Source organism: Chryseobacterium sp. DZ-32, from assembly GCF_059587025.1.
This window is the reverse complement of sequence record NZ_JCAIOM010000001.1, coordinates 229,151-344,493: the sequence shown is the minus strand read 5'-3', so window position 1 is coordinate 344,493 and position 115,343 is coordinate 229,151. Positions and strand designations below refer to the sequence as shown.

The 115,343-nt window shown below is 36.2% G+C and carries 116 protein-coding genes and 1 tRNA gene (2 of these 117 running past the window's edge); 50 read left to right on the top strand and 67 right to left on the bottom strand.

Annotated features, from left to right (window positions below; translation table 11 throughout):
• The 3 genes in view from aat to AC59HC_RS01605 are tightly spaced (at most 47 nt apart) and all read left to right on the top strand, a layout consistent with a single transcriptional unit that may run on beyond the window.
• Positions 1–115: the 3' portion of a leucyl/phenylalanyl-tRNA--protein transferase gene (aat, locus tag AC59HC_RS01615; RefSeq protein ID WP_496557881.1), read on the top strand. Its footprint begins 539 nt before the window's first position; 115 of the gene's 654 nt are visible here — the last part of the coding sequence; its start codon lies beyond the left edge, outside the window; it ends in the stop codon at positions 113–115.
• A complete protein-coding gene (locus AC59HC_RS01610; RefSeq protein WP_202842246.1) occupies positions 102–980 on the top strand; it encodes a DMT family transporter in 879 nt (292 codons plus the stop codon). The genes aat and AC59HC_RS01610 overlap by 14 nt, the downstream gene beginning before the upstream one ends.
• A 47-nt stretch (positions 981–1,027) precedes the next feature.
• Positions 1,028–1,894: a hypothetical protein gene (locus tag AC59HC_RS01605; protein ID WP_202842244.1), complete on the top strand. Its 867-nt coding sequence runs from the start codon at positions 1,028–1,030 to the stop codon at positions 1,892–1,894.
• A gap of 43 nt (positions 1,895–1,937) precedes the next feature.
• Here the strand turns inward: AC59HC_RS01605 and AC59HC_RS01600 are convergent, their stop codons facing one another.
• The 8 genes from AC59HC_RS01600 to AC59HC_RS01565 all read right to left on the bottom strand — a co-directional run bounded on the left by AC59HC_RS01600 (position 1,938) and on the right by AC59HC_RS01565 (position 11,380).
• The gene (locus AC59HC_RS01600) at positions 1,938–3,320 is read right to left on the bottom strand and encodes a tetratricopeptide repeat protein (protein ID WP_137904583.1); all 1,383 of its coding nucleotides are present in this window, start codon (positions 3,318–3,320) and stop codon (positions 1,938–1,940) included.
• Between the two features lie 207 nt (positions 3,321–3,527).
• Positions 3,528–4,496 carry a quinone oxidoreductase family protein gene (locus tag AC59HC_RS01595; protein ID WP_202842242.1) on the bottom strand — a complete coding sequence of 323 codons (969 nt, stop codon included), beginning with the start codon at positions 4,494–4,496 and terminating at the stop codon, positions 3,528–3,530.
• A gap of 247 nt (positions 4,497–4,743) precedes the next feature.
• On the bottom strand, positions 4,744–5,325 hold the full coding sequence (locus AC59HC_RS01590; RefSeq protein WP_496557880.1) for a Crp/Fnr family transcriptional regulator: 582 nt from the start codon (positions 5,323–5,325) through the stop codon (positions 4,744–4,746).
• Between the two features lie 47 nt (positions 5,326–5,372).
• A complete protein-coding gene (gene glmM, locus AC59HC_RS01585) occupies positions 5,373–6,755 on the bottom strand; it encodes a phosphoglucosamine mutase (protein ID WP_110008918.1) in 1,383 nt (460 codons plus the stop codon).
• 69 nt (positions 6,756–6,824) lie between these two features.
• Positions 6,825–7,841 (bottom strand): DUF4421 family protein, encoded by a 1,017-nt coding sequence (locus AC59HC_RS01580; RefSeq protein ID WP_343642619.1) that lies wholly within the window; start codon positions 7,839–7,841, stop codon positions 6,825–6,827.
• 218 nt (positions 7,842–8,059) lie between these two features.
• Positions 8,060–10,093 carry a ferrous iron transport protein B gene (gene feoB, locus AC59HC_RS01575; RefSeq protein ID WP_202842236.1) on the bottom strand — a complete coding sequence of 678 codons (2,034 nt, stop codon included), beginning with the start codon at positions 10,091–10,093 and terminating at the stop codon, positions 8,060–8,062.
• Positions 10,093–10,347, bottom strand: coding sequence for a FeoA family protein (locus tag AC59HC_RS01570; RefSeq protein WP_082798751.1), 255 nt, complete (start codon positions 10,345–10,347; stop codon positions 10,093–10,095). The genes feoB and AC59HC_RS01570 overlap by 1 nt, the downstream gene beginning before the upstream one ends.
• Before the next feature lie 133 nt (positions 10,348–10,480).
• Complete coding sequence (locus tag AC59HC_RS01565; protein ID WP_202842234.1) at positions 10,481–11,380, bottom strand: GLPGLI family protein; 900 nt, start codon at positions 11,378–11,380, stop codon at positions 10,481–10,483.
• Positions 11,381–11,561: 181 nt separating this feature from the next.
• On the opposite strand from AC59HC_RS01565, the gene AC59HC_RS01560 reads away from it, so the two are divergent.
• Positions 11,562–12,059, top strand: a complete 498-nt coding sequence (locus AC59HC_RS01560) for a DinB family protein (protein WP_062672748.1) — start codon at positions 11,562–11,564, stop codon at positions 12,057–12,059.
• A 46-nt stretch (positions 12,060–12,105) separates the two neighbouring features.
• On the opposite strand, the gene AC59HC_RS01555 is transcribed toward AC59HC_RS01560, so the two are convergent.
• Positions 12,106–14,883 carry a carboxypeptidase-like regulatory domain-containing protein gene (locus tag AC59HC_RS01555; RefSeq protein WP_496557879.1) on the bottom strand — a complete coding sequence of 926 codons (2,778 nt, stop codon included), beginning with the start codon at positions 14,881–14,883 and terminating at the stop codon, positions 12,106–12,108.
• A 446-nt stretch (positions 14,884–15,329) separates the two neighbouring features.
• Here AC59HC_RS01555 and AC59HC_RS01550 point away from each other — a divergent pair, with 446 nt between their 5' ends.
• The gene (locus AC59HC_RS01550) at positions 15,330–16,211 is read left to right on the top strand and encodes a cupin-like domain-containing protein (RefSeq protein ID WP_110008924.1); all 882 of its coding nucleotides are present in this window, start codon (positions 15,330–15,332) and stop codon (positions 16,209–16,211) included.
• A gap of 60 nt (positions 16,212–16,271) precedes the next feature.
• Here the strand turns inward: AC59HC_RS01550 and AC59HC_RS01545 are convergent, their stop codons facing one another.
• From AC59HC_RS01545 to AC59HC_RS01470, 16 genes are all read right to left on the bottom strand, one after another.
• Entirely contained in the window at positions 16,272–17,996 is a 1,725-nt protein-coding gene (locus tag AC59HC_RS01545) for a M14 family metallopeptidase (protein WP_496557878.1), read from the bottom strand.
• Between the two features lie 155 nt (positions 17,997–18,151).
• The gene (locus AC59HC_RS01540; RefSeq protein ID WP_202842228.1) at positions 18,152–18,880 is read right to left on the bottom strand and encodes a metallophosphoesterase family protein; all 729 of its coding nucleotides are present in this window, start codon (positions 18,878–18,880) and stop codon (positions 18,152–18,154) included.
• Position 18,881: 1 nt separating this feature from the next.
• Positions 18,882–19,424 carry an RNA 2'-phosphotransferase gene (locus tag AC59HC_RS01535; RefSeq protein WP_496557877.1) on the bottom strand — a complete coding sequence of 181 codons (543 nt, stop codon included), beginning with the start codon at positions 19,422–19,424 and terminating at the stop codon, positions 18,882–18,884.
• Between the two features lie 10 nt (positions 19,425–19,434).
• Entirely contained in the window at positions 19,435–20,400 is a 966-nt protein-coding gene (locus AC59HC_RS01530; protein WP_496557876.1) for an ADP-ribosylglycohydrolase family protein, read from the bottom strand.
• A complete protein-coding gene (locus AC59HC_RS01525; protein WP_496557875.1) occupies positions 20,400–21,086 on the bottom strand; it encodes an SIR2 family NAD-dependent protein deacylase in 687 nt (228 codons plus the stop codon). Before AC59HC_RS01525 ends, AC59HC_RS01530 begins: the two co-directional genes overlap by 1 nt.
• A gap of 4 nt (positions 21,087–21,090) precedes the next feature.
• Complete coding sequence (locus AC59HC_RS01520) at positions 21,091–21,597, bottom strand: O-acetyl-ADP-ribose deacetylase (RefSeq protein ID WP_496557874.1); 507 nt, start codon at positions 21,595–21,597, stop codon at positions 21,091–21,093.
• Entirely contained in the window at positions 21,594–22,409 is an 816-nt protein-coding gene (locus AC59HC_RS01515) for a TIGR02452 family protein (RefSeq protein ID WP_496557873.1), read from the bottom strand. The genes AC59HC_RS01520 and AC59HC_RS01515 overlap by 4 nt, the downstream gene beginning before the upstream one ends.
• A gap of 2 nt (positions 22,410–22,411) precedes the next feature.
• Positions 22,412–22,825, bottom strand: coding sequence for an ADP-ribosylation/crystallin J1 (locus AC59HC_RS01510; RefSeq protein WP_496557872.1), 414 nt, complete (start codon positions 22,823–22,825; stop codon positions 22,412–22,414).
• 16 nt (positions 22,826–22,841) lie between these two features.
• Positions 22,842–23,435 carry a DUF4291 domain-containing protein gene (locus AC59HC_RS01505; RefSeq protein WP_496557871.1) on the bottom strand — a complete coding sequence of 198 codons (594 nt, stop codon included), beginning with the start codon at positions 23,433–23,435 and terminating at the stop codon, positions 22,842–22,844.
• Between the two features lie 14 nt (positions 23,436–23,449).
• Complete coding sequence (locus AC59HC_RS01500) at positions 23,450–23,923, bottom strand: macro domain-containing protein (protein WP_496557870.1); 474 nt, start codon at positions 23,921–23,923, stop codon at positions 23,450–23,452.
• A 68-nt stretch (positions 23,924–23,991) separates the two neighbouring features.
• On the bottom strand, positions 23,992–25,062 hold the full coding sequence (locus AC59HC_RS01495) for an adenylosuccinate synthetase (protein WP_395972061.1): 1,071 nt from the start codon (positions 25,060–25,062) through the stop codon (positions 23,992–23,994).
• Positions 25,063–25,125: 63 nt separating this feature from the next.
• The gene (locus AC59HC_RS01490) at positions 25,126–25,980 is read right to left on the bottom strand and encodes a hypothetical protein (RefSeq protein WP_395972062.1); all 855 of its coding nucleotides are present in this window, start codon (positions 25,978–25,980) and stop codon (positions 25,126–25,128) included.
• A gap of 2 nt (positions 25,981–25,982) precedes the next feature.
• On the bottom strand, positions 25,983–26,318 hold the full coding sequence (locus AC59HC_RS01485) for a hypothetical protein (RefSeq protein ID WP_202842205.1): 336 nt from the start codon (positions 26,316–26,318) through the stop codon (positions 25,983–25,985).
• Between the two features lie 77 nt (positions 26,319–26,395).
• A complete protein-coding gene (locus tag AC59HC_RS01480) occupies positions 26,396–26,947 on the bottom strand; it encodes a prolyl hydroxylase family protein (protein ID WP_343642659.1) in 552 nt (183 codons plus the stop codon).
• A 26-nt stretch (positions 26,948–26,973) separates the two neighbouring features.
• Entirely contained in the window at positions 26,974–27,516 is a 543-nt protein-coding gene (gene ybiA, locus AC59HC_RS01475; RefSeq protein WP_496557869.1) for a riboflavin biosynthesis intermediates N-glycosidase, read from the bottom strand.
• Between the two features lie 453 nt (positions 27,517–27,969).
• Positions 27,970–28,665: an NUDIX hydrolase gene (locus tag AC59HC_RS01470; RefSeq protein WP_110008940.1), complete on the bottom strand. Its 696-nt coding sequence runs from the start codon at positions 28,663–28,665 to the stop codon at positions 27,970–27,972.
• 122 nt (positions 28,666–28,787) lie between these two features.
• Here AC59HC_RS01470 and AC59HC_RS01465 point away from each other — a divergent pair, with 122 nt between their 5' ends.
• Complete coding sequence (locus AC59HC_RS01465) at positions 28,788–29,429, top strand: DUF1579 domain-containing protein (protein WP_496557868.1); 642 nt, start codon at positions 28,788–28,790, stop codon at positions 29,427–29,429.
• Between the two features lie 55 nt (positions 29,430–29,484).
• On the opposite strand, the gene lepA is transcribed toward AC59HC_RS01465, so the two are convergent.
• The 5 genes from lepA to AC59HC_RS01440 form a co-directional block, all read right to left on the bottom strand.
• Complete coding sequence (gene lepA, locus AC59HC_RS01460; RefSeq protein WP_062672783.1) at positions 29,485–31,281, bottom strand: translation elongation factor 4; 1,797 nt, start codon at positions 31,279–31,281, stop codon at positions 29,485–29,487.
• A 131-nt stretch (positions 31,282–31,412) separates the two neighbouring features.
• Positions 31,413–32,450, bottom strand: coding sequence for a glycine zipper 2TM domain-containing protein (locus tag AC59HC_RS01455; RefSeq protein ID WP_496557867.1), 1,038 nt, complete (start codon positions 32,448–32,450; stop codon positions 31,413–31,415).
• A 97-nt stretch (positions 32,451–32,547) separates the two neighbouring features.
• Complete coding sequence (locus AC59HC_RS01450; protein WP_137904559.1) at positions 32,548–33,060, bottom strand: hypothetical protein; 513 nt, start codon at positions 33,058–33,060, stop codon at positions 32,548–32,550.
• 6 nt (positions 33,061–33,066) lie between these two features.
• Positions 33,067–33,609: a hypothetical protein gene (locus tag AC59HC_RS01445; protein WP_216443603.1), complete on the bottom strand. Its 543-nt coding sequence runs from the start codon at positions 33,607–33,609 to the stop codon at positions 33,067–33,069.
• A gap of 16 nt (positions 33,610–33,625) precedes the next feature.
• Positions 33,626–34,177: an RNA polymerase sigma factor gene (locus AC59HC_RS01440; protein ID WP_110008945.1), complete on the bottom strand. Its 552-nt coding sequence runs from the start codon at positions 34,175–34,177 to the stop codon at positions 33,626–33,628.
• A 181-nt stretch (positions 34,178–34,358) separates the two neighbouring features.
• Between AC59HC_RS01440 and AC59HC_RS01435 the strand changes: the two genes are divergently transcribed.
• The 4 genes from AC59HC_RS01435 (at position 34,359) to porW (ending at position 38,892) form a co-directional block, all read left to right on the top strand.
• Positions 34,359–35,108, top strand: a complete 750-nt coding sequence (locus AC59HC_RS01435; protein ID WP_343642676.1) for a Rossmann-like and DUF2520 domain-containing protein — start codon at positions 34,359–34,361, stop codon at positions 35,106–35,108.
• Complete coding sequence (locus AC59HC_RS01430) at positions 35,098–35,616, top strand: KdsC family phosphatase (protein ID WP_202842178.1); 519 nt, start codon at positions 35,098–35,100, stop codon at positions 35,614–35,616. Before AC59HC_RS01435 ends, AC59HC_RS01430 begins: the two co-directional genes overlap by 11 nt.
• A gap of 8 nt (positions 35,617–35,624) precedes the next feature.
• On the top strand, positions 35,625–36,188 hold the full coding sequence (locus tag AC59HC_RS01425) for a Maf family protein (RefSeq protein WP_496557866.1): 564 nt from the start codon (positions 35,625–35,627) through the stop codon (positions 36,186–36,188).
• Positions 36,189–36,336: 148 nt separating this feature from the next.
• Positions 36,337–38,892 carry a type IX secretion system periplasmic lipoprotein PorW/SprE gene (gene porW / locus AC59HC_RS01420; protein WP_343643423.1) on the top strand — a complete coding sequence of 852 codons (2,556 nt, stop codon included), beginning with the start codon at positions 36,337–36,339 and terminating at the stop codon, positions 38,890–38,892.
• Positions 38,893–38,909: 17 nt separating this feature from the next.
• Here the strand turns inward: porW and tsaB are convergent, their stop codons facing one another.
• The 7 genes from tsaB to rpiB all read right to left on the bottom strand — a co-directional run bounded on the left by tsaB (position 38,910) and on the right by rpiB (position 45,718).
• A complete protein-coding gene (tsaB, locus tag AC59HC_RS01415; RefSeq protein WP_202842172.1) occupies positions 38,910–39,590 on the bottom strand; it encodes a tRNA (adenosine(37)-N6)-threonylcarbamoyltransferase complex dimerization subunit type 1 TsaB in 681 nt (226 codons plus the stop codon).
• Between the two features lie 84 nt (positions 39,591–39,674).
• The gene (locus AC59HC_RS01410) at positions 39,675–40,424 is read right to left on the bottom strand and encodes an SDR family NAD(P)-dependent oxidoreductase (RefSeq protein ID WP_496557865.1); all 750 of its coding nucleotides are present in this window, start codon (positions 40,422–40,424) and stop codon (positions 39,675–39,677) included.
• 82 nt (positions 40,425–40,506) lie between these two features.
• Positions 40,507–40,878 (bottom strand): YraN family protein, encoded by a 372-nt coding sequence (locus tag AC59HC_RS01405; protein ID WP_202842168.1) that lies wholly within the window; start codon positions 40,876–40,878, stop codon positions 40,507–40,509.
• A gap of 42 nt (positions 40,879–40,920) precedes the next feature.
• Positions 40,921–41,850 (bottom strand): S66 peptidase family protein, encoded by a 930-nt coding sequence (locus AC59HC_RS01400; protein ID WP_496557864.1) that lies wholly within the window; start codon positions 41,848–41,850, stop codon positions 40,921–40,923.
• Positions 41,847–42,533 (bottom strand): LysE family translocator, encoded by a 687-nt coding sequence (locus AC59HC_RS01395; RefSeq protein WP_202842164.1) that lies wholly within the window; start codon positions 42,531–42,533, stop codon positions 41,847–41,849. Before AC59HC_RS01395 ends, AC59HC_RS01400 begins: the two co-directional genes overlap by 4 nt.
• A gap of 256 nt (positions 42,534–42,789) precedes the next feature.
• Positions 42,790–44,943, bottom strand: a complete 2,154-nt coding sequence (rnr, locus tag AC59HC_RS01390) for a ribonuclease R (RefSeq protein ID WP_110008954.1) — start codon at positions 44,941–44,943, stop codon at positions 42,790–42,792.
• A 340-nt stretch (positions 44,944–45,283) separates the two neighbouring features.
• Positions 45,284–45,718: a ribose 5-phosphate isomerase B gene (rpiB, locus tag AC59HC_RS01385; RefSeq protein ID WP_202842160.1), complete on the bottom strand. Its 435-nt coding sequence runs from the start codon at positions 45,716–45,718 to the stop codon at positions 45,284–45,286.
• Between the two features lie 643 nt (positions 45,719–46,361).
• On the opposite strand from rpiB, the gene AC59HC_RS01380 reads away from it, so the two are divergent.
• Positions 46,362–47,552, top strand: a complete 1,191-nt coding sequence (locus AC59HC_RS01380; RefSeq protein ID WP_496557863.1) for a phosphoglycerate kinase — start codon at positions 46,362–46,364, stop codon at positions 47,550–47,552.
• Between the two features lie 1,344 nt (positions 47,553–48,896).
• Here AC59HC_RS01380 and AC59HC_RS01375 read toward each other — a convergent pair.
• The 6 genes from AC59HC_RS01375 to AC59HC_RS01350 form a co-directional block, all read right to left on the bottom strand.
• Positions 48,897–49,718 carry a class I SAM-dependent methyltransferase gene (locus AC59HC_RS01375; RefSeq protein WP_496557862.1) on the bottom strand — a complete coding sequence of 274 codons (822 nt, stop codon included), beginning with the start codon at positions 49,716–49,718 and terminating at the stop codon, positions 48,897–48,899.
• 113 nt (positions 49,719–49,831) lie between these two features.
• On the bottom strand, positions 49,832–51,694 hold the full coding sequence (gene mnmG / locus AC59HC_RS01370; RefSeq protein ID WP_062672818.1) for a tRNA uridine-5-carboxymethylaminomethyl(34) synthesis enzyme MnmG: 1,863 nt from the start codon (positions 51,692–51,694) through the stop codon (positions 49,832–49,834).
• A gap of 147 nt (positions 51,695–51,841) precedes the next feature.
• The gene (gene ybeY, locus AC59HC_RS01365; protein WP_034694045.1) at positions 51,842–52,261 is read right to left on the bottom strand and encodes an rRNA maturation RNase YbeY; all 420 of its coding nucleotides are present in this window, start codon (positions 52,259–52,261) and stop codon (positions 51,842–51,844) included.
• A 4-nt stretch (positions 52,262–52,265) separates the two neighbouring features.
• Positions 52,266–54,425 (bottom strand): patatin-like phospholipase family protein, encoded by a 2,160-nt coding sequence (locus AC59HC_RS01360; protein WP_496557861.1) that lies wholly within the window; start codon positions 54,423–54,425, stop codon positions 52,266–52,268.
• A gap of 2 nt (positions 54,426–54,427) precedes the next feature.
• Complete coding sequence (locus tag AC59HC_RS01355) at positions 54,428–56,875, bottom strand: bifunctional UDP-N-acetylmuramoyl-tripeptide:D-alanyl-D-alanine ligase/alanine racemase (RefSeq protein WP_496557860.1); 2,448 nt, start codon at positions 56,873–56,875, stop codon at positions 54,428–54,430.
• Between the two features lie 202 nt (positions 56,876–57,077).
• Positions 57,078–57,665, bottom strand: coding sequence for a thymidine kinase (locus AC59HC_RS01350; RefSeq protein ID WP_062672824.1), 588 nt, complete (start codon positions 57,663–57,665; stop codon positions 57,078–57,080).
• A 61-nt stretch (positions 57,666–57,726) separates the two neighbouring features.
• Between AC59HC_RS01350 and AC59HC_RS01345 the strand changes: the two genes are divergently transcribed.
• The 4 genes from AC59HC_RS01345 to fabG all read left to right on the top strand — a co-directional run bounded on the left by AC59HC_RS01345 (position 57,727) and on the right by fabG (position 62,319).
• A complete protein-coding gene (locus AC59HC_RS01345) occupies positions 57,727–59,208 on the top strand; it encodes a DUF8457 domain-containing protein (protein ID WP_496557859.1) in 1,482 nt (493 codons plus the stop codon).
• A 2-nt stretch (positions 59,209–59,210) separates the two neighbouring features.
• A complete protein-coding gene (gene rsmI, locus AC59HC_RS01340; RefSeq protein ID WP_047377914.1) occupies positions 59,211–59,885 on the top strand; it encodes a 16S rRNA (cytidine(1402)-2'-O)-methyltransferase in 675 nt (224 codons plus the stop codon).
• 66 nt (positions 59,886–59,951) lie between these two features.
• A complete protein-coding gene (locus tag AC59HC_RS01335) occupies positions 59,952–61,403 on the top strand; it encodes a hypothetical protein (protein WP_496557858.1) in 1,452 nt (483 codons plus the stop codon).
• Between the two features lie 172 nt (positions 61,404–61,575).
• A complete protein-coding gene (gene fabG / locus AC59HC_RS01330; protein ID WP_041461954.1) occupies positions 61,576–62,319 on the top strand; it encodes a 3-oxoacyl-[acyl-carrier-protein] reductase in 744 nt (247 codons plus the stop codon).
• A gap of 55 nt (positions 62,320–62,374) precedes the next feature.
• Here fabG and AC59HC_RS01325 read toward each other — a convergent pair whose 3' ends face one another.
• Entirely contained in the window at positions 62,375–63,412 is a 1,038-nt protein-coding gene (locus tag AC59HC_RS01325; protein ID WP_202842148.1) for a GMP reductase, read from the bottom strand.
• Positions 63,413–63,473: 61 nt separating this feature from the next.
• Here AC59HC_RS01325 and AC59HC_RS01320 point away from each other — a divergent pair, with 61 nt between their 5' ends.
• From AC59HC_RS01320 to AC59HC_RS01310, 3 genes are read left to right on the top strand one after another with little or no spacing between them, the layout of a single operon-like run.
• On the top strand, positions 63,474–64,229 hold the full coding sequence (locus tag AC59HC_RS01320) for a prolipoprotein diacylglyceryl transferase (protein WP_202842147.1): 756 nt from the start codon (positions 63,474–63,476) through the stop codon (positions 64,227–64,229).
• Positions 64,226–64,462, top strand: coding sequence for a hypothetical protein (locus AC59HC_RS01315; RefSeq protein ID WP_202842145.1), 237 nt, complete (start codon positions 64,226–64,228; stop codon positions 64,460–64,462). Before AC59HC_RS01320 ends, AC59HC_RS01315 begins: the two co-directional genes overlap by 4 nt.
• A 10-nt stretch (positions 64,463–64,472) precedes the next feature.
• On the top strand, positions 64,473–65,876 hold the full coding sequence (locus AC59HC_RS01310) for a radical SAM protein (protein WP_496557857.1): 1,404 nt from the start codon (positions 64,473–64,475) through the stop codon (positions 65,874–65,876).
• Between the two features lie 53 nt (positions 65,877–65,929).
• Here AC59HC_RS01310 and surE read toward each other — a convergent pair whose 3' ends face one another.
• Positions 65,930–66,718 carry a 5'/3'-nucleotidase SurE gene (gene surE, locus AC59HC_RS01305; protein ID WP_062672842.1) on the bottom strand — a complete coding sequence of 263 codons (789 nt, stop codon included), beginning with the start codon at positions 66,716–66,718 and terminating at the stop codon, positions 65,930–65,932.
• A gap of 367 nt (positions 66,719–67,085) precedes the next feature.
• A complete protein-coding gene (locus AC59HC_RS01300; RefSeq protein WP_110008970.1) occupies positions 67,086–67,256 on the bottom strand; it encodes a lmo0937 family membrane protein in 171 nt (56 codons plus the stop codon).
• Positions 67,257–67,600: 344 nt separating this feature from the next.
• On the opposite strand from AC59HC_RS01300, the gene AC59HC_RS01295 reads away from it, so the two are divergent.
• Positions 67,601–69,730 carry a carboxy terminal-processing peptidase gene (locus AC59HC_RS01295; protein WP_496557856.1) on the top strand — a complete coding sequence of 710 codons (2,130 nt, stop codon included), beginning with the start codon at positions 67,601–67,603 and terminating at the stop codon, positions 69,728–69,730.
• A 55-nt stretch (positions 69,731–69,785) separates the two neighbouring features.
• Here AC59HC_RS01295 and AC59HC_RS01290 read toward each other — a convergent pair whose 3' ends face one another.
• Positions 69,786–70,289, bottom strand: a complete 504-nt coding sequence (locus tag AC59HC_RS01290) for a superoxide dismutase family protein (RefSeq protein WP_202842135.1) — start codon at positions 70,287–70,289, stop codon at positions 69,786–69,788.
• Positions 70,290–70,531: 242 nt separating this feature from the next.
• Between AC59HC_RS01290 and AC59HC_RS01285 the strand changes: the two genes are divergently transcribed.
• The 10 genes from AC59HC_RS01285 to AC59HC_RS01240 all read left to right on the top strand — a co-directional run bounded on the left by AC59HC_RS01285 (position 70,532) and on the right by AC59HC_RS01240 (position 79,115).
• Positions 70,532–71,179 (top strand): 4'-phosphopantetheinyl transferase family protein, encoded by a 648-nt coding sequence (locus tag AC59HC_RS01285; protein WP_496557855.1) that lies wholly within the window; start codon positions 70,532–70,534, stop codon positions 71,177–71,179.
• 91 nt (positions 71,180–71,270) lie between these two features.
• Positions 71,271–72,173, top strand: a complete 903-nt coding sequence (locus tag AC59HC_RS01280; protein WP_496557854.1) for an AraC family transcriptional regulator — start codon at positions 71,271–71,273, stop codon at positions 72,171–72,173.
• A gap of 93 nt (positions 72,174–72,266) precedes the next feature.
• Positions 72,267–74,513 carry a TonB-dependent receptor gene (locus AC59HC_RS01275; protein ID WP_496557853.1) on the top strand — a complete coding sequence of 749 codons (2,247 nt, stop codon included), beginning with the start codon at positions 72,267–72,269 and terminating at the stop codon, positions 74,511–74,513.
• 51 nt (positions 74,514–74,564) lie between these two features.
• On the top strand, positions 74,565–75,224 hold the full coding sequence (locus tag AC59HC_RS01270) for a hypothetical protein (RefSeq protein WP_496557852.1): 660 nt from the start codon (positions 74,565–74,567) through the stop codon (positions 75,222–75,224).
• Between the two features lie 139 nt (positions 75,225–75,363).
• Positions 75,364–76,677, top strand: a complete 1,314-nt coding sequence (locus tag AC59HC_RS01265) for a 2TM domain-containing protein (RefSeq protein WP_496557851.1) — start codon at positions 75,364–75,366, stop codon at positions 76,675–76,677.
• A gap of 4 nt (positions 76,678–76,681) precedes the next feature.
• Positions 76,682–76,987, top strand: a complete 306-nt coding sequence (locus tag AC59HC_RS01260; RefSeq protein WP_496557850.1) for a 2TM domain-containing protein — start codon at positions 76,682–76,684, stop codon at positions 76,985–76,987.
• Positions 76,988–77,020: 33 nt separating this feature from the next.
• The gene (locus AC59HC_RS01255; protein WP_395972093.1) at positions 77,021–77,590 is read left to right on the top strand and encodes a methyltransferase family protein; all 570 of its coding nucleotides are present in this window, start codon (positions 77,021–77,023) and stop codon (positions 77,588–77,590) included.
• Positions 77,591–77,712: 122 nt separating this feature from the next.
• On the top strand, positions 77,713–78,009 hold the full coding sequence (locus tag AC59HC_RS01250) for a 2TM domain-containing protein (RefSeq protein ID WP_202842121.1): 297 nt from the start codon (positions 77,713–77,715) through the stop codon (positions 78,007–78,009).
• A 26-nt stretch (positions 78,010–78,035) separates the two neighbouring features.
• Positions 78,036–78,311, top strand: coding sequence for a 2TM domain-containing protein (locus tag AC59HC_RS01245; protein WP_062672865.1), 276 nt, complete (start codon positions 78,036–78,038; stop codon positions 78,309–78,311).
• A 60-nt stretch (positions 78,312–78,371) separates the two neighbouring features.
• Positions 78,372–79,115 carry a LytR/AlgR family response regulator transcription factor gene (locus tag AC59HC_RS01240; RefSeq protein WP_429811819.1) on the top strand — a complete coding sequence of 248 codons (744 nt, stop codon included), beginning with the start codon at positions 78,372–78,374 and terminating at the stop codon, positions 79,113–79,115.
• 91 nt (positions 79,116–79,206) lie between these two features.
• Here AC59HC_RS01240 and AC59HC_RS01235 read toward each other — a convergent pair whose 3' ends face one another.
• Positions 79,207–80,433 (bottom strand): DUF6051 family protein, encoded by a 1,227-nt coding sequence (locus AC59HC_RS01235; RefSeq protein WP_202842119.1) that lies wholly within the window; start codon positions 80,431–80,433, stop codon positions 79,207–79,209.
• Between the two features lie 209 nt (positions 80,434–80,642).
• Positions 80,643–81,539, bottom strand: a complete 897-nt coding sequence (locus AC59HC_RS01230; protein WP_343643828.1) for a hypothetical protein — start codon at positions 81,537–81,539, stop codon at positions 80,643–80,645.
• Between the two features lie 114 nt (positions 81,540–81,653).
• Between AC59HC_RS01230 and AC59HC_RS01225 the strand changes: the two genes are divergently transcribed.
• Both AC59HC_RS01225 and AC59HC_RS01220 read left to right on the top strand, forming a co-directional pair.
• Positions 81,654–82,379, top strand: coding sequence for a glycine-rich domain-containing protein (locus AC59HC_RS01225; protein WP_496557849.1), 726 nt, complete (start codon positions 81,654–81,656; stop codon positions 82,377–82,379).
• Between the two features lie 14 nt (positions 82,380–82,393).
• On the top strand, positions 82,394–82,744 hold the full coding sequence (locus tag AC59HC_RS01220; RefSeq protein WP_496557848.1) for a hypothetical protein: 351 nt from the start codon (positions 82,394–82,396) through the stop codon (positions 82,742–82,744).
• A 63-nt stretch (positions 82,745–82,807) separates the two neighbouring features.
• Here AC59HC_RS01220 and AC59HC_RS01215 read toward each other — a convergent pair whose 3' ends face one another.
• Together AC59HC_RS01215 and mnmA are read right to left on the bottom strand one after the other, a co-directional pair.
• Positions 82,808–83,017, bottom strand: coding sequence for a hypothetical protein (locus tag AC59HC_RS01215; RefSeq protein WP_110008985.1), 210 nt, complete (start codon positions 83,015–83,017; stop codon positions 82,808–82,810).
• A 127-nt stretch (positions 83,018–83,144) separates the two neighbouring features.
• A complete protein-coding gene (gene mnmA, locus AC59HC_RS01210) occupies positions 83,145–84,332 on the bottom strand; it encodes a tRNA 2-thiouridine(34) synthase MnmA (protein ID WP_496557847.1) in 1,188 nt (395 codons plus the stop codon).
• A gap of 189 nt (positions 84,333–84,521) precedes the next feature.
• Here mnmA and AC59HC_RS01205 point away from each other — a divergent pair, with 189 nt between their 5' ends.
• Positions 84,522–85,049 carry a hypothetical protein gene (locus AC59HC_RS01205; protein WP_343643823.1) on the top strand — a complete coding sequence of 176 codons (528 nt, stop codon included), beginning with the start codon at positions 84,522–84,524 and terminating at the stop codon, positions 85,047–85,049.
• A 142-nt stretch (positions 85,050–85,191) separates the two neighbouring features.
• Here the strand turns inward: AC59HC_RS01205 and AC59HC_RS01200 are convergent, their stop codons facing one another.
• The gene (locus tag AC59HC_RS01200; RefSeq protein ID WP_496557846.1) at positions 85,192–87,726 is read right to left on the bottom strand and encodes an ATP-dependent Clp protease ATP-binding subunit; all 2,535 of its coding nucleotides are present in this window, start codon (positions 87,724–87,726) and stop codon (positions 85,192–85,194) included.
• Positions 87,727–87,876: 150 nt separating this feature from the next.
• Between AC59HC_RS01200 and AC59HC_RS01195 the strand changes: the two genes are divergently transcribed.
• Genes AC59HC_RS01195 through AC59HC_RS01180 form a run of 4 tightly spaced genes read left to right on the top strand, consistent with a single transcriptional unit; the run spans position 87,877 to position 90,636 of the window.
• Entirely contained in the window at positions 87,877–88,101 is a 225-nt protein-coding gene (locus tag AC59HC_RS01195) for a uroporphyrinogen decarboxylase (protein WP_110008987.1), read from the top strand.
• Positions 88,101–89,198, top strand: coding sequence for a glycosyltransferase (locus AC59HC_RS01190; RefSeq protein WP_202842108.1), 1,098 nt, complete (start codon positions 88,101–88,103; stop codon positions 89,196–89,198). The genes AC59HC_RS01195 and AC59HC_RS01190 overlap by 1 nt, the downstream gene beginning before the upstream one ends.
• Before the next feature lie 44 nt (positions 89,199–89,242).
• A complete protein-coding gene (locus AC59HC_RS01185) occupies positions 89,243–89,662 on the top strand; it encodes a SufE family protein (protein ID WP_062672886.1) in 420 nt (139 codons plus the stop codon).
• Positions 89,663–89,712: 50 nt separating this feature from the next.
• On the top strand, positions 89,713–90,636 hold the full coding sequence (locus AC59HC_RS01180; RefSeq protein ID WP_496557911.1) for a glycosyltransferase family 9 protein: 924 nt from the start codon (positions 89,713–89,715) through the stop codon (positions 90,634–90,636).
• Here AC59HC_RS01180 and AC59HC_RS01175 read toward each other — a convergent pair.
• The 3 genes from AC59HC_RS01175 to AC59HC_RS01165 all read right to left on the bottom strand — a co-directional run bounded on the left by AC59HC_RS01175 (position 90,626) and on the right by AC59HC_RS01165 (position 93,226).
• Positions 90,626–91,747 carry a hypothetical protein gene (locus tag AC59HC_RS01175; RefSeq protein ID WP_343643502.1) on the bottom strand — a complete coding sequence of 374 codons (1,122 nt, stop codon included), beginning with the start codon at positions 91,745–91,747 and terminating at the stop codon, positions 90,626–90,628. The two genes, AC59HC_RS01180 and AC59HC_RS01175, sit on opposite strands and share 11 nt — an antisense overlap.
• A gap of 117 nt (positions 91,748–91,864) precedes the next feature.
• Positions 91,865–91,939: transfer RNA gene (locus AC59HC_RS01170), tRNA-Val, on the bottom strand.
• Between the two features lie 42 nt (positions 91,940–91,981).
• A complete protein-coding gene (locus AC59HC_RS01165; RefSeq protein ID WP_202842104.1) occupies positions 91,982–93,226 on the bottom strand; it encodes a bifunctional folylpolyglutamate synthase/dihydrofolate synthase in 1,245 nt (414 codons plus the stop codon).
• Positions 93,227–93,408: 182 nt separating this feature from the next.
• Here AC59HC_RS01165 and AC59HC_RS01160 point away from each other — a divergent pair, with 182 nt between their 5' ends.
• Genes AC59HC_RS01160 through AC59HC_RS01140 form a run of 5 tightly spaced genes read left to right on the top strand, consistent with a single transcriptional unit; the run spans position 93,409 to position 97,604 of the window.
• Positions 93,409–94,731: a TolC family protein gene (locus tag AC59HC_RS01160; protein ID WP_330744787.1), complete on the top strand. Its 1,323-nt coding sequence runs from the start codon at positions 93,409–93,411 to the stop codon at positions 94,729–94,731.
• 1 nt (position 94,732) lies between these two features.
• A complete protein-coding gene (locus AC59HC_RS01155; protein WP_202842101.1) occupies positions 94,733–95,323 on the top strand; it encodes a SprT-like domain-containing protein in 591 nt (196 codons plus the stop codon).
• A 2-nt stretch (positions 95,324–95,325) separates the two neighbouring features.
• Complete coding sequence (locus AC59HC_RS01150; protein ID WP_238349672.1) at positions 95,326–96,408, top strand: mannose-1-phosphate guanylyltransferase; 1,083 nt, start codon at positions 95,326–95,328, stop codon at positions 96,406–96,408.
• A gap of 31 nt (positions 96,409–96,439) precedes the next feature.
• The gene (locus AC59HC_RS01145) at positions 96,440–97,102 is read left to right on the top strand and encodes a hypothetical protein (protein ID WP_343643501.1); all 663 of its coding nucleotides are present in this window, start codon (positions 96,440–96,442) and stop codon (positions 97,100–97,102) included.
• Positions 97,071–97,604, top strand: a complete 534-nt coding sequence (locus tag AC59HC_RS01140; protein ID WP_110008996.1) for a GNAT family N-acetyltransferase — start codon at positions 97,071–97,073, stop codon at positions 97,602–97,604. The genes AC59HC_RS01145 and AC59HC_RS01140 overlap by 32 nt, the downstream gene beginning before the upstream one ends.
• 89 nt (positions 97,605–97,693) lie before the next feature.
• On the opposite strand, the gene bcp is transcribed toward AC59HC_RS01140, so the two are convergent.
• Positions 97,694–98,143, bottom strand: a complete 450-nt coding sequence (gene bcp, locus AC59HC_RS01135; protein WP_137904532.1) for a thioredoxin-dependent thiol peroxidase — start codon at positions 98,141–98,143, stop codon at positions 97,694–97,696.
• Positions 98,144–98,176: 33 nt separating this feature from the next.
• Here bcp and AC59HC_RS01130 point away from each other — a divergent pair, with 33 nt between their 5' ends.
• The 5 genes from AC59HC_RS01130 (at position 98,177) to AC59HC_RS01110 (ending at position 102,678) form a co-directional block, all read left to right on the top strand.
• Positions 98,177–98,797 carry an endonuclease III domain-containing protein gene (locus tag AC59HC_RS01130; RefSeq protein ID WP_343643500.1) on the top strand — a complete coding sequence of 207 codons (621 nt, stop codon included), beginning with the start codon at positions 98,177–98,179 and terminating at the stop codon, positions 98,795–98,797.
• 307 nt (positions 98,798–99,104) lie between these two features.
• Positions 99,105–99,878, top strand: coding sequence for a GLPGLI family protein (locus tag AC59HC_RS01125; protein ID WP_496557845.1), 774 nt, complete (start codon positions 99,105–99,107; stop codon positions 99,876–99,878).
• A gap of 22 nt (positions 99,879–99,900) precedes the next feature.
• A complete protein-coding gene (locus AC59HC_RS01120; protein ID WP_202842092.1) occupies positions 99,901–101,517 on the top strand; it encodes a vitamin K epoxide reductase family protein in 1,617 nt (538 codons plus the stop codon).
• Between the two features lie 81 nt (positions 101,518–101,598).
• Positions 101,599–101,781 (top strand): TIGR04149 family rSAM-modified RiPP, encoded by a 183-nt coding sequence (locus AC59HC_RS01115; RefSeq protein ID WP_110009001.1) that lies wholly within the window; start codon positions 101,599–101,601, stop codon positions 101,779–101,781.
• Positions 101,782–101,847: 66 nt separating this feature from the next.
• A complete protein-coding gene (locus AC59HC_RS01110) occupies positions 101,848–102,678 on the top strand; it encodes a DUF6625 family protein (RefSeq protein WP_202842090.1) in 831 nt (276 codons plus the stop codon).
• Between the two features lie 236 nt (positions 102,679–102,914).
• Here AC59HC_RS01110 and AC59HC_RS01105 read toward each other — a convergent pair whose 3' ends face one another.
• From AC59HC_RS01105 to AC59HC_RS01085, 5 genes are read right to left on the bottom strand one after another with little or no spacing between them, the layout of a single operon-like run.
• Positions 102,915–103,601: a glycosyl transferase gene (locus AC59HC_RS01105; RefSeq protein ID WP_202842088.1), complete on the bottom strand. Its 687-nt coding sequence runs from the start codon at positions 103,599–103,601 to the stop codon at positions 102,915–102,917.
• Positions 103,591–104,193, bottom strand: coding sequence for a hypothetical protein (locus AC59HC_RS01100; protein ID WP_496557844.1), 603 nt, complete (start codon positions 104,191–104,193; stop codon positions 103,591–103,593). Before AC59HC_RS01100 ends, AC59HC_RS01105 begins: the two co-directional genes overlap by 11 nt.
• A gap of 52 nt (positions 104,194–104,245) precedes the next feature.
• The gene (locus tag AC59HC_RS01095; RefSeq protein ID WP_110009005.1) at positions 104,246–104,692 is read right to left on the bottom strand and encodes a DinB family protein; all 447 of its coding nucleotides are present in this window, start codon (positions 104,690–104,692) and stop codon (positions 104,246–104,248) included.
• 8 nt (positions 104,693–104,700) lie between these two features.
• On the bottom strand, positions 104,701–105,258 hold the full coding sequence (locus AC59HC_RS01090; RefSeq protein WP_496557843.1) for a hypothetical protein: 558 nt from the start codon (positions 105,256–105,258) through the stop codon (positions 104,701–104,703).
• 6 nt (positions 105,259–105,264) lie between these two features.
• On the bottom strand, positions 105,265–107,061 hold the full coding sequence (locus tag AC59HC_RS01085) for a DUF885 domain-containing protein (protein WP_496557842.1): 1,797 nt from the start codon (positions 107,059–107,061) through the stop codon (positions 105,265–105,267).
• Positions 107,062–107,229: 168 nt separating this feature from the next.
• On the opposite strand from AC59HC_RS01085, the gene AC59HC_RS01080 reads away from it, so the two are divergent.
• From AC59HC_RS01080 to AC59HC_RS01065, 4 genes are all read left to right on the top strand, one after another.
• A complete protein-coding gene (locus tag AC59HC_RS01080) occupies positions 107,230–107,691 on the top strand; it encodes a hypothetical protein (protein ID WP_110009008.1) in 462 nt (153 codons plus the stop codon).
• Positions 107,692–107,861: 170 nt separating this feature from the next.
• Positions 107,862–108,566 carry a MotA/TolQ/ExbB proton channel family protein gene (locus AC59HC_RS01075; RefSeq protein WP_110009009.1) on the top strand — a complete coding sequence of 235 codons (705 nt, stop codon included), beginning with the start codon at positions 107,862–107,864 and terminating at the stop codon, positions 108,564–108,566.
• A 12-nt stretch (positions 108,567–108,578) separates the two neighbouring features.
• Positions 108,579–108,977 carry an ExbD/TolR family protein gene (locus AC59HC_RS01070; RefSeq protein ID WP_062672905.1) on the top strand — a complete coding sequence of 133 codons (399 nt, stop codon included), beginning with the start codon at positions 108,579–108,581 and terminating at the stop codon, positions 108,975–108,977.
• 35 nt (positions 108,978–109,012) lie between these two features.
• Positions 109,013–109,903, top strand: a complete 891-nt coding sequence (locus AC59HC_RS01065; protein ID WP_496557841.1) for a ferric siderophore ABC transporter substrate-binding protein — start codon at positions 109,013–109,015, stop codon at positions 109,901–109,903.
• Between the two features lie 15 nt (positions 109,904–109,918).
• Here the strand turns inward: AC59HC_RS01065 and AC59HC_RS01060 are convergent, their stop codons facing one another.
• From AC59HC_RS01060 to AC59HC_RS01035, 6 genes are all read right to left on the bottom strand, one after another.
• The gene (locus tag AC59HC_RS01060; RefSeq protein WP_034694177.1) at positions 109,919–110,311 is read right to left on the bottom strand and encodes a hypothetical protein; all 393 of its coding nucleotides are present in this window, start codon (positions 110,309–110,311) and stop codon (positions 109,919–109,921) included.
• A gap of 65 nt (positions 110,312–110,376) precedes the next feature.
• Complete coding sequence (locus tag AC59HC_RS01055; RefSeq protein ID WP_482399110.1) at positions 110,377–111,780, bottom strand: nucleoside recognition domain-containing protein; 1,404 nt, start codon at positions 111,778–111,780, stop codon at positions 110,377–110,379.
• 300 nt (positions 111,781–112,080) lie between these two features.
• The gene (locus AC59HC_RS01050; RefSeq protein ID WP_482399109.1) at positions 112,081–112,590 is read right to left on the bottom strand and encodes a DUF6973 domain-containing protein; all 510 of its coding nucleotides are present in this window, start codon (positions 112,588–112,590) and stop codon (positions 112,081–112,083) included.
• A 54-nt stretch (positions 112,591–112,644) separates the two neighbouring features.
• Positions 112,645–113,499: an acetyl-CoA carboxylase, carboxyltransferase subunit beta gene (accD, locus tag AC59HC_RS01045; RefSeq protein ID WP_105700341.1), complete on the bottom strand. Its 855-nt coding sequence runs from the start codon at positions 113,497–113,499 to the stop codon at positions 112,645–112,647.
• Positions 113,500–113,588: 89 nt separating this feature from the next.
• Positions 113,589–114,659 carry a class II fructose-bisphosphate aldolase gene (fbaA, locus tag AC59HC_RS01040; protein ID WP_137904522.1) on the bottom strand — a complete coding sequence of 357 codons (1,071 nt, stop codon included), beginning with the start codon at positions 114,657–114,659 and terminating at the stop codon, positions 113,589–113,591.
• Between the two features lie 71 nt (positions 114,660–114,730).
• Positions 114,731–115,343, bottom strand: partial view of an NAD kinase gene (locus AC59HC_RS01035; RefSeq protein ID WP_110009016.1) — the 3' portion only. Its footprint extends 254 nt past the window's final position; only the last 613 of its 867 coding nucleotides appear in the window; its start codon lies off the right edge, out of view; the stop codon is at positions 114,731–114,733.

Below are 115,343 nucleotides of genomic sequence, written 5' to 3'. Positions count from 1 at the left end.
CCTTGAGTTAATTGATTGTCAATCCCATACAGAACACCTGGAAAGCTTGGGGGCAAAAATGATTCCCAAAAAAGAATTTCTAAAAATCTTACACGAAAATAATGAACGCAGATAAAGAAAAGTGGGTTCTTCTGATTGTCCTGAGTATTATCTGGGGATCATCTTTTATTTTGATCAAAAAATCACTGGAACATTTTAATCCGTTTCAGGTAGGTTCTTTACGGGTTCTTATTGCCGGAATTATTTTACTTCCGGTCGCGATTTCCAATTATAAACTTTTTCCCAGAAAACATCTGAAGTGGTTAATTCTGGCTGCTTTTACAGGAAATTTCATTCCTATGTTTTTATTTCCGATTGCAGAAACTGAAGTAAGCAGCAGCATTGCCGGAATTATCAACTCAATGATGCCTATTTTTGTGATTATTGTGGGCGCATTGGTATGGAAGTTTGAAACGACAAAAAAACAGATTATAGGGACACTGATAAGCTTTACAGGAGTCTGTATTCTGGCATTTGGAGGTGGTGACAGCGCAGAACTGAAAATGATTCCGATTCTCTTGCTGTTATTGGCAACTTTATGCTATGCACTGAGTACAACCACTGTAAAATCAAAGCTTATGGAAGTCTCTTCTACGGTTTTATCTGCTTTTGTATTCTCTTTTGTTTTATTGCTGCCTTCCATTCTTGCGCTTACAGGGACAGGATTCTTTTCGGAATTCAGTTTTTCGAAAGATAATCTGATGGGGCTTATGTTTGTCAGCCTGTTATCCGTTTTCGGAACAGGTCTGGCGATGATGATGAATTATCGTTTACTTAAAGTTTCCTCCCCTCTTTTTGCATCCACCGTTACTTTAGTGATGCCTATTGTGGCTATTATCTGGGGAATTATAGATGGTGAGAAACTGACATACTTACAATTGACAGGTGCAGGTATTATCATTGGCGGCCTCATCTTTTTAAGAACCAATCCGAAAAAATAAAATCATATTATAAATTAAATTATATTTGGGTGATTTAACTTATAACTATGAAAAAACTTCTATTTTTTTGGTCTGTAGCCTTATCTGCAATATCATGCTCCAGTTCTGATGATACCCCTTTTGATAACAGTGATCCTTCTAATCAAAATGTGATTCTTCCTACAAAGATGACAATGGACGGGATTGTCATGAAAATCAATTACAACGGAACTAAAATCATCAGCATGATTAACAATATTAATCACGGGCAAAGAATTGAGTTCACGTATACCGATGATTATATTACAGGCATTAAACATTACGAAAATAATATTCTTGAAAGCACTGTTGAATATGGATATAATAACGGGCGTATGTCAACAGCGGTTACGAAGGAATATTCTACAACCGGAACCGTACAGAACACTGTTACATTTACTTATACCTATACCAGTACTACAGAAATCAGCGTAAAAAAACAAACGAATTCAGGAGCGGCAGGTTCTTCTATTATCAACAGTGTAATCACGTATAATAATGGAAATATGGTAAGCAATGCAGGCTCAGGAACCGGAATTGTCAATGGAAATACCGTTAACTATACAGAAAAAGAGACTTATACATACACGGATAAAAACTATCCTTTCAAAAATGTAAAAGGTTTTGACAAAATTATCTTTAATGGAAATGAGAGCAGCGATGGCATAAGCATGTTATTCTCAAATATCAAGAACAGCTTAAGTGCTTATAAGGGAGAATTTACCCAAACTACAGCCGGAGGGGGAACAGCAACCGGAACAACTCAGCATAAGTATACAACAACTTTTAATACTGCCGGTTACCCATCTGAAGAAAGCAGGCAATCGCTTGATACAAATGGAAACCCGAACAGCAGTGTCCCGGATAAGTTTTTCTACGAATACAATTATCAATAAAAAACCTGCATTTCTGCAGGTTTTTCTTTTATTTTAGGTTATTCTAGTTCTTTTTCTTCACTTTACTGGCTTTTACCTTTTTCACCTCATCTTTAATGAAAGGATATTTTTTCTGCATATCCTTTGCTAAAGAAGGATCAAGTTCCAATGCTTTTTGAAGAGATTCAAAACCTTTATCCTGATCTTTCAGATTGTAATAGCAATTGCTCAGCTGATAAAAAAGTTCTGCTCTGTAATGTTTTTTTATGGCTCTGTTCAAGACTGTTACCGCATCTTCATACTCTCCTACTAACATCAAAACTTCTGAATAGGCATACCAGTTGTAAAACCTTGAAGGTTCTGCATCTACCAGTTTTTTAAGACAGGAAAGGCTTTCTTCAAATTTTCCTGAATCGATGAATAAGAACGCTAATCTCTTTTGATAATCAAGATTGTTTTCATTCAGCTGGGTAGCTTCTTTGGCAAAATGCAATGCTTCAGACATTCCGCCCATTTCTTCGTAAAGATAAGACTGTTCCATCATGGCAAGATAAAACTGAGGGTCTTCTCTTAATGATTTCTGGAATGCATTTAAAGCCAAAATAGGCTGTTTTAAGGCCTTATTACATAATCCGATCTTATAAAAAGTAAATGCCTTTGTGTATTCCAGCTCCAGCATTTCTTCATACGTTTCGATCGCCTTCTGGTATTGTCCCAAAGCTTCATAACAAGCTGCTTTATTGGCATATACTCCTACAGAGTTTGAGTTGATTGCCAGTAAATAGTCGTAGCCTCTTATCGCTTCATCATAATTTTTTCTGTTAAAATAGAATTGTCCGTATTCAAACCAGGCGGTTTCAGAATAAGGGAATTCATCTAAATATTCATTAAGAAAGGCAATAGCCTCCTCACTCTTATTCAGGTCACTGAAGCATACCATAGCATTTTCCAGCGAATATTCATCCGTAGGATCTTCCTTCAGTGCTTTCCTGTAATGTTTAAGAGCGTTAAAAGGATCTCCGAGATTCACATATTCGTCCGCAATAAAGTTGTGGAGAAAGTTTTCTTCTTCCTCTAATGTCAAAGCTTTTTTGCAGATTTCAATGGATTTTCTGGGATTTCCTAGGTTCGAATAATACTTGGCGTAACAAACCAAAAAGTCTGTATTCTCCATAGAAGCGCCTTTCAGTTCGTCAATAAGTTCTTTCGCCGTATTATAGTCTTCCCATTCCAGAAGGATTTCAAGTCTTTTGATCTTAATATCCAACGAATTAGGGTGAAGCTTCAGTCCATAATTAACAGCCATGTCAGCGTAATTAAAATCACCAAGCTCCAAATAATAAACAATGATATCTTCCAACTCTTCTGTATCAAAGTAGAATTCGTCATTGTTTTCCATCATTTCCTCGAACTTTTTTACAAGTTCATTTCCAAAATACTCTTCCAATAGTGTCCTCTTTGTCGGCCTGATGTCTGAATTTGCTTACAAACCTCGGCAAACGTTTAATTAATAATATATCTGAAACTGATATTCAAATATTTATGCAAAGTTGCAACTTTTTTTTGAATATTCCATTTCATAAATTTCTATTATAAAAATAGTAAAAAAAGAAAACCGATAAAAGGATTGTGGATAAAAAAACGGAAATTGGGGTTAAATTCTTATGACCAGGCGTTTTCCACTTTGTATCTCAGCATTCCATACAGTTTCGATATTTTTAATATCAACATCCTGTGTTTCCATTTTAATTTTTCCTTCTGTTGCTGCCTGAAACATTTCAGGGATGATTTTTGAGAACAGGAGGTGAGATTCTTCTTTAGTCCAGCTTCCCAATCCTGATCCTGAAATCTGAATATCGGTTCCTCTTAGGATCTGTGAAGACAGCTGAACGATATCACCGCTCATTCCTCCTATTGTTATGAGTTTTGTTTTATGCGAAAAAGTTCCGTCTCCTTTAAGAGCTGACAGTATAACTTCTACAGAATGCCCCCAGATATAGTCTATAATAATATCTATAGGAGTTTCCATATGAATTTCTTTTATTTTCTGCTTACAATCATCATCTTCCAGCCTGAGCGAAATCACCTCATCGGCACCTAATTCAAGCAAAGACTGCAGAGATTCTTCATTTCTACCGGTAACAATAATTTTACCTGCTCCATATATTCTGGCCACCTGAACGGCAATTTTCCCTGTAATTCCAGTTGCTCCGTTAATCAGTACAGTATTTCCCGGTTGCAATCCTGCTTTGAATTTTAAGGCCATTGCGGATCCCATTATTGCATTGGGTAATGCGGCCGCCAAAGAAAAGTCCAGTTTTTCAGGAATGGGAATGATCATTTTTTTATCAGCCACTGCCTTTTCCGCTACGGTTCCTTTTTTGCTGAAAAAATACACTTTATCTCCGTTTTGAAGATATCCTGCTCCATCTGTTCCGATAACTGTCGGCTGGTGTTCCTGGTTTTCAGTTGAATAGTGATTTCCACCTGCTCTGGCCCTGTCGAGGTTTTTAATCGACGCTGCTTTTACAGAAATCAAAATTTCATTGTCCTTTACTTCAGGGGGCGGAAAATCTGCATATTGTGGAATACTTCCTTTTTCAAATACTACTGCTGCTTTCATTCTTTTTAATTTTTACGTAAAATTAGGAGGGAAGAAGGCTGCGAAGCGATAACATTTGTTATGAGTTTTGGATTTTGGGAAAGGAAGCTGGGGGTTTATAAAGACGGTAATAGAGTTAAAACAGTTAAAACGCTGCGGTCGCTAGGAAACATGATATTGTTATTATTTGCGAACATTGCATTTAAGATGAGTCAGAATTTATGCAGTTTCTTTTTAAACTTCCGGCTTCCGGCTTCCATCTTCCCGCTTATTTCAATCTTTCTTTCAATATTTTACTTTTGATTCTGCTGAGATGTACGGTTGTAATCCCAAGATAGGAAGCTATATAATGCTGCGGAACTCTTTTGATAATTTCCGGTTTTTGCCTGACAAGGTTCAGGTATCGCTGCTGTGGTGAGTCTTTAATGAATGAAAAGAAATGTTTCATATAATCGAATACTCTTTCAAAAAGAGCATCCATAAAGAAATTTCTGAGCTCTGGATTTTCATAAACTTCTTCTAAGAAAGCTTCCACATCAGGTTTGTTGATTCTGTATAAAATACATAGTTCTATGGTCTCAAATGACACCATACTCGGCAGGCCTTTTTTAAAACTTTCAAGGGATGAAAACATGGTACTTTCAAGAAAAAACTGGAATGTTATATCTTTTCCGTCGTTATTGTACCAGGCTCTTACCATACCTTTTTCAATATAATAGGCATTACAGGACACCTCGCCTTCTTTTAAAAGCAAAGTCTTGGCAGGGACTTCCATACGCTGGAAACTGCCCAGAAATTTTCTCCACTTTTCTTTGGGGAAAGGAAATCTGTCTTTGATATGTTCAAACATTTCTGATATAAAAAAGAACGGACAATATGCCCGTTCTTCCTATATTATTAGATTAAACTCTTGATTTTAGCAATGATATCATCTCCCAACTGATCGGCTTCTTCCTGAGATTGAGCTTCAGTATAAATTCTGATGATTGGCTCTGTATTGGATTTTCTAAGGTGAACCCAGTTGTTTTCAAAGTCTATTTTTACACCATCTACTGTAGAAACTTCTTCATTCTTGTATTCCTGCTCCATTTTGCTTAAGATAGCATCTACATCAATCTCCGGTGTCAGCTCTATTTTCTTTTTACCCATGAAATAGCCCGGATATCCTGCTCTCAGTTCAGAGACAGTTTTATTTTCTTTGGCTAGATGCGTTAAGAACAGTGCAACCCCCACTAAAGAATCTCTTCCGTAATGTAAATCAGGGTAGATAATTCCTCCATTTCCTTCTCCTCCAATGACAGCATTTTTCTCTTTCATCAGAGTAACTACATTTACTTCTCCTACAGCGCTCGCAAAGTATTCTGAGTTGTGAGTCTGTGCCACATCTCTCAGAGCACGGCTTGAAGAAAGATTAGAAACAGCTACTCCATTTTTATGTTTCAGTAAGTAATCTGCAACGGCAACCAGGGTGTATTCTTCCCCAAACATTTCTCCTTTTTCATCAATCAGGGCCAATCTGTCTACATCCGGATCTACAACGATTCCCAAATCTGCATTTTCTTTCTTCACCAATTCGCAGATATCTCCCAAATGTTCTTTTAAAGGCTCAGGGTTGTGTGGGAAGTGGCCTGTTGGCTCACAATATAATTTAACGGTTTCACAACCTAATTTATCCAAAAGCATTGGAATAGCAATCCCTCCTGTAGAGTTTACCGCATCCAGAACAACCTTAAAGTTCTTCGCTTTGATGGCATCCACATCTACCATTGGCAAATCCAGGATCTGCTGAATATGGATATCGAAAGCATCGTCTCTTGTTTCATATTTTCCAAGATCATCAACTTCTGCATAGTTGAAGTCTTCACTTTCTGCAAGAGCCAGAACTTCAGCACCGTTTTCACCGCTGATGAATTCTCCTTTTTCGTTTAATAATTTAAGGGCATTCCATTGTTTTGGATTATGAGAAGCGGTAAGGATAATTCCTCCGTCTGCATTCAGCTCAGGCACCATTACTTCAACAGTCGGAGTTGTAGAAAGGCCAAGATCTATCACATTAATCCCCAATCCCTGTAATGTAGCTGTAACTAAGGAAGAAACCATTTGGCCGGAAATTCTGGCATCTCTTCCAATGATAAGAGTAAGATCTTTTTTGTTTTTATTATTTTGAAGCCAGGTTCCGAAAGCGGATGCGAATTTTACAACATCCAGCGGTGTTAAGTTATCATTTACTTTACCACCAATGGTTCCGCGAATTCCGGAAATAGATTTTATTAATGACATGATGTTTTTTTAATTTATTTTGTTTTCTCTAAATTTTCCAACGCAAAGATACTTAAAAGACCCTTCAACTTATAAAACCGGAATCTTTTTTTGGACTTTATCATAGGTATTTTTCACAATTTTCGGTGGCGCAAAACGATACCCTATATATAACAGTCCATAAAGGTTATTATTCTCTACACTCTGGCTGTTTTTCTGATCGTAGGCATAGCTTTTAAAATTTATTTTACCTCCGAACAGAAACCGGTCAGTATTATAACCCACATGAAGACCGCCCTGCATTCTTATAGTTGCATATTGGGCATTTTGTTTTGTTGATCCGTTATCAAGCTCTCTGTAACTGGAGAATTTACCTCCAATCCCAACAGCCAGATGAGGTGAAATATTTACTTTTTTTCCAATAACCCAATTATAGAAATATCCAATATTGCCTCCTATATTATATTGTGTATTCTTGCTTTTAACTCCGTCAATAGTATTTCTGAAAATAGTAAGATCATAATCTATAAACGGTACCCAGCTTCCGCGGCTTTTCTTCTGCCATTCTCCTTGTGTATAGATACTTCTTGCTGAAAAATTTTTATTGAGAACATAGGATGTAGACCCGCCAAAGGTTTGTACCCTTAAATCAGGAAACTGAATGTATGTATCTCTTCCTTCCTGCCATTCCGGAGATAATTCTTTCATGTTTTCCACATAAAAGCCTTTTACATTTTTATAATAAACATTTTGGATAAATCTTCCCGGAAAAAATCTGAAGCTTAAGTCGGAGTAAGAACTTCTCCCTTTCATTTCATCATCATTATTTCCCTCTAAAAATCTGGGAGCAAATGATATTGTCGCACTTATTATTCTATAATCAATTGAAAACGATGTTTTCGTTTTATTGTTGATAGACAGGTCCATATTGAACGCATTCTTACCTTCTCCTGATGAGAAAACATAGCTTTCAATATTGGTGTCAAGATTCACACGAATCATTACCTTGTCTGCGTAAGACTTGGTATTTATGGTATCTGTTTGTGCCTTTCCGAAAATGCCCAGTAAAGAAAATACTATTAATGATCCTGCTTTTAAAAAGTTCAACCCGAATAATTTATATTAGAAAAAATGAAATTACTACATTTTTTTCAATATCCGTTGAACCCAATATTAAGAACAGCCGCAATCTTTATCGCAGTGGGTTCTTTTGGAGCTGAATTTCTTTGGAGCGAAATTCTTTTTAAGTACTTTAAATAAAGAATAGCAGGCGAATGCTACAATTAGTATAACAAGTACGTACTGAATAATTAATGATGAGTCCATTACTTTAAAATCTGATATACTATCATCGACACAAAATATGCCAAACCTGTCATCATGACTACCTGAAAACTGGTCCATTTCCAGCTTTTGGTTTCTCTGTAGACTACTGCAAGTGTAGAAACACACTGCATTGCAAATGCGTAGAAAAGAAGCACCGAAATTCCGGTTGCAAAACTGAAGACTTTTTCTCCGTTGGGTTTTACATCTCTTCTCATTTTATCAATTACTTTCACTTCCGGAGCATCATCTTCCAGGCTATAGAGCGTAGACATTGTTCCCACAAAGACTTCTCTTGCCACGAAACTTGTAAGAATTCCTACACCCATTTTCCAGTCGTAACCAAGAGGAGCAATTACAGGTTCTATTCCTTTACCCATTTTAGCAAGGTAAGAATGATCCAGGTGAACGTCTGTGGCTACAAACTCATTTGTTTTTTGGCTTGGCCCGAAATAGCTTAAAAACCAGATAATGATACTTACGATGAAAATTATTTTTCCGGCTCCCGTAATGAATTCCCATACTTTTCCTAAAACCATTTTAAAATCATATCCGAAAAGCGGCTTTTTATAAGCAGGAAGATCCATTACGAGATATGTTTTTCCTTTGCTTTTAATAAATCTTTTGAGAATTGATGCGGAGAATAAAGCGACCAGGAAGCCAAGAAGATACATCCCCATCAATACCAGTGCCTTATATTTTATTCCTAAAAATGTTCCTTCTGAAATAATCAGTCCGATGATAATACTGTATACCGGAAGTCTCGCAGAACATGTCATGAATGGTGTTACGAGTATGGTCAGCAATCTTTCTTTTACATTTTCAATGTTTCTTGTAGAAATCACCGCAGGAATTGCACAGGCAGTTCCTGATACAAGCGGAACTATACTTTTACCGTTAAGTCCGAAGGGGCGCAGCAGTCTGTCCATCAGGAATACTACTCTTGCCATATATCCTGAATCTTCGAGCAGGTAAAGGAAATACAAAAGAATTCCGATCTGTGGTGCAAAAACCACAATTCCTCCTATACCAGGAACAATTCCATTTGAAATCAATGAATTAATGGGGCCTTCAGGAAGATGTTCGCTGGTAAATGCAGCCAGCCAGGAGAATGCATCTTCAATCCAGCTCATCGGATATTCTGCAAGGAAGAAAACACTTTGGAAAATAATCAGCAGAATTGCTAAAAAGACTACATAACCCCAGAATTTATGAACTAAAACTTTATCCAGTTTTTCGGTTAATAATTCTTTGAACTGAGCCTTTTTAGAGATGACATCAGCCAGAATTTTGTCCACATTCTGATACCTTCTTACGGTTTCCTGAACCTGCAGCCTTTTCGGTACTAAGCTTTTAGAATCCGGTTCATTCAGCTGTTCCATTACTCCGCTGATTCTTCCAAGATCAGTTCCCAATGAAAGGCTCATCCAGGCTTTATATTCATTATCGAAACCTTTATGTGCCGCCAGTTTCTGAATAAAATCTCTGTGTTCATTCGGGGTTTCGAAAGAAACTTGATCTGTTTTTACAAACTCGTTATTATAAACAGCTTCCCTTACTGTATCAATTCCGATCTGTTCTTTGGCATTGGTCTGAATAATTTTTATCCCTAATGCTTCGGAAAATTTTTGAATATCTATAGTGATTCCTCTTCTTTCTGCCTGGTCAATCTGATTGACAATCAATATCATAGGAATTCCAAGATCCTGAATCTGCTGAAACAGAAGCAGTCCTCTTTTTAAACTTAATGCTTCAAGAATATAAACAACTCCTGCATAGTTTTTCTGCTCATCAATAAGATATTTGGAAAAAATAGCCTCATCTTCTGAACTCGGGTATACACTGTAAGAACCTGGAAGGTCAATAACCTCTACTTCTTCGTTTTTGTAAACATAGTTCCCCGAATGACTTGCAACGGTAACGCCGGCGTAGTTACCGGTCTTCTGCTTTTTGTTGCAAAGCGTGTTGAAAACCGTTGACTTTCCTACATTAGGATTCCCGACTAAAAGTATCTGTTTTTTCTTGTTTTCCTGCATTAATTCAATTCTTCAACAATGATGTAATCTCCTTCTTCCTCACGAAGAGCAATCCGGCTTTTTTCTGCTCCAAATTCTACATACATTGGCCCGCTGAACGGAGCCTGATACAAAATTCTGAAAATGGTCTCCGGAAGAAGTCCCATTTCAATAATTTTATTGGGCATTTTAAGATGGTCGTTATCATATCCCAATATCTTCCCCATTTTGTTTTTAGGGAATCCACTTAATTTATGTAATCCTTTCTCTTTCAAAGCCTAATTTTTAGTCCTGCAAATATACGCTATTTAAATTTAATCTAAATAACGTTTTAGCATAAAAGAAATCACCCCAAACACATTGCTGTATCTGGGGTGATTCAAAATATAATTTAGTTGATATGAAGTCTTATTTTTTCTTCTTGTCAGAAGGCTGTTCTTTTTCTATTGGATTATCATTAGATCCGAAGAAATCTTTCACTTGTTTTTCAAGTCTTTTCATAAAGTCACCTACAGTTCCATCTGTTCCTGGCATTGGTCTGCTCATATTCTCTGCAGTCATATATGGACGGGATTCTGCAAAAGGATCTGCTTTGTATCCTTCATAAGATTTAAGAAACTTTTCTTTTGATGTAGGCGTTACTGTATTGCTCATCATTCCCATTTTGGCATTAATCTTATCAGCATAAGATAATTCTTCGTAGTTTTCTATTTTTTTATTGCCGCTTAACTGCCATGAGTAATTTTTATCACCATCTTCAATTTTTACAATCAGCCCTGGAAGTCCTTTAAATTTGTAAGGTCCATCCTGAAAAGGGATATCCGAACTGAACCATGCTGTCCATGTTCTTCCTCCAAATTCAGTAGTTGCTTTCTGAGCATTGTACGCGCCTATTTTTTGTTTATCTGGTAGAATACTCCATTGCAGCTTCGGATCGTCTTCATATGAAAACAGATTTCTGCTGATTCTGTCTACATACTGTACTTTCATGTCAGGATAAGTCTTAATAATTTTATAGGAAAATTTCGGCCACCTAATCAACTTGGTCATATCCTTAAAAGATTTGGTTTTCTCCATTTCTTCTATCTGAACTTTAATGATAGAATCCTGAGCGGGCATTGTATAATCCTGATAGATTGATTTTTTTGGCGTGATATCAAGAATGGTAATGATTTTATCCATTCTTGCTGAATCTTTCTTAGGCTTAAAAGTCAGTTCATAAAAGAAACGGTTGGCTGTTTCTTTCGACTCCTGAGCGCCTGCAAAAGCAAACAGAGTGATCAAAAATATAGAGAATAACTTTTTCATTGTAACAAGTTTATATAATTAGTAATCATATGTCTTCTTTTGTTACAGTTTTTTTCAAATTTTATTTTCCAGTAAAAAATATTCTTCCTTTTCAATCTTTACTACTTAAAAAATTATGATTCTGTTAGAACAGTTTCATTTTTAAAACGCTTACCTTTAAGTTTCTAAAAAACAAAATATTATGGACACTTTATCTCAATTAAAATCCGAACTGGAGGGAGAATTTCAAACCACAAAAAAATTTATTGAACTATTCCCTGAAGGAAAAAATGATTATGCTCCACATGAAAAAAGTATGAAAATGATGCCCCTTGCCACCCATCTTGTAGAAGTTTTTGAATGGCCGAACACAATTTTAAAAACTTCTGAACTGGATTTTGCCAAAGGAGATTATAAACCTACCATTCTTTCTACAAGAGATGAACTGATGAAAAAACTGGAAGATGATTACCAGTCAGCAAAAACAGCATTAGAAAACAGTACAGAAAACGATCTGAATCCCAGCTGGACGATTAAAAATGACGGCCATGAGCTGGCAAGCTGGAGCAAATATGGGGCAATACGCCATGCCTTAAACCAGATTACTCATCACAGGGCTCAACTAGGAGTGTATTACAGGCTGAACAATATTCCTTTGCCGGGAAGCTATGGGCCTTCAGCAGACCAGCAAAGTTTTTAATTAATATCTCAACAAAAAACCAATCCGCATGGATTGGTTTTTTGTTTTATTTAAAGTTGAATTTTACGGTTAGCATGACCTGGCTTGGGCGAAGCTGAATTTTCGTGTAAGAAGAACTATTTGTTGTTTGATTGATATTATAGGTTTCAAAGAATTTTCTGTTAGCAATATTCAACCATTTAATTTCAAAATCAATTTTCTTTTTAGACCATGAAAATTGGTAAGAAATATCATAGAACGCATTCTTATATTTATTACTTCCATCACTTGTATTCACCTGATCCCAATTGAATCCAATTGTATGGTCTTCTATAGGATAGAAATAAACTGCCAGATTGTGATTAAATCCTGTATTGACACCGAGCCTGCTCTGATTAGAACTCAAGCCTATATTATCTTGCTTGTTTCTTGATAAATTAAGTGTATAATCTACACTTGCCCAGCTAAAATAGGTATTATTGAACTTAAGTCCATAAGTCTGAGTATTGTTTTTGCTCAAATATTGAGTGTCATCCAAGAACGCATCACTTTTTGTCAATGTATTTCCATAGCTCACAGAAGCATTGGTCTTGAATTTTGGGAAGTATTTACCAACCTCAACATTAAATCTATTACTCTTTGAATGATTTTCTCTTTCAATGTATCGGATTAAAGTAGACCCCGTTGCTGCATCCAAAATTGGAGAAGAAAGCAAATTTCTTTTACTATCACTCAATGAATAATTAATATTAAAGAATAGATTGTTTAATGGATTTCTGTATTCAATTCTAGATCCTGCCATTTTTGACGTTATTTGAGGTATCGGGTTATTAGGATCCATTACATTAAATCCTCTAGGGCTTAATAACATGTAACCTGCATAAGCCGTTTGAATATCTCCAAAATTATTGCTGATGTTTCCATTCAAACTTGCTTTCCAGAATGAAGCAAATGAATACTGAATAAAAGCATTTGGAGTAAACGTTGTCTTATTTAGTGATTTTGAAACTCCTCTTAAATCATCTTCAGCTTTAATGCTATTGAAATTTGCTGGAAAATTTGCAAAAATACTCCAAGATTCAGATTTATAATTAACACCTAGCGAAGCAGAAGGAACAATTTCTGTAAATTTCAGGTTGTTTTCATAAATACCATCATTGAAATTTGGCGGTACATCATTCGGCACAGAAGGATTTTGAATTGCTTGCCCATCAAAGTTTGTATTTAGCTTATCTGTAGAGAAATCAAATCCCACCTGAGGAGTGAATGTCCATCCTTTTTTAGAAAAACTAATATTTGCTGAATGTGAGGTATCTAAAGTTTTTAGTCTGAACTGTTGTAGCGCTAAAGTGCCTGGTGCAAAATTTACAATGCCATATCTATCTTTTTCGTTAGGATCGTTCGGGTTTACCTTTGGAAGTTTGTATGGCAGCTGTAAATAACTTGCCGGATCTACTTTCAATGTCTGCTGATCATCCTGATAATTGATATATGATTTGAAATTCACCATCTTTTCTCCCCATGGAATAATAGTACTCAATGAGTTTTGGAAAGATGATGTTGGAGATTCCACTCCCTGATTTCCTGATCTTCCTGCTCTTTCAGCAAATGCTCTGTCTGCATTCCAGAACTGGCTGAAACTTGTGGTATTTTTAAAGAACCCTTTCTTAGCATTTTTGGTAAAGATCAATTCTCCCTTCAGTTTATCTGTATAAAAATTATTTCTGGTACTCATCACTACAGTAGACTGTTGTGGTCTTTCTTTAGTTGGAAAATAAGTTGTTTCATTATAATCCTCTCTTTCTACTGCGTTATTTGTATAATTTGCATTAAGCTTCAATTCCCATTCCTTCTTCTTATCAATATTTGTTAAATAGTTTGCAGACAAATAGTGAACGTTATTCATCAAATACCTTTTCACTGGTAAATTTGGTGTACTTGCATTTTCTACACTCAGCCAGTTATTTTGAGAAATATTACTTCTTCTTCCTTCCCATGAACTTCCAAACGCCAGAATATTCCCCTCATTTTCCACCTGTTCACCCATGTTGTTGGTTTTATAATTGACTACCCATTGGCTTTTCTGCCCGAAAAACATGGGAGTCAGTTTTACATTCCAAAGCCATGGATCTCCGAAACCGGTCCCTACTTCACCTCTACCTGTCATGGTTACAGAGTTTTTAAGCTTGATATTGATTGCTGCCTGGTCTGAAGGAACTTTATCCTGAAGTATTTTTACCGGCTGGTGGTTCTCCAGAACTTCTACTTTCTGTACTGCATCTTTAGGAAGAGAGTTGTTGATGGTTCCATAACCTCCTTCCATAAGGTCTTTTCCGTTGACGTAGAATTTATTGATGGCATTTCCCTGATAAAGAATTGTTCCGTCCTTGTTTACTTCAATTCCCGGAATCTTTTTCATTACATCAGCAAGTGTTCTGTCATTTTTACTGTTGAATGCTTTAAGATCGTAAGAAATGGTGTCACCTCTGGCGGTAATCATTTTGGTTTTCAGCTGTACTTCTTTAATTTCTGTGGCTTCAGACTGCATTTTAAAGTTTAGAGTCTGATCGCTGTTACTGATTTGCTTTGTAAGAGGTTTCTGATTGAATGCTTTCACTTTAAGATCCACATTGGATTCTCCGGAAGTGAAAGTTACTTTATATTCTCCCTTGGAATTTGTAATGGCGTAAGCAAGAATAGCATCTTTGCCGGGTTCTTCGATCGTCACACTGGCACTGGGTATTGCTACCCCATCATCATCGGTGATCTTTCCTGAAACCGTTTTCTGTGCAAAAGTAAGCACAGTAAAGAATAGCATCAGAAATAAAGAAATATTTTTTTTCATACTTATTATTTGCTCAATTAGTTAATGGTTATTGTTTTTTGTTACACTTTTTATAAAGATGAATTTTAATATTAAAGGTTAAATTAATATCACTACAAACATAGTGATATTTTTTAAACTTTTGAATTTTCGATGAAAAAAGAAATAATTAAAAAAACTCAAACTGTTTACTCATTTTTTTATGAATATCTATTTCATGGTAAGATAATCTTTGGCATAAATATTCTGCAAAAGAAGAGTGAAATTAATTTTTGATTTTGTGTAACATAATCTGAATAGATTTTGTCTTATTGAAGGCATAAACAACAATTTTAAAGGGAAGTAAGAAAATTGATATTCTTACTTATTCTAAATAGGAAAATCTGATTTGAATCATAGATTAAAAAAAAATTAAACTCTGGTACATATATATATATTTAATAATTTTGTAACATAAAATTTATAAAATGGGAATTATTTTAAAGCCTATAGATGTTGTAGAAGACATTTCTAAAGAAGATTTCTACGAAAAATATCTGAAGCCAAGAAGGCCCGTTGTCATCAGAAATATGGCAAAAAAGTGGCCTGCTTATCAAAAATGGACGATGGAATATATGAAGGAAGTTGTAGGAGATGTGGAGGTACCGCTATACGACAGCTCAAAGGCAGATCCTTCGGCTCCCATCAATGCATCTGCAGCAAAAATGAAGTTTGGAGATTATATAGATCTTATCCAGCGAGAGCCAACCGATCTTAGAATTTTTCTCTTCGACCCTATAAAATATGCCCCGAAACTTTTGGAAGATTATATTTCTCCTAAAGACCTAATGGGAGGATTCCTGGATAAGTATCCGAATATGTTCTTTGGTGGAAAAGGATCAGTGACATTCCTTCACTTTGACATTGATATGGCTCATATTTTCCATACTCACTTCAACGGAAGAAAACATATTCTTCTTTTTGATTACAAATGGAAAGAAAGACTGTATCAGATTCCGTACGCAACCTATGCCCTGGAAGATTATGATATTGAAAATCCTGACTTCACCAAGTTCCCTGCACTGGATGGTGTGGAAGGAATTGAGTGTTTCCTTGAACATGGAGATACCTTATTCATGCCTACCGGATGGTGGCATTGGATGAAGTATCTGGACGGAAGTTTCTCAATTTCTTTAAGAGCCTGGGACAAATCATGGGCTGTAAAAGCACATTCTCTATGGAATCTTACTGTACAGCGTAAATTTGACGATATTATGAAGTCTAATTTCAAAAAGAAATACATGGACTGGAAGGAGAAAATGGCGATTAAAAGAGCAGAAATAGCTTTGAAAAGAGGCTTACCTAGATAATTAAAAAAAGGCGTTTCCATGGAAACGCCTTTTTTAGTTTATTTACTTATTATCAATTAATTACAACACTCTGTAAACCGGATACTGCCTGAAAGTTTTCTCTTCAAAATAAGGAGAATGCCTGTAGATCCAATCCAGTTGTGCAGTTCCATCTTCGGACAGTTTTTTGTCAGACGCTTTCGCTGCTTCAAAGGCTTCTTTCAGCTTTTTATCTTTTTTCAGGAGTTCGGCAGCTGTATCTTCGAAAATATAAGCAGAATAGTATTCTTTCTGCGCCAGAATTCCATCGAAGAAATTCCAGTTGAAAAATGAATCTAATGCCTCAGGCTCAAGAGTTTCTATAATATATTTTACCCCTGGCTGATCGGTAGTAACTAGATAATCCCCTGCCGAAAACAGCAAACTTTTACGGGAAGCATCAACCGTCGTTTCAAAGTGCAGATAATGGCCTTCATAAGGATTTTTAACGGTTTTAAAATCTTTTATTTTATAGGACTCAACAGACAAAGTGCTGTCTTTCTGCAAGGGGCTCATCTGAATATTGTTTCTCTTCAATTCTTCAATTACACGATATTGTGATTGTGGAATGACATAATACTTCGGAATGGTAATATATCCCGTTGGAACAGCCGTTGTAAAAAGCTTTATACTTTTGGTAAATGGTTTATTTCTGTCATAATACAGCCTTGGTTTCCCTGAAATTTCACTAGGTTTATATTTTCCTTCGTAGCCCTTAAAATCCATCATAGAAAATTTTGTGGAGTCAATTTTCCAACGGATTCCATATTGTTTTCCGGCCTGATACTGTTTTAAATTTTCAATGCGGAGCTGCTTTATGGTATGATAATCTTTATCCAAATTCTGCAGGTTCACCAACATATATTTGTAGGTAGCATCTACCCTTTTATCATAAGGCTTCAACATATGGGTTTCCGGAACAGTTCCTAAGGAATTGAAAAGTGAAGTATATCCTGTAGAATATCTGGGAGAATCTTCAAATGAGGCAAATCCTACTTCCGGAACATCTCCGTGAATGTTGACATAAGGAGTACTTTCATAGCCCAGCTTCTTCATATCTTCAAGATTTTTAGCCTGATAATCATTGTAGAAGTAATTCCCCAGAGTATTGCCCAGACGTTCTTTAAAAGTAGAAATATAGGTGAATGTATATTGATAATCCGCTCCGTTGCTGACGTGATTATCAATAAAAACATCTGGTTTTAACCACTGGTAGATTTCCTGAAAGCTTCTGGCATTTTTGGAATCTGCCTTGATAAAATCTCTGTTCAGATCATAATTTCTTGCATTTCCCCTGAAACCGTACTGCTCCGGTCCATTCTGATTGGCTCTCGAGTAAGATCCTCTGTTGAGCATTCCACTGACATTGTAAGCGGAAATAGCAGCAATAATAAAGTTCTGCGGAGTTTTAATTTTTTTAGCCGCCAGATCTCTCATCAGCATCATGGTAGCATCTATTCCATCCGGCTCTCCCGGGTGAATTCCATTGTTGACAAAAAGAATGGCTTTGTTTTTTCTTAATTTTTCAAGGTCTTTTTCAGGAAAAGGATTATAAACCACTACATAAATGGGTTTTTCATTGTCATCTTCTCCCTTTTTAAGGTATTGAATGGTATTGAAATTTTTAGCCAGATTCTGGTAATAGCTATTCATTTCATCGTAGGTAACAGTTTGATTTCCGTTTCCTTTTTCAAAAGGGGTTTGAAATGATTTTTGAGCCAAAAACAAGGTAGAACTTAATGTGAATAAAAGATATTTCAGTTTCATTGAAGTCATATTTTCAGACTTTAAAATTAATCATCTTTTATGAGAAACGGGGATGTCTTGGCAGTCAAAATTGCAAAAGATTGAAAAGGTAAAGTTGTTTTGCAGATAAAAACCAAACGGGTTTTGAAAACCTGTTTGGTTTGTTCTCAACAGTATTAATTTCGCCCTTTTTCTTTTGGATATAAGAAAGGAAGCGGATCGCTTTGCCAGAATTCTTTGGAATCGATATCCATGATAGATAAAGATCCGGTATAAGCCGCTCCGGTGTCCATATTCCAGATATTGGCTTTGTTGGCCGGTACTGTAATTCCGATATCAAGAGTCGGTGTATGCCCTATAAATATTTCATTGTACAAAAGCAGTCTCTTAGGATAAAGCTCTGAGTTTTTCTGCAGTTTTTTATCCATCGCAACAGCCGTTTCCCAGAGGGTTCTGTCCCAGCGGTAATTACTGGAATATACTTCTCTTTCGGGGCCGTGCATGGAAGCATATCCGGCATGAATAAACAACCGGTTCTGATCGTCAATATGATAGTTTTTCATCCTTTGAAAAAATTCAAGGTGAAGATCCAGATCTTCCAGAAGATATTCTTTGTAGCTCTCAACAGTACTTTTTCCTCCGTTGAAAAGCCAAACATCAGGATTTTTGCCTGATGTTAACCAATCTTCGCACCATGCATCGTGGTTTCCTTTGATGAAAATACATTCCTGCTTTTTGGAGAGATCCATTAAAAAATGTATTATTTCAGAAGACTCACTCCATCCGTCTACATAATCTCCCAGGAAAATCAGCTGATCATTTGGCGTAACCTCGGCTCTTTCAAGAACCTGCCGTAAGGCTTTAAATCCTCCGTGAATGTCTCCAACCACTAATGTTCTGCTCATTTTACTTTGAAATATATTTTGCATCTACAAAATCTGTTAACCAAACCCCATTTGCAGACTGGTAGAAAGATAATCCTTCCTGATGCATGGTTCCGGTTCTGATCGTAAGAATCACAGGCTTGCCGTGTCTCATTCCAACCTTTGCAGCAGTCTCTTTATCAGCGCTTAAGTGTACATGCTGACGGCTTCTTTTTTCAATACCTTTTTCCATGATAAATCTGATATTAGCTTCAGCAGTTCCGTGATAAAGAAATTCCGGCGGCTGTATAGCTTCCAGCGCCAGATCAATATCAATAGAATGTCCCTGACTCGCCCTGATCTTCGTTTTATCTTCGTTCAAAGCAAAACGCTTTTTGTTGTTCGTTTCTACCACCTCATCCAATTCTTCGGAGGTAAAATATATTCTTTTCTTTGCTGATTTCTCCCGCAGTTCTTCTATATCTGCCCAACCGTTTTCATCGAGCGTAAGCCCAATGCTTTCAGGCTGATGCCGCAGGATCAGGCTTAAAAATTTACTTATTTTTTTCTTTTCTATTTCGTTCATGGATTGTGTTTTAATTCATTAATTTTTGGTGTAATTTCTCACACAATGCTTCAATATCATCCTTTCTCATCAGCTCAGAAATCCATTCTTGTGGAATATTTTCATATCCATAATAAATTCCGGCAATTCCTCCTGTGATAGCTCCCGTTGTATCGGTATCTTCCCCGAGATTGACGGCCTTCAAAACAGCTTCAGAATAGCTTTCTGAGTTTAAAAAACACCATAGAGAGGCTTCCAGGCTGTGAAGAACATAGCCGCCAGAATTTATTTCCTCCTCCTTCAAAGTATGTAAAGGAGCTAAATCATATTCCCCCACTTTTAGTTCTAAAATCCGGTGGAATTTATCCATTTCATTTTGTGAACAAATTGGATTATGATCCAGAAATTCCCGAACTGTTTTCTGCATCGTCCTATATGCTTCCCATCTATCTTTTCCTTTTAAAATTTCTAAAGCAAATTCCAAATAAATAAAACAGGCTAAAATTGAACGGATATGTCTGTGTGTGATAGAGGAAACATCTTTTATAATCTCAAAGCGTTTCTGAATGGTCAAATCCTTGATATAAAATAATAATGGCATAATCCTCATTAAAGAACCGTTTCCATTATCGAACTCCGAATTTCCGCCACATAAAGTAGGAGAAACACCTTTTCCAATTCTATAAATTGCCTGTGAAGTTGCAATACCTATGTCGAAAACCCTTCCGTGAGGAGTCCATATTTCTGCATTGTACCATTGTAAAAATTTCAATGCAATATCTTCGAGATCATATCCATTACATAAACTATCTGCAAGACACAATGTCAAAGAACTATCGTCACTCCATGTGCCTGCAGGCTGGTGGTGAGTTCCCAAAGCACGCATTTTAGTAACGGGAGATCGCTTAAGCTGTTCTCTACTTCTAAATTCCACCGGAACACCAAGGGCATCTCCAATACAAACGCCTATAATTCCTGCTTTTACTTTATTTTTCATCAGGCTAAATTGACTAATTTATCAAATAATAATTTCATTCCCTGAGTAGCAGTTTCTTTCATTACAACAGCTCTCTGTCCGTATCCGAACCCCGTTTCATTAGGATTGATGACAATTAAAAGGCAGTCATCTTTGATATCATGAATCAGTCCTGCTGCGGGATATACCTGCAGAGAAGTCCCGATAACCAGCAGAATATCCGATTCTTTTACGATTTCTCTTGCCGTTTGATATAAAGGAACATCTTCTCCGAACCAAACGATAAAAGGTCTTAATTGCGCTCCATCTTCAGCTTTATCACCAATTTTAATATCCTCTTTTTGTTCATAAATCAGGTTTTTATTGTTGCATGAGCATGATTTGAACAGTTCTCCGTGAATATGAAGAATCTTAGTAGATCCTGCTCTTTCGTGAAGGTCATCAATATTCTGGGTAATGATCTGAACATCAAAATATTTTTCCAGCTCCGCCAGTAATTGATGCGCTTCGTTAGGTTGTACTTCATGCAGCTGGCGTCTTCTCTGATTGTAAAATTCCAGAACCAAAGCTCTGTCTTTTTTCCAGCCTTCCGGACTTGCTACATCCGTTACATTATGATTTTCCCAGAGACCGTCTCCGTCTCTGAAGGTTTTTATTCCGCTTTCGGCACTGATTCCTGCACCGCTTAATATGGTTAGTTTTTTCATGGGTTTAATCTAAAAGTTTTTGGTAAATTATCTCATTTTCATCATCAAAACAAACAAATATAACTTTCTCAATGATATCCGATTTAAAATTTCTGACCGCATCTACAGCAATTTTTCCAGCCAGTTCTTTTGGAAACCTATAAACTCCCGTACTGATATTAGGAAAAGCAATGGTTTTCACACCAAGGCTTTCTGCCAAATTCAAAGAATTATGATAACAGTTTGCCAGAAGAATGGATTCCTTTTCTTCGTGACCGTTCCAAACTGGTCCTACTGTATGAATAACATATTTTGCAGGGAGATTTCCTGCATTTGTTACTACCGCTTCTCCCGTTTTGCATTTTCCTTGTCTATTTCTGATCGCAACACATTCTTCCAATATCTGAGATCCTCCCACTCTGTGAATAGCTCCATCTACACCGCCTCCCCCAAGTAAGGATGAATTGGCTGCGTTGACAATAGCATCGGCCTTGATTTTTGTGATGTCTCCTTTTATTAATTCAATTTTCATTGTATTTCTTCAAATGGTTTCACCATATCTTCTTTCTTGGTAAGCACTGCGAAAACCACTCTTTTAAATTTATTTTTATATTTTCCCTGAAGATATTTCCCGAATAATCCTGCAATTTCTTTTGGATCATTTTTGAAGACACCGCATCCCCAGGCTCCTAAAATCAGAACTTCATTTCCTTGTTGTAAAGCCAGTGAAAGCATTTTATCCATTCTAAGATCCATTGCATCAAGAATTTCATGTGCTCTTTCCGGTTCCTGACGTTTTACCACCCCTGTATTGACTGCCGGAGACGTGATGAAATTACACAGAACAGGCTTAGGAAGCAACTCTCCCTTATCTTTCCTGAAAACAGGAACTTTAGGACTGTAAATCATTGTATCGGTATAAAAACAGGATTCCATTGCACGATGAATTGTGTAATAATCAAATGCCTGAAGTAAGCTTTCATACAGTCCGGAAGTTCTTGCCAGACTTTCTTCCTGTGCTTCTGCTCCATTGATAAATCCTCCACCCGGATTTTTTGCTGATGCAAAATTCAGACACATAATCTTCTCCTGATTTTCTTCTTCGGCTAATTGTAAAATTGCTTTTAAAGAACTGCACTTCCAGGTTTCAATTTTTGTTTCAAAACTGATTTCCGGCAATGGAGATTCTTTCATTTCAGAAAGCTGCTCCGGAGTGAAAAGAGAGGTTTCTTTTTTACTGATTTCCAGCTCGTTTTCTATATTTATTTTTTCGTTATGTTCGTTAATATAATATTTTTTAGCTAAGATATCCAAAGTATCTTTTGCCATTCCTTTATTAGTCATAGTTAGTTTTTTATGTTGATCATCAAATCTTCCAACTCAGCACTTGCAGCCTTCTTAAAGTCATCTCCTATAAATACTTTGATTACTTTGATATCTCCTACAATTGCCTTATTAAAGCTGTTAAGATCTTCGGAAGGAACCCATAGTTCATTATGGTTTCTTGCTCCTACATTCTGAGCAGGATATTGAGCTGCTGCTTCTTCCAGTACATCAAACCGGGTTACGAAACCAAGATAGTTTCCGGCTTCATCTCTGGTATTCCATTTTTCTGCAATCTCTGAAGCATATTCTTCATTAAGAACTGGGTAAAAAATGGGCTGCCATTCCAGTCTTGGAGGAAATTTTTTAAATCCGCTTTCCATAATCAATATCATTTCTTTTTCTCCTACCGGTCTGTATAATGTTGTTGTTTTCATGACGTTCGTTATTTAGTTATACTGTGGCTCCAATTCTGTAAGCCAGCTCTTTTGACAGAGGATAATTTTTTTCTACCGGCAGCAGTTTCTTTGCCTTGTCGAATTCTCCCGACTTGGTAAGATTAAGAATCTTTTTAACCAAAGGAGAATAATCTTCGATTTTTACAATCCATTCTTCATTGAACTCTTCAATCAATGAGCGGCTGATTCCTACCTGAATAGAGCGGTAATTCAGTTTTGTTCCTTTAATATTCCTTTCAGGATCCCATTGCACATATATTCCGGCATTTTCAAAATCTTTTTCCCATTTTCGGGGATCGGGATAAACCCTTTTTTCAGGTGAAGTAAGAATTGCTTTGCTTAAGGCTTTCTCCCAGGCTTCTCTTTTAATATGTATAGCCAGGGTACATTCCTGATTGGGTTTCTGTCCATAGTTGCTGCGTTCCATCATCCAAAGAAAAGAAGGCTTTATCCAGGTCATCCTGTTGAATGAAAAAGGAGCTGTAAATTTCTGATTCTCTACGGCTGGTTTTGCAATTGCTTTATTATAGGCCTGATAGACGATCAGCGTGTCATTTTTATAATCTGCTCTTATTTCAAATTCTTTCATTGTTGGTTAATTTATTAAAAATCATACACATATACCTCCACATTCTTTACAAGCAATGTTCTTTCGATTATAGGTTCAATTTCTTCCCATTTTCCTCCTGCCAGTCCACATCCGATTCTTGGCATGTGAACGCTTGCATTCAGCAGCAAAGCTTCATTGGAAAGTTTTCCCAGAGCTTTTTCAATGGCATCATACCGAACAGGGACACCATTGCTTCCGGTTTTTATTCCTTTTTGCCCGATTATATTGGCTACAAAAATGTATTTTTCAACCTGAACCAATTGAATTTCTCCTAAAGCAAAATTATTTTTACTTCTGAAACGGTGCCAGTTTCTATATTCTTTTTCCGGCTCTTCCCATCTCTTGGAAACTGCCAGTACAAAACCTTTTCCCCAGCCTCCGATATCATTGCAGATATGGGCGATGATTTTTGTTCCTTTGGCCTGTGGGACCGTAGCATCCCCTTTTAAATATTGTATCGTTTTCATGGTTATTTTCTTTTATTCTCTATCATTTCCTCCTCTCCAAATAAAATTAACATTTTTAACTGCTGAATTTAAAAAATCCGTTTAAAATCTTTAGAATAAGGAGAATAGGATCCATAGACAACATCAAATTCCTCATCAAGATTTTCTACTTTAAATTCCTCATCAATCTGATCCAAACAAGTAATGACAAGATTTTTTTTAACCGGAAATGCATAAGCTCCATCCAGTTTTAAGGCATAATTCAGCAGTTTGTAATCTATTTCTCCGGTTCTTAGCTCCTTTTGATATTCATTGAATATACAGGTTTCTTCTTCATTGTTTTTCAGATTCATTTCTTTTTCATTGCTCATCCAGCCGTTTCCATGACGGGTTGCATAACTTCTGGTCACATAATACATTTCAATATCTTCAATCTTTAAAAGCTTACAAATCTCACAGGCATTTTTTGAAGTCGTATGTGCATAAGTCACATTGGGAAAAACGCCATGGTCCATATCGAGTAAAATACCCTGACTTCCTTCAAAAATAAGGTGATCGAAGTTAGCCAGATAGTTATAGTCACTTATTTTCCAATCCATACTGTCAATAGCATCCAGAAAAGGCTGTAAAAGTTCACTAATTTCGTTTTCATCTATAAAGCCATAATAATAGGCAATTCCTTTCAGCTTTTCCATCAGCATCTCTCTGGGCGCAATCAGGTCTGCAGCAAATAGTTTATAAGGGCTTTCGTGCCTTTTCATCGTGGCTCCTACTCCTTTTCCGCAGGTTCCGTGTTCCAGATTACGGGCACTTGTTCTGTTCTGCCATACATCAAAAGGAGTGGTAACTTTTGCCAATGGATGAATATGGAGCTCAATGTTTCCGTTCTTTGCTTTTAATTCTTCTCTTTCATTAAGTAGAAAAACGGGATGAATCGTACAATGCCCGGTAAAATATGAAGGCAAACCACGAAGTGCGCCGCTTGCAAAGCTTGAATGCACATGCTTTCTTTCATCAATCATTACAGTATGAGCAGCCTGCTGACCTCCTGAAAATCTGATCACAACAGCCTCCGGATTCTGAGAAGCCAGAAAATCTGTGGTAATTCCTTTTCCTTCATCACCAAAACCAAGTCCTATTACGATTTGCGCCTTTTTCATCTCTTTTTATTTTTTAAACCTTAATCACCACTTTATCAATTTACTACTGGTATTCAGAAAATTCTAAAGCATCTGAAACTGATCCAACCCTCCTGTTCCTGGTGTCCCAAAGGTTTGATCTTTAAATTTATCACAGATAATGTTTTTAATAACATTCGGAATTTCTCTGTGATCTGCTATGGAAATACAGTTTTGTCCTAATAATTCTTTCCAGCCTCTGTCTGCTCTCAGTGCCTGATCCGAATGTAAAACACTGATGTGGTATACTTCGTATCTTTTCTGTGCTTCTTCCAGCAATTCAAAATGAGTATAGGTTTGCTGCCCTTTTCCCATAATTTCCCTGATGGCGGAAGCAGGAAGTGTTTTTAAACAAGGCTCATCCCCTACGGTAAACAGCAGTCCTTTTTGTTTTCTCTTTTCAAAGGCATCTGTTCTTGTGTGAAATGCTGCAAAATACCATGCTAAAAGATAACTTTCACCTGCATTTCCACCTCCTCCGGATTCAATATAGGTTCGGGTAAGCCACATATCCAGTTCTGCATCTCCTGATTCGAACTGTCCCACCTGTAGCGGATAACCATCACATTCATGATCTCCGATTCCAAGGAACAATAAGGCCGGATCGGGAACGCCTCCCTGGATGATTCCGCCCATGAGTTTCGGTAATCCATCTCTGATCAACTCGTGCGGGATATGTCCCATGCTTCCGGTAACATCCAGTCCTAAAATGATCGGAACTGACTGAGGGTGAACTTCTGAATCTCTGGATTCCCTGAAAGAAACTCCATGAGGATTCATCGATTCGTGAGCCATTCTTTTGGCATTCTGGGTGAAAATTTCCCCTGCTGATTTTGTTCCGTAACCTGCTTTGCTTGCTCTGTCATAACGAGCGTCTAAATCGTATCTTGTACTTCCCATGACTATAATTTTTTTCCAAATAAATATTCAAATCTCTTTTGGGTAACTTCGAGCTGAATATTCAGATTTCTGATTGTTAATGATAATTCCATGTCTTTCTGAACGAATGCTTCGGGATTGAAATCCGCAAAAGTCAGACTGTTTCTGTCTAAAGGACTGATATCAATAAGCCCTTCCTGTTCACGCCCGAGTCTTTTAATTTTTAATTCGATATCTTCGACTCTGCGCCTGTAAATCAGTTCGGAATCTGCTCCGATGATTTTTGCACGGTCTTCTCTGATCTGATCATTATTTCTTTGTAATGATTCGATAAATCTGGGTTTTAATTCATCTTCCATGATCAAATATTTTTATTTGTGTTAAAATTACGCTAATTAAACAAGACATAGCAATGCCTTTCTCCGATCCTGTTGACTTATACTATTGAATACATTATATCTGTTCTCAAAACATATTTCAAGCCACTGATCAGTGTTTTTCCTTCGTGTCTTAAAGGGTGGTGAAAAACAAGAGCGGTTCCTTTCTTCGGAGCTACTGTAAACAGGTTTTCAAATTCTGTTTCTCCTCCTTCAAAATCATCATTCAGATAGATCATAAAAGTGTAGAAACTTTTCTCCTTTTCATTTCGGATATAACTTCCATCTCTGTGCATTTTGAACTGCTGTCCGGGAGCATATTTATAAACCCTGAGCATTTCATTAAAGTTAAAAAGTTGATATCCACCACATTCCTGAGGCAGAAACTCTACAGCCTTATTAAAAAGCTCTTCAGCAATTGCAGTATCAAAAATCATCAGTCGGTCATTATTTCTGATTCCTTTATTCATCTGCTGGCGTCCGAATACATTGATTTTTGCTTCTTCAAATACTTTGTCCTGGGCAAGAGCGATATATTGATCGCATTCAGTTTCGGTTAGAAAATCTTCAATGAGAAATATGTCCGGGTGCAGTTCTATTTTTTCCATCATTACTATTTTGTGTCTGGTTTGTGTTATTATCTTCTTAATTCATCTCTTACTTCCATCAAGGCAAATCCTAAAAGGTTTTCTCCGTTCCATAATAAAGGGTTTTCAGCTCTGTTATCTGTTTCCAGCATCCCGATTCCCCAGATTCTATCATAAGGGCTTGCCTCCACTAAAACTTTGTCTCCGGTTGATAAAAGAAAGTCTTTAAATTTCTGATTTTGAGAGAATTTCAAAAGATTTCCCTGAGTTACAATCTGATATTTATGTTCATCCCACTGTTTCGGATCAAAGTTTTTTACTTTTCTACCCAGAGCTTTTGCCTGATTCGGAGTAGCGGCTTTTAAAATTTCCTTTTCCATTTCAGCATCATTAAATAATCTTGCTTTTGCAGCCATCATATAATGTTCTGCTGTTCTATAGGTAATTCCGTTTTCTTCAAAACTTCCTGGAGACCATTGGCTTAAACATGATTTGGTAACAATATCTGTTGCCGTGTGTCCCCAGAAAAAGAGATATTTTATCTTTTCCTTTTTTTGAAAGCGTTCTATAATATTTTGTAAGGTATATTTCATGATTGCGTTATTTTGACACAAATTTAAAAGAATATCAGCCTTTACACCAAATTTATTTGTGTTAATTTTACGCTAATAAATATAATTAATTGATTTCCAGCAATAAAAAATTAATCTTAACAAACACGAATAACACAAATTTTAATCACAAATGACACAAATTTGATAGGTTTCAGCTAAAACTGGTGGAATTTGATCTTAAAAATTGTTATTATATCAATGTCATTCTAAACACAGACTGAAGGTCTGCGAACGTAGTTCAACAGTGTGTGAAGAACCTAATCAATTACGAGATTCTTCCTCCGTCAGAATGACAGAAGACCGATAATACAATCCGGAGTTAGATATTTCCTATTGAATGTCTTAATACTGTATAATGTGCATTCCGAAAATGCCTGTAAATATTAATGAATATTTGTGCAAGACATTTGTGAAATTTGTGTTTAAAACAAACTATTTGATTTCAAAATAAAAGCCCTGCTCTTCCAGCTCTTTATATTTTTCTTTATTGAAAGTAAAAAGTTTCCCGGGTCTGCCGCTGCCTTCTTTTTTAACGTTATTGGTTTCGTTCAGGAGTCCGTAGCTCATGATTTTCTTGCGGAAGTTTCTTCTGTCAATTTCTTGTCCGACAATGGTTTTATAAAGATTTTCAAGATCTGAAAAAGGGAATTCTTCATTGAGAAGATTGAAGCCGATTGGCTGGTATTGAATTTTTGTGCGAAGTCTTTTTAATGCTGTCTCAATAATGGTTTTGTGATCAAATGCTACTGATGGAAGTTTATTAATACTAAACCATTGTGCGTCATCGGCATCTGAATCGGCAAACAGTTCATGATAAGATGGGTTTACAAGCCCCAAATAAGCCACAGAAACCACTCTGTTTCTCGGATCGCGGCCCAGATTACCAAAAGTATACAGTTGTTCCAAAAAATCGGGCTTTATACCGGCTTCTTCATACAATTCTCTTTTTACCGCATCATCTACACTTTCATCATCAAGAACAAGCCCTCCCGGAAGTGCCCAGCCTCCTTTAAAAGGTTCAATATTTCTTTTAATCAGAAGGATCTGAAGATCTTTTTTATCAAAATATCCGAAAATAACGGCATCTACAGCCACTTTTATATCCTGTAATTTTTTTGGAGACTCCATAAATTGATTTGCGTTATGAATACACAAAGTTACAATTTATGCCTGTATTAAAAAAAATTTTAATTAACATAAAAGTTCTTACCTTTAAGTTATCTTTCTAACCATCTTAAAACTAAATTATTATGAAAAATTTATTAGCAATTCTTTCTGCAGCTTTTTTATTAATAGCTTGTGAGAAAGGAAAAACAACAGCAGCCAGTGGTTCTGATAAAACAGATTCAGCATCTACATCTGAATGGAAGCCAGTAGACTCCGCAACCGCCATGAAAGACTGGATGGCGTACTCAACACCGGGAGAAATGCAAAAAATGCTTGCAAAGTCTGATGGAACCTGGACAGGTGAAACGACAATGTGGATGGAAAACGGAGCAAAACCTATGATGAGTAAATCTGAGGCGACCAATAAAATGATGTTTGGCGGACGTTATCAGATCACTAATCATAAAGGTGACTTTATGGGGATGCCTTTTGAAGGAATGAGTATTGTGGGATATGATAACGCAAAGAAAAAGTTTGTCAGTACATGGATCGACAATATGGGAACCGGAATCATGCACAGCGAAGGAGACTGGAATCCTTCCACAAAATCGGTTGAGTTTAAAGGAAAAATGACGGATCCTTCAAGACCTGGAAAAGATTGTAATTTCAGAGAAGTATTCACCTTTGTGGATGATAATACTCAAAAACTTGAAATGTACGGCCCTGATTCCAAGACCGGAAAGGAATATAAAACTATGGAAATAAAATATACGCGTAAAAAATAATCCATAAAAAAACCGCTTCATCAGAAGCGGTTTTCAATTTATAATAGATTAATAATTAATCATTTAACTTTAATACAGCCATGAACGCTGATTGCGGTACTTCTACTCTACCAATCTGCTTCATTTTCTTCTTACCTTCTTTCTGCTTTTCCAATAACTTACGTTTTCTGGAAATATCCCCTCCGTAACATTTTGCGGTAACGTCTTTTCTCAAGGCCTTAATAGTTTCTCTTGCGATTACTTTCGTACCTAATGCAGCCTGAACAGCAATATCAAACTGTTGTCTCGGGATCAGTTCACGAAGCTTTTCACACATTCTTTTACCGATATAATAAGCATTAGAATCGTGAATCAATGAAGATAAAGCATCTACCATATCACCATTGATCAGGATATCCATTTTTACAAGCTTGGAAGCTCTGAATCCGATGGGGTGATAATCGAATGAAGCATATCCTTTAGAGATAGATTTTAATCTGTCATAGAAGTCGAATACCACCTCAGCAAGAGGCATATTGAAAATTAACTCTACTCTTTCTGATGTCAGATAACTCTGGTTAACGATTTCTCCTCTCTTTTCAATACATAAAGTCATTACTGCTCCTACGAAATCGGATTTTGTAATGATAGACGCCTTGATGAATGGTTCTTCTACTCTGTCCATCGTTGAAGGATCCATCATTTCAGACGGGTTATTGATCAGAATGGGAACTTCAGGTTCTTTTTTAGTATATCCAAAATAAGAAACGTTTGGTACCGTAGTGATTACGTTCATATTAAACTCTCTGTCAAGACGTTCCTGAACAATTTCCATGTGTAGCATTCCCAAGAATCCGCAACGGAAACCAAAACCAAGAGCTGCGGAACTTTCCGGCTCGAAAACCAGAGAAGCATCATTCAGTCTTAATTTTTCAAGAGAGAATCTTAATTCTTCGAAATCTTCAGAATCAATTGGATAAATCCCGGCAAATACCATTGGCTTTACTTCCTCAAATCCATCAATCGGAGCATCCGCAGGTTTTTCAAATGAAGTGATGGTATCTCCTACTTTTACTTCACGGGCATCTTTAATACCGGATACAAGATATCCTACATCTCCGCAATGGATTGTTTTCTTGGGAACCTGCTTCAGTTTTAAGGTACCTACCTCATCAGCTCCATATTCTTTTCCTGTAGCGAAGAATTTGATCTTTTCATTTTTGGTGATACTTCCGTTCACTACTTTAAAATAAGCTTCAATACCTCTGAACGGGTTGTATACAGAGTCAAAGATCAAAGCCTGCAGCGGACCGTCAGGATCTCCTACCGGTGCAGGAATTCTTTCAACAATCTGCTCTAAAAGGTTATGAACACCTTCTCCTGTTTTACCGGAAACTCTCAATACATCTTCATATTCGCATCCGATAAGGTTCATGATCTCATCGGTTACTTCTTCAGGATTTGCAGACGGAAGGTCAATTTTATTCAGAATCGGAATGATCGTTAAATCATTTTCCAATGCAAGATACAGGTTACTGATGGTTTGTGCCTGAATACTCTGTGCAGCATCTACAATTAGAAGTGCTCCTTCACAGGCAGCAATAGAACGGGATACTTCATAAGAGAAGTCAACGTGTCCCGGGGTATCAATAAGGTTTAAAATATATTTTTCTCCTTTATACTCATAATCCATCTGGATCGCATGTGACTTGATTGTAATCCCACGTTCTTTCTCCAGATCCATATCATCCAGCGTCTGAGACTGTAATTCTCTTTGGGTAACGGTATTCGTGTACTCCAATAGACGGTCTGCCAGGGTACTTTTACCATGGTCGATATGAGCGATTATGCAAAAATTTCGTATGTTTTTCATTTAAGAATCTTGTAATTTGCAAAGATAAAAAAAAGCAAGAGATTATTGTCTTTCATTATCTTATTGTATAAATTTATTTAATTTCCGATTGAAAACCCTTGTTTTTTTATTCCATCCTTCCGAAAATATTCCTATTTTTCAAAAACATATCCTCCGGTTAAAGAATCCAGATAGACATTGGATTCCATAGTAGATCTGAAACCGACACCATGAATAGCTCCTGCATTAGTACCGGATGAAGAATCTATGGCAGCTCCTATTAATGCCCCTACCAGCCCTCCTGCAACTGCTCCAACAAATAATCCTCCGGTTTGGGCGGCCGCAAAAAGATTGGTTCTGGAAGAATAAATATAAAATCCTCTGGAATCCTTCTTTATTTCATCCATCCCTACCGGTGTTGTTTTATAAGCTTTTCCGTTTTCAACATAACAATACATATTGGAAAAGGATGTTTCCTGACCATTATAATTCAACTGAACTACATTTCCTTTTTTATTTTTCTTAACAGAATAATCCAAATTCGGTTCCTGATTATGAAACGCCTGAAAAGTGGTATAGACTCCATCTTTAAGGACAGCATTATTAAATGCCTTATACCCTTTATGTAAAAACTCTTCATACCTGTTTATCTCGTTTTCAGGAATATAATACCCCTGGGTAATATTCGGATAATAAGAAGCTTTGATAAACTGAGTAAATACCTCAGAAATATGATCTGCCAGATATTTAGAAGAATGTACAGTTATTTTCGGATTGGAAACGATCACATTATTATATCTTCCTATAAAATAATATTTATCATTTCTTTTGATAAAGCTTGACAGTTTAATTCTGGCTTTCGCATAAGGGAATGTACGGTTATTGTCATGCTCTTCATAGACTTTAAGGTCTTCCAGCATCAGAACAATATCATTATTTCCCACTGTTTTATTATCTTCATTGAATTTATTTTCGATAAAGCCTTTAAGGTCAATATTTGCAAATTTCAGCTCAACAAGATCTTTTTTGTCTGAAATGCTACCTATATTTTTATCTGATCTGTTATCAATAAAAGTGAGTGATTTTGTAAGTCCCTTTTTGTCTTTTAGATTATCATTAAGCTTAATTATTTCAGTCTTTTGAGCCGGCCATAAAGATGAAAGTAAAAAAAAGAAAAATAATTTTTTCATCTTGCTAATTTTCGGCAAAAATAGGAATTTACAACAAAATTAAACGGCTCTCACAGAAATATCTGTAAGAGCCGTCCAACATTAAAAAAATAAACTATTATGGGTTCTGTTTAGGTCCCGAAGCATTGTTATGGTTTCCGTGAGGTCTTCTTTCGTCCATTTTATCCTTCATCATTTTCTCGGATTGAAACAGCTTCAAAACTTTCTGGCAGGGAATTACCTGCTGCATTTTATCTGCGTATTTCTTTCTGTTATCCAATAACTTCTGTCCCAATTCAAAACTTTGCTGCAATTTTGCTTTAGCCTCGTCATCCGTTAAGGATTCAGGATCAAAGTTCGAATTAAACTGACTTTTTATCTGCCTCTGGCTATCCAGATATTCGTTATATAATTGTGTAAATTCGGCTTTATCATCCGGATCAACATTAAGATTATCCATGATCATATTGTCCCTGAATTTCTTCAGGAGTTCTTTTCTCTCTTCCGGAGAAAGATTATTGATGACTTCTTTCCTTTGTTTAGGATCCATCTTTTTCCAATCATAATCCGTTCTTTGGGCATTCAATCCAAAGCCATAAATAATCAAAAACGTCAATAATATCTTTTTCATTTTCTTTTAATTATAAATATCCAAATAAACGTCCTGAGTCGAATTACTTGCTAACTCTGCAATTTCAGAATTAGAAAACGAGTCCAGATATTCATTCATTCGTGTTTCTTCTTTTTTCTTTACAGTTTTCACCGGTTCAGGGGTCTCTGCAGTTTTTTTGGTTTCGTTTACACTTTTAGAAGCGTAGACATTGTTATTTTTTTGATTGTCAACTGTTTGATCATTATTTTCAACAGAAGTTAAATCAGATTTTAAAGTTTCATAAGCCAGCTCGCTTTCTGTTTTCGGCGCTCCGTCATTGGCAGCATAAGCTGTTTTAGAGTTCAGTATCTGTTCAGGGGAATCATTATCTGAATTAAAAACATAAGTTGCTCCAAAAATCAAAGCCAGTGATGCAGCTGCTGCATACATCCAGTTCAGCTTAAAGACAGGTGCTTTTTTACTTGCCTTTATATCATTCATAACGTTCTCCTGAATATTTTGAAACAAATTATCAGGAACTGTGTAAATGTTTTTACGCTCTAATTTTTCTATGTCGAACTCTTTCATCTTTGGTGGTCAAAAATTATTTTTCGTAATTTTCTTTAATATACTCTTCTATTTTCTGTTTGGCATAATGATAATTTGTTTTCAAAGTGCCTACCGACATATCCACAATTTTTGATATTTCTTCGTAGGGCAAATCATCATAATACCTCATCATAAATACCAGTTTCTGCTTTTCGGGCAGGCTCTGTATAGCATTCTGCAGTAAAATCTGTATTTCCTCAGCATCTCCTTCTGTATTATCTGCGACGAGATTCTGCATATGATACTCCGGATCCTCATCCGTTTTCTGCATTTTTTTCATTTTGTTGACCTGTTGTAGTGCTTCGTTGGTAGCGATTCTGTACAACCAGGTATACAACTGGCTATCATTTTTAAACTGATGAAAATTCTGATATGCTTTAATAAAAGTTTCCTGCAAAGTATCCTGTGCAAGATCTCCGTCCACAATAATTCTTCGTATGTGCCAGTACAATCTGCTTTGATAGGCATCCATCAAGGCACGAACCCCTTTATCCTGGGTTCGTGGATTTTGCATCAACGAAATAATTTCCGCGTCCTTAATCTTCATAAGATGCCTTCATTGTTTTGGATTACAAAAATAGCTGAAAGTTAAATTAAAAATTCAATTTTCATTTTAAATATTAAAAATAATATGAGACACTTACGCAATAAACGTGCCTAGATTACAGTCCCTGATTTCTGAAGTGATCTTCCTTTCCCGGCTCAGCTTAAAATCTTATATTTGTTATATGCAAATTGTAATCATCGGTTCCGGAAATGTTGCCTATCATATGGCAAAAGCTTTCACGTTGAAAAGCATTCCTGTGGCGCAGCTATTTGGGAGGAACGAAAAAGAATTAAGTAAAATCTCTGAAGAATTAAATATTCCTTACTCTACGGATCATCTGGGAGAAGCAGATCTTTATATCATCTGTGTAAGCGATCATTCTGTTGAAGAAGTCTCAAAAATTATTACAAAAAAAGATTGTCTGGTGGCCCATACCTCAGGATCTCTTCCCAAAGAAGTTCTGGCTGGTGAGTATAGAAAATCCAGCTTCTACCCTTTACAGACTTTTTCAAAATCCAAGGAACTTGACTATGAAAAAATTCCGTTTTTTATAGAGGCGGAAAATGAAAAAGATCAAAAAATATTGTTCGATCTTGCTTCAAAAATTTCAGAAAGGGTGATGAAAAGCAGCTACGAGAAAAGAAAATATATTCACCTGACAGCTGTTTTTGCCTGCAATTTTGTGAATCACCTTTTTTCAAGGGCTAAAGAAATTTCAGATTCTCAGGAAATTCCGTTTGATTATTTCTTGCCGCTGATTGATGAAACGGTTCAGAAAATTCATGAAATTGAACCTAAAATGGCACAAACAGGCCCCGCAGTAAGAAATGATGTAAGAATTTTACAGCTGCATGAACAATTATTAAAAGACGAAAGTCTTGAAATTTATAAAACAATGAATCATTCTATTCAGGAAATGTATGAGCTATAAAGAGAAATTAAAAGATATTAAGGCATTTGTATTTGATGTTGACGGAGTTTTCACAGACGGAAGCGTATATCTGCTTCCCGGAGGAAATATGTGCAGGGTAATGAATGTCCTGGACGGTTATGCAGTAGTAAAAGCTTTAAAAAACAATTATTTAATTGGGGTTATTACGGGAGGAAATGATGAAATGGTAAAGCACAGAATCAATTATCTGGGTATTCAGGACTACTACCCTAAGTCCCACAACAAAATGATTGATTTTGAAGACTTTAAGAAGAAATACAATCTTAAGAACGAAGAAATACTAACCATGGGTGATGATCTTCCGGATATTCATATTATGGAAAATTCAGCTATTGCGGCATGTCCTGAAAATGCGGTTCCTGAAGTAAAAGGAATTTCCGATTATATTTCCCCGAAAAAAGGTGGAACCGGTGCGGTTCGTGATGTCATTGAACAGGTAATGAAAGTTCAGGGGAACTGGCATGACGATAATACTCAATCTGTATAAGTATCTGTATGAAATTACTTTTAGCATCACAATCCCCAAGAAGAAAAGAACTTCTTTCGAGTTTAGGCTTTGAATTTGAAGTCGTAAAAATAGACTGTGAAGAAATTATTCCGGAAAATATCAAAATACAGGAAGCGGCCGCTTATCTTTCTGACTTAAAAGCAGATGCTTTCAGAAGTCTGGAGGAAGATGAAGTACTTCTGACTGCCGATACGGTAGTTGCTATCGACAATCAGATCCTTGGTAAACCTAAAGATGAAGCGGATGCCTTTAAAATGCTTCAAAACCTTTCAGGAAGAACGCATCAGGTGTATACGGGAATTACCATCAAAACCACCGGAAAATCGATCACTGAAACCGATGTGGCTGATGTTACTCTGGACAAGCTTTCGGATGATGAAATAAACTATTATATTCAGAACTATAAGCCTTTCGACAAAGCCGGAAGCTATGGTGTTCAGGAATGGCTGGGAATGGCAAAGATCACAAGTCTTACCGGAAGTTATTATACCATTATGGGGCTCCCTACCCATCTTGTTTATAAAATACTGAAAGAATCTTCTCTGATTTAAAAGATTATCAGGTTCGAAACTCCCATTAAAGAAGAAATAAAATATTTCTACCAGAAATATAAATATTATTCATTATAAAATTTTATTATTTTTACAAAATCATCAAACTGCTGATAATAAAAAGCAGATTAGCGAGTTATATTGAATAATGAAAAAGAATATATTATTCCTTTTAGTCATATGTCTTGTTGCTTCCTGTGCTACCAAAACCAAAAAGCCGGAGCAGCGATCAAGAGTATTGAAAGGATTTTCCACATATTATAACACATTATTTAATGCAAAAGATGCATTAAACAGTGAGTTTACCACCAGAGACAAAGGGCATAAGGACAACTTTTATGCTCCCTACATTCCTATTCTGACTTATGAAGAACAGCCTTTAGGAAGTGATCTTGGACAGACTGAGGCTTTTGCCGAAAATTCGATGAAGATGGCTGAAGTAGCCAACAGACCTTCAGGAAGAGGCAATTCAGGAATTCCGAATATTCCCGGCGGACCTCAGGGAAACGGTCCTTCAAGACCTGACGGAGAAGAGAATAAAGGAGCCACTACTCTGGAAATTGCAGAAGCTAAAGCTTTAAAAGCAATTAATAAATATTCTGTAACCAGAAATGGTGAAGAGAAAAACAAGCAGATTTTTGATGCCTACATGATCCTTGCGCAGGCAAGAATTTACCGTGGTAAATCTCTGGAGGCCCTGGATGCTCTCAATTATGTCTTCACCCGTATGAAAGATGATAAGAGAATTGCACTTGCAAGAATCTATCAGGGGCTTGCTTATGATCAAATCAAAGATTATCACAGAGCGCATGAAACATTTGCCAAACTGAAAAGTGAAGATATCAGTAAAAGTTATGCAAAACTGCTGAGCATTTACTATTCCGAATCTCTTCTTGATGCCGGTAAGAAAGAAGAAGCTGCCAAGGAACTTGACAATGCTTTTGAGCTCAATACAAACAGAAAACTGAAAAGCAGAATCGCTTATCTGAGAGGTCAGGTGCTGGAAAATCTGAATCAGAATGATAAAGCAAGAGAAAGCTATGCTGCAGCGTATAAATATGCCAGTGATTTCGAATTTGAAGTAAAATCTCAGGTTGCCATCGCCAAAACTTTTAACGGCAAAGGTGATTATGCAGGAGCAAAAAATTACCTGGAAGGAATCAGTAAAAAGGGAATGTATGGCTCCAGAAAGAACGAATTTTACTACGCTTTAGGATTAATGGCCAATAAAGCAGGCAAAAAGGATGAAGCGCAGCAATTCTTCAGAAAATCACTGTTTGAAAAGGTTTCTGATCCTCAGATCCGTGGATTGGCTTATTATGAAATAGGAAAAAGCTATCTTGATAAGAATGATTATATCGGAGCCGGAAGTTATTATGATTCTGCACTTGCTGTAATGACTTATGAACCTTCAAAAATACTGTTAAAAGACCAGTCTGAATACATTAAAAAGATTTCCAAAAACTACTATCTGATCAAAAAGAATGACAGTATCCTTACGCTGGCAAAGATGAATGACAGTCAGAAAACAGATTATTTCACAAAATATATTGCCAAATTAAAGATTAAAGAAGAGAAAGAGGAGCAGGAAAGAAGACGTGCAGAAAGAAGTAAAGGTTTTGATACCGGAGATTACAGTGCCAATTCTATTTTTGCCAATAGCGGCAATTCTTTTGAAGACTTTGGAGTCACTACAAAAGGTTTTTATTTCAGCAATTCAGGAACGGTAAGCAAAGGAACCTCTTCATTTAAGCAGATCTGGGGAGACCGTGCCCTGGCCGATAACTGGCGTTCTTCCAAGAAAATGGCCTCTATTGAGGATATGAAAAATGAAGCGTTGGGAGTAACTTCTGCGCCTAATCCAAGACGTTTTGAGCCTGCGTACTATATTGAACAGATTCCTACGGATCAGGGGAAATTATCTCAGTTAAAAAAGGACAGAGACACTGCTTCACTAGGTCTGGGAATTATGTATCAGAATTATTTTACCAATACTCCACTGGCTACGAAAACGCTTTATGATCTTGTAGATGTAAAACCGGAAGAAAAAGTGATGTTACAGGCATTGTATGAGATTTTTGCCATGAATTATGAGAAAAATCCACAGGCTTCTGAAAGAGCAAAACAAATTCTCTTAGCTGATTATCCTTATACTTCTTACGCTGAATTTGCCAGAAATCCTAAAAATAAATCATTTGTAAAATCAACTGAAGAAGTTGAAAACGAATATAAGAAGGCATATGCGCTATTTGAATCAGAAAAATTTGTGGAAAGTAAAGATATTATAGATCAGACGATTCAGAAGTTTCCGAAAGATGCTCTGGTTCCTAAGCTGTATTTATTAAATGCGTTCAATGCAGGAAAATCAAGTGGAAAAGAAGTTATGATTCTCCAGCTGGAACAGATTGCCCTGAATTATTCCAAAACACCTGAAGGAATAAGAGCTAAAGAAATGCTGAATTATCTGAAAAGTGACCTCAGCTTCCAGGCAACGGACAACAAAGGAAATAATATTCCTCAACAACCGTCAGGAGCACCTGTACAACCTAACACCCAAAATACGGGAGTTCCACAAATGAATAGTGGAAAAGTACAGAAGCTGGATACGATGCAGAACATTAATACGAATACTGCTCCACAGCAAAGTCCTAAACAGCCAAACGAAACAAAATCGGGTTCCAAGATCCCGCCAAGACCTCAATAAAATAAAAAAGCGAAGATTTATTCTTCGCTTTTCTTTTTCTTTACTCCGTGGAAGTCCTTCAGATAGAAAGGCTCAAAATAAGCCATATCTTCAAATTCTTTATTTTCTATTTTCTCCAGCGTTTTTCTGATCAGATATTGGGAAGACGGATAAACGTTTTCATTAAAAACTGCATCCGGAAGATTTACGATCTCTTTTGCTTTTTTAGCGCCATCCCCTATAAACAGAACTTTTTTATCTTTAAATTCTTTAAAAGATGTTTCATCCAGAATCTTGGCTTCGGTATTGGATAACTCCTCCCCTGTTTTACCGTCATAAACGGCCGTATAAACCTCCATTCTCCTTGCATCGATCAAAGGGATAACGAAGTCATAGTTATCGCCTAAAAAAGGCTCTATCATGCTTTCAAGAGAATTCACTGCTACCAGAGGCACCCTGAGTCCATAACAAAACCCTTTAGCTGAGGCTGCTCCGATTCTTAGGCCGGTATAAGATCCGGGACCTTTTCCTAAAGAAACGGCTTCGATATCTTTAAGCGCTATCCCCGCTCCTTCCAATGCCCACTCTACATAAGTGTGAAGACTTTCAGACTGTTTATAGTTTTCAGAAACTTCTTCACAAAGGCACAATAACTTCTCATTATCTGATATGGCTACTGAACAGTTTTTCGATGATGTTTCCAGATATAGAATTTTCATTTTTTTGTTTTAAAGCTAAACAGCAAAATCGCGAAAAGCAAAATCGCTTTATAATATTCTACAAATTTACTCCATTATTTTGGACTATTTTCTATAAATCGTTCTTGGTTCAGCCTGAGCACTTGGATAGATGGTCATATCTGAAATGGTAACGTGTTTCGGTGCGTTCACACAGTAAGCAATAGCATCAGCAATATCTTCCGCCTTCAGAGCATCATAACCTTCATAAACCGTTGAAGCTTTTTCACTATCTCCCTTGAATCTTACCAGAGAGAAATCTGTTTCTACAGCGCCCGGCTGGATGTTGGTTACTTTGATTCCAAATTCCGTAAGCTCCAATCTCATCCCTTCCGAAATAACGTCTACTGCTTTCTTCGTTGCACAGTACACTACTCCATTCACATAGGTTTGTCTTGCTGCTACAGAACTGATATTTACAATATGACCTAAATTTTTAGTTTTCATAGTTGGAATGATCATTTTGGAAACATACAGTAATCCCTTCACATTTCCGTCAATCATAGAATCCCAGTCGTCCGTCTTACCAGCAGAGAGAGGATCTAACCCATGAGCATTGCCGGCATTATTAATCAGAACATCAATATCTTTCCAGTTCTCAGGAAGAGAATTAATGGCTGCTTCCACTTCTTCAAGATTTCTTACATCATATATTAAACTAAATATTTCGGCGTATTGAGAAAGTTCTGTTTTTACAGACTCCAGCACCTCACTTCTCCTTCCACAAATAATAATTCTGTTTCCTTGCTTTGCAAGAAGCTCTGCAGTGGCTTTACCTATACCGGAAGTTGCACCGGTGATTAATATTGTCTTCATAAAATTGGTTGTTAAATGTCCGAATGCACTCCTCTATCAATGTCATGATTCTGTTACATTCAAACATTGTTGTATTGATTTATTAATTCGCATCAAAAGACTGAAAAGCATCTTTGATATGGTCAATTACTAAATTTTTGTTTTCATCGGGAAGAACAGAAATAATGTCAAACCTGGCTTCCTGATCGTTATTACATTCCTCCAGATAATGATTAGCTGCAGAAACAATAGATTTTATCTTTGTTTTGGTTACAGCTTCCTGAGGAAGGATGAACGCATCGGTGGATCTTGCTTTCACTTCCACGATAATAATCAGATTATCTTTTTCAGCAATGATATCAATTTCGTTTTGCTTAAAACGAAAGTTTCTGGCCTTAATTTTATAGCCATTTTTCTGAAGATAATCAGCAGCGAGATTCTCTGCTATTTTTCCAAAATCATTGTGATGAGCCATAGTGTATAGTTAAGAGTCTGGAGATGGGAGAGTAGTAGTGCCTTAAAAATCTATTTTTACATTAGCATCCACTTTCATTTTCACGTTGGCACCAATTAAAAGGGGTCTGTTGTCCTTAATATGTCCATTCGGGAAAGCAAACACTACGGGAAATTTATATTTTGAAATTCTGTCTGAGATCAGTTTATAAACGAACTCATCAAAACTTTCATCATAGCTTTGATTTTCCTTTTCATCACCCATATTGGTCATTCCACCAACAATCAATCCTTTGATTTTATTGAAAACACCTGCCAGCTCCAGACTCATGATCATACGGTCCAGTGCATAGAAGTTTTCCCCGATATCTTCAATAAACAGAATCTTGTCTTTAAAGTCAAATGAATATTTGGTTCCAAGAAGGGCATAGATAAGGGCTAAATTCCCTCCGACCAGTTCTCCCTGAATATTCCCCTTTTTATTGAATGGGTGAGATTTAAGGCTGTATTTTGGCTTTTCCCCTTTCAGGATATCGAAAATAAGATCATAACTTTCTCCGGTAACTCCAAAGCTGGATGTTTTGATGGTTTGTCCATGGATGGAAACAAAACCTTTTTTCATCAGATAACTTTGGATAACTGTATTATCAGAATATCCAATATACCATTTCGGGTTTTCTGAGAAATTTTTCAGCTTCAGATGCTGAATAAGATGCTGGCAACCATAGCCTCCTCTTGAAGCCCATACAGCTTTTATTTCCTTATCGTTAAAAGCCCAGTTGATATCTTTTGCTCTTTCCTTTTCTGTTCCGGCATAATTATATCCGTTTGAAAATTTAGTGTAGAGATGTTCTCCGAGAACGGGTTCAAAACCTCTGCTCTTAATCATTTCTATTCCCTTTTCCAGTTGAGTGGCATCTACAGCTCCTGCAGGGGAAATAACAGCTATTTTGTCTCCTTTTTTAAGAGACTTTGGAAAGATCATTTTTTTCATTTTGCTTTTTGATATTTTACTTCTTTCTTTTCTGCTTCCTCCAGTTGTCTTTCAAACTGATTGAATTTTTTGAAACTCTGCAGGAAAATAAAGAAACTGAAGATAATGAGAATACAGCCAACAACTCTTCTGATCTGGTTGGCCAGTTTTTGTGTTAATTTATCATGAAACTGCTTGGCAAGAAATATCTTGGCAAGATCTATAGAAAGGTAAGTGGCCAGAACTATGCTGATGTATAAAACAAAACTGCTGGTGTCCGGATATTGATTCCTTACGGAAATTACCGTTACCAGCCAGAAAAGAATGACTCCCACATTGAGAAGGTTAAAGAAAAAACCATTGAAAAATGTCTTAATATAATTCTGTCCAATAATCCTTTCTTCGCCGGGCATATGCATTTTGGTTTTGGTTACCAGCATTACAATCCCGTAAACAAAAATAAGAATAGAAGTGATCCTGTAGAATCCCGGATGTTTATCTATTAACGTTACAATATCTGTACTGGCATAATAGGCTGCTACAATGCATAATAAATCTGCTGTAATAACGCCAAGATCCAGTGACAAGGCATGTCTGGGGCCTCTGGAAAAGCTGGTTTCAATAAGCAGGAAAAAAATAGGTCCTATGAAAACCAGGCTTAGCATAAATCCTAATATGACGGCAGATAGTACAAGTTCTAGCATTAAGTAGTGTTTTAAAATGAATAAAAATTCATTTCGTTTAATACAAAGTTAGACTTTATGATTTAATTATTCAATAAAGTTGTGATATATCAAGTGGATTTTAATAAGAGTTTAATGTAATTTTTTTATTAAGAAATAGGAGAGTAGAGGAGAGTACATTTTCATACTTTTTACATTTAGAAAATAAAAGGCTGACGGTTTGGTAACACATCAGCCTTTATAATTTTATCAACAGTCTTCTTTAATACTTAATTCTTTACTTCACAATCTGGAAGTCAAGCTGCTTCTGAATCAGATTTGCTTTCACCACCTTAATCTGAACTTCATCTCCAAGCTGGTATTTATTTCCATGTCTTATTCCGTATACAGCATGGGTTTTCGCATCATACATATAGGAATCATCCACAAGGTCTCTTAATTTGATCAAACCTTCAGCACCATTCTCAGGAATTTCAACCCAGAAACCAAATTCTGCCACTCCGGAAATCACTCCTCTGAATGTTTCTCCCAGATGTTTTTCCATGAATTTCACCTGCATGTACTTGATGGAATCTCTTTCCGCATCTGCTGCCAATCTTTCCATAGCACTGCAGTGTTTTGCTTTTTCTTCAAGCTCACCTCTGTTTGGAGATTTTCCGCCATCCAGATAATGCTGAAGAAGACGGTGTGCCAGCAAATCGGGATAACGACGGATAGGAGAGGTGAAGTGACTGTAATACTCAAAACCTAAACCATAGTGACCGATTGGTTCTGTAGAATACACCGCTTTGCTCATACTTCTCATCGCAAGGGTTTCAATCATATTTTCTTCCCCTTTTCCTTTTACATCATGAAGAAGTTTATTCAAAGACGCAGCCACTTTTTTGGTATTGGCCAAATCCATTTTATATCCGAAAGTAGCAACGAAGTCTCTCAACGATTCCAGTTTTGCAGGATCCGGATCATCGTGTACCCTGTAAATAAATGTATTATTGGTGATCTCACCTTTTCTTGAAAGGGATACAAATTCTGATACTTTTTTATTGGCTAAAAGCATGAATTCTTCGATCAGGTGATTGGAATCTTTACTGATTTTAAAGTAAACCCCAACCGGCTCATTATTTTCATCAAGATTGAATCTTACTTCACTTCTGTCAAAAGTAATGGCTCCTTTTCTCACACGTTCATGACGCATTATTTTGGCCAGCTTATCAAGTGTATTGATCTCTTCAGCCAGATCTCCCTGTCCGGTTTCGATACGCTCCTGCGCTTCCTCATAAGTAAATCTTCTGTCTGAATGAATAACCGTTCTTCCGAACCACTGCTTTTGAATTTCAGCATTATCATTCAGTTCAAAAACTGCAGAAAAAGTATATTTATCTTCATGGGGACGAAGTGAACAGACATCATTACTCAATACTTCCGGCAGCATCGGCACAACCCTGTCAACAAGATATACCGAAGTGGCTCTCTGATAAGCTTCATCATCCAGAATAGTTCCCGGAACTACATAATGGGATACGTCTGCAATATGAACCCCGATTTCCCAGTTTCCGTTTTCAAGCTTTCTTATAGATAAAGCATCATCAAAATCCTTCGCATCCTTAGGATCAATCGTAAAAGTACAGATATCACGCATATCCCAGCGTTTTGCAACTTCTTCATCTGTGATGCTTCTGTCGATTTTATCTGCGTCTGCTTCTACTTCCGGTGGAAACTCATAAGGAAGACCATATTCTGCAAGAATAGAGTGGATTTCTGTTTCATGTTCTCCCGGAGCACCCAGCACCTGAATGATTTCTCCTTCCGGATTTTTGTCACCCGGCCTCCATTCTGTCATTTTTACAATGACCTTATCACCATCTTCAGCATTGTTGAACTTTCCTTTCGGAATAAAGATATCTGTGTTGATTGTTTTTTTATCACAAACCACAAATCCAAATTCCTTGTGGGTAACCTTCTGAAATGTTCCTACAAATTCTGTTCTGGTACGCTCCAAAACTTCCAGGACAGAGCCTTCCAGCTTCTTTCCTTTATAATGATAAGTTATAATAAGAACCTTATCTCCCTGCAGCGCATCCTTCACATTTTTGGAATGAACGAAGACATCATCTTCCAATCCTTCCACACTTACATAAGCATTTCCACTTTGGTTGAAATCAATAGTTCCGGTAAGCGTTCCTGCGATTTTCAGGTTCACGATATACTTTCCTTTTTCCACTTCTTTAATCTTCTCAGATCCCTGAAGTTTATGCAGTGCCTGGATCACAAGTTCTCTTTGTCTTGGATTTTTGTAATCTATTCCGTCAGCGATCTGCTTATAATTATAAATTTTGGATGAATTTGCATTCATAAAACGGAGGATCATTCTTCCGATCTCCATCATTTTTAAATCATTTTTATGACTTATATATTTTCTTTTTTTTGGCATTTTAATTTTCTTTTAATTGTTTTGGTCTTATCTCAAATAAAACCTTTTTCTAAATCTTCCTTATTCGTTCCTTTGTATAAGGTCATTCAATTTCATCATTAGAATCTTTCCGTAAATCATCAGAAATTATCTTTCAGTTTACTTACAACGGGAGCTTTAGTTTTGTATAAATTTAATACAATTCTGGAGAAGAAAAGAGAAAAACCTTCTATTAATATATTTCAAATATAAGAAAGGCTTTGGAGAAAAATAGAGTATAAATTTCTATCGGACACTGCAAATGTACGAATAAAAAATAAATAAGGCTTGCAAAGTGATTTACAAGCCTTATTTTATTTATTTAGCAAAATGCAATTTTGTCAACTCTGTTCTGGTGTCTTCCACCTTCGAAGTCTGTTGAAAGAAATTGATCTACAATTTCCAGCGCCAGTTCTTTAGCTATAAATCTTGCCGGCAGTGAAATCATATTGGCATCATTATGCTGTCTTGCCAGTGTTGCAATCTCCGGCATCCAGCACAAAGCACATCTTATTTTCTGGTGTTTGTTCGCAGTGATCTGAACTCCGTTTCCGCTTCCACAGATCAGGATTCCCAGCTCATTTTCTCCGTTTTCCACAGAGGTTGCGGCAGGGTGTACAAAGTCCGGATAATCCACACTGTTTGTGGAAAACGTTCCAAAATCCTGAACTTCAAACCTTTCTGAAAGGTAGTTCTTAACAATCTCCTTATATTCATAGCCGGCATGGTCTGCTGCGATCGCAATTTTTCTTTTCATAATACTCTTATTAAGCTTTATTAGATTCTATTTCCTTACAAAGGTAAGAATAATAACAATTCGTGTTAGTAAACCCTGAGTTAATTGTGAAAAGGTATGTGAATAACTGTGGAAAACTTTTCTCAACTTTCTATTTTTAAAGATCAATTTATTTCGTAATAGAAATTCTTTCCGAAGATTTTTACCACAACTTTCCAGATGTTTTCTTCAGCTATCCCCAGATTTTTCCATAATAAAATAACTAATAATGGCTTCATTTCAAAGTTATCAACATTTGTTAATAAGTGTTTGAAATAGCTGGTTTACAGGAATTTATATTGTGAGTTAAATATGAATTGGATACAAGTTGAATGTTATCAATTATTATCATAAAACTTATCCCCGAAATTCACAACACTCAACAACAACTACATTATTTTTTTTTTAAAAAGAGAAAAAATTGTTGATTAATGGGTGATTGGGTTCGGGGAAAGTTTTTGAAAACTTTTATTTTAATCAAACTGTTGAAAAAGTTTAAAACCTTACATTTGTGAAACAAAAATTCAATGAGATTTATGAAATTGTTCTTGCGAGATTTTACCAAAAGCTAAAACGGATTTCTGCAGGACGGTCTCATAAGGCTTAGCAAAAAATAAATCTATTTATGAAAACAATCAATGATCTTAATTTTAAAGATAAGAAGGCTCTGGTAAGAGTGGATTTCAATGTTCCGCAGGATGATCAACTGAAAGTGACAGACAATACAAGAATTGTTGCTGTGAAACCTACAGTGGAGAAGATCCTTAATGATGGTGGTTCTGTCATCTTAATTACACACCTTGGAAGACCTAAGGGAGAGGTTAAAGATGAATTTTCCCTTAAACATATTGTAGGCGAAGTTTCTTCTGTTTTAGGACAGGAAGTAAAGTTTGTGGATGAATGTATCGGAGAGAAAGCAGAGCAGGCAGCTGCCGATTTAAAACCTGGGGAAATCTTATTATTGGAAAATGTACGTTTTCATAATGAAGAAGAAAAAGGGGATGCTGCATTTGCGGAGAAACTTGCAAAGTTAGGAGATGCTTATGTAAATGATGCATTTGGTACAGCGCACAGAGCTCATGCTTCCACAGCAGTAATCGCTCAGTATTTTCCATCAACTAAATATTTCGGTTTTCTAATGGCTAAAGAGCTTCAGGCTATCGATAAAGTATTGAAAAGTGGGGAAAGACCTGTTACAGCTATTTTAGGAGGTTCTAAGGTTTCAACTAAAATTACCATTATAGAAAATATTCTTCCTGCAGTAGATAATCTGATCATTGGTGGAGGTATGGCATTTACTTTTATTAAGGCACTTGGAGGAAAAATTGGTAATTCTCTTGTAGAAGAAGATAAGCTTCCTTTGGCACTTGAGATTTTAGGAAAAGCTAAAGAGCATAAAGTAAAAGTATATCTTCCTTCTGATGCTATCATTGCTGAAAGCTTTAGTAATGATGTGGAGAGAAAAGAAGCTGATATCTATGCAATCCCTGAAGGATGGATGGGACTTGATGCGGGTCACAAATCGAGAGATCAGTTTAATGATGTATTGTTGAATTCAAGGACTATTCTTTGGAACGGGCCTATCGGGGTTTTTGAAATGTCAAATTTTGCTGGTGGTACAGTTGCTTTAGGAGAGAGTATTGCTGAAGCAACAAGACTTGGTGCTTTCTCTTTAGTTGGAGGAGGTGACAGTGTTGCTTTTGTTAAGCAATTCGGATATGCTGATCAGGTAAGCTATGTTTCTACCGGAGGTGGAGCAATGCTTGAAAGTCTTGAAGGACTTGAGTTACCAGGGGTAGCAGCAATCAATAATTAATAGAAAAGGCAAGATATTGTAAAGCCTGCTAATTATATTAGCAGGCTTTTTTTATTTCCGGAATATACAGAAAATCCTTTATCGATCGGTATTTCCATTGTATTTTAGATATAACTTATAGTTATATGTGATTAAGTTGAATTCTCTTTCAACTGCTTAAGCTTTTAAAGTATTTTTTCTTATCAGAATCTTCCTTTATATCTCCGTAATTTTAGTGTTTTTTCTATTTTTTAAACAGAATTTTTGGAGATCATTGGCTCATTTTTTTGCTTTGTAATTTTGAAATAGTAGATAGATTATTGAATTTTATTTATCAATTTTCTGGTAAATTTTGCATGGTTGAAGATCTCTATTTTAAAAGCAGTTTCGATCGTTTTTTATTTTGATATTTATTTTTCAGGTAGTTTTTTCATAGGTGTAGGTAACCTAATGACTGAACTTATAGCTTTTATTTTTGAAATAGGGTAGATTTACTTTTTCTTTCTTGCTTAGAAGATTCTGATAGTTATTTTAAAATACTATTTTGCATCTAATTTATTTCATATAAGTGTGAATGCTCTGTATTTTGTTGAATTTCAATAAATAAGCTTATTTATTTTATTTTTTAAATGGTTTGGTTTAGCTTTGATTATTTCTTAAGTATTGTAAAATGAACCAATTACCAGATTTTCTTATGTTATTTATAGTAAGAAAAAATTAGGTAGTTTTTTGAAATACTTTTAGCATTGAAATTTTTTTAAGAATTAATTTCTGATAAAATTTTACAAACTCGCTTTATTGTTTTCTGATACTTTTATATTTTGTCATTATTCTTGATGTGTAGGGTAGGGCAGTTCTTATTTTCATTTCCTGCATCTTTTGAATCAATTTAAAAAATGTCTTGTCTGACTGGTGGTTTTTATTTTTGTCTGAGATACTGAAAAATTGACCTTCATAAATGCCTTTAAAATCGATTTTCTGTTTTTTTTTCGGGAATTTATATGCTGATTTATTTTTAGCAGGAAATACTATTGTTTTTTGGGAATTTTATTTTCATAATTTGTTTTTTTATATTTTTTTCTCTTTTAATGGCCGTAGAAAGATTGTATAATATTCTGACATGATTTTCAACTTTAGATTGATTTTGGATTGTTCTTTGAATATTTTAAAAATAGAGTAGGGGATAGGTCTGTTAATTTTAATAAAGATAATCAGATTAAAAAATTGCATTTAAAGTTGGTAAAGAAATTATTGATTGAATAGATATAAAAAAATAAAACTCAGAAGAAAAAATCCTGAGTTTTTTGTTTTTAAGTTTAAAATTGCTGAAAATTGACCTTCATAAATAGGGCAAAAATCGATTTTCTATCTTTTTTCGATAATGTATATCAAACTTGAAAATTCGTTCGAAAATAATGCCTTTACGTTGGAAATTGTTCCAAAGATCACTGCTTTTAGCCAAAATAAGGGTGATTTTTTGTATTTTTCGCTCAACATAGAGATATAATATGAATCAAGAACCAAAGGTTTGATCTTTCTCATTTTCCAGTCAGGATTTTTGGAAATCAGGTTTTCCATACCGTTCTTTGAAAAATGATAGATATGTCTTGGAACATCATAAGCGGCCCAATATTCTTTATAATGTTTTGCATCATAGGAAGTAGGGTTGGGAACTGCAATAACAAGTATTCCTTTTTCTTTTAATTTTTGATGAAAAACAGCAAGCATTTCGTCCTGATTCTCGATGTGCTCAAATACATGCCATAGTGTAATAGCATCTAAGGTATTTTCCTCAATTTTGTTAATATCATCTAAAATAAAAGCCTTGGTTATTTTTCCCTGTGCTGCTTTTCTGGCATCAGAATCCGGTTCAAATCCATAGGTTTCAAAATCATTTTCAATATATTTTACAAATTCTCCTGCGCCGCATCCATAGTCCAAAACTTTTGATCCTTTTTTTATTCTGTCTACCAGTATATTTTTTTTATACTGCAGATTAAAAGACTGAAGAAATTTATAAAGTTTCTCTTTTAAACTTCCGGAATCCTGGTGGTGAGAAATATAATCTTCACTTTCATAATATCTGGAAATATTGGATGGAATAGGAGTAGTTTTAAAAACTCCTTTAGTTTCTGTTTCTTTAATTTCAAATATTTCCTGTGAAAGAAAATGATCTTTTATTTTCATTGAAGTAAATATCTTTTATATGATAAAAAAATTAAGATATTCAGAAGTGTTTTACGCTTATAAATACCTTAATTTTTGTTTTTATTTTCTAATGTTTCACGTGAAACATTTTTTTAACGCCCTAGGTAAACCAATAAAACATTAATATCAGCAGGGGAAACTCCGCTTATTCTTCCAGCTTGTGCAATAGTCTTCGGACGTACATTAGACATCTTCTGTTTTGCTTCTGCAGAAAGACTGGAAAGCTTTGTATAATCGAAATCTTCAGGAATTTTAATATTTTCCAGACGATTCAGCTTTGCAACGTTTTCTTTTTCTTTCTCAATATATCCTTTATACTTAATATTGATCTCTGCCTGCTCTCTTACTTCATCATTATATTGGGTAGAAACTTCTTTAATAAAATCAATTTCATCCAGTTTTTCTAACGTCATATTAGGTCTGGTAAGGATTTGTGCTGCTCTGTACGCCTGATCAACAGGGCTGCTTTCGATAGATTCCAGGACAGGGTTAATAATACCTGGTTTTAAAGAAGTTTCTCGAAGGAAATCTTCAAGTGATTGACTTTCAGATATTTTTGTTTCAACGCGTCTTAATCTGTCTTCTTTTGCCAGTCCTAGCTGATATGCTTTCTCTGTTAATCTGATGTCAGCATTATCCTGTCTTAAAAGAAGTCTGTATTCTGCACGGGAAGTAAACATTCTGTAAGGTTCTTCAGTTCCCTTTGTAATTAGGTCATCAATCAATACTCCAATATAAGCTTCATCTCTGTTTAGGATAAAATCTCCCTTTTCATGTACTTTATTATGTGCATTGATTCCGGCAATTAATCCCTGGCCGGCTGCTTCTTCGTATCCGGTTGTTCCATTGATCTGTCCTGCGAAATATAAATTATCTATTAATTTAGTTTCCAGCGTATGTTTCAATTGGGTAGGAGGGAAGTAATCATATTCAATAGCGTAACCCGGACGGAAAACTTTTACATTTTCGAATCCTGGTATATGTTTCATTGCTTTGATCTGTACATCCTCTGGAAGAGAAGAACTGAAACCGTTGACATAGATCTCTACTGTTTTCCATCCTTCCGGTTCTACGAAAAGTTGGTGTCTGTTTCTTTCTGCAAAACGGTTAATTTTATCTTCAATACTTGGACAGTATCTAGGACCTAAGCTTTGAATCGTTCCATTGAACATTGGACTTCTGTCGAAACCTTCTCTTAAAATATCGTGTACCGTTTCGTTGGTATATACGATATGACAGCTTAGTTGTTTTGTTAGTTTCGGAGTGTCAAGATAACTGAACTTTTGAGGATTTTCATCTCCTTTCTGTTCTTCCATTTTTGAATAATCCAAACTTCTTCCGTCTACTCTTGGTGGAGTACCGGTTTTCATTCTTCCTGCCTCGAAACCTAAAGTGACCAGTTGTTCTGTAATTCCAAAAGCTCTCGGTTCACCCATTCTTCCTCCTCCTAATTGTTTATCTCCAACGTGGATTAATCCGTTAAGAAAAGTTCCGTTTGTAAGAACTACAGATTTTGCTTTAATCTCAATTCCTAAAGAAGTAACTACTCCGGCTACTTTATTATTTTCAACAATCAGTTGTTTCACCATATCCTGAAAGAAATCAAGATTGGGAGTATTCTCTAATGCTAAGCGCCATTCTTCGGCAAAAAGCATTCTGTCATTTTGGGTTCTCGGAGACCACATCGCAGGACCTTTTGAAAGATTAAGCATCTTGAATTGGATGGCAGATTTATCTGCCACAATTCCGGAATATCCTCCCATTGCATCAATTTCTCTTACGATCTGTCCTTTTGCGATTCCGCCCATTGCCGGGTTGCAACTCATCTGTCCGATGGTCTGCATATTCATTGTAATAAGCAGTGTTTTTGAACCCAGGTTAGCTGCTGCTGCTGCTGCCTCACAACCTGCGTGTCCTGCACCTACTACTATTACATCATATATTTCTGAAATCATTTTTATCTCGCTCGTTTTAAGCTTTAAACCTTATCTTTATAACCAATGTTTCACGTGAAACATTTTTGGAGAATGCACTCTAGGTAAACTCATATTGTTGCTAGAATAGAGTACTTTAGATATGGGACTTTAAGTGATTCTTCAATTTTAAAACTTTAAATCCCTGTATTTATCCAGGTACAGATCTTCCATTCTCCGCATCTCTTTTTCTTCCTCTTCCGTCTTGTCTTTGTAGCCTGCAAGATGTAAAATACCGTGGGCTAGAACCCTTCTTAATTCTTCTTCATAATCTCGGGAAAGAGTAGAGGCGTTATCAGAAATGCGCTGCAAAGATACGAAAATCTCAGCGCTTATTGTCTTACCTTTTACATAATCAAAAGTGATGATATCTGTATAATAATCATGCTGCAAATAATCCTGATTGATCTTAAGAAGATATTCGTCATCACAGAAAATGTAATTGATTTCTCCTAATTTTTTTCCTTCTGAAAGAATAAGATCTTCCAGCCATTTTTTGTAATCTGTACTTACCGACTCTGGTAAGTTTTCGTAAAAGAACTGTATCATTTTTTTAAAACCAGTGTCCTAAAATAACACTGAATATACCTTTTTGGTTATTTTTTAGAGAGTGGCTGAAGTTTACTTTTATCTGCCCGAAAGGAGATTTGTAACCAGCTGTAATTCCCAGTGAGCTATAATTTACTTTAACTGCATCCTCAAACTTGATATCGTTTGATAAGTTGGCAAAGGTAAAGTTTCCGCTGATAAAATAGTTTTTATTAAACTTAAACTGAACATCATTGGATGCCAGTATTACATTGTTTGTATAAAGCTGGGCGAAATAGAATCCTCCAAAACTTTTAAAATTGATGAGATTCTGCTCAAAAATTCCACCTAATCTGTACTGATAATAGCCTGGAAGGTTTTCACCGATAGTAATCCCTCCAAACAGATTGAGGCGATAACTGAATTGTTTGCTAAGTGGAATATTAAGTTTAAGGTCTGCTTTGATCTGAATAATTCTTTTATCAACTTCAGACTTTAAAAGATCTACAACCTTTCCTTCTGCTGCAAAATAAACCCCTTTTGTAGGGAATTCCTTATCATCCTGAGTGTCGGTCTTAATAAAAACATAAGGGTTCAGAAAACGGCTGTATCGCCTGTTATCTCCATTGCTGTTTTCTGCTTTAAAATAATCGTGGCTGATACCGCCGCCAATGGCAAATTTATCCTTCCAGGTAGACTGTATATAAGCTTCATTTCTGATCCATTCCCAGCGGTCTACTACATAATTATCTACATTCTTTATATCAAAGCTCATTCCTGAAGAATAGAGACCAACTCCCGGAATGTATCCGTTATCTACAAAATAATTAAGGTAATATCTGAGGCGGTCTCCTACAATGAGATCCACCGAAAGGTTTGAATTTTTGAATAAAAGTCTTTTGGCAGAATAATTCAAAAGAAGCCCCGTTTTAAAAACTTCGTCATAATGCAATCCGAATTTTAAAAAATGACGGGCATCATCTTCAGTCACGTAAAGCTTCAGGTAGTTGGCGTCATTCTCCTGAACGATATCATAATTGATAAATTTGTAGTTGTTGGTGGCAACCAGTTTATCAATCATTTTATTAATACTTCCGTAGGTCTGCAAAGAGGGAAGGCGTAATCCCATTTTCCCTAATGTGTAGTTTTTTCCGTAAATTTTACTTCCTTCAATAGAAATACTGTCTATTTTATAAACATTGGAATATATAGGGTTCACCTGTTGTCTGAGACGGTCAAATGATCTCTTTGGCAGTTGGTCTAATACCTGGGAATATTTCATACCTTCCACATATCCACTGTCCAGAATTTTCTTTTTATCATCGTAGCTTGTAGCAGACATTCCTTTCAGATTGGGTTTAATATTGATATCTGTATATCTGTATTGTCTTCGGGTATCTCTTTTGATACCGAAATCTATGACCTGGTTCAGAATGGCTATAATATTGTTTAAATCTTCTCTTTTAGAAAGATCCTGATTAAGGTCCACACCAATGACGATGTCAATTCCTTTGTCCTTTAGAGGCTTTGACGGATAGTTTACCGTCATTGCTCCGTCTATATAAATGCTGTCACCAATTTTTACGGGATCCATTAAAGAAGGAAACGCAGAACTTGCCATAATAGACTGTACGAGATCTCCTTTTTCAAAAATCTGCATATTTCCGCTTTCAAGATTGGTGGCAACACATAGGAATGGGATAGGCATTTTAGAAAAGTCTTCAATATTGGAAACGTTTTTGAAAAGTTCTTTCAGAAGATAAACGTTTCTCTGGCCGGTGCTGATGGAAGAGGGAAGTGTAATTTTTCCGTTTTTAAGCGGAATGGATAAAAGATATTTGTCTACGGATTTGTTGAAAAAGCTTGCTTCCTGCCGGGACTTCGGATCCATAATCAGAGAATAGAAATCCGTATCCATGACTATTTTTTCTATTTCTTTTCCGGAATAGCCTGCGGCGTACAATCCGCCTACGATGGCTCCCATACTCGTTCCGGAAATGTAATCCACTTTCACTCCCAATGAATCCAGCACTTTAAGAACTCCAACATGTGAAAATCCTTTGGCTCCGCCACCGGCCAGAGACAGGCCTATTTTTGGATTCTTCGGAATTACCAGATTTTTTTTTACCTGAGAATGGATCAATAACAGTGGGAATATGAAAAGCAGAATCAGGAGTTTTCTCATAGTTAATCTTTTATATAAATCCGTTTCACCCGCGGGGAAATGGAGGTTAATACTTCATAGGTTATCGTTTTGCAGTATCCTGCGAATTCTTTTAAGCTTGGTTTGGCGTTGAAAACAGTTACGGTATCACCTTCTTTTACGTTGGGAATATGGTCTACATTAATCATCATCATATCCATGCAGATATTTCCGACGATAGGTGCAAGAGTTTTATTTACACCTACATTTCCTACCTGATTTCCGATCAATCTTGGAATTCCGTCTGCATATCCTACAGGAATCGTTGCAATTCTTGTAGGATGATCTGCTTTATATCTTCTGCTGTAGCCTACAGATTCACCATTTTCAACGGTTGATATCTGTGAAATTACGGTTTTAAAGCTTACCACAGATCGTAATTGTTTCTGAATTTCAGGATCTGCAGATTCTCCAAGCATTCCGATACCAATTCTTACCATGTCATGCTGATGATCTTTATAGCTTGTGATTCCTGCTGAATTCAGGATGTGGCGTATAGGAGTGTAGCCTAATTTTTCAATAAGATAGCTGGAATTTTTTTCGAAAACCTCCAGTTGTTTTAAAGTGAATTCTTTTTCTTCAGGCATATCAGAAGAAGATAGATGACTGAACATACTTTGAACCTTTACATTTTTATGGCTTAAAGTTTCGTTTAATTGATCCAGCTCAAAGTCTTTAAAACCAAGACGGTGCATTCCCGTTTCCAACTTGATATGGATTGGATACTTCTTATCATATCCGGATTTCTGAACCGCTTCATAGAATAATTCCAAAACTCTGAAACTGTAGATTTCAGGTTCAAGGTTGTATTCAATAATTGTCTGATAACTGTGCTGTTCGGGATTCATCACAATAATAGGAGTAGTGATTCCTTTTTTTCTGAGCTCTACACCTTCATCTGCATAGGCTACCCCAAGATAATCTATATGATGATGCTGAAGAAATTCTGATACTTCAAAGCTTCCCAGCCCGTAAGCGTTGGCTTTCACCATTGCCATCATTTTAGTTCCCGGTTTCAGCAATGATTTATGATAGTTGATATTGTGAAGAATTGCATTAAGGTTTACTTCCAATACCGTATCATGCTTTCTGAGTTCAAGAATATCTTTCAGTTTTTCGATCTCAAATTTTCTGGCTCCTTTGAGCAGAATAATCTGATTTTCTATTTCAGTAAGATGTTTGCTTTCAATGAGCTCTTTAGTATCAATAAAAGTATATGTTTTAGTTTTAAATAATTCACTCAAGTTTGATATTTCATCACCAATTAAGAAGACAGAGTCAAAATTTTGCTCATTCACCAGTTCAGAAACTTCTTCATATAATTCTTTGGCGTTGGAGTTTACTCCTACAATATCTGTTAAGACCAGTGATTTTTTAGATTTGTTGTATTCATTCAAAAACTGCAGGGCAGTCTTCAAAGAGTCGAGGTCAAGATTAAAAGAATCATTGATGATAATATTGCCTTTAATTCCTTCAATGGCTTCAAGCCTCATTTCAACGGCTTTTAAAAGGTTGATTTTTTCAACGATCTTTTTATTTTCGATATTCAGTTCCTTAAGCACGGAGATAAGCGCCATAGCATTGGTTAATGTAGCTTCGTCTCTCTGATGCGCAGGAAAACTGATTTCTTCACCCAAATATTCAACAATGATGTTTTCATCTTTGGAAATATTGTTTTTGATGAAAACCTGATTCTCTTTTTTAAAACCGTAAGAAATTAATTTTTTATCAGAATAGGATTTTTTAATTTTTTGATCAACCAAAAAATTATCTCCATTATAAATGATCACTTCAGAATTTTTGAAAAGAATAATTTTTTCATTAATCAATTCTTCCTCGGAAGAAAAGTTGGCCGCGTGAGCAGTTCCGATATGCGTGAGCAGTCCGATCTGAGGGTGGAAAATATTTTCAAGTTTTTCCATTTCATGCGGTTTTGAAATTCCCACTTCAAAAATTCCCAGTTGATGAGAATTGTTGATTTGAAGAAGAGACAGCGGAAGGCCGATCTGGGAATTAAAACTCTTAGGGCTTTTCACTGTAGGAAATTCATTCCACAGACATTGATAGAGCCATTCTTTTAATATAGTTTTACCATTACTTCCCGTAATCCCGATGGATTGTAAATGAGAATGTTCAAAATGATACTTTGCTAACTTTTGAAGAAACTCTACAGAATTTTCAACAATGATCCAGGTTATATTTTCAAACGCCGGATAATGATGTTCAGAAATAATGACATTGATTCCCTTGTCCATTGCAGACTCAATAAATTTTTCACCGGAATTTTTGTGAGTATTGATCGCAATGAAAGCTGTATTCTTGATAGAATAAATAATCCTGCTGTCGTATGCTATATTTTTGATCAATAAACTTCCGTCACCAATGAACTGTGAATTGGTGATCTCTGCAATGTGTTGTACTGTATAATTCATTGGTACCCTTTCTGCTTTTTTAGCGAAACGGCAAAAAGGTAAAATAGTAAAAGGGCTAAGATTTATGACATCATCCGGTTTTTCCTTTTTAAATATTTTACAGTGTAGCTTTTTCGCTTTTCATTTTATATTAGTGAATATATTTTACGGTTTATAGCAAACAGTTTTACAATTTAGTGATTTCGTCGTCTGCTTTATCCGATTATTTTCTTTTTGAAAGTACTTCGTCAATAAAAACACGGCGGCTTACTGCTTCATAACTTTCTGTTTCTCCCAGTTCCACCAGATTATCTCCCTGTGAAGTTCTCATCGAGTAGTTGGCAAGATTACCGGTTCTCTTACAAATAGCATGCACTTTTGTAACATACTCTGCAGTCGCCATCAAATTGGGCATTGGTCCAAATGGACGACCCAAAAAATCCATATCCAATCCTGCAATAACGACTCTGATCCCGCTATTGGCGAGCTGGTTGGCAACATCAACAATGCTTTCATCAAAAAACTGAGCTTCATCAATGGCTACTACATCACAATTGGAAGCCAGCAGAAGAATTTCATTAGGGTTTTCTACTGCTGTACTGCGGATTTTATTCTGATTATGGGAAACTACATCTTCTTCAGAATACCGTACATCCATTTTGGGTTTAAAAATTTCCACATTCTGTCCTGCCATTTCCGCTCTTCGCAATCTGCGGATAAGTTCCTCGGTTTTACCGGAAAACATAGAGCCACAAATTACTTCCATCCAACCACTTTGTTTGGAATGATTAATTGTATTTTCTAAAAACATTTGTTAAATTAGCCGTATATTTTTAACATCAAAAGTAAGCAATTTTAATAAGAATCTTATTATGCAGAATATCCAAGATTTAAAGGAAAAGATTTTTTTTGAATCCATGAATATCATTGATAATCTGGACAAAATAAGTAATATAGACGAATTACTTTCCAAGCAAGATCTTGTAGATGAGCTTGCTAACAGGATTTCTTTTTTGAAACTGCTGGAAAAAAATATCGAATACTTCGTAACAGATAATACGGCACAAAATCCGGAGCATCAGTATGTCTCTTTTGTTTCAGGAGAAACAGAACATCATGATACAGGAAGTGAAGTAACCGAAGAGGAGGCTATTTTCAATAATGAACTGAACGAAATTGATGAAAATGAAGTTTTTTCTGAGGAATCTGAAGAAGAAGCCGTTTTCAATAATCAGCTGAATGAAATTGTTGAAAACGAATTCCATGAAAATATCGTAAGCTTTGTAGAAGAAAATAAGACTGAAAACGCACCTGAAAATCAGGAACAGGATTTTGGAAATGAAACGCTGGAAGAAGAAGAAGCAGTTTTTAATAATCAGCTGAATGAAATTGATGAAAATGAAATTTCAGAAGAACAAAGAGCTGTTCTGAGTTTTGTGGATGAGGATAAAATCCTTGCAGATTCTACACCGGATTCGGATGAAGATCTTAACGAAGATCTGTTTTATAATGAAGTAACAGCAGAAGAAGCGGTTTTTAATAATCAGCTGCATGAAATAGAAGAACAGGAATCACTAATTTCCGGAGAGGAATCGAAGAAAGAACCTGAGTATGCGGTAGCAGATGATGTGAAATCTTCCGTTACAGAAACCATTCCAAGCATTTTTGATACAGAGACGCTGGATGATGAAATACTGATTGAAGAAAACGAAGAACAATTTGTGGCTTCAAACATTTCCATAGAACAGGGAGAAATGGCTACAGAGACTTCCAATGTAGAAAATATTCTGAGTGAGATCAAAAATGACCACTCTGAAGAACCTGTAAAAGAAGAAAGTATTCTTGCTGAAGTCTATGATCGCAGAAAGATTGTCGAAATCGACAAGCCTGCTCCCGAAGAAACAGATAAACATCGTTCCGATGAAAGCTTCGAAAATTTAGAAGAATACCATCGGGAGAAAAAAATAAAATTAGCCAATATCAAAGGAATGAAGGCTGTTCAGTCACTTTTTGATGACGACCACCTGGAACTTTCCAAGGAAGAAAAAACAGCTCCTGTTGTTAAAGAAGATACAGGAAGTATTCTGAAATCCAATATTCCAACCCAATTCATGGAAGCAGATAAGCTGAAACCTGAATTTAAGCTGGATCTGAATGACAGACTTGCCTTCACGAAGATGCTTTTTGAAGGAAGCCAGGCAGATCTGAATGATACCGTTTATCAGCTGAACCAATTCAGAACACTGGAAGAAGCCAAAGAATACCTGAGTGATCTGTACTATGACAGAAAATGGAATAAGGTGGATGAATATGCACAGAGACTTTGGATATTGGTGGAAAATAAATTCTTATAATTTTGAGCGGAATTCTATATTTTGTTCCCACACCCGTTGGGAATCTGGAAGATATGACATTCAGGGCAGTAAATGTTCTGAAAGAAGTAGATTATATTTTATGTGAAGACACCAGAACTTCAGGAATACTTTTAAAACATTTTGAGATTTCCAAGCCCTTAAAGTCTTATCATTTACATAATGAGCATCAGGCAACGGAGAAAGTGATTACAGACCTTAAAAACGGGCAGAATATTGCTATTATTACCGATGCAGGAACTCCCGGTATTTCAGATCCCGGATATTTGCTGGCCAAAGCAGGAGCAGATAATAATATTGACATGATTTGCCTTCCCGGAGCTACGGCGCTCATTCCGGCACTTGTTGTTTCGGGGCTTCCTAATAATGAATTTCTATTCGCAGGATTTCTGCCGCAGAAAAAAGGAAGACAAACCAAACTGAAGCAGCTTGCAGAAGAAAAAAAGACCATCGTTTTGTACGAGAGCCCTCATAAGATTAATACCACTCTGGAACAGATCAAAGAATTCTTCGGAGAAGAAACCAAAGTAAGCTTAAGCCGTGAGATTTCTAAGAAATTTGAAGAAACTAAAAGAGGAACAATCAATGAATTAATTGAGTTCTCCAAGAGTAAAACTTTAAAAGGAGAGATCGTCCTTATTGTCAATAATTCTATTTAATTTTCTTTGAAAAAATTAGTTTTTGTATTGTGTTCTGTAGTCTGTACAGCACAAACTAACCAATATATGAAGGTGATCCTGTCGAAAAAGACGGGGAAAGAAATCAGTTCTTATTCTGAAGGATATGGAACATTCTACGATACTGATTATAAGAAACAGGGAATTGTGGATTCTTTGGGAACTATTACATTTGAATCTCCTTACAAAGGAAGTATTCTGCATGTTTTCAAAAACCGGTTTATTCTTTATTCTGAGGAAGGAAATGGCAGAAAATCAGCTGTTATTGACGAAAAGGGAAAAAAACTTATTCCTCTGAACGATCAGGAATTTAATACACCCTGGTGGAGTGAAGAATGCATTATTTCATCAAAACAGAATTCAGAAGCTGTTTATGATTTTAACGGAAAGGAAATCATTCCTTATTCGGAAAAAATCCGTTTTTCAGGGAAGAACAGACTTTTTGTTTTAAAAGATAAAAAATGGTTTCTGTATGATTTTAACGGGAAACAGCTCAGCACGCGGGAATTTAAAGAAGACTACAGCTTTGAAGATGACAGGGCACTTATCATTAATGAAAATGGAGAAAGTGAAATCATTGGTAATAACGGACAAACGCTGCATAAATTTTCTAAACAGGTTGTAAACATCAATGCTTATCCTTATCTGATTACTAAAAATAAAAGTACAGGAAAGTACGGTTTGATTGATGCAGAAGACAATACGATTGCCGAAGAAATCTTTAACGATATCACCCCGGAATATTTTGGCAAAAAAGAATATATCTATCTTACAAAAAACGGAAAGACAACAGTTTTCAGTAAGAAAGACGGAAAGCTGTATGCACAGACTTTTAAATATGTAAATCCTTTATTGGGTAATTTGTTCAGTGTTTATAATGATAAAGCAAAAAAATCCGGCATTATAGACCTGCAGGGTAACATCATTTTTCCTCAGGAATACGATTTTATCAAAAGTTTTACTATTTCCGGAAAAGATTTTATTTACCTTAAAAAAGGAAATGAAGAACAATTTCTGGATAGAGATCTTAAAAATATTGTAGGAGACGGAGTTCAGATTTTCGGGTTTTATCCCGACAATCTTATCATTGGAAAGCAGGACCGCTATTATAGATTTTCTGTAAAAGATCATTCTATATCTGAGTTGAAAAATATCAGCGAGATTAAAAATGAAGATGTTGACTATTTTAATCCTCTTAATCAATATTCAAAACCTTTGGTCTGCAGAAACACAGACAACTTTTATGGAATCCTGGATGGGAAGGGAACAGAAATTGTACCGTTTGTATACGAAGATATTATCACATTCGGAAATGCTGAAAACGAAATTGTCGTGAAAAAAGAAGGAAAATTTGGGGTTTCCAATTTTCAGAATGAGCCTTTGAAAGACATTATTTATGAAAAATATTTCTGGCAGAAAGAGGTATTAAGACTGGATAAAAGTAAAAAAACAGACTTTATTTATTTCACCAGATTTAAAAATAATTATGTTCAACTTTAATGAAAATCCTGATATTCATCAAAAAAAAGCTAGTATTTTGACAATTTAAATGGGTTGAATAACATTTTATAATATCTTTGCAAACCGTTTAATTCCAGAAAGGAATTGTAGAAACATGAAGAGGCAGCTGTCACTAGCTGAACGAGTTATAAAAAAATAATTGTCAATAGATATGAAAATATTAGAAGGAAAAGTAGCACTAATTACCGGAGCTACAAGAGGAATCGGTAAGGGAATTGCTGAAATGTTTGCTCAGCAGGGAGCAAAAGTAGCATTTACCTACGCTGGCTCTGTAGACAAAGCAAAAGAATTAGAAGCAGCTTTAAGTTCTGTAACCCAAATTAAAGGATATCAGTCTGACGCATCAGATTATGATGCTGCTCAGAAATTGGTGGAGGAAGTGATGGCAGAGTTCGGGCAGATTGATATTTTGGTAAACAATGCAGGGATTACAAAAGATAACCTGTTGTTGAGAATGTCCAAAGAAGATTGGGATAAAGTAATCAAAGTAAACTTAGATTCAGTTTTCAACCTTACAAAGGCAGTAATTAAGCCGATGATGAAGGCAAGATCAGGATCTATCATTAATATGACTTCTGTAGTAGGTGTGAAGGGTAATGCCGGACAAGCCAACTATGCAGCTTCTAAAGCCGGAGTGATCGGGTTTACAAAATCTGTGGCATTGGAATTGGGATCAAGAAATATCAGATGTAATGCTATTGCTCCCGGATTTATTGAAACAGAAATGACGGCTGTTCTGGATGAAAAAACCGTTCAGGGATGGAGAGAAGAAATTCCAATGAAGAGAGGAGGTCAGCCAGCGGATATCGCCAATGCATGTGTATTCTTAGGCAGCGAAATGTCTGCATACATTACCGGACAGACGTTAAACGTTGACGGTGGAATGTTAACATAACAATATAAAAAGGCTGCATAAATGATATGCAGCCTTTTTATATTTCTTTGATTTTTTAGTTAAAAACCTGATTTTCCTGCTCCTGAACTCTTATAAAAGTAGTTCTCTTGGAAAGTTCTTTAAGCTTTGAAGCACCTACGTAAGTACAAGTAGATCGTACACCTCCTAAAATATCCTTTACCGTTTCTGAAACAGGACCCTTATAAGCTACTTTTACTGTTTTTCCTTCAGAAGCACGATATTCTGCCACACCTCCGGAATGCTTATCCATGGCTGTTTTAGAACTCATTCCATAGAAAAGGCGATATTTTTTACCGTTTTCTTCAATCATTTCGCCACCACTTTCATCATGTCCGGCAAACATTCCGCCCAGCATGACGAAATCTGCACCGCCACCGAAAGCTTTTGCTACGTCACCGGGAACTTTGCATCCGCCGTCAGCAATAATATGTCCTCCCAAACCGTGTGCAGCATCTGCACATTCAATAATCGCAGAAAGTTGAGGATATCCCACTCCTGTTTTTACTCTGGTCGTACACACAGACCCAGGTCCAATACCTACTTTAATGATATCTGCACCTACCAGAAGAAGTTCTTCTACCATTTCTCCGGTAACCACATTTCCTGCTATAATAATTTTATCCGGAAAATTGGCTCTTGCTTTCTTCACAAATTCAACGAAATGTTCAGAATAGCCATTGGCTACATCGATACATAGAAACTCAATTTTTGGGTGCTTATTGAGAATCTGTTTTATTTTCTCTTCATCAGCTTTTCCGGTTCCGGTACTCAGTGCAATATACTGATGAATACTTTCAGGCTGGCTGTTGAGAAACTTGCTCCATTCCTCAGGAGTATAATGCTTATGAACCGCGGTAATAATTTTCTCCTTGGCCAGTTCCACTGCCATTTCAAAAGTTCCTACCGTATCCATATTGGCTGCAATTACGGGGACTCCTGTCCATCTTTTCCTGGTATGTTTAAAGGTAAATTCTCTCAGTAAATCAACTTCCGAACGGGATTTCAAAGTAGAACGCTTAGGGCGGAACATTACATCCTTGAACCCCAGTTTTATGTCATATTCTATACGCATTTTGTAATTATTTGTCAGAATAAAGGTAGTGAATAATATGAAATAGTGTATTTTTGAAATAATGGATTTTCCTGTAACATTTCATATTTTCGGCAAAACAATCCTTGCGCATCCGCTTTTTGAGGCTGCCGGAATGTTTTTGGGCATGAGATATTATTTTTATCTGAAACGTAAGGCTAAAGAAAAACTTTCTTTCAATACTTCTGCTGCGGTTTTAATTGGTGCTACTGCCGGAGCTTTGATCGGTTCCAAGCTGATCGGTAATCTTGAAAACCCTTATGCATTATTTGAAAATTTTTCCTTCAGAAAGGTCTGGTCAAACAATACTATTGTAGGAGGTCTGGCTTTTGGTTTATTGGGAGTAGAGCTGGCAAAAAAGATTGTACATCATAAAGAAAGTACTGGAGATCTTATTGTTTTCCCTCTGATATTGGCCATGATTATAGGCAGAATAGGATGTTTTCTTACAGGTATTGGTGAAGAGACATATGGTATTCCTACTGATTCTGTTTTTGGAATGCATTTGGGGGACCAATATCTCAGACATCCTGTTGCCTTGTATGAAATAGCCTTTTTACTTCTTCTGTGGATGGGATTAAAGTATATCCAGAATCGTAAAAAATACCCTTCCGGTTTTATTTTTCAGCTGTTTATGCTCAGCTATTTTACATTCAGATTTCTTTTGGATTTTATAAAACCAAGGGTAGAAGTCATTGGAAATATGGGTACGATTCAAATGGTGTGTATCTGTGTAATTATTTACTACATTTATAAAATAAAAAATACCGGATCTTTATATTTAAAAAATTCAAGATGAAAAAATTAACTATTTTAGAAGGCAATCTCAATCTGGCTGGAGTAGTGGTAATGATTATTGGTGCGATTATTATAGCTGCACTGTTCTTTTCCCTCATCGTCGCTTTTATTACAAAACTTATTTATGAAAGGAAAGGAGACCGAAAATTCACCAGAAAACAATTTATCCAGACCATGCTTATATCCCTTCTGATCTGTGGATTAATCAGCGGTTATATTTGCGGAGGACTTTAAAAAATTTGCTATGCCAGTAAGAAATTATACTTATTACGATTATACAATCAGTCTTTGCCCGGAATGTCTTAAAAGGGTAGGTGCCAAAATCATTATTGAGGATGAAGCTGTTTTTATGACCAAAAGATGTCCGGATCATGGATTTTATAAAACAAAAATAGCTTCTGACGTACAGTATTATAAAAATATAAGAAACTATAATAAAGCCTCTGAAATGCCCTTTCATTTCGGAACAGATTTGGAATATGGATGTCCCTATGATTGTGGACTATGTGTAGATCATGAACAGCATAGCTGTCTTTCTATCGTAGAAGTTACAGATCGTTGTAATCTGACCTGTCCAACCTGCTATGCAATGTCCTCACCCCATTATGGAAGTCACAGAAGCCTGGAAGAAATTGAGGCTATGTTTGATGTTATTGTAAAAAATGAAGGGGAACCGGACGTGGTGCAGATCAGTGGAGGAGAACCTACAATCCATCCGGAATTTTTCAAAATTATGGATATTGCCAAATCAAAACCGATCAAACATCTGATGCTGAACACCAACGGAATCAGAATAGCCAATGATCCGGGATTTGCTGAACGATTGGCGACCTATGCTCCCGAGTTTGAAATTTACCTTCAGTTTGATTCATTTAAACCTGATGTCCTGGAAGATTTCAGAGGGAAAGATCTTACCGCTGTCAGAATGAAAGCACTGGAAAAACTCAATGAACTTAACCTTTCTACGACATTGGTGGTTGTTCTTCAAAAAGATAAAAATATTGATGAAATAGGAAAAATTATAGAATTTGCCCTGAAACAGAAATGCGTAAGAGGAATCACCTTCCAGCCGGTTGAAATTGCCGGAAGAAACCGGGAAGATTCTGCTCATGAAAAAATTACCTTAACTGAAGTAAGACAGGAAATTATCAATCAGTTTCCGTTATTAAATTCTGATGATATTATTCCCGTTCCATGTAATCCGGATGCGCTGGCTATGGGATATATCTTGAAACTGCAGGGCGAAACAATCCCTTTAACCCGATATATCAATCCTGCAGATCTTTTGAATAATGAATCAAGGAATACCATTGTTTATGAACAGGATAAAGGATTGCATATGCAGCTGCTGGATATTTTCAGCACCGGAATTTCCGTAGATAAAGTTCAGCCTAAAGTCAATCAGTTACTGTGCTGCCTGCCGGATGTTTGTGCTCCGGATCTTGACTATGATAACCTTTTCAGAATAATTATCATGAACTTTATGGATGCTCATGATTTTGATGTAAGAGCGGTGAAGAAGTCGTGCGTACATATTGTCAATAAAGACCTGAAATTAATTCCTTTTGAAACCATGAACCTCTTTTACAGAGATGAAAAAAAGGCTTATCTGGAAGAACTCAGGAAAGAAGATAAAGTTTTATTTTAGCCATATAAAAAGCAAAGCGTGAAATTTCATTTCACGCTTTTATTATTTCCTTGTTATTTTACTTCTTTTACATCTTCAAAAGTCATCACTTCCTCCAATGTTTTCATGTATTCATAAGCTGTCAGGTCAAACTTTACCGGAACAATAGAAATATATCCGTTGGCCAATGCTGTTTCATCAGCATCTTCAGAATCATCCATATTGTTGAAATAACCTGTCAGCCAATAATATTTTTTACCATGAGGATTTACTCTCTCATCAAAGCTTTCTTCCCATTTGGCATTGGCCTGTTTACAGACTTTTACTCCTTTAATCTCTTCCGCCGGAAGTTTAGGAATATTTACGTTCAGTACAACTCCTTTTGGCATTGGGTTTTCCAATGTTCTTCTTACAATATTCTGAATAAATTCTTTAGCCTGAGTGAAATCTGCTTCCCAGCTGAAATCCAGTAATGAGAATCCAATGGCAGGAATTCCTTCTACACCTGCTTCTACTGCAGCCGACATGGTCCCTGAATAGATTACATTGATAGAAGAATTTGCCCCGTGATTGATTCCTGAAACCACAATATCGGGTCTTCTGGTCAGAATTTTATCAAGAGCCATTTTTACACAGTCAACAGGAGTTCCGCTACAGGAAAAATCTGTCTGAGGGCCATCCAGAGTAACTTCTTCGTAGCTTAGGGTAGAATTAATGGTAATAGCGTGGCCTTTTCCACTTTGAGGAGAATTGGGGGCAACAACCACTACTTCTCCGATTTCATTCATAAAATTTACAAGATTTCTGATACCAGGAGCTGTAATTCCGTCGTCATTAGTCACCAGAATAAGTGGTCTTTCCATAAATTATCTTTAATTTTTTATTTAAACAGAGTGAGTTTGTTCATTTTCAGAATTGAACAAATAGATTTTCAACACATCAAATGTAGGTAAAAATCAGACGCCATAAAATACCAGATTGGGATTGGCTGTTGTGAAATAGAAATAAAATCCTTCTGCTTTTGCTTCAGAGAGTGAAGATCAATGCACCGATAAAGAAAAATGCCAGAAGCAGAATATCTGACTAAAATGAAGGAATTTTAATATGAATTTTAGTTCATCAAACTCAGAATTTTACAGGTGCCTCCCCATGAAAATCTCTTGTTATCCTGTGAAGAACACCTGTAAAGCCTGATAATTTTAATGTTAAGTGGTCGTACAAAATAATAAACTAGTCGAGAGGTTTTCTACCGGAAATGATATTATAAAGAATAACAATAATAGCAATAACCAGTAAAACGTGAATTAAATAACCTGTGCTCATTCCGGGAACGACTCCTAGCATTCCCAATAGCCAAACAACGATGCAGATGACTGCTACTAACCATAATAAACTTTTCATGACTTAATATTTTGAATTTGTATGGTTAATTCTCTGCATATTTTATGCCTTTATGGCTAAAAATTGATTTTTGTGGTATGTGTTTTCTGTTTTTAGATTAAAAATTAAAAATTTAGGTGTGTTTGAAAAAAAGGATTGATCTGTATCACTTTATAACGAAACTGTCTGATAATAGGAAACGGCTCATACTGTCCTGATTATTTGTAAATCTCTTTAAATAAAAATGATCAAAACTGTCGATATTTGTAAATAAGGTATTAAATTTGATCATTTGTAACAGTACCAAACTTACTGCTACTAATTACTATACTTATTTTAAAAAAATTAATAAATAAAGACAGTTTATGTGGAAAAATTTCAAACTGAATAAATTTTTACTCCTGATTCCATTAACCAGTCTAATGTTTTGTTTCAACTCGCCACAGAATGACGATGAAAAGATGCAGACAATAATGGTGAGCGTAAAAAACACACTTTCTTATCTGCATTATAGCCCGAAATCTATCAATGATGCCTATTCGAAGGACGTTTATAAGCATTATTTCGAATTGGTAGATCCAGCGAAAAGATATTTTCTGCAATCTGATATGGATGAATTCAGCAAGCATGAAACAAAGCTTGATGACTATATCGGACAAGGTGATCTTACATTCTATAAGCTTACCATTGACAGACTTTACCAGAGAGTGGATGAGATTGATAAAATCACACAGGATATCTTCAGCAAGCCCATCAATCTTCAGGAAGATGAAACGCTTACTCTTGAGCCCAAACTAAAAAAAGTACCTGCCAACAAACAGGAACAGTATAATGAGTGGAAAAAATTCATCAAATACAACATCCTCCAGGAAGTTGAGTCGATGAACAGCAAAGAAGAAGCTCAGAAAGAAAAGAAAGACTCTGTTCAGAAATACAAACTGAAAGATACGATCAAGTTTAAGCCACTTACTCAGGACGAGAAGATCAAAAAAGCGACTGATGAGGTAAAAGACCTTGTAAAAGATACTTTCACGAGATTCAAAAAGAGAAAGAAAATGGATTGGTTTACCGTGTATATGAATGCGTATACTGAAGTATTTGATCCGCACACCAACTATTATTCTCCAAAAGATAAAGAAGATTTTGATACCCAGTTCACCGGAAAAGTAATTGGTATCGGAGCCCTGATCCAGGAGAAAAAAGGAAACCTTTACTTAGGAGCGCTTACCATTGGTGCACCGGCATGGAAATCCAAGCAGCTTTCAGAAGGAGATAAAATCCTGAAAGTAAGATCAAAGCCGAAAGAAGATGCTGTAAATGTGGTAGGAATGCTTTCTGATGAAGCGGTAAGACTGATCAGAGGTGAAAAAGGAACTCCGGTAACCTTAACTGTTCAGAAAAAAGATGGTTCCATTAAAGATGTAACCATGATCCGTGAAGAGGTTGCTATCGAAGATACATTTGCAAGAAGTATTGTAGTGAATGCTCCAAATGGGAAGAAATACGGCTTTATCAACCTTCCAAGCTTTAATGCTGACTTTGAAAATGCCAAAGGAAGAAATGCTTCTGATGATATCAAAAATGAAATCATTAAGCTTAAAGAACAGAACATTCAGGGAATCATTCTTGACCTTAGAAATAATGGTGGAGGTTCTTTAACTGAAGTAGGCGATATTATGGGACTTTTCATGGAAGCTGGTCCTTATGTTCAGGTAAAAGACGGAAACGGAAAAATACAGACACTTAAGAACAAAAATGAAACTCCAATCTGGACAGGTCCGTTGGTTATCATGCAAAACGAACTTTCGGCTTCAGCTTCAGAAATTCTTGCAGGAGTAATGCAGGATTATGGAAGAGCGATGATTATCGGATCTCCACAATCTTTCGGAAAAGGAACCGTGCAGACTTTTGTGGATCTGAACAGATTCCTGAACACGGAAGATGATTTTGGATCTCTAAAACTGACAATCCAGAAATTCTACAGAATTACAGGAGAATCTACCCAGAGAAAAGGAATTGTTTCTGATATCCAGATGAAAGACTTCTTTACGTATGCTGAAGTAGGAGAGCGATATGATGATTATGCATTGGTCTGGGATAAAATTCCACCTACAAAATTCCAGAAACTGAACTATTTCAATATCCAGGCTCTGGAGAAGGCAAGTGCAGACAGAATGGCTAAAAACAGCAATTATCAGTTGCTATTAGAATCTGCTCAGTGGAGAGAAAAACTGGATAAAGAAGAAAATATCACATTGAATATTACAAAATTCAATGAGCTGATGAAGAACAGAAAATCTCAGATTGAAAAGTTCAAGGCTTTGACAAAATTTGAAAACGGTCTTCAGTTCATCATGTATCCAAGTGAAATTGAAAGAGAGAAAAAAGACGAAGCTTTCAAGAAAAAATCTGAAATGTGGATCAAGAATCTGAAAAAAGATCTTTACCTGCAGGAAGCAATGAATATTGTATCAGACATGGGAGCTAAATCCTAAACATAAAAAAACCGCTAATTAAAAGATTAGCGGTTTTTTTATTGAATAAAGTTGATTACTTAATTTCTATACATCCCACTCTTCCTCCTGCATTTCCGGTAGGCTGAGTATGGAAATCATCTGCAGCAGCGTGTACAATAAGACCTTTTCCGATAATGTTCTTAGACTCGTCTGTACAGCCCAGACACCATTTGTCTGTCTTGAAAGTCAATGTCGCCGTTCCGTTCTGATCAGCAACCAGGTTTCCTATATCTCCCATATGGAAATGTTCGGCACCCCATTTACCATGATCATTCTTCGAAGGATTCCAGTGGCCGCCAGTAGACGTTCCGTCTGCAGCTGAGCAGTCTCCTTTTTCATGAATGTGTACGGCATGGATTCCAGGAGTAAGGTTGGTGATGTCAAGCTTCATTGTTACTTCATTTCCATTTTGAGTAAACTTCGCTGTTCCTCCTGTCTGTGTTCCGCTTTTGGCATTTACAGAATAGGTTTTTGTGGTTCCGCATGAAACGGCAAAAACTGCAAATCCCGCCAATAATGCTAATGTTTGTACTTTCATTTGTTAAATGATTTATAGTGATTTTACGATAAATTTAAAAAAGATTTTCCAAAGCGCTTTATGATCTCACTCTTTTTTAAAAAACTGGTTTAAATAATTACTGGCATAAAGCATCTTTTAACTTTAAATTCCAAAATCTTGAGATGAATAATATGTTGTTTAAAAAAAGATGAAAAAAAGCTTTATTTTAGTCGTTAAAAAGTCATTTTAATCAAGCGTTCATAGCTGGAAACCAATAGAAAATGATCATTCTTTATACATTCATCAGCGAAGAAAAACATCAGTCACGTTTAGACCGATACCTGCCTGCTTTTTCTCAGGAGGTTAATCAGAATATCCTGCGATACAGAGGATGGCAGGAGGTGCAGCTTTCTTTACTGGGAAAGGTGCTTTTACAATACGGTCTGAAAACGTATTATAATATTTCTGATGTAGAAACAGGAGTTCTTCCCAATAAAAAGCCTTACTTAAAAGACCATCATCTTCATTTTAATATATCGCATTCCAAAGAGCTTGCGGTCTGTGCTATTGCAGAATATCCTTTGGGAATAGATGTTGAATTCAGAGATACGAAGATCAATTATCAGGATTTTATATTTCAGATGACGGCCAAAGAGCTTCAGGAAATTCATGATGCTGAGGATAAAACGAAAGAATTCTTCACTTATTGGGCAAGAAAGGAAGCTGTAATAAAGGCTCATGGAGCAGGGATGATGCTTCCGCTGGATTCTTTTGAAGTGGTCAATAACGAATGCAGGATTGAAGAAGAAAAGTTCTTTACCAGAGAAATTTTTATTCATGAAGATTATCAGGGATATATTGCATCTTCAGATCAAAAAATTAAAGAAGATGTTCTTTTATTTAAACGTTTTGAAGAAGATATCTCGTGACAAAAAAAGCGAAATGACTTCCAGACAATAGCAATAAAAGACAACAGACTTTCATTCCGGAAAAATATCTTTGTAAAATAATAATTTTGAAGTGGAAGAGTATAAAAAACGGATTGTAAAAACAATTCAATATATTGATAACCATATTGATGCAGATCTTTCTCTGGAAAAAGTTTCAGAGGTAAGCGCATATTCTCCGTATCATTTTCACAGAATATTTAAGCTGGTTACGGGAGAAACCCTTCAGAATTATATTATCAGAAAGAAAATAGAGAAAAGTGCTTTCCATTTAGCGGTACATAAAAATATGGAGATCAATGAGATCTATTGGGATCTTGGTTTCTCCAATCATTCTGTTTTCTGCAAAACATTCAAAAAATATTACGGTCTCGCGCCCACAGAATTTCGCAGATCAGCACCGGAAAAATTTCACAGGATTTTACAAACACAGAGCAAGAACGGACAAGTTGATACGGTTTTCAGCCAATACATTTGCAATATTGAAAACCTGTTAAACTGGACTAAAATGAATTTAAAAATCGAAGTAAAAGAAATGCCGGAAATGAATCTGGCATCCGTAATGAGCCTGGGAATGGCCAACGTAGAACCTTCTTTTAATATCCTGATAAACTGGGCAAAAAAGAAAAACCTGTTTCCGCGGCAACATCTTAAAATGATTTCTGTTTATCACGACAGCTGTAAAATCACACCTCCCGATAAAGTCAGGATTCACGCCTGCATGCTTTTGGTTGAAAAACTTCAGCAGCAGGAGGGAGAAGTATTTTCAGAAACGTTAGAAGGCGGAAAGTACATTGTAGGAAGCGGAGAGGTGACATTGGATGATTTTGAACAATGCTGGGTTTCTTTGTTGTTATGGATGAATGAAAACAATTACACCATGAGAAGAACATTTCCTTATGAAATCTATCACTCCAATTTTAAAGAACATCCGGAAGGGAAGATGCTCGTGGATTTTTGCATTCCGGTTCATTAATTACCATTCGGGAGCAAAAGAATGCCTTTCAGTAATAATTTTTTTACAGAAAGGTATTTCTCATGCTATTTTTGATTCCAGAAAACAATAAAAATGAAAACACAAGGACAAAACATACTGTTTCTGATTCTTCTTCTCACTTCCATTATGGGATATTCCCAGGTGAAAATATCGGGGAAAGTATCCTTCAAAAACAAAGGTGTTGCCGAAGTAAATGTAACGCTCAAAGACACCTATGATGGGGCTACAACAGATGCTCAGGGTAATTTTACCTTTGAAACTTCAGAAAAAGGAGCTCATACAATTACTTTTACCCACCCGAAATATGAAAATGTAGAAAGATCAGTTTCTATTGAAAATCAAGATATATCTTTGAATATTGATCTTAAAGAACAGATCAGTGAGATTGATGCAGTAGTAGTTTCTGCAGGATCTATTGAAGCCAGTGATAAAAAAAGAGCAACAGCATTACTCACTCCCATTGATATTTATACAACGGCAGGAGCAGACGGACAGATTTCTTCGGCATTAACTTATCTTCCTGGAGTTCAAAAAGTAGGAGGAACGGAAGGTTTGTTCATCCGTGGAGGAACAGGAACCGAGTCTAAAATCTTTATGGACGGAAGCCTTATCAATAATTATTTTTCTAATTCAGTTCCGGGAATTGCGGGAAGAGATCAGTTCAATACTTCACTTTTTAAAGGAAATATCTTCTCAAGTGGTGGTTATTCTGCTCTGTACGGCCAGGCCCTTTCGGGAGCTTTAATGCTGGAAAGTGTAGATCTTCCGGAAGAAACCTCCTATAACTTTGGGATTTCACCCATTTTTCTGAGTGCAGGATTTCAAAAGTTAGGAGATAATAAAAACTATTCCTACGGTGCTACAGCAGGATATTCTCTTTTAAGTCTGATGCAGAAGGTCTTTAATTTTAATACAGACTTTGTAGAAGCTCCCCAAGGTCTTAACGGAGATCTTAATTTCAGATTTAAAACAAAATCAGGAGGCTTTTTCAAATATTACGGAATGTTCAATTCCAATAAAATGGGCGTGAGATCAGAAAGTCTTGAACCCGGATCCGATTTCAGCCTGGTAAAGCTTAACGGTAAAAATACATTTCACAACCTTTCTTTTAAACAAAAATTCGGAAAATATCTGCTTAATATGGGCGGTTCTTATTCCTACAACAGATCGGATCTTCATTTTTCTACAGAAACCAATGATATTGAATCCAACAGAAGCCAGCTTCTTACCGATGGAAATTATCTGAATTTCAAAACAGTTCTTGAAAGAAAAATAAACAGAATCAGTGCTGTAAGAGGAGGAATTGAACTGAATAATACCGATGAAAATCTGAATTTTGAAACGGTACGGAAACATTATAAAGATTTGATCTCCTCTGCTTTTGTAGAAACTGATCTTGGCTTCAGCAATGCTTTGTCAGCGAAAATAGGGGTGAGAGCAGAGCATTCTTCTTTTTTAGGAAAGGATAATATTTCGCCCCGTTTTGCGATTGCCTACCGCCTTGCAAAAGACTGGACCACTTCGTTAGCGTACGGGATTTTTTATCAGAATCCTGAAAGTAAATACATCAATGGCCCTGCCAATCTCGGTTTTCAGAAATCACAGCATTATATTTTCCAGGTTCAGAGGGCTTCAGAAGGCAGAACTTTACGTTTTGAGGCATTTTACAAGAAATACGGCCAACTGATTAAGACGTTCAATATTACCCAGAACAAAGAGCAAAATCAGCAGATTCAGGCTGCTTTAAACAATGATGGCTACGGATATGCAAAAGGACTGGAGTTTTTCTGGAGAGATAATAAAAAGACATTTGAAAATATCGATTACTGGATCAGCTACTCTTATCTGGATTCAAAAAGAGATTTCCTGAATTATCCGGTAAGCCTGCAGCCGAGCTTTGCAGCAGAACATACCCTTTCAGCAGTCGCAAAAAGATTTATTCCTGAATGGAAGCTTGGGGTCAATTTATCATATACTTATGCAAAAGGACGGCCTTATTATGACATTGCCTCCACATTTAAAGATGGAAAAGCTGTAAATTTTATCCGGGATGAAGGAACACTTAAGGATTACAACGCATTGAATTTCAGTGTCAATTATCTTCCTAATATCGGTAAAAAAGATACAAAAGCCTTTCCTGTATTTGTATTTAGCATCAGCAATATTTTAGGATCAAAGAATGTATATGGCTATAATTTTTCAGCCAATGGCTCCAGAAGCTCCGCAATTGTTCCACCTGTCAATACTTTTGTATTCATAGGAGCATTTATAAGTTTTGGAGTAGATAAAACAGATGATGCCATCAATAATAATTTATAAAAAACATATCTTAGAACAAACAAACATAACTCACTTTTAAAATTTGATATCATGAAAAAATACCTTTTAAGTTTTGCTTTAGCTTTGGTGAGCTTAACAGCTTTTGCACAGGCAGATTATGACAAAATAATGTCTGAAAAAATTGCGAAAATTGAAACCTGTAAAACCCCAGAAGATTTCCAGACTCTGGCGAATGATTTCCAGAGAATAGGAAGTAAAGAAAGCTCAAAGTGGTTACCTGCTTACTATGCAGCATTTTCTTATATCCAAAAAGGAAGAACCCTGATGAGGGACGGAAAAATGCAGGAACTGGATGGTATTGCAGATCAGGCAGAGAAAAGTCTTTCATTGGCTCAGAACCTTGCAGGAGCAGATAATGCGGAAATTCATCTGTTGAAAAAAATGTCTTATTCCCTGAGAATGATGGTAAATCCTGCCCAGCGTTATATGACAGACGGGGCAAGAGCTGCTGAGGAACTTAATATTGCAGAAAAATTAGACCCGGCAAACCCAAGAATTGCATTGATCAAAGCAGAAGATGTCTATTTTACTCCCGAACAGTACGGAGGAAGCAAAACCAAAGGATTGGAACTATTTAAAGATGCTCAGGCAAAATTTACAACATATAAGCCTAAAACAGCTTTGGACCCTAACTGGGGAAAAGGAGAAGCAGACTATTTCTTAAGCTTACCGGCAGAAAAAACAAAATAGCTTTCTCTATATTTCAAATTAATCAACCTTCATTCGTGAAGGTTTTTTTATACCATTCGGAAAGAAAAATCAGCCCTTCGGTAACAATTAATTTTTGATACCTTTAATAAAAACTAATTTTGAGTCAAGAAAACAGATCATGAAACGGAAAAACTTTATCGTACTATTCTGGGTATCACTTGCTGTCTCCATGTTTTTCTTTTTTGTCTTTACAGAAGAGAAGAATCTTGAAAACTTTTTATATACCCTGCTTATCTCTTTTATTTATTCTTTTGTATTGGGAGGAGGAAACGGGCTATTGAACAGTTTTCTGAATAAAAAAGTCCCATGGTCTGAGGCTACAACCAAAAGAGCGGTTATCAGTATTATTTCAATTATTGTCGCCAATTTTGTACTGGTCTATTTCTGCAATTATGTCAATTTTGTACTTATTCAAAAAGCAGCTACTACAGAAGAGTTTTTCCTTGGAAAATATAATTTTCTCAATTGGTTTACCATCAATATTGCGTTGTTGATTTCTGCTTTCCTGCATGCGAAAGGTTTTATGGAAGAACTGAAAAAGACTTCCAAAAAAGAAGTGGTGGAACAGAAGCTTATCGCCAAATCTGCAAATGCCCAGTTTGAAAGTTTAAAGAACCAGCTGGATCCACATTTCCTTTTCAATTCTCTGAATGTTTTAAGCTCTCTGATTGATGAAAATCCAAGACAGGCGCAAAAGTTTACCGCTTCAATGTCAAAGATTTACCGGTATGTACTTGAACAAAAAGATAAAGAGCTGGTAACGGTGGAAGATGAAATAGAATTTGCCAGAACTTATTGCGAACTTTTAAAAACAAGGTTTGAAGACAGTGTAGACTTTACTTTTGATGTCGCTAAAGATGATTATCAAAAGTATGTAGTTCCACTGGCTTTGCAGCTCTTGCTGGAAAATTGTATCAAACACAATTTTGCAACGTCATCAAAACCTTTGGTCATCAGAATTTTTTCAGACGGAAATACGCTCTGCATTGAAAATAATCTTCAGGTAAGAGAACAGATCAAAGAAAGCTCAGGAATTGGTCTGGCCAATATTGTACAGCGTTATTCCCTTATTACAGAGCGAAATGTCTTCATCGAAAAATCTGAAGATCATTTTAAAGTAAAACTTCCAATGCTCGTGGCTAAACCACAAGTTTCCATATCAAAACATGAAGATGATTCTGCAGCTTACCAACGGGCACAAAAAAGAGTAAAAGAGATTAAGAGTTTTTATATGAACCTTATTTCATACTGTACCGTAAGCGCCTTTTTAATCTTTATTAATCTTTTTACAAGCAGCAGAAATCACTGGTTCTGGTTTCCCGTACTGGGATGGGGAATAGGCGTTGCTTCCCATGCATTTCAGGTGTTTGGAGTAGGAGAATCATGGCAGGAAAAGAAGATTCGTGAAATTATGAACAAACAAAAAAAATAAGACCATGGGAAGATTTGACGAAAACGATATTGAATATCAACGTGCAAGAAGGCAGGTAGAAAGACTGCGTGGATTTTACGGACATGTATTCGCTTATATCGCAGTGAATGCTCTGATCGTTGTCTATAATTATATGCACCTGAAGCCTGGTGAAAGTTATTTTCAGTTTAAAAATTTTTTTACGGCAACTTTCTGGGGAATAGGGCTTGCAGCTCATGCGGTGACCGTTTTTCTGCCGCAGGTTAATTTTATCAGGAAATGGGAAAATAAGAAGATCAAGGAACTGATGGATAAACAGAAAGATCACTAAAAAGGAAATTTTAATCTAAAAAAATTCTTTACAATGAATACCTTATCAACGCTGTTCTACATTTCAATGGCTGCTTGGTTTCTCACGGAATTCCTTTACAAGAACATGCTGAAGTCCGGCAAAGAAGATCAAAAGAACAAGGATAAATCAACCCTGAATATCCTATGGCTGGCCATTCCTTTTTCCATTGCAAGCGCAGTATTTGTTTCTTATCAGACTCATTTTCCAATAATTGACGGTATCTGGATTTTATATCTGGGTGAACTTTTTATCGTTATAGGGATTATTGTAAGATACATGATCATCAGGTCATTGGGAAAATATTTTACAGTAGATGTAACCATCAGACAGGATCATAAAATCAAAAAAGAAGGATTTTATAAATATCTGAGACATCCTTCCTATACTTTTTCCCTGTTAACTTCTTTTGGCCTCGGTTTGTATCTCAATAACTGGCTTTCATTAGTCTTTGCTTTTGTTCCTCCGTTTTTAGCCTTTGCCTACAGGATTAAAATTGAAGAACAGGCCTTGATAGAAGAGTTTGGGGATGAATATATTGAATACAGAAAAAGCACCAAAAAATTGATCCCTTTTATCTATTAATTACAGGTTTTTACAGTTCAGACAGCATAATCTACCATTCGGTCACATAAAATTGATTCGTGGCACTTTCCTGAGCTACCTTTGACTCAAGAAAAAACAAATCAACTTTTAAACAAATCATTATGGAAATTTTACCTGACAAAGAAACAATAGCTTACAGAAAAGCTTCAAGGAGAGTGAAAGACCTGAAAGAATTTTATGGAAACCTTACCTCGTACTGTATCATTATTCCTTTTTTAGCAATACTGAATATTGTAACTGCTCCCGGATATTTATGGTTTTTATGGCCTGCACTTGGATGGGGAGTAGGAATTGCATTTCATGCCATAAGCGTATTCGGAATTGGTAAAAGCTGGGAAGAAAGAAAAATCAGAGAACTGATGGAGAAGGATGAAAAACAGAAAATAAAAACACTATAAACAATAACATAAAAACTTATAATATCATGGATTACGATACTGCCCACACAAGAACCAACAATATCAGAAAATTCTATAAAAGCCTTTTTATATTTGCCTTATTTGCCGTTCTGATCATTCCTGATGATATTTTTGGCGAAAAGATGATTAGCTTTCATTGGTTTGACCGATATACCATCCTTGGAATCTGGGGATTTATAATTCTGGTAAAAGCTGCAAAACTATTTCTCTTTGATTCCGAATGGGAAAAGGACATGATTGAAAAAGAACTCAGAAAAGAGAAAAAAACGATAAATTATTAAAATCTGTCCACTTTTATATAAATTTATTTCCTAAAATCTGAAAACTAAAACTTAAACTCAATGATCAAAACTGTTATTATAGAAGATGAAAAACCTGCTTCAAGGAAATTGGAGAGAATGCTGAGTAACTTTCCTGAAATAGAGATCGTTGCCAAAATAGAATCGGTGGAAGAAGGTGTTGCCTGGTTTTCTGAAAACGAACATCCGCAGCTGATCTTTTCAGATATTGTTTTGGGGGACGGACTGTCTTTTGATATCTTTGAAAAAGCACCAACCAAAGGTTTCATTATCTATACAACAGCATTTGACCAATATACCCTGAAAGCCTTTAAGCTGAACAGTATTGATTATCTTTTGAAACCTATTCTTGATGAAGATCTGGAAGGAGCAGTGGAGAAATTTAAATCTTTCATTCCTGCCAGCGATACCAATGGTTCTCAGGATATCAAACAGTTAATCCGAAAAGAAAAGTCTACGCTTTCCAGAGTTCTGGTGAAAATAGGATACAACCTTAAGATTATTCAGACTCAGGAAATAAGCTGCTTTTTCAGTGAGAATAAAATCGTTTATCTTCAGACGGAAGACCGTACCTATCCATCAGATTTTACACTTGATGAGCTGGAAGATGTACTCGATGAGAAAAAGTTTTTCCGGGTGAACAGACAGTTTATTATCAGTTCGGATTATATCAAAAACATCCATACTTCGCCTTACTATAAGGTGGACCTTGAGTTTCAGCCTGAAGAAGAAATAACGGTCAGCAGAGACCGTGTGAAAGATTTTAAAGACTGGTTGGTCAGTTGATAAAGATTAACTTAAAAACAAACACCATGGATCTTATTCTATTTATTTTTAAACTATTTCTCTCTCTATTTTATCCCTGAAAAATTAATCATCAGGCATTATAGAAATCACTGGCAGATTGTACAAACTGGTGGAATGCGTCGGTAACTTCTTTTGAATGCTTGTGGGTAAGCGGAAATGGAACCATATGGGAATATTCAAAGGGGAAATCTTTGATTTCAATATCTACATTGATGTTCCTGTAGCCACCCTGCAGCGTATTGAGTGCTTCTATCGGAGGAGCTACACTGTCTTTCTCTAATACATAAGCCTTGATCTGAGATTGGATTTCCTGAATTCTTTCTTCTCTTTCCTTCTGGAAATAATTGTAGCGGAGCATTTTTTTGAACCAGCTTTCCTGTGGATGCAATGCTTCATTCTGATAATGTTTCAGACGTGAATCTGACTTAAAATCAGAGCTCAACAGTTCCGTAAAAACAGATTGCATTTTAACTGTTGCCTGAGTATCCATGATGTATTTGGATATAGGAAACATCCTGTCGATCGTCATTCCTCCACAAAAACAAAATACTTTTGATCGGGTAAAATAATGATGAGGATCAGCCATTTTGATAATTAAAGCAAGAAATGATCCTATAGAATACCCAAATAAATCCAGATCTGCTTCTGGAGAAATACCCTTTATTTTACCCTTTTTAATATCTTTTACCACTTCTGTAATATCAGAATAGGTCTGTAGCCCGGACCAGAATATTCTTTGCGGATGCGCTTCCAGTCTGGAACTTATCGCAGCATTTACATAGGAATAATTCATGTTTTCCGGATACTTTTTTTTCCTGAAATTAACCACTTCCATCATGTGACGGCGGTCACTCCAGATAGGTTCTGCTCGATCCATATGAAACGCAATAGGGAACAGTATGATGGCCTTTTGTGTTTTTTGGGCCAATTCATACGCCCATGGCAAATATTTATCCCATTTCTTTTCATTCAGTCCATGGAAAAAAAACAAAGCTCCTTCGGCTGTTTCTATATCTGCCCGCTTCAGGATATGATATTCAAATCTTTTATTGCATTCAATATCAAAATCTTTGATGTCTACAGCAGGTTGGTTGTACAAGAGATAACCATTTTTGTTGATTTCTAGGGTTTGCTGATGTTTGTTGCACTGTTGTTTCTCTGAGCCATAAAGCAGATCACATACCTTGGATTCAAAAGGAATTGATTCAATGCTTACATTCAGTTCCTGAAGTTCAGCCCTGTCTTTTTCGGAATCAAAATGATTTTTCAAAACTTCATACAATTCATAATATTCCATAGCAAGACGATTGAAGGGTTTATATTTAGAACCATCAAGTTAGAGAATTATTGCGGTAATGAATTGATTTTTAAGGTTTAAATATATTCCAGGCATAAGAGAAATACAATAAACCCCGAAATAGTCTTATTCCGGGGCCATGGTATAGAGATTGATGATGATGTTTATTGTTGAATTATTTTTTGTCCGATAATCTTTATTTTTTTTAACTATCTGTAATCTATTCTGTTAGATTCGGTATCTTCAAGTTGTTTAACAATTGATTCAGGTATTTCGTCACTGTCAATGGGAAAACTGATGGAATCAGAAATGAAGTTTTTTCTGTCCGCTTTTCTGAAGATTTCAAATAAAGCAATCGGCTCCTGATTGAAACTAATGCAGGTGCTTATAAAGTGGATTTCGTGGAGTTTATAGTCTGGGTTCTTAAGTTTTTCTTTAATATCCTTTATCCTTGAAATGAAATGTCTCTGACGAATAAAAGTATTGCTGTTCATGATGATGAAAACATAATCAGAATAGGCGGTTACTTTTCCAAAGTATTTGTGATGATCACCACCGCTTCTTTCAATAAAATATTCTCCTGTGGTTTCCGACTTATAAATTTCCATGGCAGAACGCCATATGCGGTCTTCTTTTGCCATCAAAGGATTATCGGGCAGATTTCTGTTATAAGAATACCAGCACCCTACTAAACGGTCTAAAAGAGCGGTATTCATATTGGTATTATTCATATCAATCCTTAGATCATTAAAATTGAATGCTTCCGTATTTGAATTTATGAAATCTATGTAATTGGAATATCCCAAAACTTTGACAATTAAACTCAGTTTAGCAAGGTTGGGTCTGCTTAAAACTGCATTCTCGTTCTGTTTGAATTTTTTCAGTTTATTGATGATCAGATGCTCATACAGATAATTTGTTCCCAGAATATCAGGTTCTTTTTTAATCTCTTTTTCTGAATGATCATTGATAATCAGTTCATTCAGTTCAGCGCTTATATAAGACCATTCGGTTTTGGTCACATCTTCCCAATGGTTTTTCTTTAAAAATTGCCGGCTTAAGAAATTCATAAGCTTTTCAAGATGCAGGATATCTTCCTTTTTCATGGTGTTTATTTATAAGACTAATTTAAGATTTTTATCAAACTAAAAAAGATTTTTTAAAGACTTTTATATTGTATAATCCCTTGATATTTGAGTAGAAAAACAAAAATCAAAACAATGGAAACAAAAATGCTATTACAAGATGAGTCTCTTTGGAACAGGATACAGGAATTTTCTCTGGATGCTCCGGGAGTTGATTTCCCTTTTTCAAAAAAGCTGGCCAAAGAAGAACGCTGGAGTCTTGATTTCGCAAGAAAAGCAATTGAAGAATACAAAAAGTTCGTGTATCTCTGCTGTATTCTTCCCCACGGAGCTTCTCCCAGTAACATCGTTGACAAGGTTTGGCATATGCATCTGATTTATACGCAGAATTATTGGGAGGAATTCTGTCCCCATATCTTAAAAAGACCTCTTCATCATCATCCTTCCAAAGGAGGCTCTGCGGAAAAAGAAAGACATCAGAACTGGTTTGAAGATACTTTAACAAGTTATTGGCAGATATTCAGGCAGGAAGCACCCGAAGAAATCTGGAGAGAGAGTAAGAAAAAGTCAACATTGCAATCCTGGCTTAGAAAAACGGCCTTCTTTGCTCCAATATTGGTGTTATTGCTTTTATTTTCGTGTACAGAAGGAGATAACTTTTCGGGGTTAATGGTTACTGGAGTTGTATTCGGGATTATTTTCATTCTGGGAACTATCGTTTCAATCATAGGAGATCAGGAGGTTTCTGACCATAACAGAAAAGATAAGCAAAATAATGACGGAGGAAGTTGTGGTGGCTCAAGCTGCAGCGGAGGAGGCGGCTGCGGTGGTTGCGGTGGATGTGGAGGCTGTGGTGGATAATAAAACTCATCATTATGAAAAAACTCATCATTCATTCAGCTCCGGTTGTGATAGGCTTTACATGGCTTATGACAGTTCATCAGACATTTAATCCGGTTATTCTTAAAGGACCTGACTTTTTGAAGTTCTATGTCATTCTGGTTCTAGGATTTTACGCTTCGTTTTTTATGCTAAATTCTTTGAAAGAAACCATTTCGGGAACGACAATTTATTTCGCAGGATTTATTTTCTTGTTGGGAATTATCAAGCTTATCAGAGGGTTCTTGTTGGGAAAACCTGTTGGGTTTCTTGTTATGATCTTAATAGCAGAATGTATTGTTACATTGATTTTTATCTCAGGTCATGTCAATGAAAAGATAAAGTAAAACTTATTATTAAAAACAAACCCGAAACAAAAATGTTCCGGGCTTTATCATGTACTGTTGATATTAAATATCTTTCTTTTCTTCTTTTACGGGCTTATAGCCATATTTCCGAACCATAACGGAAGTCAGGACTACCAAAATAAGACTGATCGCAATATTGGAGTTTTCAGGATGTACAATGGCCTGATAAAGATTATAACCGAAAATAGAGGATACAACCGCAATCAGAATATTGTTTACATAAGCATACTGGTTTTTTGTAGATGTTTTCATAGTAGTATTTTTTATTGTTATTTACTCAGTAAGTATGATAACTTAAAAAACGTTACAGAAAAATTTCAAAAAAATATTTTCTTTAAAAAAACAATCTCAATGACCCGAATCCCGTACCCCGAAACTCTTATGAAATAACACCACTGCCGATCAGCTCCTCATCAATATACCATGATGCAAACTGTCCCTCAGCAATAGCAGACTGAAGTTCGTCAAATTCAATATAAAAAGCATTTTCAAACTGATACAGTGTTGCTTTCTGCAAAGGCTGTCTGTATCTGAATCTGGCCATTACTTCCATAGATCCTCCGTTCTGAAGCCTCAAATCTTCACGTACCCAGTGCAGTTCAGAATTATCAATTTTCAGAGCTTTTTTATGAAGTCCCGGGAAATGGCTTCCTTCTCCTACGAAAAGAATGTTGTTTTCCATATCTCTGGAGATGATAAAACAGCTTTCTTTGTGTCCGCCTATACCAAGGCCTTTACTTTGTCCGATCGTGAAAAACTGGGCACCCTGATGTTTCCCGATTACTTTTCCGTCAGATTTTTTATAATGGATTTTTCGTGATAAAAACTCAAGTTCTTCTTCTTTGGATGAGAATTCAGGTTTTTCTTCCGAAAATAGAGGAGAATCTTTGAAAATTTCTACGATTTCCCCTTCATTGGGTTTTAATTGCTGTTGTAAAAACTGGGGAAGGCTTACTTTTCCGATAAAACATAATCCCTGAGAATCTTTTTTATCTGCCGTTACCAGTCCGATTTCTTTTGCAATTTCTCTTACCTGAGGCTTTGTAAGTTCTCCAATTGGGAATAACGCTTTTGAAAGCTGATCCTGGCTTAGCTGGCAAAGGAAATAAGACTGATCTTTATTGTTGTCTTTTCCTGCAAGAAGGTGGAAAATTTCTTTACCGTTTTTATCAAAAGTAGAATTTACCCTTGCATAATGTCCTGTTGCTACCTTATCGGCACCCAAAGACATTGCGGTCTTCATAAAAACATCAAATTTTACTTCTCTGTTACATAATACATCAGGGTTGGGAGTTCTGCCTTTTTCATATTCGGCAAACATATAGTCAACGATACGCTCCTTGTAAAGTTCACTCATGTCTATCACCTGGAAAGGAATTCCAAGTTTTTGTGCTACCATAAGGGCATCATTACTGTCCTCAATCCAGGGACATTCATCTTCTAATGTTACGGAAGCATCGTTCCAGTTTCTCATAAATAAAGCCACTACGTCATGGCCTTGCTGCTGCAGCAAATACGCTGTAACACTAGAATCTACACCTCCGGAGAGGCCTACTACTACTTTCATTGTATTCAATTTTACGAAACTCTTAACGGGAGTTCTTAGTTTGATGTGGCAAAAATACAATTAAAAAATTCGTAAAAAAACCATAATTTTAAACATTGATAAAAACGATAGAGCTATATGTCATCTTTTTATCAACCTCTGCAAATGAAAACAGATGAGAATATAATTGTAACACCAAAAATATAACATATGAAAAAGTTTATTATTTCTATGATGCTGATAAGCTCAGGATCAGCATTTTCCCAAATTTCAGTAGGTGCACCGGTACAGGAAAGCAGTAAATGGACTTTCGGAGGAGGTATTGGATTAGGATTTGGAAGCAACAGTGCCTTTAATCTGTCGGCTTCACCAAGAGTAGGATACAGGTTTACAGATGATTTTGAAGGAGGTGTGGTAGGAAGTGTTTCGTGGCAGACTTCTGATTACTATAAATCTACTATGTTTGGAGTAGGTCCTTTTGTCAATTACTATTTTGCCAGATCATTTTATGTGGGAGCCAACTATCAGCATTATTTTGTTGATTACAAAGATAAATACTACGATTATAAATACAATACAGAAGAAAATGCATTGTACCTTGGAGGAGGATATATGCAGCGGATCGGGAATAACTCCTTTATGCAGCTGGGTTTAATGTACAATGTGCTTTGGAAACAGAATTCCAGTGTATTTTCCAGCGGTTTGATCCCAACTATTGGTTTTGTGGTGGGACTTTAAGGGTTCATTTATCAATAGGAAAGGGCTTTAGCCCGTTTAGTCAGAAAACAAAATTCATCCGGCTTCAGCCAAAGCTTATAAAACAAAAATCCCCGGGAAACTTCCCGGGGATTTTCTATTTGAAATTAAACTATTTATTTAATTAAGATTGAGAAGACTTTTCAGCCGATTTTTTCGCTTTCTGCGTTTTCCCGATCAGTCCGTCTTTTGCTTCATTAAGATCAAGAATTACAGTTTCTCCTTCGCTCAATTGCTTGTTTACCAGCATTTCTGCCAATAAGTCTTCAATATACTTCTGGATCGCACGTTTCAATGGTCTTGCTCCGAAATCTTTATCCCATCCTTTTTCAGAAATAAAGTCTTTTGCTTCTTCAGTAAGATCCACTTTATATCCTAATTTTTCAAGTCTGCCATAAAGCTTATTCAGTTCAATATCAATGATTTTCTTGATATCATCCTGTACAAGGGAGTTGAAGATCACAATATCATCAATTCTGTTTAAGAATTCCGGTGCAAATGCTTTTTTAAGGGCATTTTCAATCGTACTTCTTGCTCTAGAGTCTGAAGTGGTTTTCTTCGCAGAAGTTCCGAATCCTACACCGTCTCCGAAATCTTTAAGATCTCTTGTTCCGATGTTTGAAGTCAGAATAATGATGGTATTTCTAAAATCAATTTTTCTTCCTAAGCTGTCTGTAACGTGTCCTTCATCCAAAATCTGCAACAGAATATTGAATACATCAGGGTGAGCTTTTTCAATCTCATCCAAAAGAACCACTGCGTAAGGCTTTCTTCTTACCGCTTCTGTCAGCTGACCTCCTTCTTCGTATCCAACGTATCCCGGAGGTGCACCAACCAATCTCGAAACCGCGAATTTCTCCATGTATTCACTCATGTCAATTCTGATCAGAGATTCATCGGATTCGAATAGTTCTCTTGCCATTACCTTCGCCAATTCGGTTTTACCAACCCCGGTTGTTCCAAGGAAAATAAAGGTGCCAATAGGGCGGTTAGGATCTTTAAGACCTGCTCTGTTTCTCTGAATAGCTTTCACTACTTTCTTCACAGCATCTTCCTGGCCGATTACTTTTCCGTTCAGTTTCTCGTCCATTTGGGCCAACTTGTCAAGCTCGTTCTTACCAACTTTCGTTACAGGAACTCCGCTCATCATAGAAACCACTTCCGCTACATTTTCTTCCGTTACGGTTTCTTTTTTCTCTTTTACATCCTTATCCCATTTTTCCTGAGCCGAGTTAAGTTCCATCTGAAGACGTTCCTCTTCATCTTTCAGCTTTCTTGCTTCAAGGTAGTCCTGCGCTTTTACAGCCTTCTGTTTCAGTTCCTTGATATCTTCGATTTTCTTTTCAAATTCAATGATTTCAGTAGGAACTTTCATGTTTTTGATATAAACACGGGATCCGGCTTCGTCCATTGCATCAATTGCTTTGTCCGGTAAGAAACGGTCTGTTATATATCTTGATGTCAAATTGACACACGCCGCAATCGCTTCAGGTGTATAAATGACATTGTGATGTTCTTCATACTTATCTTTGATCTGGTTCAGAATCTGAATGGTTTCATCAATAGAAGTCGGTTCCACCATTACTTTCTGGAATCTTCTTTCTAAAGCTCCGTCTTTTTCAATGTACTGACGGTACTCATCCAGAGTAGTTGCTCCGATGCATTGAATTTCACCTCTTGCCAAAGCCGGTTTGAACATATTGGAAGCATCTAAACTTCCGGTAGAACTTCCAGCTCCTACAATGGTATGAAGCTCATCAATAAATAAGATGACATCCCTGTTTTTCTCCAGTTCCGTCATGATGGCCTTCATTCTTTCCTCAAACTGACCACGGTACTTAGTTCCGGCAACTAAACTTGCCAGGTCTAAAGTGATCACACGTTTTCCGTAAAGAACTCTCGACACTTTTTTCTGTTGAATTCTTAATGCTAAACCTTCAGCGATCGCAGATTTACCAACTCCAGGCTCCCCGATAAGAAGCGGGTTGTTCTTCTTTCTACGCGATAAGATCTGAGAAACTCTCTCAATTTCTTTTTCACGACCGATCACAGGGTCCAGTTTTCCGTCTCTGGCCAAAGAAGTAAGGTCTCTACCAAAGTTGTCCAATGTAGGGGTTTTACTTTTTGCAGAACCTAGATTTCCTGTAGGTTTTCTCATTTGCTCAAATTCCTCTCTCTCATCATCATCATCGTAAGCACTCATCTGTGGAGACTGGCCTGAATTTTTAAGCATAGTCTGGTACTCTCTTGAAACTCCTTCGTAGTCGATGTCATAAGCTCCCAGAATATTTGAAGTAGGGTCCTCATATTTATAAAGAATACCTAAAAGCAGGTGAACGGTATTAATTTCATTGCTTTTATACTGTCGGCATTCTAACTCTGCACGTTTGATCGCATGATCTGCCATCTTAGTGAAAGAAATATTGGTAACCTCCTCAGAAATAGGATTAAGACTTGCTGTATTTAAAGTTTCAATTTTTCTTCTGATTTGTGTTAAATCCGCATTAAGGTTTTGAAGGATTTCTTTTGCAGAGTTTTCCGTTTTTATAATACCTAAAAGTAGATGTTCTGTATTAAGAAATTCACTTTTCAGCCTTTTAGCTTCGCTTTTGCTTTGTTTGAACACCTGGCTCAAACCTTGTGAAAACTTATAATCCATAATATATCTCATTAGAACAAAGGCAACATTACCTTTTATTCATTATCTAAATTACAAATATTTTACCAAAAATCAATTAATGACTTTATGGCAGAAAAAAATTTATTATCTTATTGAAAATGATTAAGTTTGTAACCTTAAATTTTCCCCATGAATCCTGAACTTACCACTTACATTGGCTATTCTGCTTCTCTTTTTATCGTATTGAGTTTCATACTGAAAGATGTAAAAAAAATCAGAGTGGTTAACATGATTGGCTGTATTTGTTTTGTCATTTATGGTATCTTTAATGGAATGCTTTGGCCGGTTATCATACCAAACGGGCTTATTTGTTTCATTCAAATCTATTATTTAATACTAGACAAGAAAGATTGATGAGGAAAAAAATTATTACTTCTGCTTTTAGTAATCTGTATACTGACCAACGGATAGAGAAGGTATGCAAAACCCTTTTTGATAACGGGTATTCCATAGATCTGATTGGTAACGATTGGGAAGGAAATGAAAAAATGGAACGTCCTTATCCCTTTTCCAGAATAGGATTGAAGTCTAAAAGCCTGAAGACCGCTTATTTTGAATTCAACTGGAAATTATACAAAGAACTGAAGAAAAAAGCGGACAAAGATACGATTCTCCATGCCAATGATATTGATGCACTTCTGCCAAATTATCTCATTGCCAGAAAACTGAACATCCCTTTGGTGTTTGACAGCCATGAAATTTTCACGGAAATGCCATCGGTTCAAAACAGGTTTTCTCAGAAATTCTGGAGAGTGCTGGAAAGAAAGCTGGTTCCCCATATGGAACTGATGATGACAGAAAGTGAAAGCTATGCCGAATGGTTTCATGAACAGTATAATGTCAATCCGGTAGTGGTTAGAAATATTCCGAGAAAAATTCTTTCAGCACCGGAAATTCCTGAAAATCATCCAAAGATCATTCTGTATCAGGGAGCGATTAATCAGTCGAGGGGAATTGAAAAAATGATTGTGGCCATGCATCATATTAAAGATGCTGTTCTGAAAATTGCAGGTGACGGCCCGAAGAAAAAAGAATACGAAGAACTTGTTATTCAGGAGAAACTTCAGGATAAAGTCTTTTTTCTGGGTAAGCTGAAACCGGAAAATCTCAGGGAAATAACAAAAACCGCTGATGCAGGATTCAGTCTCGAAGAAAATAATGGAGTAAGCTACTATTATTCACTTCCTAATAAGGTTTGTGACTATATCCAATCGAGAGTACCGCTTGTGATGATTAATTTTCCGGAAATGCAAAGGATAAAAAATCAATTTAATGTAGGAGAAGTTATTCCGGATCATCAGCCTGAAACCATTGAAAAAGCAATCAATCTTGTTCTTCAGAGAGGAAGACATTATTATCAGAGCGAATTAAATAAGGCAGCAGATGTATTTTGCTGGGAGAATGAAGAGACAAAAATCCTCCAACTTTTTGAAAAAGCATCCTGTAAATAATTTTTACAAAATTGGTTATCTTTGCAAAAGAAATTTGATTTAAAATGACCATTAAAGAAAAACAGCAGGAAATAATAGATGAATTCGCTTTTCTTGAAGATTGGGAGCAAAAGTATGAGTACATCATTGATCTTGGAAAAGAACTGAAAGGCTTGGCTGAAGATAAGAAAACAGAAGAAAATCTGATTAAAGGCTGCCAGAGCAAAGTTTGGATTGATGCTGAATTTAAAGACGGGAAACTTTTCTTTAATGCAGATTCTGATGGTATTCTACCAAAAGGGATCGTTTCTCTTTTAGTAAGTATTTACAGTGGACATTCCACTCAGGAAATCCTGGATTCTGATTTTGATTTTATCGGAGAAATAGGACTACAGGAGTTTCTTTCACCTTCCAGAGCCAACGGACTTATGGCGATGACAAAGCAGATCAAGTTTTATGCAGTTGCTTACCAACTGAAATCATAACCGTGACCAGAATTTTAGCATATCGTTTTTCCGCATTCGGAGATGTTGCGATGACCGTACCTGTTTTCAGAGAATTTCTGGAGCAGAACCCCGGTGTGGAAATTATTATGGTCTCCAGGAAAAATTTTGAGGCGTTGTTTACTGGAATTTCCAATGTAACTTTTAAAGGGATTGACCTGGATGATTACAAAGGTCTTTTCGGATTGAGAAAACTGAGTAACGAACTGATCCGTGAATTTAATCCGGATTGTATTGCCAATCTCCATGATGTAATCCGAACCAAGGTTTTAGACAGAATATACAGGAGGAAAGGGCTCAAGGTCTTTAAAATTGATAAAGGCAAGGAAGAAAAAGAACATCTTACAGATATCTGGAATCTGGAAAAGGTACAGCTGAAAAAAACAGTGGAACGTTATGCAGATGTTTTCCGTGAAATGGGCTTCAAAGTTGAACTCTCTCATCAATTAAGACCGGTTTCGGCGCAAAAATCCGGGATTGGTTTTGCCCCTTTTGCCCAGCATAAAGGGAAAATGCTTCCTTTGGCGAAATCGTATGAACTGGTAAGAATTCTTGCTCAGAAACATACGGTGTATTTCTTTGGAGGAGGTAAAAAAGAAACGGAAACTCTAGAAAAATGGGAAGCAGAGATTCCTAATACAGAAAATCTTGCCGGAAAATTAAATCTTACGGAAGAGCTCAATTATATTGCCGGACTGGAACTGATGATATCTATGGATTCTGCCAATATGCACCTCGCAAGTATTGTGGGAACCCGATGTATTTCTATCTGGGGAGCTACTCATCCTTATGCAGGATTTCTGGGATTTGGACAAAGTGAGGAAGATGTTGTTCAGGTAAAAGACCTGAGCTGCAGACCATGTTCTGTCTTTGGAGATAAGGAATGTTACAGAGGTGACTGGGCCTGTCTTGAAGAATTTAATATCCAGAAAGTGGTGGACAGGGTTAATTTTTAAAAATTAGCTTTACTATTTCTTCTGCTTTAGCTTTGTCAGAGTGACTTGCTTCTAAAATATTCTTTCTTTTTTCATTGTCATCATAGTCTTTTTCAGCCGAGATGATAATCTGCTGACGGATTTGGCTCATATCATCGCCATACAGGCATAAATTTGTTAAAACCGGATCATCTGTAATATTCCCGTTAATAATCACGAAACGGCTGTTGTAAAGCGTATTGAAAAGCTTCACTTTTGTTCCTGAATTTTGGTAAGAAATTAAAATATTGGCATGAGCACCTTCCAGAAGACGGTAAAGGTTCTCTCTGGTTTGAATAGGAGTAAGGCTGATATTTTCAACGGCTGAGATTTTGTTTTTAATATCTTCACTGGCACGATCGGAGGCAACAATCAATTTATATTGTGGAAGCGTTTTAAATAAACCGATAGTCTCATTTAATGCTCTTTTATTGTCTGCAGTGGTGAGATCTCCATGAAATAGAAAATACTTTCCTTTTTGATCCAGTTCCTTTACCGATTCATTACCGTGAAAGATATGAATCAGGTGTGCATTCTTTGAATAGGATTCAACTTCATGATATTCTTTCTCAGACAGACAGAATACAGCGTCAAATTTCTTTAAAAGTTTTTTCTGATATCCTGTATATTTTAAAGATTCAATGGAGTAGATGATCTTTTTGAATAGGTTGTTCTCCGATCCGGAAAGACCTTTATAGTACTCCTTTTCGTTATTGTGATAACGGAGGTAGAGTTTGTGGTCATTCTCTCTCAAAAACCGTATAATTTGCGTGGTTTGTAAACCCTCAAACAAGATGGGAGCTTTATTCCTGTCCAGATTTTTAATAAGTTCTTCAGATTTTCTGATCGCAGCAGCGAAAGGCGTTGATGAAAAATAAAGCAGAGGATTCTTCTTCTTTTTGTAAAAAAATACATTTTCTGTAATCTCTTTAATTTCTCTGTCAATGGTTGAAGGGATCTGATCTATGAAACAGTGAAGATGAATTTTTATTCCCATATCAGATATGGCCTTGATTTTATAATATACATCAATGATTCCACCATAGGAAGGAGGGTAGGGATAATTGAATGATATGATGTGGAGCTGCTTCAAGTTCGGCTATTCGATGTAGGCAAAGGTAGATAAATATAAGGAAAAGTGGAGGAGAAGCTTTATAAATTGCTTAGGGGTAAAATAAAAAAATCTCCCAGAAATCTGAGAGATTTTTTGTGGGTCCTGAGGGATTCGAACCCCCGACCCTCTGGGTGTAAACCAGATGCTCTGAACCAACTGAGCTAAGAACCCTCTAGACTTGTTCTCTTGTTTAGAGTGGTGCAAATATACGACTTATTCTTTAATCTCCAAATTTTTTTCCAAAAAATCTCCCACTACAAAGTTGCTTCCGCCGATAAAAATCATTTCTTCATTTGTACATCGTTCTTTTGCAGAGAGATACGCTTCCTGTACGGAATCAAAAATTTTATAAAAAATTTTCGCCTCCTGGAGCAGATTTTCGTAATCTTCGGGATGTCTTCCCCTGTTGATGGATGGTTTTGCAAAATAGAACTCAGAATTTTCGGGAAGTAATTTCATCACATCATCTATTTTTTTGTCGTTCACAAACCCCAAAATAATATGCTTGTGCCTGTCAATTGAATTTAATTGTGAAAAAACATACTCCAAACCTGCCTGATTGTGTCCCGTATCACAAATCGTAAGCGGATGTTGTGAAAATTCAAACCAACGGCCAATAAATCCTGTATTCTGGTGAACATGGAGAAGTCCTTTTTCCAATGCTTCATCAGAAATATTTACTTTAAGTTTCCTTAATTCTTCTACAGCGGCCAGAACGACTCTGACATTTTTCTTCTGGTAATTCCCTTTCAGATCAGATTCCAGATCTGTATTGATAAGAGTGGCATCTATCAAAGCAGCATTTTCTTTCGTAGCTTTCTTTTTAATGATATTTTTGACAACTTCATTTTCGTCACCGGAAATAATCGGGATATGTTGTTTAATAATTCCAGCCTTCTCTGATGCAATTTCTTCGATGGTATCTCCAAGAATATTCTGATGATCCAGCTGAACATTAGTAATAGCCGAAATCAACGGTTTGATAATATTTGTTGAATCCAGTCTTCCTCCCAATCCAACTTCAATAATGGCAAAATCTACCTGCTGCTGATAAAAATATTCAAAAGCCATGATGGTCGTAAACTCGAAGAAAGAGGGACGGATGTCTTCCGGAATCGTTTTCAGTTTTTGAATAAAATCAAAGACAAATTCTTTATTACAGTTTTTTCCATTCACCTTTATGCGCTCTGTGAAGTCTATAAGGTGTGGAGAATTGTATAATCCTGTTTTATAACCGGCTTCCTGAAGAACAGATGCCAGCATATTGCTTGAAGAACCTTTTCCATTGGTGCCGCCAATATGAATACACTTTATTTTATCCTGAGGATTTCCAAAAAAAGCACAAAGCTTTGTTATATTATCAAGTCCAGGTTTATAAGCCTTCTGTCCATCTATCTGATAGTTGGGCATCTGTACGAAAAGCCAGTCGATAGCTTCCTGATATTGTTCATTTGTCATAGTGCAAAATTCCCAAAAGTTTTTTTAAAATAAAATATAATTTTTCAATCTGTAACTTTTTTATATTTAATTCGTCTAATATTGAAAAATCTTAATATGAAATCGCTGTGATTCACAGATAACAGTACTGATGAAGATGACACGGTTCCATATGACCATTAAAAACAAATAAACATATACATATGAAAAAAGTTTGGATCATCGTTTTTGGATTAGGTTATCTGGGTTTAAGCGCTCAGAAGAAATGGTCCTTAAAAGAATGTGTAAGCTATGCAGTGGAGCATAATCTTCAGGTTATCCAAAATCAGTATAACAAACAAAACCAGGAATATAATCTTAAAGCAGCCCAAAAAGAATATTTACCATCTGTATCGGGGAGTATGACGAATGGGGTGAGTTTCGGGCAAGGGTCATTAGGAGCGGGAAGTTTTAGAAACGATAGATTCAATAACAGTGTTGGTCTGGGAGCCGATATTTTGCTCTATAATAATGGAAGATTAGAGAAAAATGTACGAAAAGCCCAGTTTGATGTAGAAGCAAGCCAATATGACATTGAAACCATTAAAAATGATATCTCTCTTCAGATTGCTCAACAATATCTGACAGCCTTGTTGAATAAGGAGATTGTTAAAATCTCTCAGAGTGCTGTGGATAATGCCCAGAAACAGTTTGACAGAGCTAAGATCACAACCCAGGTTGGGACAACTGCCCAGACGGTTCTAGCTGAGGCTGAAGCTGCGCTGGCAAGAGAGAAACAAAACCTTAAAACGGCAGAAGTAAATGTTGGACGTGCTTTATTTGCCATCGCTCAGCTATTACAGCTTTCAGATTACAAAGGTTTCGATGTGGAAGATGTAAACGTTCCGGAAAAACTTGATTTACAGCTTAATACTGTAGATGAAGTGCTTACAACGGCGTATGAGATACAACCTCAGATCAAAGCAGCCGAAAGCAGGATAAGATCTGCCGAAGCACAAACTGAAGTAACCAAAACAGCATTCTGGCCAACGTTAACGGCAAGTGCGGGTCTTAACACTTTCTATAACAGGCAGTTTGATCCTATGCCAGGTACTGTGCAGGGAACTTTTTTTGAACAATATAAAGATCAGTTCGGGCAAAATGTTGGATTATCATTGAATATTCCTATCTTCAATAAAGGAAAAACAAAACTTCAGGTAGAACAGTCTAAGGTCAATGAGAGTATAGCCAGAAATACACTAGAACAACAGAAACAGACGGTAAGACAAAATGTTCAGAAAGCTCAGTTTGATGCTGATGCCAATTATGAAACCTATCTGGCTGCAGTGGAAGCTGAAAAAAGCTCAAAACTGGCTCTTGATTTTGCCGATAAAAGTTATGCTGCCGGAAGAACCACCATCTACGACGTCAATGTGGCGAGAAATAATTATGCAAATGCACAGGGATCAGTAGCGCAGGCAAAATATAATTATCTTTTTAGTCTTAAACTATTGAATTTCTATGCAGGAATTCCATTAAGTTTGTAAAATGCCAATTCAATCATTAGAAAAATACTTACCTCAAAATACACTTAAATATTTAAGAATCTGGTTTGCAGATTACTATATACATATAAAAGTTACAAGAAACAGAAATTCAAAACTGGGAGATTACAGAAAACTTCCGGACAATTCGCATGAAATTACGGTAAATTCAACCCTTACCCCACAACTTTTTTTCTTTGTGCTCACTCACGAGCTCGCACATCTGATTGCTTTCGAAAAATATGGACGGAGAATTTCGCCCCACGGCAACGAATGGAAAGAAACTTTTAGAAATATGCTTCTGGAAAGCCTTGAAATATATGATGAAGAGCTCAAACCTATCATTATAAAATTTTCAAAATCGCCTAAAGCCAATTTCATGGCAAGCCCTGATCTGGTAAGATATTTTCATACTGAGAAACAGGATGATAGTCTTCATTTTATCGAGGAGCTTAAAAAGGGAGAATTCTTTATCTATCGCAACGAAAAGTATTTATTAGAAGGTCTGGTTAAAAAAAACTATCTTTGTAAGAACCTGGCTACTGGAAGGAAGTATTCTTTCAAGCCTTTAGCGAGGGTAGAAAAATGTAGCTAATAATGTTAAAATCAGATAGATATTGCGTTATAATGGCGGGAGGAATCGGGAGCCGGTTCTGGCCGATGAGTACGCAAAAATTTCCAAAACAGTTTCAGGATATTTTAGGAACCGGGCGCACTATGATTCAGCAGACCTATGACAGAATCAGCAAGGTAATTCCTAAAGAGCAGATATTCGTAATTACGAATAAAGAGTATGTTCCTGTTTCCCATCAGCAGCTTCCGGAAATTCCTGAAGAGAATATTGTGGGCGAGCCCTTGATGAAGAATACAGCCGCTTGTAATCTGTATATGGCCAACAAAATTGCTGAGATTAATCCGGATGCAACGATGATTGTATTGCCGGCAGATCATCTGATCCTTAAAGAAGATGTATTTTTGGAGAAAGTGGAGCTGGCATTTGAGCTGGCTTCAAAAAATGATTATCTGGTAACATTAGGGATTACCCCTACAAGGCCTGATACCGGATACGGATATATTCAGTTTGTAGAAAAAAAGGGTTCGGAATATTTTAAAGTGAAAACATTCACAGAAAAGCCTATCCTTGAAATTGCCCAAAGCTTTCTGGAAAGCGGTGATTTCCTTTGGAATGCAGGAATTTTTGTATGGAATGTGAAAAGTATCCATCATGCCTTTGATCTTTATCTTCCAGAAATGATGCAGCATTTTATGGCTTGTGAGTACAACTCAGAAAAAGAAAATAGCTGTATTGAAACCATTTATCCGAAGGTTCAGAAGATTTCTATTGATAACGGAATTTTAGAAAAAGCAAAGAATGTTTATGTGATTCCATCAGATTTGGGATGGAGCGATCTTGGAACATGGACTTCCGTATATGAAAATACAGAAAAAGATAAAGACGGAAACGCGGTAAAACTGAAACATTTACTTGCTTATAATTCAAAAGGAAATATCATCCGTTTAAAGAATAATAACAAGGCCGTAATCATTGATGGTCTTGAAAACTATATTGTTGTAGATACAGATAAGGCACTTCTGATCTGTCCGCGTGATAATGACCAGCTCATTAAAGACTATGTTCTTGATCTGAAAAACTTTAAGAAAGGCGAGAAGTTCATGTAATATTTGGTATATTTCTGCTGATTTTTAAATTATGAGTAACACTGCAACCCGATTTACAATTCTTACATTTTTACTTCTGGGAATCTTAGGATATTCTCAGGAGAAGAAAAAGTTTTCAAATATACCTTCTGTTTTGCAGCAGATCAACCCAGGAAGCAGAGTAGACTCGTGGGTGCTGATATACAACAGCTACGGTAAAGGTGAAGAAATAAAGACTTCGGGTAAGGTAAATTACACTCCTCAGTTCTCAGGATTCAATCTTTTCCCTAGTGAAGACAGCTTTTATTATATTGCTTACTCAGAAGGAGGTAAAGTAAATTATGTAACAGATGTAGTGGGATTGAAGAAGTTTGTTGACAGAATTGATAATGCTCAGGAGGCTGCGGTTGTATTAGCTGCTGAGGGATATATGGTGGATGAGGAATTCAAGGATCTTGCCGGCAATTACCATGAAGATCAATCGAATTACTATCTGGATCTTGGAAAACTGACCTCAAAGGAATGTCCTTACCAGAAAACACATTATACAGTCACTGTAAATAAATCTACAGGTACTGTAAGCAATGTAAAAGACAATGGAACATATATTGAGCTTTACAATAAAAAATGTGCTAATAACCCAAGATTGTTGAAAATCGAAAAAAAAGAAGAACCCAAGATAGATGAGTCTAAAAAAACACCCAAACGCAGATAATATCTATGAGACTGAGCGATTAATCCTTCGTCCCATGTCCCGTGAAGATAAAGATTTCGTCTTTGACCTTTATAACAGGCCAAAATTCATTCAACATATCGGCAACCGCAATGTTAATTCTGTTGAAGATGCCGAAAATTATATTCTCAACAGATTTGCTCCCCAGATTGAAAGACTTGGATTTGGAAACTATCTTTTAATAACCAAAGAAGGCAATGAAAAAGTAGGGGCAGTAGGAATCTTCGAAAGAGAAGGTCTTGATATCGTGGATATAGGATATTCTCTGCTGGAAGAGTTCGAAGGTAGGGGATATGCCTACGAAGCAGCTCAGAAAGTGAAGTCTATTGGAATGGATGATTTCGGATTAACAAAAATATCAGCCATTATTTCAAAGGATAATATTTCTTCCCAAAAACTGATCGAAAAATTAGGGTTGAGGTTTAAAAAACACGTCATACTTCCAGGCGAAACCGAAGAACTCAACTATTACGAAACCGAATAAAACTTCTAAAAATGCTTTCACAAATAACGTATAGATCGTAAATCGTGTTATTTGTGAAAGCATTTGTGATATTTGTGTTTCAAAAAGAATTATCCTTCCAGAATCTGCTCAGCAGCAGTCTTTGACGTTACTTTTTCAATCACTCTTGTACAGACACCATTTTCATCGAAAATAAAAGTCGTTCTTACAATTCCCATATACGTTTTTCCAAACGTTTTTTTCTCCTGCCAGACCCCGAATTTTTCAATGATATCTCGGTTTTCATCAGCAATAAGATCATAAGGAAATGCAAATTTACTGTGAAAGTTCTTCTGTTTCTTTACACTGTCACCACTTACTCCCAGTAACTGATATCCTGCTTTTTCAAGCTTGGAATAATTATCACTCAGATTGCAGGCTTCCACGGTACACGTTGGGGTATTCGCTTGCGGGTAGAAGAAAACCACCAGTTTTTTTCCTATTAACTTTGATGAGGTTACCGTTTCTCCGTCTTGATTGAATCCTTCAAATTCAGGTAATTTATCTCCAACTTTCAGCATAATGATTTAATTTTGTTCAAATTTAAGGGTTACATGACAAAAAAACAAAGAGCTGAGCTCGTTCAGATAGAACTGGATAAATTATATCCGACTACACCTATTCCGTTAGATCACACCGATCCGTATACATTAATGGTGGCCGTAGCGCTTTCCGCGCAGACCACAGATAAAAAAGTTAACCAGGTTACGCCTGATCTTTTTGCCGTGGCAGGAACTCCACAAAGAATGGCCAGGCTGGAAGAATTTGAAATCAAAGAACTCATCAAAGAAATCGGACTTTCCAATACCAAAGCCAAAAACCTTAAAAGAATGGCAGAACTTCTGCTGGAACGTCATAATGGTATCGTTCCGCAAACTTATGAAGAATTGGAAGCCCTTCCGGGCGTAGGGCATAAAACTGCTTCAGTGGTGATGAGCCAGGGTTTCGGATTTCCTGCTTTTCCGGTAGATACCCACATTCACCGTCTGATGGCACAGTGGAAACTTACCTCAGGAAAAAACGTGGTGGAAACAGAGCGCGATGCCAAGAAATTATTCCCTGAAGAAGTATGGAATAAACTTCACCTTCAGATTATTTTCTACGGAAGAGAATATTCTCCGGCAAGAGGAAAAGGAGAGAAAGATTTTATTACAAAAATGTTATTTGAAAAATAGAATTTAACATTATTTAGGATTTTAAGAACTATTTTCAGTTACAAATAGAACAAGAAGAGCACTATTTTATAGTGTTTTTTTTTATCTCATAATTTAAATTCTAAATTTTTTTTTCACCAATAAAGGATATTTGTAAAATTTCACGATAATTCTTTTATTTCATAAAGAAAACTTTATCTGCTTGATTTATAATATCATTTAGAGACAATAGTTTTCTTTTTCGTAATTTTCTTTACTGTAAATTGTTACAGAAGTATTGTATTTCCATAAAAAGAGATATATTTGGCTCAGTACCATGAAGACCAAAATGAAAAAAATTAATCTTTTCGTTTTTTTTATAGTTTTATATTCCTGTGCCTGTAAAGGGCAGGTTCATCGGTTTTATTATGAACTTACCTATAAACCCTCTACCAAAAATAAGACGATAAAGACCGACATATTCTATCTGGACAGTCTTGATAAAAGGTCTGTATTCATTCGAAAAGAAAAGTGGGAATCTGATTCTCTTTTCACAACACAATCCCCAGTTTTATCATTAGGAACAATGAATTTTAAGGTAATAAAAGATCTTGGTAATTCATCAGTTATTCTGAAAGATGATTTATTTATAGGTGTTATTTCCTATAAAGAATATCCTGATCTTCATTGGAAGCTTTTACCGGAAAAAAGAAATACCGGGACTTTTCAAGTACAAAAAGCAGAAGCCAATTATGGAGGAAGACATTGGATAGCATGGTTTACTCAGGATATTCCGGTTTTTGATGGTCCTTATGTTTTTATGGGGCTTCCAGGGTTGATTATAGAGCTGAAAGATGCTAATAATGAATATCAATGGAAATTGAAAGGCAGTAAAAAAAATGTCCGGTCTACATTGCAAACAGAATCAGTAATGGATGAGAGTTTGATGTCAAAAGAAGCCTACATTAAAAATAAAGAAAACTTCATAAATGATCCCTTGCCTGTTTTGATGCAAAGTATGGCAGATGTTAGTAAAAGTCTGGAAATCATGAATAAGATGAATCAACAGGCCGAATCAATAAAAAAATATCACCGGGAAAACGATAATACCATCGAAAGATAGTATCAACAATTCAACTATAACCATGGAATTAAGAAAAGAAATTAACGCTGTTTTTTTATATCTGAAATCGATTGATGTAAAAATTGATAAGAATGATTACATCTATCAGGTAGAATCGCATCCGGAGACACCTAGTCTTCTGGCTTTTAGTGATGCTCTTGGTTTTTTTGGTATTCCAAATGGTGCCTTTACGATTGATTTTCAGGATTTTGATCATTTACCGGAAACATTTCTAACCATATTAGATATAGGAAACGGGCATTTGATTTTATCATATATTGAAAAAAAGGAGCAATCGGTTTTATATACAGATCATGAGGGTGTGCAGAAGACTATCTCCATTCCTGAAATGGAGAGTTTGTGGACTGGTGCGGTACTGGCCGCTGAAAATAACGGAGAAATCACAAAACCGTCTAATGTCTTTTACAATAAACTCCTGCCAGCATTCATCTTTTGTGCAGTATTTGTAGTGTTGTATTTTATCGGAGGCTGGTTTATAAGTGGTTTCGGTGCGATTACAATGGTGGGGTTGCTTTTAGCCTTTGAAGCTATAAAAACAGAGCTGGGGCTGGAGTCTGGTTTTTCTGCGCAGTTTTGTGATGGAAATGAGAAGTCAAGCTGCAGCCAGATTATCAACTCTGAAAAAGGAAAAATTGCAGGGTTCAAATTGAGTGATCTAAGTGTTTTTCTTTTTGGGATTCAGCTTTTTTCACTGCTTGTTTTTAATAAGGAGCTTATCAATAATTATTATTTTTTAATTGGTTTTTCACTGCTGGGATGTATACCATTTACATTATATTCTGTTTATTTTCAGATGAAAGTAGAAAAGAAGTGGTGTCCAATATGTTTGAGTATTATAGGAGTAATCTATGCACAGCTTATCTATTTGTCATTTAACATGACGGAGATACTGAATAATGTACATCTTGACCTCCTAACAGTTTTGCTTTTGTCATCAGTAGTGATCGCTTTTTCCGGAACCTATATTTTTATTAAAAAAGCTTTGATAACCTATGCAGTGCTGAAAAAGGATGCGGAGTTTGACTCAAGATATATAAGGCATTATCCTTACTTTAAAAATATTCTTACAAGCACAGAACCCCTTGTTTTAAAAGCTGAGCCAATCCTGCTGGGAAATCCAAATGCTCCTGTTACAATTACTTTTATTACAAGCCCTTTGTGCGGATACTGTAGAGAAGCGCATGATTTCTTGCAGAGAATTTACAACCAATATAAAAATCAGGTCAACATCAAAATCAGATTTAATATGACAGGAGTCGTAACTGCTGAAGTAGAAGAGATGTTGATCCAGCTCCTGAACATTTATCAAACAAAAGGCGAAGGCAAATTTATTGAAGCTCTTCATGACTGGTATAGTCACAGACAGGCAGAGAAATGGTTGAAAAAATATAGTACAACTCTTGATAACAGAACCTTTCTACTGAATAAACTGGTTTCTGTTTCTTATGAAAATTTACAGAATAACCTGTTTTTCACACCACATTACTTTATCAACGACTATGCATATCCTGTAAGACTTAATAAAAAGTATATAGAAGTATTTATGCCGGATCTTATTGAGGACGAATGGAATGAACAGCATGATTCTGTAAAGGAATTGGAGGTTGAATACAGATAAAAGAAGAAAATTATTATAATAATTATACAAAGAGGAAGCCGAAAATCTAAAGAGTAGGCAAACAAATTAAAACAAATTTCTATGAAAAAATTACAAAAGCTGAGCTTAAATGCTATGAAAAACGAAATGAGCAGAAACGAAATGAGAGTTATTAAAGCGGGTTCAGGAGGTGAGCCAGGAACTTGTAACTGTAACTCACAGTACTGCTATATGAATGGTATGAGAGCTATATGTGGCGGTGGATGGCCAGCAAAATGCTGCTAATCAATCAAAAATAACTTATATTTTTTCTGTAATTGCAATTCTGCAATTACAGAATTTTTTTAACCTATGAATACACCAAGTTTAGTTTTAATTACATGCTGGTATGGTAAATATCCATGGTATATGCCCTATTATCTGCATTCTTGTGCTTTTAATCCAAGTGTAGATTTTGTGATTATAACTGATAATACAGAGGAGGTAAAAAACTTACCCTCAAATGTAAAAATAGTCCATAAAAATCTGAAAGATATCATCTGCGATACATCTGATAAACTTGGGTTTCCAATCAACATAGATTATCCTTATAAGCTGTGTGATTTTAAGCCTGCGTATGCTTTTATGTTTCCGGAACTTATAGAAGGATATGATTTCTGGGGGCACTGTGATCTCGATCTTATTTACGGAGATATAAGAGCTTTTTTTACCAATGAATTTCTCGATAGCTATGATTATATCAGTGTAAGAGATGATTATACCACCGGATGCTTTGGTCTGTACAGGAATAATGAACTGATGAATACATTCTTTAAAAGAAGTAAAGACTATAAAAAGGTATTTTCTATGCCGGATCACTTCTGTTTTGATGAATGTAATTTTGTTTGGGACGATCTAGCAGAAGGTATTCCTATTTTCGAAATTGAAACAGAAATTGAAAGTTTTACCCATATCATGAAAAATGCTGAAAGAGAAGGAATTCTCAGAACTCATTTTGATTTTATTCTTATGGAGGGCTATACGGGGAGAGTAAAATTTGATAATGGAAAAGTTATTTATAAAAACAAATATGAGGCAATTATGTTTCATATGTTTTGGCTTAAAAAAGTATACAACCCCGAAAAAGTACCTGCAAAAATCCCCAACAGGTATAATGTAAGCCCCACTAGAATTTATTGGTAATTACTGTACTACTAATTAAAAAATAATAGCATGAAAAAATTACAAAAAATGAGCATGAATGTTATTAAAAATAACATGAGCAGAAAGGAAATGAGAGTTATTAAAGCAGGATCGGGCCCAACATCATGTAACTGCCAGGCAGTGATGTGTCTAGTCCATGGGAGTATGGAGGCTTATTGTGGACCTTCAGGAGTGATCTGTTGCTAATCATTTTATGAAAAGAAAAAGAGAGAACCTTATATTGTTCTCTCTTTTTTATTATTTAAAACCAATTGTTTGTACTTTTTTTGATAGATACCAAGGGCAAGATCTGCTGTTTTAAAATAATGTTCAATATTTCCATTAATATTATTCTCTGCAGTAATATCAGAATATCCGAAATCTTTCTGAACGGAGACAAAAGGATATAATACCATTTTATGAGCTGACAGTTGTGATAAAAAGTTATCTGCAGTGTCTTCCGGGCCAAAGTCTGCATTGAGTATATGATCAAAAAAACGACTGTATACCACCATAAACTGGGTACACCAGAAATGATTGATCCAAAACCTGTTTTCTGTAATAGGAACAACAAATCTAAAGCCTCCTCCAATGCCTCCGGCCAGAATATCAGCACCCTGCTCATTAGATTGTATAATATTATTTATAAACGCATCTCTTTCATAATGTTCTGTAAAAACATGGTCATCTTCTACAATGATAATCACATCATCTTCGTTTTCAATAGCAAGAGATACCGTTTTTTTTATGCTTTCCCAGAGGCCTACATTCCCTTTCTCATGCATACATGCCTCTACAATTTGGCAGCCAAATTCCGGTCTGCCTTCAAACTCTTTTAACACACTTTCCCTTCTGTCTTCTCTATGTTTCAGATTGATAATGTAAGTGGGGATCATAATTTCTGAAAAGTTATTATGGCTCATAGCTGTAGTATTTTTTTATTTGGGAAAGTTCATCAAGAAAAACTTCCGGATTGTCATATATATATTGAAAATCAGTGGTGTTTTCGAATGATTGAAGGTTTCCGTCATCTTCAAACTGAGAAATGAATGGATGTATTACAAAGACGTCTTCCAGATGTGATGATAAAAAAACATCAAGAGGCAGCTTAGTATTGAAATTCCTTTGCAAGAAAAGAGAATATGTTTTTTTGAAAATAATCATGAACTGTGATCCCTTGAAACCATCAACCCAGAATATATGATCAGAAACTTCGATCACTTTTTCAAAGCTTAGGAGACCTCCAAGCAATAAATTACCGTCAAGTCTTTTTACCTTTTCAATACATTTTTCAAGATGATCTTGTGAAAAACTAGGACAAAACCGATGTTGAGAGGTTGAAATAATGATATAGTCTTCATCATCACTTTCTTTTATTACCTTTTGTATTCCTTCTATGAAACTTAAATGTTCATCTGTGACAATAAATTCAGGTGTAAAATTTCTCTCTGCATAATGTTCTAAGGCACCAGAAAATTTTTCAGGATTTGAAGATAAAACAAATATTTTCTTCATAATGATTGGGTTTTCAGGATAAATTAGTTTTAATAAAAATAAATAAATCAGATTAAATGTCCAACAGCCTTCTGTGATAATTAACCTGCCCCAGATGATAGTCCAGATGAGCAAGCAGATGGATCAGAAAATAATCGGTTGTCATGGCACTTTCAAAAACAACCAATGGATATTCTTTTTTCAGGTCTTCATCGGACAATTGGGAAAGTACCGAATCTATCATTGCCGCAGTGGCTTTCACCTTTTCAATAAGTTCCGCTTTGGGAATATCCTTTGACGAAAATTCAAGGTCACGCTGTCTTACGTATCCTGTGTTTCCAAGGTGTGTTCCGATAAAATGATTAAGATTTCCGACCAGATGAAGGGCAAGGTTACCCGCAGAGTTGGCAATGTTTTTATCCGTTTTCCAAAGATTTTCTTCGCTTTGATAGGCTTCCAGTTCCGTTTTTAACTTATTTAAATCTCTGTTGTAAAGAGATCTTAGACTTTCTGTGATCATACCAGTTATTATTGTATTATAGTTTTAAAATATCCTTTAAAGTGTTTGTCAACCAAACTGTCAATATTGCATTTGTAATCTATAAAACCATATATGCTGTCATTTGTGGCGAATTTATGGCTGTTAAGAACTAATTTTTGACTGTAAACTTCAGATTTTATGAATTTTTCTTCCTTTTTTAAGGTTTTAGGATCAATATCTCTGATGTAAAATTGATTATTAAAAACTTTAATCAAAATACCATTTCCAAAATATCCATTATTGTTATTCAATTTGATAGTAAGAGAGTCATTCAGGTATTGAGCTTTACATTTATAATCATTGAATAAAAACGTTCCCTTACGAAAGCCATCCGAATAACTTGCAGTTTGAACAATATGTGCTGTTCTTGTTTTGCTTTCAACAACTTCACTATTATAAAGCTTCAGTTCCGGATATTTTGAGAGAACTAGAATACTATCATGGTTAGGTAAGCTACTATCAACAGTAAAATTTCCAAAATTCTGCTCTTTTTGACAACTCAAAGCCATCAATAAAATACCTGAAAAAAACATAAATAGTTTCATAAGAAACTATTTATGTTTTTGAGCCCAAAGCTCCATTTTTCTGTTCAGAACGTCCAGCGGAAGACATCCCTGGCTTAAAACTTCATCATGGAAGCTTGCCAGATTGAATTTGTTTCCCAGTTCTTTCTGATATTTTTCTCTCAGCTCACGGATTCTTAAAGACCCTATTTTGTAGCCTAAGGCCTGACCCGGCATCGCCATATATCTTTCTACTTCTGCAGTGGCCGATGCTTCATCATAAGAAATGTTGCTTAAGAAATATCTGATCGCTTCTTCTCTTGACATTTTTCCGGTATGAAGTCCCGTATCTACTACAAGTCTTACCGCTCTCAGCATCTGATCGCTTAAATATCCCATTTTCTGGTAAGGATCAGTATATAAACCGAATTCAGGGCCTAATGTTTCACAATAATGAGCCCATCCTTCACCATATGCTCCCAACCATCCGAATCTCATGAATTTAGGAAGCCTTGTATTTTCCTGTTGAAGAGAAACCTGATAGTGATGCCCCGGAATCGCCTCATGAAGGAAAAGAGATTCCATTCCCGAAGTAACATTAAATTTGGTAGGATCAGGAAGCGGAACATAAAATATACCTGCTCTTTTTCCATCCGGAGTTCCCGGCATATATTCTGCGCTGGCACTTGCTTCCCTGAATTTCTCCGTCTGTCTGATCTCAAACTTTGTTTTTGGCGTTACATTAAACATTGTTTTCAGCTTCGGTGTAATTTTCGTTAAGATCCCGTTGAATGCATTTAAAACTTCCTTAGATGTTTTAAAAGTCATTGCCTTTGGATCCGTCTTAACAAAAGTGATAAATTCTTCCAGAGATCCGGTAAAGCCTACCTGATGTTTTACTTTCTCCATTTCTGCGCGAAGCATTGCAACCTGTTGAAGCCCGATCTTATTGATCTCTTCAGGTGATTTCTTTGTGGTAGTCCAGCTTTTTACATAATAGTTGTAGATTTCATTGCCGTTAGGAAGGCTGTTGTATCCGTCTGTATCTCTTGCTTTTGGCAGGTATTCTTTTTCTAAAAATGTTCCCATTTTAGTATAAGCCGGGATGATTTTTTTTGTAATAGCATCTTTGTAAAGTGCTGAGAATTTTTCTTTCTGAGCCTCTGTAAAGTTTTTAGGGAAATTTTTAATAGGTCCGTAGAAAATATTCTTTTCCATATCGGAAGTAGTGATTTCCTCTGCTCTCATCTGAGGAATCATTTTGACAACCAGTTTTTTAGGAAGCACTATTTTATTGTTGATTCCCTCACGGAAGTTGTCCGCAGCTGCATTCATCCACTCCGGAAATTTTTCCATTCTTTTCAGCCAGTCGCTGTAGTCTTTTTCTGTTTTAAAAGGCTGATTGCCCTGTCCGCTTCCATACAATGGAAAAGTAAGCGGCAGCCCTCCAAACTGAGTGAAAGGAATATATTCCGGATGATAGGCATAGCCCTCAATTTTATCTTTTAAAGTATAATCCAATACATCATATACCACTTTATCCTCATCAGAAAGACTTTTGTAATCTACATGTTCCAGCTGTTTCTGTACAGAATTGTAGAATGTTACTTCTCCTGAGATAAAATCTTTATCAATATTAATCGGAAGCTGGTCGTTATATCTTGTATCTCCCTGTGCTGTAGCATCTAAAGGATATAGCTTAAGATATTGCTCATAATAGTTCGAAGCGATAGAATCCAGGTTGCTGGGTGTCACTTTTGTAAGGGGAGAATCCGATTTTTTGCAGGAAGCAAGACCAATCATCAACCCTAATCCCAGAATACTTTTTGATAAAATGTTTTTCATCTCACAATCTTTATGAAAACAAAAGTAAGTATTATTGGGATATTCATGCTTATTGAATGCATTGATTTTAAAAAATTATTTTCAAAATCCTTTTAACTTTGAATCAATTTTTTATCTTTGTCTAAAACGTTTAACAATCATATTATTACAGCTCTTTTTTAAGAAAAAATGAAAGGGATTTTAAAAATTTACCATCCGGACGAAACGCTAAAATACAATATCAGAAATACTTATTGTAAGGCCGTTTACAGCAACCAGCAACATTTTTTAGAGGTTGAAGTGATTACGGATGACAGTTTGGATCACGTGGACGATGATTCATTACAGTACAACTTTCCGCAGCTTTCACTTGAAGTTTTTGATTTTCCTATCGAATCGGCGGAAATAGAAGGGAAGACCATCATCATCAATGACTCTGATGAAGAAACCTATACAGAAGTAGACCTTTTTGATGACGAAGATGCCTATATCTATGATAATGAGCTTCTTTTTGAAAAAAACGAAGAAGGAGAGCTTCAGGTTATCTGGAAAGGAACTATTGATGATTTCTATACCGGATCAGATACACCGATCCCTTTTAGATTAAAATGCGAATTTAAACAAGATGATATTGAGGTAGAAGAAGACTAACCGAGCTTCTGCCTTTTTAACTGTACATTTCTTTTCAAATTATTTTTGGAAAGAAATTTGCTGTTTGTAAAACTGTAACAAATTTTAAGTTGTTTTTAAGCAATTTTTAAGAGTTCAATTCATAATATTCTCCTACATTTGTCGTTGAAATTTAATAAAATTTACATTTAATGCTGTTAACGGAACTTTCTCAGATTTTATTCGCACAAATCACTACCCCTGCAGTTGCTGCAGACAACTTGGAGTTCTCATTCTGGAAAATTATGTTCCATGGAGGAGCTTTCGCTAAAATAGTGATGGTCACTGTATTACTATTGGGAGTGTTTTCTCTATACCTGTTTTTTGAAAGGTTTTTCTTTATCAAAAGGCTGACATCAAAAACAGATTCCAACTTCATGAACAATATCGAAGACTTCATCAAGGCCGGAAAAATAGAGGCAGCAGCAGATTACTGCAAAACCCAGAACTCTCCGGAAGGAAGAATTTTAGAAAAAGGAATTTCAAGATTAGGACGTCCCGTTTCTGATATTGTAAGTGCTATGGAATCACAGGCGCAGGTAGAGGTTGCCAATATGGAAAAAAACCTGAACCTTTTGGCTGTCGTACCGAGTATCGCACCAATGCTGGGACTTCTCGGAACAGTAATCGGGATGATTATTGCTTTCTTTAATCTATCTCACGCAACAGGATCATTCTCTCCGAAAACACTTTCAGAAGGTATTTATACCGCTTTAGGGCAGACCGCTGTAGGTTTGGCTGTAGCGATTCCCGCCAACTTCTGTTATAATATTCTACTGACAAGAATTGATAAATTTGTCCTGAAAGCCCAGAATATGTCAGGAGAATTTTTAGACCTTATCAACAAACCTTTATAAATCTTTCTTACGATGAAAATTCAAAGAAGAAATAAAGCGAATCCGGAATTCAGTTTAGCAGCGATGACAGACGTTATCCTGTTGATGCTGATTTTCTTTATGATTACCTCTTCGGCGGCCAATCAAAGCGCCATCGATGTGAATCTTCCGAAAGCCGGAGCAGTTGATGATAATATTCCCAATCCTTTAACGGTAAGCATCAAGCCGGACGGTTCATTTTTTGTAGATGATAATCCTGCCAATAAAGGAGAATTGGAGCAAATTATTGTAGATAAATTAGCCAGCCAGACCAATAAATCATTTACGATCAGAGCTGATGAAAACACATTGCATAAAGATGTTGTTTTTGTGATGGAAATTGCTGAGAAACATAAATTTAATATTGCTATTGCAACCGTTAAAGACAAATAACATATCCGGATTTCCGGAAAGAATTACGTTTTAAGATGAAAAGCTATACAGCAAACAGAAACGAAGAAAATAAAGACAGAGTAAAGAGCGCATTGCTTTCTATTCTCATCTGGGCTGCTATTCTGCTTTTTGTTTTTTTGTATAAATTAAAACCTGAACTGGATAAAGATCCTGAGGTGGTTACTACCATGCTGGTGAACTTTGGAGATAACAGAAACGGAAAGGGAATTGAAGAACCTGCCGAACAGCCGGGAAGCCTTGCCGCTGCAACTGAAGAAGTGGCACCCGAGCCTGCAGAAACTCCGGTTCCGGAAACAAAAACAGTTATAAAACCAGAACCAGTACCAACTCTGGAGCCAAAGAAAACAGAGGTTAAAGAGAAGGTTATTACAGGAAACAATTCAAAAACAACCGTTCCTAAAAAAGAGAAATCCAAAAAAGCTGAGAAAAAAGAAGCAACCAGCACAAGTGCTTCTAAAAATACTAAAAAATCCGGAGCGACCACTGCCAATTCAAAAACAGGAAATGGTGACGGAAAAGGAACCGCAGCCATAGGCAACCTGATTAAAGGCAGAGGAACTAAAGCCGGAAGCCAGGGAACCGGTGATGGTATCGGAAACGCGGGAGATCCTTTAGGCGGTGACGGAAACGGTGACAGTAAAGTAGGAATCGACAGAAAATTGGTTGGTTATATTCCGGGAACAATGGGAAGAGGCGGAGCGCAGCCCTCACACAGTTGTACAGCAAGCGGATCAATTACCATTGCTTACACTGTAGATAAAGTAGGGAATGTAGTATCCGCAAGAAGAGCCGGCGGGATTTCAGATCCTTGTGTCTCATCCACATCTGTGGCCTGGGTTAAGAAATATGTAAAAGCAGAAAAAGCCAATACATCTTCAACCGGAACTTACAAAATTACCTTCTAACAATACAAAAGCACTTTATTCAAGTGCTTTTTTCAATTCATTTATTCTGTTGATGACCGGAAGGGCAAAAATACCGCTTGTCTGAAGATAAAGCTCGTAGAATGTCTTTGCTTTATCCTGAAAATCTTTGTTTTGATCGTGTCTGCTGTTAAAGTAGAAAAGATTTCCCAGCATTTCATAATAATCTTTGTGATCTCTTTCCTGTCTTTCATTGACGATGGCAATCATTTCTTCCTTGGTTTTAGAAGCAACCTCTGTGAAGCTCATCTTAAAAATGTCTCTCATCAACGTATCAAAATCCAGTTCTTTCTGCATTAAGCTTTCTTCAGGTTTGTCGAGAATCAATTTTTCTAATGCCTGAGTTAATTGGCGGATGAGTCTTAAGGTGAATTCTTTATCTGTGATCATAATGGATTTAAAGTTTTAAGTTTAATGTTTAAAGTTAATAGCATCTGCTCAACCTGCAGATTTCATTAAGCAAAGAATAAGTAAGCTAATGCAATGGCAGTCATAACGCCGACTAAATCGGCCAGAAGCATGGCAATTACCGTGTATCTTGTATTCTTAACGGCTACGGCTCCAAAATATACTGCAATCACGTAGAACGTCGTATCTGAGCTTCCCTGAAGTACAGCTGCCAATTTCCCCTGGAAACTATCAGCTCCAAATGTTGTCATCGTATCCACCATCATTCCTCTGGCTCCTGACCCGGATAAAGGTTTGATTAAAGCAGTTGGAAGTCCATCCACAAATCTGGGATCCATATTGGCAACATTGGCTACCCACTTCATTCCGTCAATGATGACATCAAATACACCGGAAGTTCTTAGTAACGAAATTGCAATTAACATCCCAACGAGATAAGGAATAATCTTAACACAGGTGGTGAACCCTTCTTTTGCCCCTTCTATAAAGGCATCAAAAACGTTGATCTTTTTATAAACGGCTCCCAATACAATCGCAAGGAAGATAAACAGAATTAAACCATTACTTAATACTTTACTGAAATCATCCAGTTCATCTTTACTCAATTGTACAAGATACAGTACCAAAAGGGCAATAATAGCCGAAATTCCGCCTACATAAGCGATTACTACCGGACGGAGAAGATTTATTTTCTGATACAAAGAAACGATAATCATTGCAGCCAGTGTAGCGGCAAAAGTGGCAATCATACATGGCAGGAAAATATCTGTAGGGGTTTTAGATCCCATTGAGGCTCTGATGGCAATAATTGACACGGGAATTAAGGTCATACCTCCGGCATGAAGACACAGAAACATAATCTGTGAATTGCTGGCGGTATCTTTATTAGGATTTAAGGTCTGAAGGCTTTCCATGGCTTTTAAACCAAAAGGGGTTGCTGCATTATCCAGTCCCAGAAGATTGGCACTGAAGTTCATCAGCATGTGTCCAAATGCAGGGTGGTTTTTTGGAATTTCCGGAAATAATTTGGAAAAAAAGGGCTGAATCAAACGGCTTAGAAGATTGATGCCGCCTGCTTTTTCAGCAATGCTCATGAATCCCATAAATAAAGTCATGATTCCGATAAGACCAAGACAGATCTTTACGGCTGTTTCTGAAGTTCCAATAACTCCATCGGCTTCCTGAACACGATAAACATTTACATTTTGTTTTAAAGAATCAGTTTTATAATGAATTCTGCTGTCTGCAAAATCATTCTTTTTCATCAGGCTGTCTCTTACAACAGGAGAGAGGCTGCTCATAGGTTGTGATGCAATCTTTACTGTATCACCTCCTTTTCCCACCACCATATCATTGAAAATGGTTTTGTAGTTACCTGACGAAACGTATTTTATACTGGCAATGGCAATGGCAATGATAATGAAAGCCGACCAAATTCTGCTGAGAACCATCTGATTGATTTAATTGTTTAAACTTATCAAAAATACTTTAAACCACAAAAATAACTAAAGTCTTTTGTTATTCTTTTGCGAAATAGAATTAATGATAGTTTTAGACCTTAAAGCCATTTTAACGCAATGCACGCAAAGGTTTTTAATGATGAAGTTTGATTTTTTCGTTCGCAAAGGTGTTAGCACTCAGCAAAGAGAATTTAAGTTAGAGAACATAGCTGAATGAAATGCCCTTGCGGACGAAAATATGCATAAGGTTTTTAAATTTTCCTTGCGATCTTTAGCGTTTAAATAAAATGTTTACTCTTCCAGATAAACAAGATATCCTTCAAAATCATCATCAAGGTTTTTCAGAACTTTCGCATCATCCATTTTTTTAACCAATGCGTCTACAAAGAAGCTTTTCTCAAAAAACTGGCGGTGAATTCCCGGTAAAAGTTCCATGAAATAATCCATTCCGATTTTATTGTTGTGGAGATCCATTTTGGTTTCCAAAGGCTCGTTCGGAAAAAGTTCTTCATGCATATCTGTGATTCTTTTGCAGAAATCCAGTGCTTTTTTGGGAGAAGAAATTTTACAACAGTACATCATAATGAAGCAGCACCAAAGCGCATGTCTGAAGGCGTTTCCAATTCCATTGTTGGAGGCTGTATCAGGGAATTTTTTCTGTGCAATGGAAAACGCTTTTACTGTTGCATAAAAACTCAGTAAAGCGAAAAGAGGATGGGGAAGAACAAGTGATAAAAGACGGATAATCTTTTTAAAACTCATGCTTCTGATGGTATTGAAAAATATCTTAAAAGTCCTCATAAATAAAAATCTCTCCCTAATTAGAGAGAGATTGTATTGTTTTTGTTACAGATACTATGCTTTTACAGTTAATAAATTAACTGTTTTGGCAACCGTATCCTGAATTTCAGTTCTTTTTACGATGAAATCTACAAATCCTTTTTCCTGTAAGAATTCTGATGTCTGGAATCCTTCCGGTAGATCTCTACCAATCGTTTCACGGATTACTCTTGGTCCTGCGAAACCAATCAGTGCTCCCGGTTCTGCCATAATAATATCAGCGGTCATTGCGAAAGAAGCAGTGATTCCTCCGAATGTAGGGTCGCAAAGGTAAGCGATGTATAAAAGTCCAGCTTCAGAAAGCTGAGCTAATTTAGCCTGAACTTTTGCCAGCTGCATCAAAGAGTAAGTCGCTTCCTGCATTCTTGCTCCTCCGGACTGACAGATAATCATATACGGAAGTTTGTGTGCAATACAGTAATCTACTGCTCTTCTGATCTTTTCACCCATTACAGAACCCAATGATCCACCGATGAAAGCAAAATCCATACATGAAACTACCATTTCAGTTCCTTTTACGGTTCCTACAGCGTTTCTGATAGAGTCTGTAAGCTTTGTTTTAGCTTTTACTTCTTTCAGACGGTCTTTATAAGGCTTTGTATCTTTGAAGTTTAAGATATCAATACTTTCAACATTGGCATCCAGTTCGGTAAATTTACCACCGTCAAAAAGGATGTCAAAAAATTCTGCACTTCCTATTCTTACATGAAATCCGTCTTCAGGAGAAACATAGTTATTTCTCTTTAGTTCATCATGTTCCACTACTTTTCCGGATGGAGTCTGATGCCAAAGGCCTTTGGGAACGTCTTTTTTCTCATCAGTAGAAGTGGTAATGTTTTTTGCTTTTCTTTTAAACCAGTCGAATGCCATTTTTGCTTGTATTAATGTATAAATGTAAAATGTACCAATGTAAATGCATTCCTATGAATACTTTTTACATTGGTACAAATGTACAGTTCTTATTTTAAAGTATCTACGTTATTTAAATCTTCAAATGCTTTCACCAATCTTGCAGAGAATGTGTCCTCACCTTTTCTTACCCAAACTCTTGGGTCATAGAATTTTTTGTTAGGTTTTTCTTCTCCTTCAGGGTTTCCGATCTGAGCTCTTAAATAATCAATATTGTTTACCATATAATCTCTGATACCTTCTGTGTATGCAAACTGAAGGTCAGTATCGATGTTCATTTTGATAACTCCGTAGTCGATAGCCTCTCTGATCTCTTCTAATGTAGATCCTGAACCTCCGTGGAATACAAAGTTGATAGGTTTTGCAGCTGTTCCGAATTTTTCCTGAACATATTTCTGAGAATTGTCAAGGATTTTCGGCGTAAGAACTACGTTACCTGGTTTGTAAACTCCGTGTACGTTACCGAAAGCAGCAGCGATTGTGAAGTTATCAGAAATAGCTTTTAATTTTTCATAAGTATAAGCTACGTCTTCAGGCTGAGTATATAATTTTGAGTTATCAACGTCTGAGTTGTCAACACCATCTTCTTCACCTCCTGTTACCCCGATTTCTACTTCAAGAGTCATCTGAAGCTTAGCCATTCTTTCGAAATATTTAGCAGAAATTTCAAGATTTTCTTCTAAAGACTCTTCAGAAAGGTCCAACATGTGAGAAGAGTAAAGAGATTTTCCTGTCTGCTTGAAGAATTCTTCGTTAGCATCCATCAATCCATCAATCCAAGGAAGTAATTTTTTTGCACAGTGGTCTGTGTGTAGAATTACCGTTGCTCCGTAAGCTTCTGCAAGAGTGTGAATATGTTTTGCTCCAGCAATTGCTCCTAAGATTGCAGACTTTTGTCCGTCATTGCTTAATCCTTTCCCTGCATTGAAAGCAGCTCCTCCATTTGAAAACTGAATAATTACAGGAGCGTTTAATTTCGCTGCAGTTTCCATCGTAGCGTTTACGTTGCTTGATCCAATTACGTTTACTGCAGGTAATGCAAATTTGTTTTCTTTAGCATACTGAAAGATATCAGTAACTAACTGACCTGTGGCAACTCCTGCCGGAAAAATTCTGCTCATGTTTTACTTTTTATTATAAATTTTATTAGGTGTTTTAATTTCGTGTAAAGGTAATCATTTTTAAGAAATTACTAGTTTCTTTTATCTCTGCCCCAAAGGAGCTTCTGACGGATGGTTTCATAGAAACTCAAACTGTTGGGCTGCACCAGAAGAAGTTGGAATTTTGCCTTTTTAATGATGATTTCCTTGTCGGTTTCTATATGTATCAGTCGGGAGTCTAAAGAAAGAGAGTATTGTGGTACACGGCTTTCCACCCTGAATTTTATTTCTACTTTATCATTCACAACCAACGGCCTCACATTCAGATTGTGAGGAGCAATAGGAGTAATGACAAAATTTTCATTATTGGGAGAAATGATAGGGCCTCCGCAGCTCAGAGAGTAGGCGGTAGAACCTGTAGGTGTTGAAATGATCACGCCGTCACCCCAGAATACATTCAAAAACTCGTCATTGATATATGAGTCAACGGTGATCATGGATGTTGTTTCTTTTCGGGAAACGGTAACGTCGTTTAAAGCGTAAGGAAAAACTCCCTCCAGTTTTGGAGAAACCACTTCAATGACAGAACGGCGGCTTGTTTTTACATTTCCTTTTAAGATGGAATCCAGTTCCTTAAAGGCTTCTTCTTTCGTGAAAAAAGCTAAAAATCCAAGCCTTCCTGTATTCACTCCTACCACCGGAATT

Bases quoted from the DNA above. Each gene is read 5' to 3' on its own strand.
- AC59HC_RS01440 (WP_110008945.1), bottom strand. From the start codon at position 34,177: ATGAAGATTAAGGACGCGGAAATTATTTCGTTGATGCAAAATCCACGA.
- AC59HC_RS01120 (WP_202842092.1), top strand. From the start codon at position 99,901: ATGGAATTAAGAAAAGAAATTAACGCTGTTTTTTTATATCTGAAATCG.
- glmM (WP_110008918.1), bottom strand. From the start codon at position 6,755: ATGTCATTAATAAAATCTATTTCCGGAATTCGCGGAACCATTGGTGGT.
- AC59HC_RS01240 (WP_429811819.1), top strand. From the start codon at position 78,372: ATGATCAAAACTGTTATTATAGAAGATGAAAAACCTGCTTCAAGGAAA.
- AC59HC_RS01450 (WP_137904559.1), bottom strand. From the start codon at position 33,060: ATGAAAAAGATATTATTGACGTTTTTGATTATTTATGGCTTTGGATTG.
- AC59HC_RS01285 (WP_496557855.1), top strand. From the start codon at position 70,532: ATGATCATTCTTTATACATTCATCAGCGAAGAAAAACATCAGTCACGT.
- AC59HC_RS01395 (WP_202842164.1), bottom strand. From the start codon at position 42,533: ATGCTAGAACTTGTACTATCTGCCGTCATATTAGGATTTATGCTAAGC.
- AC59HC_RS01095 (WP_110009005.1), bottom strand. From the start codon at position 104,692: ATGATCACAGAAAGTCTAAGATCTCTTTACAACAGAGATTTAAATAAG.
- accD (WP_105700341.1), bottom strand. From the start codon at position 113,499: ATGGCATTCGACTGGTTTAAAAGAAAAGCAAAAAACATTACCACTTCT.
- AC59HC_RS01465 (WP_496557868.1), top strand. From the start codon at position 28,788: ATGAAAAATTTATTAGCAATTCTTTCTGCAGCTTTTTTATTAATAGCT.
- AC59HC_RS01310 (WP_496557857.1), top strand. From the start codon at position 64,473: ATGCCAGTAAGAAATTATACTTATTACGATTATACAATCAGTCTTTGC.
- AC59HC_RS01150 (WP_238349672.1), top strand. From the start codon at position 95,326: ATGTTAAAATCAGATAGATATTGCGTTATAATGGCGGGAGGAATCGGG.
- AC59HC_RS01145 (WP_343643501.1), top strand. From the start codon at position 96,440: ATGAGTAACACTGCAACCCGATTTACAATTCTTACATTTTTACTTCTG.
- AC59HC_RS01455 (WP_496557867.1), bottom strand. From the start codon at position 32,450: ATGAAAAAATTATTTTTCTTTTTTTTACTTTCATCTTTATGGCCGGCT.
- rnr (WP_110008954.1), bottom strand. From the start codon at position 44,943: ATGCCAAAAAAAAGAAAATATATAAGTCATAAAAATGATTTAAAAATG.
- porW (WP_343643423.1), top strand. From the start codon at position 36,337: ATGAAAAAGAATATATTATTCCTTTTAGTCATATGTCTTGTTGCTTCC.
- fabG (WP_041461954.1), top strand. From the start codon at position 61,576: ATGAAAATATTAGAAGGAAAAGTAGCACTAATTACCGGAGCTACAAGA.
- AC59HC_RS01325 (WP_202842148.1), bottom strand. From the start codon at position 63,412: ATGCGTATAGAATATGACATAAAACTGGGGTTCAAGGATGTAATGTTC.
- surE (WP_062672842.1), bottom strand. From the start codon at position 66,718: ATGGAAAGACCACTTATTCTGGTGACTAATGACGACGGAATTACAGCT.
- AC59HC_RS01115 (WP_110009001.1), top strand. From the start codon at position 101,599: ATGAAAAAATTACAAAAGCTGAGCTTAAATGCTATGAAAAACGAAATG.
- AC59HC_RS01595 (WP_202842242.1), bottom strand. From the start codon at position 4,496: ATGAAAGCAGCAGTAGTATTTGAAAAAGGAAGTATTCCACAATATGCA.
- AC59HC_RS01510 (WP_496557872.1), bottom strand. From the start codon at position 22,825: ATGAAAACAACAACATTATACAGACCGGTAGGAGAAAAAGAAATGATA.
- AC59HC_RS01490 (WP_395972062.1), bottom strand. From the start codon at position 25,980: ATGGGAAGTACAAGATACGATTTAGACGCTCGTTATGACAGAGCAAGC.
- AC59HC_RS01185 (WP_062672886.1), top strand. From the start codon at position 89,243: ATGACCATTAAAGAAAAACAGCAGGAAATAATAGATGAATTCGCTTTT.
- AC59HC_RS01050 (WP_482399109.1), bottom strand. From the start codon at position 112,590: ATGAGGACTTTTAAGATATTTTTCAATACCATCAGAAGCATGAGTTTT.
- AC59HC_RS01360 (WP_496557861.1), bottom strand. From the start codon at position 54,425: ATGAGAAAACTCCTGATTCTGCTTTTCATATTCCCACTGTTATTGATC.
- AC59HC_RS01400 (WP_496557864.1), bottom strand. From the start codon at position 41,850: ATGAAAAAAATGATCTTTCCAAAGTCTCTTAAAAAAGGAGACAAAATA.
- ybeY (WP_034694045.1), bottom strand. From the start codon at position 52,261: ATGATACAGTTCTTTTACGAAAACTTACCAGAGTCGGTAAGTACAGAT.
- fbaA (WP_137904522.1), bottom strand. From the start codon at position 114,659: ATGAGCAGAATTTTTCCGGCAGGAGTTGCCACAGGTCAGTTAGTTACT.
- AC59HC_RS01550 (WP_110008924.1), top strand. From the start codon at position 15,330: ATGGGAATTATTTTAAAGCCTATAGATGTTGTAGAAGACATTTCTAAA.
- AC59HC_RS01205 (WP_343643823.1), top strand. From the start codon at position 84,522: ATGAAAAAGTTTATTATTTCTATGATGCTGATAAGCTCAGGATCAGCA.
- AC59HC_RS01195 (WP_110008987.1), top strand. From the start codon at position 87,877: ATGAATCCTGAACTTACCACTTACATTGGCTATTCTGCTTCTCTTTTT.
- AC59HC_RS01190 (WP_202842108.1), top strand. From the start codon at position 88,101: ATGAGGAAAAAAATTATTACTTCTGCTTTTAGTAATCTGTATACTGAC.
- AC59HC_RS01155 (WP_202842101.1), top strand. From the start codon at position 94,733: ATGCCAATTCAATCATTAGAAAAATACTTACCTCAAAATACACTTAAA.
- AC59HC_RS01380 (WP_496557863.1), top strand. From the start codon at position 46,362: ATGAAAACAATCAATGATCTTAATTTTAAAGATAAGAAGGCTCTGGTA.
- AC59HC_RS01500 (WP_496557870.1), bottom strand. From the start codon at position 23,923: ATGAAAACGATACAATATTTAAAAGGGGATGCTACGGTCCCACAGGCC.
- AC59HC_RS01070 (WP_062672905.1), top strand. From the start codon at position 108,579: ATGAAAATTCAAAGAAGAAATAAAGCGAATCCGGAATTCAGTTTAGCA.
- ybiA (WP_496557869.1), bottom strand. From the start codon at position 27,516: ATGAAATATACCTTACAAAATATTATAGAACGCTTTCAAAAAAAGGAA.
- AC59HC_RS01215 (WP_110008985.1), bottom strand. From the start codon at position 83,017: ATGAAAACATCTACAAAAAACCAGTATGCTTATGTAAACAATATTCTG.
- AC59HC_RS01110 (WP_202842090.1), top strand. From the start codon at position 101,848: ATGAATACACCAAGTTTAGTTTTAATTACATGCTGGTATGGTAAATAT.
- AC59HC_RS01265 (WP_496557851.1), top strand. From the start codon at position 75,364: ATGAAACGGAAAAACTTTATCGTACTATTCTGGGTATCACTTGCTGTC.
- AC59HC_RS01480 (WP_343642659.1), bottom strand. From the start codon at position 26,947: ATGATGGAAAAAATAGAACTGCACCCGGACATATTTCTCATTGAAGAT.
- AC59HC_RS01200 (WP_496557846.1), bottom strand. From the start codon at position 87,726: ATGGATTATAAGTTTTCACAAGGTTTGAGCCAGGTGTTCAAACAAAGC.
- AC59HC_RS01270 (WP_496557852.1), top strand. From the start codon at position 74,565: ATGAAAAAATACCTTTTAAGTTTTGCTTTAGCTTTGGTGAGCTTAACA.
- AC59HC_RS01350 (WP_062672824.1), bottom strand. From the start codon at position 57,665: ATGTTTTTAGAAAATACAATTAATCATTCCAAACAAAGTGGTTGGATG.
- AC59HC_RS01225 (WP_496557849.1), top strand. From the start codon at position 81,654: ATGGAAACAAAAATGCTATTACAAGATGAGTCTCTTTGGAACAGGATA.
- AC59HC_RS01485 (WP_202842205.1), bottom strand. From the start codon at position 26,318: ATGGAAGATGAATTAAAACCCAGATTTATCGAATCATTACAAAGAAAT.
- AC59HC_RS01525 (WP_496557875.1), bottom strand. From the start codon at position 21,086: ATGAAAAAACTAACCATATTAAGCGGTGCAGGAATCAGTGCCGAAAGC.
- AC59HC_RS01335 (WP_496557858.1), top strand. From the start codon at position 59,952: ATGAAGGTGATCCTGTCGAAAAAGACGGGGAAAGAAATCAGTTCTTAT.
- AC59HC_RS01535 (WP_496557877.1), bottom strand. From the start codon at position 19,424: ATGAACGAAATAGAAAAGAAAAAAATAAGTAAATTTTTAAGCCTGATC.
- AC59HC_RS01295 (WP_496557856.1), top strand. From the start codon at position 67,601: ATGTGGAAAAATTTCAAACTGAATAAATTTTTACTCCTGATTCCATTA.
- AC59HC_RS01250 (WP_202842121.1), top strand. From the start codon at position 77,713: ATGGAAATTTTACCTGACAAAGAAACAATAGCTTACAGAAAAGCTTCA.
- AC59HC_RS01470 (WP_110008940.1), bottom strand. From the start codon at position 28,665: ATGGAGTCTCCAAAAAAATTACAGGATATAAAAGTGGCTGTAGATGCC.
- AC59HC_RS01545 (WP_496557878.1), bottom strand. From the start codon at position 17,996: ATGAAACTGAAATATCTTTTATTCACATTAAGTTCTACCTTGTTTTTG.
- AC59HC_RS01260 (WP_496557850.1), top strand. From the start codon at position 76,682: ATGGGAAGATTTGACGAAAACGATATTGAATATCAACGTGCAAGAAGG.
- AC59HC_RS01100 (WP_496557844.1), bottom strand. From the start codon at position 104,193: ATGAAGAAAATATTTGTTTTATCTTCAAATCCTGAAAAATTTTCTGGT.
- AC59HC_RS01605 (WP_202842244.1), top strand. From the start codon at position 1,028: ATGAAAAAACTTCTATTTTTTTGGTCTGTAGCCTTATCTGCAATATCA.
- AC59HC_RS01560 (WP_062672748.1), top strand. From the start codon at position 11,562: ATGGACACTTTATCTCAATTAAAATCCGAACTGGAGGGAGAATTTCAA.
- AC59HC_RS01055 (WP_482399110.1), bottom strand. From the start codon at position 111,780: ATGGTTCTCAGCAGAATTTGGTCGGCTTTCATTATCATTGCCATTGCC.
- AC59HC_RS01180 (WP_496557911.1), top strand. From the start codon at position 89,713: ATGACCGTACCTGTTTTCAGAGAATTTCTGGAGCAGAACCCCGGTGTG.
- AC59HC_RS01405 (WP_202842168.1), bottom strand. From the start codon at position 40,878: ATGGCTCATCACAATGATTTTGGAAAAATAGCAGAGAATCTCGCTGCT.
- AC59HC_RS01505 (WP_496557871.1), bottom strand. From the start codon at position 23,435: ATGAAAGAATTTGAAATAAGAGCAGATTATAAAAATGACACGCTGATC.
- AC59HC_RS01375 (WP_496557862.1), bottom strand. From the start codon at position 49,718: ATGAAAATAAAAGATCATTTTCTTTCACAGGAAATATTTGAAATTAAA.
- AC59HC_RS01590 (WP_496557880.1), bottom strand. From the start codon at position 5,325: ATGTTTGAACATATCAAAGACAGATTTCCTTTCCCCAAAGAAAAGTGG.
- AC59HC_RS01515 (WP_496557873.1), bottom strand. From the start codon at position 22,409: ATGACTAATAAAGGAATGGCAAAAGATACTTTGGATATCTTAGCTAAA.
- AC59HC_RS01140 (WP_110008996.1), top strand. From the start codon at position 97,071: ATGAGTCTAAAAAAACACCCAAACGCAGATAATATCTATGAGACTGAG.
- AC59HC_RS01075 (WP_110009009.1), top strand. From the start codon at position 107,862: ATGCTGTTAACGGAACTTTCTCAGATTTTATTCGCACAAATCACTACC.
- AC59HC_RS01555 (WP_496557879.1), bottom strand. From the start codon at position 14,883: ATGAAAAAAAATATTTCTTTATTTCTGATGCTATTCTTTACTGTGCTT.
- AC59HC_RS01610 (WP_202842246.1), top strand. From the start codon at position 102: ATGAACGCAGATAAAGAAAAGTGGGTTCTTCTGATTGTCCTGAGTATT.
- feoB (WP_202842236.1), bottom strand. From the start codon at position 10,093: ATGCAGGAAAACAAGAAAAAACAGATACTTTTAGTCGGGAATCCTAAT.
- AC59HC_RS01125 (WP_496557845.1), top strand. From the start codon at position 99,105: ATGAAAAAAATTAATCTTTTCGTTTTTTTTATAGTTTTATATTCCTGT.
- AC59HC_RS01565 (WP_202842234.1), bottom strand. From the start codon at position 11,380: ATGAAAAAGTTATTCTCTATATTTTTGATCACTCTGTTTGCTTTTGCA.
- AC59HC_RS01540 (WP_202842228.1), bottom strand. From the start codon at position 18,880: ATGAGCAGAACATTAGTGGTTGGAGACATTCACGGAGGATTTAAAGCC.
- AC59HC_RS01275 (WP_496557853.1), top strand. From the start codon at position 72,267: ATGAAAACACAAGGACAAAACATACTGTTTCTGATTCTTCTTCTCACT.
- AC59HC_RS01255 (WP_395972093.1), top strand. From the start codon at position 77,021: ATGAATACCTTATCAACGCTGTTCTACATTTCAATGGCTGCTTGGTTT.
- bcp (WP_137904532.1), bottom strand. From the start codon at position 98,143: ATGCTGAAAGTTGGAGATAAATTACCTGAATTTGAAGGATTCAATCAA.
- mnmG (WP_062672818.1), bottom strand. From the start codon at position 51,694: ATGATTTCAGAAATATATGATGTAATAGTAGTAGGTGCAGGACACGCA.
- AC59HC_RS01090 (WP_496557843.1), bottom strand. From the start codon at position 105,258: ATGAAACTATTTATGTTTTTTTCAGGTATTTTATTGATGGCTTTGAGT.
- AC59HC_RS01080 (WP_110009008.1), top strand. From the start codon at position 107,230: ATGAAAGGGATTTTAAAAATTTACCATCCGGACGAAACGCTAAAATAC.
- AC59HC_RS01290 (WP_202842135.1), bottom strand. From the start codon at position 70,289: ATGAAAGTACAAACATTAGCATTATTGGCGGGATTTGCAGTTTTTGCC.
- AC59HC_RS01235 (WP_202842119.1), bottom strand. From the start codon at position 80,433: ATGGAATATTATGAATTGTATGAAGTTTTGAAAAATCATTTTGATTCC.
- AC59HC_RS01060 (WP_034694177.1), bottom strand. From the start codon at position 110,311: ATGATCACAGATAAAGAATTCACCTTAAGACTCATCCGCCAATTAACT.
- AC59HC_RS01530 (WP_496557876.1), bottom strand. From the start codon at position 20,400: ATGAAAAATAAAGTAAAAGCAGGAATTATAGGCGTTTGTATTGGAGAT.
- AC59HC_RS01130 (WP_343643500.1), top strand. From the start codon at position 98,177: ATGACAAAAAAACAAAGAGCTGAGCTCGTTCAGATAGAACTGGATAAA.
- AC59HC_RS01160 (WP_330744787.1), top strand. From the start codon at position 93,409: ATGAAAAAAGTTTGGATCATCGTTTTTGGATTAGGTTATCTGGGTTTA.
- AC59HC_RS01425 (WP_496557866.1), top strand. From the start codon at position 35,625: ATGAAATTACTTTTAGCATCACAATCCCCAAGAAGAAAAGAACTTCTT.
- AC59HC_RS01315 (WP_202842145.1), top strand. From the start codon at position 64,226: ATGAAAAAATTAACTATTTTAGAAGGCAATCTCAATCTGGCTGGAGTA.
- AC59HC_RS01165 (WP_202842104.1), bottom strand. From the start codon at position 93,226: ATGACAAATGAACAATATCAGGAAGCTATCGACTGGCTTTTCGTACAG.
- mnmA (WP_496557847.1), bottom strand. From the start codon at position 84,332: ATGAAAGTAGTAGTAGGCCTCTCCGGAGGTGTAGATTCTAGTGTTACA.
- AC59HC_RS01520 (WP_496557874.1), bottom strand. From the start codon at position 21,597: ATGAAAATTGAATTAATAAAAGGAGACATCACAAAAATCAAGGCCGAT.
- AC59HC_RS01230 (WP_343643828.1), bottom strand. From the start codon at position 81,539: ATGAAAAAGGAAGATATCCTGCATCTTGAAAAGCTTATGAATTTCTTA.
- AC59HC_RS01300 (WP_110008970.1), bottom strand. From the start codon at position 67,256: ATGAAAAGTTTATTATGGTTAGTAGCAGTCATCTGCATCGTTGTTTGG.
- AC59HC_RS01220 (WP_496557848.1), top strand. From the start codon at position 82,394: ATGAAAAAACTCATCATTCATTCAGCTCCGGTTGTGATAGGCTTTACA.
- rpiB (WP_202842160.1), bottom strand. From the start codon at position 45,718: ATGAAAAGAAAAATTGCGATCGCAGCAGACCATGCCGGCTATGAATAT.
- AC59HC_RS01085 (WP_496557842.1), bottom strand. From the start codon at position 107,061: ATGAAAAACATTTTATCAAAAAGTATTCTGGGATTAGGGTTGATGATT.
- AC59HC_RS01430 (WP_202842178.1), top strand. From the start codon at position 35,098: ATGAGCTATAAAGAGAAATTAAAAGATATTAAGGCATTTGTATTTGAT.
- AC59HC_RS01320 (WP_202842147.1), top strand. From the start codon at position 63,474: ATGGATTTTCCTGTAACATTTCATATTTTCGGCAAAACAATCCTTGCG.
- AC59HC_RS01435 (WP_343642676.1), top strand. From the start codon at position 34,359: ATGCAAATTGTAATCATCGGTTCCGGAAATGTTGCCTATCATATGGCA.
- tsaB (WP_202842172.1), bottom strand. From the start codon at position 39,590: ATGAAAATTCTATATCTGGAAACATCATCGAAAAACTGTTCAGTAGCC.
- AC59HC_RS01065 (WP_496557841.1), top strand. From the start codon at position 109,013: ATGAAAAGCTATACAGCAAACAGAAACGAAGAAAATAAAGACAGAGTA.
- AC59HC_RS01105 (WP_202842088.1), bottom strand. From the start codon at position 103,601: ATGAGCCATAATAACTTTTCAGAAATTATGATCCCCACTTACATTATC.
- lepA (WP_062672783.1), bottom strand. From the start codon at position 31,281: ATGAAAAACATACGAAATTTTTGCATAATCGCTCATATCGACCATGGT.
- AC59HC_RS01445 (WP_216443603.1), bottom strand. From the start codon at position 33,609: ATGAAAGAGTTCGACATAGAAAAATTAGAGCGTAAAAACATTTACACA.
- AC59HC_RS01345 (WP_496557859.1), top strand. From the start codon at position 57,727: ATGCAGAATATCCAAGATTTAAAGGAAAAGATTTTTTTTGAATCCATG.
- AC59HC_RS01410 (WP_496557865.1), bottom strand. From the start codon at position 40,424: ATGAAGACAATATTAATCACCGGTGCAACTTCCGGTATAGGTAAAGCC.
- AC59HC_RS01495 (WP_395972061.1), bottom strand. From the start codon at position 25,062: ATGAAAAAGGCGCAAATCGTAATAGGACTTGGTTTTGGTGATGAAGGA.
- AC59HC_RS01355 (WP_496557860.1), bottom strand. From the start codon at position 56,875: ATGAATTATACAGTACAACACATTGCAGAGATCACCAATTCACAGTTC.
- AC59HC_RS01245 (WP_062672865.1), top strand. From the start codon at position 78,036: ATGGATTACGATACTGCCCACACAAGAACCAACAATATCAGAAAATTC.